This window comes from Pseudomonas sp. MMS21 TM103 (genome assembly GCF_022132145.1).
Lineage (GTDB): Bacteria > Pseudomonadota > Gammaproteobacteria > Pseudomonadales > Pseudomonadaceae > Aquipseudomonas.
In genome coordinates this window covers 392913-508255 of sequence record NZ_JAJISP010000003.1, presented here as the reverse complement: position 1 = coordinate 508255, position 115343 = coordinate 392913, and the positions used below count along the sequence as shown (strand labels likewise).

The 115343-nt window shown below is 62.3% G+C and carries 83 protein-coding genes, 2 tRNA genes and 4 pseudogenes (1 of these 89 only partly in view); 38 read left to right on the top strand and 51 right to left on the bottom strand.

Going from position 1 to position 115343, the window contains the following annotated elements; genetic code table 11:
* The 6 genes from LJY18_RS13365 to LJY18_RS13340 form a co-directional block, all read left to right on the top strand.
* A protein-coding gene (locus LJY18_RS13365) for an LEPR-XLL domain-containing protein (RefSeq protein WP_330872750.1) crosses the window boundary here: on the top strand, positions 1–17358 show its 3' portion. The gene continues 8682 nt to the left of window position 1, outside the view; 17358 of the gene's 26040 nt are visible here — the last part of the coding sequence; the start codon falls outside the window, past its left edge; its stop codon occupies positions 17356–17358.
* Positions 17359–17378: 20 nt separating this feature from the next.
* Complete coding sequence (locus LJY18_RS13360; RefSeq protein ID WP_238042297.1) at positions 17379–18194, top strand: SapC family protein; 816 nt, start codon at positions 17379–17381, stop codon at positions 18192–18194.
* 281 nt (positions 18195–18475) lie between these two features.
* On the top strand, positions 18476–20389 hold the full coding sequence (locus LJY18_RS13355) for an efflux RND transporter periplasmic adaptor subunit (protein WP_238042296.1): 1914 nt from the start codon (positions 18476–18478) through the stop codon (positions 20387–20389).
* Positions 20390–20414: 25 nt separating this feature from the next.
* On the top strand, positions 20415–22562 hold the full coding sequence (locus LJY18_RS13350; protein ID WP_238042295.1) for a hypothetical protein: 2148 nt from the start codon (positions 20415–20417) through the stop codon (positions 22560–22562).
* Positions 22563–22569: 7 nt separating this feature from the next.
* On the top strand, positions 22570–24582 hold the full coding sequence (locus tag LJY18_RS13345; protein WP_238042294.1) for a preprotein translocase subunit SecA: 2013 nt from the start codon (positions 22570–22572) through the stop codon (positions 24580–24582).
* Between the two features lie 101 nt (positions 24583–24683).
* Positions 24684–25472, top strand: coding sequence for an efflux RND transporter periplasmic adaptor subunit (locus LJY18_RS13340; RefSeq protein ID WP_238042293.1), 789 nt, complete (start codon positions 24684–24686; stop codon positions 25470–25472).
* Between the two features lie 323 nt (positions 25473–25795).
* Here LJY18_RS13340 and ychF read toward each other — a convergent pair whose 3' ends face one another.
* From ychF to LJY18_RS13295, 9 genes are all read right to left on the bottom strand, one after another.
* Entirely contained in the window at positions 25796–26893 is a 1098-nt protein-coding gene (gene ychF / locus LJY18_RS13335) for a redox-regulated ATPase YchF (protein WP_238042292.1), read from the bottom strand.
* A 20-nt stretch (positions 26894–26913) separates the two neighbouring features.
* Positions 26914–27504 carry an aminoacyl-tRNA hydrolase gene (pth, locus tag LJY18_RS13330; protein ID WP_238042291.1) on the bottom strand — a complete coding sequence of 197 codons (591 nt, stop codon included), beginning with the start codon at positions 27502–27504 and terminating at the stop codon, positions 26914–26916.
* Between the two features lie 69 nt (positions 27505–27573).
* Positions 27574–28209, bottom strand: a complete 636-nt coding sequence (locus LJY18_RS13325) for a 50S ribosomal protein L25/general stress protein Ctc (RefSeq protein ID WP_238042290.1) — start codon at positions 28207–28209, stop codon at positions 27574–27576.
* Positions 28210–28324: 115 nt separating this feature from the next.
* Entirely contained in the window at positions 28325–29266 is a 942-nt protein-coding gene (locus tag LJY18_RS13320) for a ribose-phosphate pyrophosphokinase (RefSeq protein ID WP_238042289.1), read from the bottom strand.
* Positions 29267–29312: 46 nt separating this feature from the next.
* A tRNA-Gln gene (locus tag LJY18_RS13315) sits at positions 29313–29387 on the bottom strand.
* Positions 29388–29442: 55 nt separating this feature from the next.
* Positions 29443–29517, bottom strand: a tRNA-Gln gene (locus LJY18_RS13310).
* Positions 29518–29535: 18 nt separating this feature from the next.
* Positions 29536–30411, bottom strand: a complete 876-nt coding sequence (ispE, locus tag LJY18_RS13305; protein ID WP_238042288.1) for a 4-(cytidine 5'-diphospho)-2-C-methyl-D-erythritol kinase — start codon at positions 30409–30411, stop codon at positions 29536–29538.
* Positions 30408–31025, bottom strand: a complete 618-nt coding sequence (gene lolB / locus LJY18_RS13300) for a lipoprotein insertase outer membrane protein LolB (protein ID WP_238042287.1) — start codon at positions 31023–31025, stop codon at positions 30408–30410. The genes ispE and lolB overlap by 4 nt, the downstream gene beginning before the upstream one ends.
* Entirely contained in the window at positions 31025–32755 is a 1731-nt protein-coding gene (locus LJY18_RS13295) for a tetratricopeptide repeat protein (protein ID WP_238042286.1), read from the bottom strand. Before LJY18_RS13295 ends, lolB begins: the two co-directional genes overlap by 1 nt.
* A gap of 175 nt (positions 32756–32930) precedes the next feature.
* Here LJY18_RS13295 and hemA point away from each other — a divergent pair, with 175 nt between their 5' ends.
* The 6 genes from hemA to LJY18_RS13265 all read left to right on the top strand — a co-directional run bounded on the left by hemA (position 32931) and on the right by LJY18_RS13265 (position 38384).
* Positions 32931–34211 carry a glutamyl-tRNA reductase gene (hemA, locus tag LJY18_RS13290; protein ID WP_238042285.1) on the top strand — a complete coding sequence of 427 codons (1281 nt, stop codon included), beginning with the start codon at positions 32931–32933 and terminating at the stop codon, positions 34209–34211.
* On the top strand, positions 34208–35290 hold the full coding sequence (gene prfA / locus LJY18_RS13285; protein ID WP_238042284.1) for a peptide chain release factor 1: 1083 nt from the start codon (positions 34208–34210) through the stop codon (positions 35288–35290). Before hemA ends, prfA begins: the two co-directional genes overlap by 4 nt.
* An 83-nt stretch (positions 35291–35373) precedes the next feature.
* Positions 35374–36207, top strand: a complete 834-nt coding sequence (prmC, locus tag LJY18_RS13280; RefSeq protein ID WP_238042283.1) for a peptide chain release factor N(5)-glutamine methyltransferase — start codon at positions 35374–35376, stop codon at positions 36205–36207.
* Positions 36208–36214: 7 nt separating this feature from the next.
* The gene (locus tag LJY18_RS13275) at positions 36215–36973 is read left to right on the top strand and encodes a molybdopterin-synthase adenylyltransferase MoeB (RefSeq protein WP_238042329.1); all 759 of its coding nucleotides are present in this window, start codon (positions 36215–36217) and stop codon (positions 36971–36973) included.
* On the top strand, positions 36966–37754 hold the full coding sequence (gene murI, locus LJY18_RS13270) for a glutamate racemase (protein WP_238042282.1): 789 nt from the start codon (positions 36966–36968) through the stop codon (positions 37752–37754). Before LJY18_RS13275 ends, murI begins: the two co-directional genes overlap by 8 nt.
* A 114-nt stretch (positions 37755–37868) precedes the next feature.
* Positions 37869–38384, top strand: a complete 516-nt coding sequence (locus LJY18_RS13265; protein ID WP_238042281.1) for an acyloxyacyl hydrolase — start codon at positions 37869–37871, stop codon at positions 38382–38384.
* A gap of 62 nt (positions 38385–38446) precedes the next feature.
* On the opposite strand, the gene LJY18_RS13260 is transcribed toward LJY18_RS13265, so the two are convergent.
* From LJY18_RS13260 to LJY18_RS13205, 12 genes are all read right to left on the bottom strand, one after another.
* Complete coding sequence (locus LJY18_RS13260) at positions 38447–38764, bottom strand: YkgJ family cysteine cluster protein (protein WP_238042328.1); 318 nt, start codon at positions 38762–38764, stop codon at positions 38447–38449.
* A gap of 120 nt (positions 38765–38884) precedes the next feature.
* Positions 38885–39412 (bottom strand): DUF2878 domain-containing protein, encoded by a 528-nt coding sequence (locus LJY18_RS13255; protein WP_238042280.1) that lies wholly within the window; start codon positions 39410–39412, stop codon positions 38885–38887.
* Positions 39405–40679, bottom strand: a complete 1275-nt coding sequence (locus LJY18_RS13250) for an SAM-dependent methyltransferase (RefSeq protein WP_238042279.1) — start codon at positions 40677–40679, stop codon at positions 39405–39407. The genes LJY18_RS13255 and LJY18_RS13250 overlap by 8 nt, the downstream gene beginning before the upstream one ends.
* Entirely contained in the window at positions 40666–41478 is an 813-nt protein-coding gene (locus LJY18_RS13245) for a DUF1365 domain-containing protein (protein WP_238042278.1), read from the bottom strand. The genes LJY18_RS13250 and LJY18_RS13245 overlap by 14 nt, the downstream gene beginning before the upstream one ends.
* The gene (locus tag LJY18_RS13240; RefSeq protein ID WP_238042277.1) at positions 41478–42725 is read right to left on the bottom strand and encodes an NAD(P)/FAD-dependent oxidoreductase; all 1248 of its coding nucleotides are present in this window, start codon (positions 42723–42725) and stop codon (positions 41478–41480) included. Before LJY18_RS13240 ends, LJY18_RS13245 begins: the two co-directional genes overlap by 1 nt.
* Entirely contained in the window at positions 42722–43480 is a 759-nt protein-coding gene (locus LJY18_RS13235) for an SDR family NAD(P)-dependent oxidoreductase (protein ID WP_238042276.1), read from the bottom strand. The genes LJY18_RS13240 and LJY18_RS13235 overlap by 4 nt, the downstream gene beginning before the upstream one ends.
* Positions 43477–43899 carry a nuclear transport factor 2 family protein gene (locus LJY18_RS13230; RefSeq protein ID WP_238042275.1) on the bottom strand — a complete coding sequence of 141 codons (423 nt, stop codon included), beginning with the start codon at positions 43897–43899 and terminating at the stop codon, positions 43477–43479. The genes LJY18_RS13235 and LJY18_RS13230 overlap by 4 nt, the downstream gene beginning before the upstream one ends.
* Positions 43896–45344, bottom strand: a complete 1449-nt coding sequence (gene phrB / locus LJY18_RS13225) for a deoxyribodipyrimidine photo-lyase (protein ID WP_238042274.1) — start codon at positions 45342–45344, stop codon at positions 43896–43898. Before phrB ends, LJY18_RS13230 begins: the two co-directional genes overlap by 4 nt.
* The gene (locus LJY18_RS13220; RefSeq protein ID WP_238042273.1) at positions 45341–46291 is read right to left on the bottom strand and encodes a MerR family transcriptional regulator; all 951 of its coding nucleotides are present in this window, start codon (positions 46289–46291) and stop codon (positions 45341–45343) included. The genes phrB and LJY18_RS13220 overlap by 4 nt, the downstream gene beginning before the upstream one ends.
* Positions 46292–46293: 2 nt before the next feature.
* Complete coding sequence (locus LJY18_RS13215) at positions 46294–47262, bottom strand: YbgA family protein (RefSeq protein WP_238042272.1); 969 nt, start codon at positions 47260–47262, stop codon at positions 46294–46296.
* Between the two features lie 256 nt (positions 47263–47518).
* Positions 47519–47761, bottom strand: coding sequence for a TIGR02450 family Trp-rich protein (locus LJY18_RS13210; RefSeq protein WP_238042271.1), 243 nt, complete (start codon positions 47759–47761; stop codon positions 47519–47521).
* Positions 47758–48744, bottom strand: coding sequence for an NAD(P)/FAD-dependent oxidoreductase (locus LJY18_RS13205; protein WP_238042270.1), 987 nt, complete (start codon positions 48742–48744; stop codon positions 47758–47760). Before LJY18_RS13205 ends, LJY18_RS13210 begins: the two co-directional genes overlap by 4 nt.
* Positions 48745–48944: 200 nt before the next feature.
* Between LJY18_RS13205 and LJY18_RS13200 the strand changes: the two genes are divergently transcribed.
* The 3 genes from LJY18_RS13200 to LJY18_RS13190 all read left to right on the top strand — a co-directional run bounded on the left by LJY18_RS13200 (position 48945) and on the right by LJY18_RS13190 (position 52508).
* The gene (locus LJY18_RS13200; protein ID WP_238042269.1) at positions 48945–49847 is read left to right on the top strand and encodes a TIGR01777 family oxidoreductase; all 903 of its coding nucleotides are present in this window, start codon (positions 48945–48947) and stop codon (positions 49845–49847) included.
* A gap of 16 nt (positions 49848–49863) precedes the next feature.
* Positions 49864–50886: a ferrochelatase gene (hemH, locus tag LJY18_RS13195; protein WP_238042268.1), complete on the top strand. Its 1023-nt coding sequence runs from the start codon at positions 49864–49866 to the stop codon at positions 50884–50886.
* A gap of 290 nt (positions 50887–51176) precedes the next feature.
* Positions 51177–52508: a spinster family MFS transporter gene (locus LJY18_RS13190; RefSeq protein ID WP_238042267.1), complete on the top strand. Its 1332-nt coding sequence runs from the start codon at positions 51177–51179 to the stop codon at positions 52506–52508.
* Positions 52509–52695: 187 nt separating this feature from the next.
* On the opposite strand, the gene LJY18_RS13185 is transcribed toward LJY18_RS13190, so the two are convergent.
* Both LJY18_RS13185 and upp read right to left on the bottom strand, forming a co-directional pair.
* The gene (locus LJY18_RS13185; protein WP_238042266.1) at positions 52696–53964 is read right to left on the bottom strand and encodes a uracil-xanthine permease family protein; all 1269 of its coding nucleotides are present in this window, start codon (positions 53962–53964) and stop codon (positions 52696–52698) included.
* Between the two features lie 2 nt (positions 53965–53966).
* Complete coding sequence (upp, locus tag LJY18_RS13180) at positions 53967–54605, bottom strand: uracil phosphoribosyltransferase (protein ID WP_238042265.1); 639 nt, start codon at positions 54603–54605, stop codon at positions 53967–53969.
* A gap of 251 nt (positions 54606–54856) precedes the next feature.
* Between upp and LJY18_RS13175 the strand changes: the two genes are divergently transcribed.
* Positions 54857–55414 (top strand): hypoxanthine-guanine phosphoribosyltransferase, encoded by a 558-nt coding sequence (locus tag LJY18_RS13175; protein ID WP_238042264.1) that lies wholly within the window; start codon positions 54857–54859, stop codon positions 55412–55414.
* Between the two features lie 349 nt (positions 55415–55763).
* Complete coding sequence (locus tag LJY18_RS13170; protein ID WP_238042263.1) at positions 55764–56051, top strand: PA4642 family protein; 288 nt, start codon at positions 55764–55766, stop codon at positions 56049–56051.
* A 51-nt stretch (positions 56052–56102) separates the two neighbouring features.
* Here LJY18_RS13170 and LJY18_RS13165 read toward each other — a convergent pair whose 3' ends face one another.
* Genes LJY18_RS13165 through LJY18_RS13140 form a run of 6 tightly spaced genes read right to left on the bottom strand, consistent with a single transcriptional unit; the run spans position 56103 to position 62965 of the window.
* Positions 56103–57434, bottom strand: a complete 1332-nt coding sequence (locus LJY18_RS13165; RefSeq protein WP_238042262.1) for a DUF58 domain-containing protein — start codon at positions 57432–57434, stop codon at positions 56103–56105.
* Positions 57435–57459: 25 nt separating this feature from the next.
* A complete protein-coding gene (locus LJY18_RS13160; RefSeq protein WP_238042261.1) occupies positions 57460–58491 on the bottom strand; it encodes an AAA family ATPase in 1032 nt (343 codons plus the stop codon).
* On the bottom strand, positions 58488–59681 hold the full coding sequence (locus LJY18_RS13155; RefSeq protein WP_238042260.1) for a DUF4350 domain-containing protein: 1194 nt from the start codon (positions 59679–59681) through the stop codon (positions 58488–58490). The genes LJY18_RS13160 and LJY18_RS13155 overlap by 4 nt, the downstream gene beginning before the upstream one ends.
* On the bottom strand, positions 59678–61255 hold the full coding sequence (locus LJY18_RS13150; protein WP_238042259.1) for a DUF4129 domain-containing protein: 1578 nt from the start codon (positions 61253–61255) through the stop codon (positions 59678–59680). Before LJY18_RS13150 ends, LJY18_RS13155 begins: the two co-directional genes overlap by 4 nt.
* Positions 61242–62222 carry a stage II sporulation protein M gene (locus tag LJY18_RS13145; protein ID WP_238042258.1) on the bottom strand — a complete coding sequence of 327 codons (981 nt, stop codon included), beginning with the start codon at positions 62220–62222 and terminating at the stop codon, positions 61242–61244. The genes LJY18_RS13150 and LJY18_RS13145 overlap by 14 nt, the downstream gene beginning before the upstream one ends.
* The gene (locus LJY18_RS13140; RefSeq protein ID WP_238042257.1) at positions 62219–62965 is read right to left on the bottom strand and encodes an RDD family protein; all 747 of its coding nucleotides are present in this window, start codon (positions 62963–62965) and stop codon (positions 62219–62221) included. Before LJY18_RS13140 ends, LJY18_RS13145 begins: the two co-directional genes overlap by 4 nt.
* Positions 62966–63123: 158 nt before the next feature.
* Between LJY18_RS13140 and sbcB the strand changes: the two genes are divergently transcribed.
* Entirely contained in the window at positions 63124–64554 is a 1431-nt protein-coding gene (sbcB, locus tag LJY18_RS13135; protein ID WP_238042256.1) for an exodeoxyribonuclease I, read from the top strand.
* Between the two features lie 192 nt (positions 64555–64746).
* On the opposite strand, the gene mvaT is transcribed toward sbcB, so the two are convergent.
* Complete coding sequence (gene mvaT / locus LJY18_RS13130; protein ID WP_079200885.1) at positions 64747–65124, bottom strand: histone-like nucleoid-structuring protein MvaT; 378 nt, start codon at positions 65122–65124, stop codon at positions 64747–64749.
* 341 nt (positions 65125–65465) lie between these two features.
* Between mvaT and purU the strand changes: the two genes are divergently transcribed.
* The gene (gene purU, locus LJY18_RS13125) at positions 65466–66317 is read left to right on the top strand and encodes a formyltetrahydrofolate deformylase (protein ID WP_238042255.1); all 852 of its coding nucleotides are present in this window, start codon (positions 65466–65468) and stop codon (positions 66315–66317) included.
* Between the two features lie 46 nt (positions 66318–66363).
* Positions 66364–66789, top strand: a complete 426-nt coding sequence (locus LJY18_RS13120; RefSeq protein WP_238042254.1) for a CBS domain-containing protein — start codon at positions 66364–66366, stop codon at positions 66787–66789.
* A gap of 58 nt (positions 66790–66847) precedes the next feature.
* Here LJY18_RS13120 and LJY18_RS13115 read toward each other — a convergent pair whose 3' ends face one another.
* Positions 66848–67528: a pirin family protein gene (locus LJY18_RS13115; protein ID WP_238042253.1), complete on the bottom strand. Its 681-nt coding sequence runs from the start codon at positions 67526–67528 to the stop codon at positions 66848–66850.
* Between the two features lie 137 nt (positions 67529–67665).
* On the opposite strand from LJY18_RS13115, the gene LJY18_RS13110 reads away from it, so the two are divergent.
* Entirely contained in the window at positions 67666–67869 is a 204-nt protein-coding gene (locus LJY18_RS13110) for a hypothetical protein (RefSeq protein ID WP_238042252.1), read from the top strand.
* Positions 67870–67892: 23 nt separating this feature from the next.
* Here LJY18_RS13110 and LJY18_RS13105 read toward each other — a convergent pair whose 3' ends face one another.
* On the bottom strand, positions 67893–69770 hold the full coding sequence (locus LJY18_RS13105) for a methyl-accepting chemotaxis protein (RefSeq protein WP_238042251.1): 1878 nt from the start codon (positions 69768–69770) through the stop codon (positions 67893–67895).
* A 128-nt stretch (positions 69771–69898) separates the two neighbouring features.
* Here LJY18_RS13105 and LJY18_RS13100 point away from each other — a divergent pair, with 128 nt between their 5' ends.
* A complete protein-coding gene (locus LJY18_RS13100; protein WP_238042250.1) occupies positions 69899–71371 on the top strand; it encodes a helicase HerA-like domain-containing protein in 1473 nt (490 codons plus the stop codon).
* Positions 71372–71443: 72 nt separating this feature from the next.
* Here LJY18_RS13100 and LJY18_RS13095 read toward each other — a convergent pair whose 3' ends face one another.
* Entirely contained in the window at positions 71444–71656 is a 213-nt protein-coding gene (locus LJY18_RS13095; RefSeq protein WP_238042327.1) for a hypothetical protein, read from the bottom strand.
* Between the two features lie 748 nt (positions 71657–72404).
* Between LJY18_RS13095 and LJY18_RS13090 the strand changes: the two are divergent.
* Positions 72405–72566: pseudogene (locus LJY18_RS13090) on the top strand (oxidoreductase); the annotation flags it as partial.
* A 112-nt stretch (positions 72567–72678) separates the two neighbouring features.
* On the opposite strand, the gene LJY18_RS13085 reads toward LJY18_RS13090, so the two are convergent.
* Positions 72679–73242 (bottom strand): tetratricopeptide repeat protein, encoded by a 564-nt coding sequence (locus LJY18_RS13085; RefSeq protein ID WP_238042249.1) that lies wholly within the window; start codon positions 73240–73242, stop codon positions 72679–72681.
* A gap of 396 nt (positions 73243–73638) precedes the next feature.
* On the opposite strand from LJY18_RS13085, the gene LJY18_RS13080 reads away from it, so the two are divergent.
* Complete coding sequence (locus tag LJY18_RS13080) at positions 73639–74769, top strand: M14 family metallopeptidase (RefSeq protein WP_238042248.1); 1131 nt, start codon at positions 73639–73641, stop codon at positions 74767–74769.
* 86 nt (positions 74770–74855) lie between these two features.
* On the opposite strand, the gene gcvT is transcribed toward LJY18_RS13080, so the two are convergent.
* From gcvT to LJY18_RS13045, 7 genes are all read right to left on the bottom strand, one after another.
* Positions 74856–75977: a glycine cleavage system aminomethyltransferase GcvT gene (gcvT, locus tag LJY18_RS13075; protein WP_238042247.1), complete on the bottom strand. Its 1122-nt coding sequence runs from the start codon at positions 75975–75977 to the stop codon at positions 74856–74858.
* A 115-nt stretch (positions 75978–76092) separates the two neighbouring features.
* On the bottom strand, positions 76093–77469 hold the full coding sequence (locus LJY18_RS13070) for an L-serine ammonia-lyase (protein ID WP_238042246.1): 1377 nt from the start codon (positions 77467–77469) through the stop codon (positions 76093–76095).
* A gap of 141 nt (positions 77470–77610) precedes the next feature.
* Positions 77611–78864: a serine hydroxymethyltransferase gene (gene glyA, locus LJY18_RS13065; RefSeq protein ID WP_238042245.1), complete on the bottom strand. Its 1254-nt coding sequence runs from the start codon at positions 78862–78864 to the stop codon at positions 77611–77613.
* 60 nt (positions 78865–78924) lie between these two features.
* Positions 78925–80301, bottom strand: coding sequence for an alanine/glycine:cation symporter family protein (locus tag LJY18_RS13060; RefSeq protein WP_238042244.1), 1377 nt, complete (start codon positions 80299–80301; stop codon positions 78925–78927).
* A gap of 264 nt (positions 80302–80565) precedes the next feature.
* Positions 80566–83421, bottom strand: coding sequence for an aminomethyl-transferring glycine dehydrogenase (gene gcvP / locus LJY18_RS13055; protein WP_238042243.1), 2856 nt, complete (start codon positions 83419–83421; stop codon positions 80566–80568).
* 9 nt (positions 83422–83430) lie between these two features.
* Positions 83431–83814: a glycine cleavage system protein GcvH gene (gcvH, locus tag LJY18_RS13050; RefSeq protein WP_238042242.1), complete on the bottom strand. Its 384-nt coding sequence runs from the start codon at positions 83812–83814 to the stop codon at positions 83431–83433.
* A 429-nt stretch (positions 83815–84243) separates the two neighbouring features.
* Positions 84244–85650, bottom strand: coding sequence for an NAD(P)/FAD-dependent oxidoreductase (locus tag LJY18_RS13045; RefSeq protein WP_238042241.1), 1407 nt, complete (start codon positions 85648–85650; stop codon positions 84244–84246).
* Positions 85651–85913: 263 nt separating this feature from the next.
* Between LJY18_RS13045 and LJY18_RS13040 the strand changes: the two genes are divergently transcribed.
* The 4 genes and pseudogenes from LJY18_RS13040 to LJY18_RS22720 form a co-directional block, all read left to right on the top strand.
* Complete coding sequence (locus tag LJY18_RS13040; RefSeq protein WP_238042240.1) at positions 85914–87683, top strand: DUF1302 domain-containing protein; 1770 nt, start codon at positions 85914–85916, stop codon at positions 87681–87683.
* A gap of 28 nt (positions 87684–87711) precedes the next feature.
* Positions 87712–89082, top strand: coding sequence for a DUF1329 domain-containing protein (locus tag LJY18_RS13035; protein WP_238042239.1), 1371 nt, complete (start codon positions 87712–87714; stop codon positions 89080–89082).
* Positions 89083–89235: 153 nt separating this feature from the next.
* A pseudogene (locus tag LJY18_RS13030) lies at positions 89236–91404 on the top strand (hypothetical protein); the annotation flags it as partial.
* Between the two features lie 162 nt (positions 91405–91566).
* Positions 91567–91758, top strand: a pseudogene (locus LJY18_RS22720) (response regulator transcription factor); the annotation flags it as partial.
* Positions 91759–91795: 37 nt separating this feature from the next.
* Here LJY18_RS22720 and LJY18_RS13020 read toward each other — a convergent pair.
* The gene (locus LJY18_RS13020; RefSeq protein WP_238042238.1) at positions 91796–92596 is read right to left on the bottom strand and encodes a SirB1 family protein; all 801 of its coding nucleotides are present in this window, start codon (positions 92594–92596) and stop codon (positions 91796–91798) included.
* A gap of 179 nt (positions 92597–92775) precedes the next feature.
* On the opposite strand from LJY18_RS13020, the gene LJY18_RS13015 reads away from it, so the two are divergent.
* From LJY18_RS13015 to phaC, 7 genes are all read left to right on the top strand, one after another.
* Complete coding sequence (locus tag LJY18_RS13015; RefSeq protein WP_238042237.1) at positions 92776–93795, top strand: Leu/Phe/Val dehydrogenase; 1020 nt, start codon at positions 92776–92778, stop codon at positions 93793–93795.
* Positions 93796–93863: 68 nt separating this feature from the next.
* The gene (gene pdhA / locus LJY18_RS13010; RefSeq protein ID WP_372866064.1) at positions 93864–94961 is read left to right on the top strand and encodes a pyruvate dehydrogenase (acetyl-transferring) E1 component subunit alpha; all 1098 of its coding nucleotides are present in this window, start codon (positions 93864–93866) and stop codon (positions 94959–94961) included.
* Positions 94954–95940, top strand: a complete 987-nt coding sequence (locus LJY18_RS13005) for an alpha-ketoacid dehydrogenase subunit beta (protein WP_238042236.1) — start codon at positions 94954–94956, stop codon at positions 95938–95940. The genes pdhA and LJY18_RS13005 overlap by 8 nt, the downstream gene beginning before the upstream one ends.
* A 30-nt stretch (positions 95941–95970) precedes the next feature.
* Positions 95971–97080 carry a dihydrolipoamide acetyltransferase family protein gene (locus tag LJY18_RS13000; RefSeq protein ID WP_238042235.1) on the top strand — a complete coding sequence of 370 codons (1110 nt, stop codon included), beginning with the start codon at positions 95971–95973 and terminating at the stop codon, positions 97078–97080.
* Positions 97081–97233: 153 nt separating this feature from the next.
* The gene (locus LJY18_RS12995) at positions 97234–97854 is read left to right on the top strand and encodes a DUF1326 domain-containing protein (protein ID WP_238042234.1); all 621 of its coding nucleotides are present in this window, start codon (positions 97234–97236) and stop codon (positions 97852–97854) included.
* A gap of 738 nt (positions 97855–98592) precedes the next feature.
* Positions 98593–99510 carry an alpha/beta fold hydrolase gene (locus LJY18_RS12990; protein ID WP_238042233.1) on the top strand — a complete coding sequence of 306 codons (918 nt, stop codon included), beginning with the start codon at positions 98593–98595 and terminating at the stop codon, positions 99508–99510.
* Positions 99511–99633: 123 nt separating this feature from the next.
* Positions 99634–101319, top strand: a complete 1686-nt coding sequence (gene phaC / locus LJY18_RS12985; protein WP_238042232.1) for a class II poly(R)-hydroxyalkanoic acid synthase — start codon at positions 99634–99636, stop codon at positions 101317–101319.
* A gap of 138 nt (positions 101320–101457) precedes the next feature.
* Here phaC and LJY18_RS12980 read toward each other — a convergent pair whose 3' ends face one another.
* Positions 101458–101718 (bottom strand): YebG family protein, encoded by a 261-nt coding sequence (locus tag LJY18_RS12980; RefSeq protein ID WP_238042231.1) that lies wholly within the window; start codon positions 101716–101718, stop codon positions 101458–101460.
* A 275-nt stretch (positions 101719–101993) separates the two neighbouring features.
* On the opposite strand from LJY18_RS12980, the gene LJY18_RS12975 reads away from it, so the two are divergent.
* Positions 101994–102461, top strand: coding sequence for an aminoacyl-tRNA deacylase (locus LJY18_RS12975; RefSeq protein WP_238042230.1), 468 nt, complete (start codon positions 101994–101996; stop codon positions 102459–102461).
* A 174-nt stretch (positions 102462–102635) separates the two neighbouring features.
* Positions 102636–103139 carry a phosphate-starvation-inducible protein PsiE gene (locus LJY18_RS12970; protein WP_238042229.1) on the top strand — a complete coding sequence of 168 codons (504 nt, stop codon included), beginning with the start codon at positions 102636–102638 and terminating at the stop codon, positions 103137–103139.
* A 133-nt stretch (positions 103140–103272) separates the two neighbouring features.
* Here LJY18_RS12970 and LJY18_RS12965 read toward each other — a convergent pair whose 3' ends face one another.
* The 6 genes and pseudogenes from LJY18_RS12965 to LJY18_RS12940 all read right to left on the bottom strand — a co-directional run bounded on the left by LJY18_RS12965 (position 103273) and on the right by LJY18_RS12940 (position 112816).
* A complete protein-coding gene (locus tag LJY18_RS12965; RefSeq protein ID WP_238042228.1) occupies positions 103273–104334 on the bottom strand; it encodes an Lnb N-terminal periplasmic domain-containing protein in 1062 nt (353 codons plus the stop codon).
* Positions 104335–104664: 330 nt separating this feature from the next.
* Positions 104665–105384 (bottom strand): annotated as a pseudogene (locus LJY18_RS12960) (AI-2E family transporter); the annotation flags it as partial.
* Positions 105385–105528: 144 nt separating this feature from the next.
* Complete coding sequence (locus tag LJY18_RS12955) at positions 105529–107775, bottom strand: patatin-like phospholipase family protein (protein WP_238042227.1); 2247 nt, start codon at positions 107773–107775, stop codon at positions 105529–105531.
* A gap of 83 nt (positions 107776–107858) precedes the next feature.
* Positions 107859–108881: an Lnb N-terminal periplasmic domain-containing protein gene (locus LJY18_RS12950; RefSeq protein WP_238042226.1), complete on the bottom strand. Its 1023-nt coding sequence runs from the start codon at positions 108879–108881 to the stop codon at positions 107859–107861.
* A 223-nt stretch (positions 108882–109104) separates the two neighbouring features.
* The gene (locus LJY18_RS12945; RefSeq protein ID WP_238042225.1) at positions 109105–111741 is read right to left on the bottom strand and encodes a DEAD/DEAH box helicase; all 2637 of its coding nucleotides are present in this window, start codon (positions 111739–111741) and stop codon (positions 109105–109107) included.
* A 199-nt stretch (positions 111742–111940) separates the two neighbouring features.
* Positions 111941–112816 carry a helix-turn-helix domain-containing protein gene (locus LJY18_RS12940; RefSeq protein WP_238042224.1) on the bottom strand — a complete coding sequence of 292 codons (876 nt, stop codon included), beginning with the start codon at positions 112814–112816 and terminating at the stop codon, positions 111941–111943.
* A 173-nt stretch (positions 112817–112989) separates the two neighbouring features.
* On the opposite strand from LJY18_RS12940, the gene LJY18_RS12935 reads away from it, so the two are divergent.
* Positions 112990–114123 (top strand): aminotransferase class V-fold PLP-dependent enzyme, encoded by a 1134-nt coding sequence (locus tag LJY18_RS12935; protein WP_238042223.1) that lies wholly within the window; start codon positions 112990–112992, stop codon positions 114121–114123.
* 194 nt (positions 114124–114317) lie between these two features.
* Here the strand turns inward: LJY18_RS12935 and LJY18_RS12930 are convergent, their stop codons facing one another.
* Together LJY18_RS12930 and LJY18_RS12925 are read right to left on the bottom strand one after the other, a co-directional pair.
* Positions 114318–114788, bottom strand: coding sequence for a hemerythrin domain-containing protein (locus LJY18_RS12930; RefSeq protein WP_238042222.1), 471 nt, complete (start codon positions 114786–114788; stop codon positions 114318–114320).
* A gap of 157 nt (positions 114789–114945) precedes the next feature.
* Entirely contained in the window at positions 114946–115275 is a 330-nt protein-coding gene (locus LJY18_RS12925; protein WP_238042221.1) for a glycine zipper 2TM domain-containing protein, read from the bottom strand.
* Positions 115276–115343 lie beyond the last annotated feature (68 nt).

Sequence of the window (115343 nt, the reverse complement as noted above, 5' to 3'; positions counted from 1 at the left end):
TCTGCCGGATCAGCACATGGTGCTATCAGTGATGTTGATGGCGGCTCGGGTGCGATCGGAGTCGCGGTAAACCTGCTCGACATTGGGGCACTGCTCGGCGCAGATTCCCGTGCTTATGTTGGCGATGGCACGATTGTGAATGCCGGCAACTTGAGCGTGGAGGCCGATGCGCGCAACTCGACGCGCTATACCAGCGACAAGGACCCCGAGGGGGATGTTTTTGCTGACACCCGAACAGCCAAGGCGTATTTGACCGTAGGTGGTGTCGGGTTGCTCGGCAGTGGTACTGGTGGGGTTGATGATGAAGGGGCGCAAACCATTGCCAGGATACGCGGCGTAGTTGAGGCCTACATTGGTGACAATGCCGATATCGATGCCAGCGGTGCAGTGAGTGTGCAGGCGACATCAAAATCGTATGCCCGTGCCAAGTCAGAAGGCGGCGATGGTGCGGTGGGTATTGCGGTTGGCTTGTTTAACACCGAGGCCACTGTTGGTAGCGGTGCCAACGAAACGGGGCTGGGTGCTACACGGGCCTTTATCGGCACAGGTACCACGATCGACGCGGACAGCCTGAGTATTACTGCGGACGGCAGGAGCATCGCGCGTACGCTGATGCTGGGCGTGGAAGTAGGTCTACTGGGTGGCGGTGGCCGCCTCGAAGGACTGGCGCGGGTCGACGCCGACGTGGATGCACACTTCGGCGCTAGTCGAGGCGAAACAGTGGCACAGCGCAGTACGGCCACGATTGCAGGTGCTGTTACCGTCAAGAGCACAACTGCTGGCAGCGCTGTTGCAGACCTGGATGGCGGCTCTGGAAGTGTTGGTATTGGCGGCGGTGAGTACCGTGGTGAGGCCTACCTTGGCGGTTCCGCACTCGCTTACGTTGGAGGCAACGCGAAAGTGACAGGCGATAGCCTGAGCGTGCAGGTGATTAATCCGAATGCACTGAACGACAAGCCTGAAAATCGCTTTGCTGAAGCTATCCTGACAATTGGCTCTGTGGGGCTTATTGGTGATGGATTCAAGGTCGAGACCTTTGCCACGGTGCAGGGTGAAACGCTGGCCTACGTCGGTGCGCAGAGTGAGGTGATGCTTAGCGGCGCAGCCCTGATTGAGGCCACTTCACGGTCGTTGGCCAAGGCCACTTCGGACGGTGGTTCAGGCTCCGTTGGCATCAGTGTGAATATCTTCGATACCCGGGCGACGGTTGGCAGTGGCAAGGATGACCCCGCCGGGCTGGGAGCGACTCGCGCGTATCTGGGGGAAGGCGCGGTGCTCGGCGCCGGCAGCCTGAAGGTTGCCGCGCAAGGGCGTAATACAGCTGACACGCAGATGCTGGGCGTATCCGTTGGCCTGATTGGTGGTGGGCAACGACTGGATGGTGTCGCCTGGGTTGATGCTGATGTTGAAGCCTATGTCGCTGCCCGGCCGGATGTACTGGTGCCAGTGCGGACAACGGCTAATGTTGGCGGAGCCATTGAGGTTGAGGCGTCGTCGTCCAATAGCGCGATTTCGAATGCCGACGGCGGTGGTGGCAGTGTCGGCATTCAGGGCGCGGAATTCCGTATTGAAGCCCATAACGCGAGTGATACGCGGGCGTACGTCGGCGATAACGCAGCGGTGATGGGCGATAGCCTGAGCGTGCGGGTGATTAATCCGAATGCGCAAGGTGAAACACCGGAAAACCGTACAGCCGACGCGACACTGGTTTTGGGTAACGTGGGGCTGCTTGGCGCTGGAGCCAACGCTGAGGCTATTGCCACCGTAGTAGGAAACGTCGAATCCTTCATTGGTTGCGATACTGAGATAACGACCACCCAGGCCATTGTGGTGCGCGCGGAATCCAACGCCGATGCGCATGCCAAGGCCGAGGGTGGCGCCGGTAGTATTGGGGTTGCAGTGTCACTATTTGAAGCGTCGGCCAGAGTAGGCAGTGCTGAAGGTGGGGCTGCAACGCTGGTGCAGGCCTATGTAGGCGAAGGCAGCGTAATCAGCGCAGGTAGCCTGACAATCGAAGCGCAGGCACAGAGTAGCGCCAGGGCCACGCTCTCCAGCTTTGGTTTTGCCTTGCTAGGTGGCGGCGCTGGAGGCAAGGGCAACTCGCGTGTTGATCTGGACGTTAACGCCTTTCTAGGCCCACAGGGCGATGCTACGGGGGGGAGTCCGACGAGGGTTACTGTTCAGGGCAATATCGCTATTGAGTCGGTATCTAGCCAGTACGCTGACGCGGATATTGATGGCGGTGGTGGCGGCATTGGCGGCGGTGGCAATCTGAGTGTTGATGCCGTCTCGCTTGGACAGGTTCAGGCCATCGTGGGAGCCAATACCCAGATTCTGTCGGCAAACAACCTGTCGGTTCTTGCGCGGGTCAACGAGTCTCGCGCCCATGGTGAAGCAATCATTGGCACGGGGGGTGTCGTAGCTGTTGGCGTCACCACGGTTACAGCGACGGCTGAACCCAAGGTTGAGGCATTCATAGGTGCTGGCGTAACGGTCAATGTCATTGCTGTCGGTAAGCCGGGCATGCCGATAACCGACCTGCTGGCCGTCAACCGAAGCGTGTTTGATGGGGATGTATTTGTCCGTGCCGAAGGTCGGGCAGAAGCCGATGCGCTGGCCCAAGCCTCCGGCGGCGGCGGTGTGAATGTTGGGGTGCCCACCGCGACTGCAACGGTAAAACCGACAGTTGAAGCCTATCTTGGGCTGGGCTCGAACATTGATGCGGGCGGTAATCTGGTGGTCTACGCGCTTCTGGACAAGACTTCGTCAGTCCAACCCCCCAGCGACACCATTGGTACAGTGGATGCGGATAACGACACGCTGGGCTTCGAGTTTCCGCTCACTAATGGTTCGACCATTCGCTACGACGGACCTGGGGCTGGCGATGATATCGGCGGATTGGTCGATGGCCGGGTATATAACCTGATCACGGCGACCTTGTCGGTCAAATTTACCGTGACCAATCCCAGTGAGGATGTGCCTGAAACCACCGTTAATCTGCTCAGTGGTGACCTGGTGCGACTGGCAGACGACTTTCAGATGCCTGGTACGGCTGGCGCAGTGTATCGCTATACCGGGGTGCAGGCTGACCTCTTGCTGAGCACTCAGAACTATGCGGATTCGGCAGGGCTGTGGGAGCGGGTGGTTGCACTGGGCAATACCTTTGACGCTGGCGATGATGTTGATGGCGAGTTTGACGTTATCCACCTTGCGGTTCCGCATAACTTCGATAACGGCGATGCCGTTAATTATGACCGCCAGGGTGGGGTTTCCATTATTGCTCCCTGGCAGGCGACCGATCTCTCCAATCCTCTGTATGTTCGCCTGATCGAGTTGGGTGTGGATGGTGACGGTAATCCGGTTTATGACCGATTGAATATTCGTCTGGTTGCCGACATCAGCATGGCGATGCAGCGTGACGCTGAATTGCTGTCCTCGTTCGACGCCTCTGCGGTTGATCCGGTAACCCAGGCGATTGAGATGCCGGGGCATCAATTCGAGGATGGGCAGGCGGTAACTTATCTTGCTCCGGTCAGTGCCACATTCTTGCCAGGCTCCGTAGATGTCAAGCTAGTCGACCTGACTTTCCAGGATGGCAACGGCAATACCCAGACCGTCAAGGTCGTGGAGCGTAATGCTGACAACCAGGTAATTCACACCGCTGCCGAGAACAACATTTATCTACCCAACCATGGCTTTGAAACGGGTGATGCTGTGGTGTACCGCACCGTCGGTGACGGAGTCGCCATTGGTGGTCTAAGCGATGGTGGCACCTACTACGTCATCAATGTCGACGACAATCAGATCCGGTTGGCTGCCAGCTATCTGCAAGCAGTGGGCCGTGAATTCAAAGATTTTGGTGATGACGATGCTGACAATGACATCTTGGAAATCGTCCCGACGGCCATCGAACTCGTTCCGTCTCTCGCTGCTGATGCTCAGGCAACGACGCACTCCCTGGCTAGAGCCATTGGCGGTCTCAATCATGGCGTGACCTACTATGTGGTCAACGCCGATCAGGCCAATGGCACCTTTGGCCTGGCTCTCAGCCGTGATGGTTCGGCTATCGGCTTGACTGTCGCCGAGAGCATCGAGACCTATCAGCGTGACGGTACGCTAGTCGATACGTACAGCGTAATAACCCGTGACGGCACTCATCAAATAGGCACCCTGGGCATAGACCTGAATACGGGGGTGACTGACAGTATCCAGGCACTGCGCATTGATCTCGGTAGCAAACCGGCGGGTGATGCCGTGCACCGCTTCCTGGATGTCAGTGGTGCGTCACTGGCCGATAGCTTCGTCCTGACTGGTGACGGCAAGTCCAGTGCAACTGCTCTAGGTGGCTCAGGTGGGCTTATTGATGTGAGCGCGACCAAAGCCACCCTGACGGCTGAGTATATTGTGCGTGCCGAGGTGAGGAGCAGTGCGACGCCTGGGGAGCAGACATTGGTTCGAGTTGGAGTCGATGCGGTTGTGGCGGCCAACGCCAGCACCGAAGTGTCGACCAATGCAGATTCTGGCGGCGGGGGGGTGGTGCGGGTCGGTGTGACCACCGCCATGACGGATGTGGACAAGGCAGACACCATGGCTACCGTCGGTGAGGGCGCAATCATTACGGTGGGCGATGATTTTGTACTCGACGCCGCGTCGAATCACACGGTGAGGGCTAAGGCCAAGGCGGTGAGTGGTGGAATTATTGGCGGTGCACGTGCCAGTAACGGTGCGGACCTGGGTTACGACACCGTTGTTGCCATTGGTCAGGGGGCAAGCGTTACAGTCGGCGACGTCTTTCAAGCGCATGCCACTTCCAAGGCGGAGGTTAAAACCGATGCCTTCGCTGAAGCCGGCGCGTTCATTGTGGTCAGTCTCGCCGATGCATTAGGCGAACTTACTGACAACGTCGGAGAAAATAAAGCCGCAAACCTGGATTCGGGCGACGACGGCATCGACGTCATTGCCAATACCCAGGTGAGGATTGACCAAGGTGTGGCACTGCTCGCACGCTCGATTGACCTGGTTGCCGAAGTTGAAAGTTTCACGGCGGATGCATTGGCCGAAGCCAGGGCCTGGAGCCCGCTCTTATTTGGCGCAGCGTTTGCTTTTGCCGAAGCTGAAACCGATGTGACGTCCACGGTGAAGGTTATCGTCGCCGGTGGCGGGACCTTGATCAGAGGCGATGAAGGCGTCGATATAGAAGCCAGGCAATTGTCGGAAAACTTCACTGTGCAGCGTGCCGCGCGCCATCTGGCAGTGGCATTTCCGATTCCGGCGCAGAATGCGTTTCTCAAGGGGACAGTGTCGCTGCTCACCGAAGTTGACGCGGATGCAGGGGCTACTGTCGTGGCTGGCGTGCGCGATGCAAGTCGAATGGCAGAGACGGGACTTGCCGATCAAAGCATGCAAGACCTCAAAGACTCGGCACCGGCCCTCGCGCTTTTTGTCGAGGCGCTTGGCACCCCCAGTCTCACCTACACGCATGTTAATCCGCCAGCAGATGGCTGGGCGAGTACGGCAGCCGATAAGGGGTTGCGTTCGGAATCGCATGCACAGGAGATCAGGTGGGATGCCGACGTCGAAATCTTGGGTGGCCGCAGTGGCCGCCCCGAGCTGATTATCGATGAAGACGGATACATCCTCAAGAAACGTAATATTTCGGTCATAGACGATGCCGGCGGCATCGAACTTACTCAGGGTGAGCAGATTACCGATGGTGACTATTTCGTCAGTGTTGCCAATGATGGGTATGGGGATGTGCTGTTCAATTCATCGGTGATCAAAAACGAGACGCTAGCAGAGGGCCCGCAGTTCACGTTCCGCGATGACCTTTCCTCTGTCACGATAATCGACGCCTCGAAGAACAACATGCATGTGCTGGGGCTCGATGTTATTTACGCTGCTAGCGGAATGGACCAACCGCTGGTGCAACTCGTCAGTGACGGCGCGCTAGTGACCGACGAAACCGAGGCGACTTTTGAGTTTTACATTGCCCATGGCCTGACGCCGGCAGGCAGCATTATCGATATTCAAAAGCTGTTGTATGAATACAACATCATCGTTGAAGGGACGATCAATAACCCCACAGGGGTGACGCGTATTCTCAACGAGAAGGGCAATATCCTGGGAGGTGGGGCGAATGGGTTGATTATCAGCAATCAGCTCAACCTGGAGGCCATGGCAGGCAGCGTGGGTATTGATGCCGACAGCCGCCTGAGCGTCGATCTGGTGCGTAGCACTGATGTCAGAACTGGAAGCATTCGCGAGGTTGAACTGCTGGCCGAAGCTGGCGTAGATGTGTATCTGAGCTTGCGTACGCTAGACCGGGTAGTGGGCACGACGGATCCGCTTGAGACCACGATCCAGTTGGTCAGGGCCGGCGGGAATGTGGATCTGCAACTACGGGCAAGTGTCCACCAAGGCGAACCAGGTGATGCCGGGAGCGTAAGGGTTTATGCCAGCAACGGCCCGGGAACGGATTATGACGGATTGCACTACAGCCACTTCCGTGATGACAGTGCCACGTTAAGCCGTGATCCGGCGGCCTATGCGACCAGCACGGATGGAACCGTCGCCAGCGTTTACCGGTTTGTGCAAGCGCAGGAGACCGCTGCCAATACCCTCGGAAGTTATCGAGTTAACGGCACCCTGGCGGACCAGGATGTATTGGCGTACGAGCTTAATCCGCAGGTATATGGTGACGCGCTTGACTCGTTCAAGGCCGGGCTGGTTGCTGGCGGTAATATAATCGTCAAGGCAGTGAATTCTGCACCGTCAGCAGCCAGCATCAGCGTGATCGGCATCACCGAGATTCTGAGTGACGGCCATATCGATGTACTGACCAATGGCTTTATCACCCTTACCGAGCAACTGGGCGACATGCGGGTGGGCGATATCCACTCCACCGCCAACGATGTAACCCTCACCGCGCCAGGCTCCATTGTCGATGCCTTGAACGATGCCGCCGCTGATGTCACCGGGGTCAATATCACCCTGAAGGCCGTGGCCGGTGGTATTGGCAGTGCGAGCAGTTTCCTTGAAATCAACCTGCTCGACCTGGTGGGCGGCATAGCGCAGACCGGTGTGTTGCGCGCTGATGCGCCGCTGGGCATCTATCTCGCAGAAACCCTGGGCGATATGCGGGTGCACCACGTGGTTTCCACCAGCGGCAACGTCACCCTGGTGGCTCGCGCCGGTTCGATTGTCGATGGCAACAACGATGTGAATCCCGATGCTGCAGATGGCAAGTACCGCGATGCCGACAACCGTGTGCGGGATGCGGTCAACGTCAGTGGCTTGAATATTGATTTGGATGCCAACGGCGGCGGCAGCATCGGTGTGGTCGGTGATGATCTGGACATCGACAGCAGTGCATCGGGGCTGGGCCGGTTGTTTGCCGAAGCAGCTGGCAATGTGTTTATCACCGAGGTCAACGGCCCGCTCAATGTGCTGGCAGCTACCGCGCTGGGCGGCTCGTTACGCCTGACCGTGCCGGATACCTCGGCAGTCGACACCGAGAACCTGGTGCTGCTGGCGGGCGGTACGGCGCGGGTGGCTGAAAGCGGCGAGCGCATGGTGTCAGTCAGCGATATCTCGGCGGCGCTGGTGGTTGCGCTCTGGATCGGTGACAACGTCAACACCAGCAACAACAGTCGAATTCTGGCCGGCACGGGCATCAGCTTGCGCGGCGACACGCGGCGGGTGGGTAAGACCGATGCAGTGGATGACACCAATGCCGATGCCGGACGCGGTACCCGGATAGATCTTCGCGGCACCATCGGCCTGCTGAATGCGCCGACCGATCTGGCCAGCGCAACCGGTACCGCCAAGAATTTCACTGAGATATTCGGCCATAGCGACGGTGACACCTTCACCTTCAATCAGACCAAACTGGATGCCAACACCACGGTATTTGGCAGCCAGAAGAATACGGCGAGCTTGCTCCACGATGGCGAAGACCAATTTGTCATCAACCAGCTTCGCTCCATGCATATCGACCGCAACGGCCTGGGTGACACCCTGACCCTGGATGGCCAGTCGGACACCGATTACTACTGGATCAACACCCGCGGCAGTCAGGTGGCAGCGGCTGAACGGCAGAACTATGTCATCAATGTGCTCGACACCGGGGCCAAGGCCAATGGCGTCGATGAGCTGCGTATCCGAGGTTTCGACAGCATGTTGAACGGCGCGGATTCAGCCGGTGACCCCTATGCCACCGACGATATTTTCCTGCTGCGCAGCATGGGCGCCATTCCTGGTGAGGTCGCCGAGTCGCCTGCCTTTGTTGCCCTGTTGCACGGCAGCCTGGAGCAGGCGATGGCCGGCACCGGACCCTCTGAGGTGGAACGCATCAACTATGACGCGAATCTCAATGGCCGGCTGATTGTTGAAGGGCTGGGCGGTAACGATTACTTCGCCAGCGATGACAACAGCGCCATCACCACCCTCGATGGCGGCGCCGGTAATGACACCGTCCAGGTGGGTCAGATCTACGGTTCCCAGCGTGGCAGCGGTGCCAACATTGCATCCTCCGACCAGTTCGAGTTCGCCACAGTGGCCACCACCCGGGGCTATTTGAGCCGGGGTAACAGTGTCGCACTGACTGCCATCGGTGGCGGTGGTAATGACGTATTCCAGGTTTACAGCAATCAGGCCGCTCTGCGCCTTGAGGGCAACGACGGCGATGACCTGTTTATCGTCCGGGCCTTCGCCCTGGCTGAAACCAACCCCGATGGCAGCATCAAAACCGATGCCAACGGCGTGGCCATTGTCAAAACCACCGGCGGGGTTTCCACCGCGTCCAGCCAGGTGCTGGAGGGCGGTTCCGGCAACGACTTTATTCAATACAACATCAATGCACCGGTCTCGGTTGACGGTGGCGCCGGCTTCGACAAGCTGCTGGTGCTGGGTACCGAGTTTGGCGACAGCTTTGTCATCACCGATCAGGGCGTGTATGGCGCCGGGCTGAATGTCACCTACGACAATGTCGAGGTGCTCGAGGTCGATGGCCTGGAAGGGGATGATCACTTCACCGTGCAGAGCACTCGCTTTGGCATGGCCACGCGCATTGTCGGCGGGTTGGGTAATGACATCTTCAACGTGGCCGGTGACGTCACCGACGTGATTACCACCCAGGAGCTGGAAGGCCACAGCGCAGTGATCAACCAGCAGGTCAGCTCAGGAAGCGACATTGGCTATGACGGCCTGATCGCTCCGGGGATCAACCTCAATGTCGCAGGCCTGCCAGGCAGCGGTGGCGCCAGTGGCTTCAGTGGCAACGTGATCATCGACGAGTCCGACGGTGCCAGCCTGGTGCGTGAAACCGACAGCGGTACCTGGGGCACGGTAGACACCTACACCGTACGCCTGGCGGTACCGGTGGCCGCAGGCACCAAGGTTTATGTCACCGTCAGCGCTTCGCGCTCGCCACAGGAAGAGCAGGATGCCGCCGGCATGGGCGATTCGGTGCTGGTCTCGACCGATCCGGCCAGCTTCGAGCGCAGCCTGATTCAGGATGGCGTAGCCACTAATGTGCGCAACCGCGCCGTGGTGCTGGTGTTCGATTCCAGCAACTGGGATCAGGCGCAAACCGTGTATATCGCCGCGGCCAACGACAGCCAGGAGGAGGGCAAGCGGGTTGTCGCCGTCAGCCACAGCGTACAGGCCGTGGCAGAGGACAGCGCCGATGCCGCTCAGCTTGCCAGTGTGGCCAGCTATGACGGCATCAAGGTGCGTAATGTGCTGGTTACGGTGATCGACAACGACACCGCCGGTATCTTGCTGACCGAAGTACGCAAGGATGCCTACGACAATGGCACGCTGGTGCTCGAAGGTGACGCCGGCAAGGGTATTACCGACAGCTACACCATTGCCCTGACCAAGAAACCCACCGCAGATGTGACGATCACGCTCAACTACGACGCCAAGCAGTTGCAGCTGTCGCAAACCACTGTGACCTTTACCGAGGATAACTGGGATCAGGCCCAGACCATCATCATTACGGCGCTGGACGATACCCTGCGCGAAGATCAGAAGTTGTCCCTGATCAGTCACAGCGTCAGCAGCAGCGCCGACGGCACCTACTTCGAGAATGGTGCCAGCACAGTTAGCGAAACCCTGGCGGTCACTGTGGCCGACGACGATGTGCCGGGCGTGCTGATTCAGCAAAGCAACGGCACCACCCTGGTCAGCGATGGCATTACCGATACCTACAGCATTCGCCTGACCCGGGCTCCGACCGGGACGGTGACCATCACCCCGCATACCGATGGCCTGACCACTGCTCAGCCGGTGGTCTTCGATGAAACCAACTGGTGGATTCCTCAGGTAGTCACGGTGACTGCTGTGCAGGATCCCGCAGAGAATTTGCTGCACCCCGGCACCAAGCAGTTCGCCGTGCAGCCACACCTACTGTCCGATATCAAAGGCCCCCTGGAAATCGAAGGTGGCATTGGGGCCGAGGTGCATCCGCTGGTCGAGGCCGTGCTGTTGCCGGGTGAAACCAACAGCCCGGTATTCGGTATTGCCGTACAGCCACCAGAAGAACAATCGATCGACATCCTCAATGTGTTCGATGATTCGAGCATGGAGGATAAACAAGGCGTTCTCAGTGGCACCCAGCTCACGGGTATGGGGCTGGCGTCCGGGCTGCACTTCGATCAGGTCGCCTATGGCGAGAACGCTGACTTTGCGGCCGGCATCACCTATGGCAAGGCCGGGGTTGATGGCGTGCCAGATCGCTCCAATATCGACGTGTTCAACCTGATGATGGGCTCGGGTAATGACTCGCTGCTGATCACCAGCACCTTGAAGACCGATGCGCTGCATGGCGGCCTGACCACTGTGCATGGTGGCGGCAACCTCGATGTACAAGACCCGGTTGCGGGCGCCTACACCGGCACTATCGATGGTGACCGGATTACCGTCACCGGCGGTGGCGGCCCGACCTCACCACTGGTGATTTACGGTGATACCTCCCAGGACGCTTCCTGGTATGCAGGGCAACCCTACATTGCTGATGTAACCGACACCTTTGTGTTGGGCCCGAACCCGGTTCAGGCCGGCACTTATTATCGTCTGGCGCGGGCCAACCCCTTTGATCGCAGCGGTAACGATGTGATCGATGCCAGTGCCATCATGCCCAACCCTGGCAGCTACGGTGACGATGCCCTGGGTGTGGTGATCTATGGCGGTGCGGGTAATGACACCCTCATTGGTAGCCAGATTGGTGATGTGCTGGCCGGCGGTTCAGGTGATGACCTGATTATCGGCAACGGCGGCGATGACCAGATCTATGGCGATTCGGGCGTCAATATCAATGTGATTACCCGCGTGCTGTCGGTTCCGACCACCGATGCAGTGCGGCCAGACAATGACAACTCAGCCTCCAACCGCGACACCCTGGTTGCAGGCAAGGATGTGATTCAGGGCAACGACGGCGATGACATCATCTTCGGCGACCACGGCATCGTTGCGCAGCAGATAGACGATGCTGACAAAATCCTGATTGTGCGCAAGGTCTCCGATATCCGCAGCGATCAGTCGGCCAATGGCGATGATGACATCATTGCCGGCAATGCCGATCGTGACCGCATTCTCGGCGGCAATGGTGGCGACACCATCAGTGGTGATGGCGGCTCCGATGTGATCTTCGGCGACTTCGGCCACATGGGCTACCTGAGCAACGACTACTACGGTACGTCGGATAGCGATATCAGCACCCTGGATGTAGTTGAAAGCATCGTTCCGGAAATTGGCCTGGGCGGTAACGACAGCATTACCGCCAGCGACGGCGATGACATCGTCTTCGGCGGCCAGGGCAATGACAGCATCGATGGCGGTATCGGCCAGAACATCCTGTTTGGTGACCACGGTCAGATTCTGGGCGTGGATACCGGCGCCAATCGCCCGGTCGGCGATCCGGTTGCCAGCAAAACCGATGACGATTACCAGGTTCAGGTGCTGGGGCTGGTGACCTCCACCTATGCCGGTACGGTCAATGGCCTTGGTAACCAATACGCCAACGGCAACGACAGCATCATCAGCGGTATTGGTCGCGACATGATCTTCGGTGGCGGCGGTAATGACACCATCAACAGCTTCTCCAGCAGTGGCGGTACCGCTGCTCTGGATGGCAACAACATTGTCTTCGGCGACCATGGCCTGGTGGACTACCTGGCTGAGGAAATCCTTCAGGGCAGTGCCAGCAATCCACCGCGTACCGATGATATTGACCGTATCTGGTCGCTGGCCAGCGCCACGGCCCTGGGCGCAGATGATGTCATTACAACCGGTGACGGTAACGACATCGTTATCGCCGGGACAGGCGATGACACTGTGTCTACCGGCCACGGCAGCAATATCGCCATTGGCGACAACGCATTGCTGACCAGCGCCCCCCGTGATCACCTGAGCACTGATGCACCGTTGGTGTTCTCGGTCCATGAGTTCACCCTGTGCAAGATCGACACTCTTGGATTTAACGACGAAGACGGTGGCAATGACACCATCATCGGCGGCCAATTCAATGATGTGCTGTTCGGCGGTGGCGGTGACGACACCATCTACGCCGGGGCTGGCGATGATCTGGTGTTCGGCGATCAGGGCCGTATCGAGTGCAAGAACGACCAGCCGTTCGACCCGGAAACCAGCCTGCGGCCGATCTGCTGGGATGATTTCCCGCAAGAGGGGTTCCTGTTGTTCGAGGCGATCAACGTCGACTCGAGTACGGGAGCCGGGAATGATCTGATCTTTGGCCAGGATGGCAGTGACCTGATCATGGGCCAGCAGGGCGATGACGTGCTCTATGGTGGCAACGGCGACGACATTCTGATCGGCGGCAGCAACGTCGCTGGTGCTCTGGATGGCAACGACCGTCTGGATGGTGGTGCGGGTGCCGATGCGATAGCGGGTGATAACGCTGAAATTTGCTACCGTCCGGATGCTGTTGACGTACGCATGCGTGCGCTTGATGGCAGCTTGATCTACGGCGTTACCGAAGGTGAGGATGACGGTCGGGTCTTGATTGGCATAGGAGCAGGTGGTGCGAGCAATGTAATCGATCCTGCTGATCCTAGCCTGAATGCCATGGATGACCCGCGTTATGCGGCACGTACCGATGACCTCAATAGCGGTCATGCGCAATTCCATATCATGCTGCTCGATCACAGCGATGATATCCAGACCAACCACCCGGAGCTGTTCGGCAACGACTACATTGCCGGCGGAGCGGGTGAGGATGAGATATTCGGTCAGCTCGGCAGTGATGTCATCCAGGGCGACGGTACCATCGGTGTACAAGCAGGTGCAGACTTTGCGAAAAACCTGGCGGCGGCTCAACTAAGCTTGACCCGCAGCGATGGCAGCACCTTCAGCATTACCAATTACACCCAATCTGGCGCTAACCGAGGTGCAGTGCCGACCTCGATGGCCGACTTCGGCTTCGATATGGACCCAAGCAAGGACCTGATGGTCAACGCCACCTTCGAGGGTTTGTATGACGGCGACGATTACATCGAGGGCAATGGCGGCAATGATGTGATCTTTGGCGGCCTTGGCCAGGATGACATCGTGGGCGGAAGCTCTGATCTTTTCGGCTTGATCGATGCCTTCCAGCGCCCCGATGGCAGTGATTTGCTGTTCGGCGGCGCCGGAACCGACATCAGCCGCAATGACATTGGCGATGCCGTTACGGCGCGCAGTGTCGGGCTGCCGGCTTCAGCGGCGGATGATCTGATCATCACCACGGCGGGTGGCCATGCCCATGACGCCGACATTCTGGTGGGGGACAACGGCCGCATCCTGCGTCTGGTGGGCATCAACCAGACCCAGCGTGCAACCACCGGCGAAGTGTTCGCCAATGGTGTGTCGAGCAATGACGGTTTCCTCAATTTCAACTACGACATCCATGGCTCGGCTACAGAAGGCTATGGCAGCGACGGCAACCCTGCCACCTATGACCGGGTTGTGGTTCGCGCGGTCGAGTTCCTCGACTATCACGAAGGCGGCATCGACATCAGCGCAGCGGCCGCCAGTGACCGTGGCGCAGGTGACGAACTGCACGGCGAGTCCGGCGATGATGGGCTTTACGGGCTCAAGGGCAACGATGTGCTGTTCGGCGAAGGGCAGAACGACGACCTGATTGGCGGCTACGGTAACGACTGGATCAGTGGCGGTACTGGCGATGACGGAGTGATCGGCGACGATGGCCGGATCCTCACCAGCCGCAATGCCACGACCTATGGCGAGGCGCTCAATGGCGTGGTCGCGCTGTTGCCTGACAACGGTGACACCAAGACCTTCGACGGCAACAGGATAAACGAATACATCGCCACGCCGGGTTCGATCCAGCAGGCAGTCGTGAATGTGGACGGGGAGTTGAAGAAGGCAGTCAACCTGACGCCCTTCAGTTTCGATCTCTACTTCAATGGCATGGCTGACGAGTTCACCACTACGACCAAGAAAACAGTGGACGATCAGGGCCGGCCGGATGCGCATAACGCCGACGATATTATCTTCGGCGGTCTGGGCAACGATTGGCTGCACGGCGGCTCGGGTGATGATGCCATCCTCGGTGGCGAGGCGCTGAACGAGGCCTACACCCAGGTGTACGGCGCAGGTGGCAGTCTGGAGGGGATAGCTCGTAGCGACTACACCCACCCCTACAACCCGGTTGATGTGCTGCGTTACAACCCGGAAGACCCTGACGGTTGGCACTACGATCGTACCCGCCGCGCTGGAGAGTTCGCGCTCTATGACGAGTATGACCCACTGCGCAAGATTACCCTCAACGCCGATGGCTCGGCCAATAATACCGATGCCGGTGGCCTCGAGTGGTTCCTCAACTTCTCCACCCGCGAAGGCACCTATGTCCCTGCCGGCATCAATCCCAAGCCGGTCGGCCAGACCGCCAGTGGTTATCCCGAAGCCTGGAACGATGGTAATGACCGCATCTTCGGTGATACCGGCAATGACTGGCTGGTGGGCGGTACTGGCCGCGATGATATATACGGTGGTTTCGGCAATGACCTTTTGAATGCCGACGACAATCAGGCCACCAATGCCTTGCGCAACGATCAGCCTGACACCCAGGCCAGCTACGAAGACCGCGCCTTTGGTGGTGCCGGGCGTGATGTACTGATCGCTAATACTGGCGGGGACCGCCTGATTGATTGGGTCGGCGAGTTCAACTCCTACCTGGTGCCGTTTGCCCCCTTCGGCATGGCCACAGTAAGCCGCACGCTACAACCGCAGTTGGCCGAGTTCCTTTACACCCTCTCGGCCAGTGATGGTGCTGATCCGACCCGCTTTGCCGACACCAACGGCGACCCGAGTCAGGCCTATCGCCACGGTGAGCCAGCGGGTGAATTGGGCTTGATCCGGCAGAAGGATTTCGCCTGGCAGACACAGACCGGAGCCCCGGCAGATCCGCAGGCCGGCAATATTCCGGGTGGCAAGCGCGACGTGCTGCGTACGGCCAACTTCAACGACGGCACCATGCAGGCGCTGGCTCCGGATAGCGGCACCTGGGAGGTGTCCGGCGGTACGCTGCAGGTTTCGTCCAAGTCCTCGCACGCCGATGCCGTGGCGGTCTATCAGGTGGGAGATGCATTGCCGTCGTATTTCGAAGTGACGGCCAGCATCAAGGCCAACAAACCCGTGGGCGGTTGGGATGCCAACAGCTTCATTATTTTCGACTACCAGAGCGCAAGCAGCTTCAAGTTCGCCGGGCTCGATGTCTCGACTAACAAGCTGGTGATGGGGCAGCGAGATGACACAGGCTGGCACGTGCTCGACCAGGCATCCGTGAAGGGCGGCCTGAAGAACAATGCCTGGTACAACGTCGTGTTGGCGGTCAATGGCCTGACGGCCACCTTGGTCGTGGATAACAACACCTACTTTAGCCATACCTTCAAGCCGACTGTAGTGGATGACTGGAGCTATGGCTTGAACTGGGGGCTGGTCGGATTCGGCTCCAACAATGCGCGGGGTGAGCTGGATAACATCTCGGTCCTGGTCGTCCCCGCGGCGGCGACGGCCTCCAGAACCGAGCAGTTCGCCAACCCTGACAATGTGTTGTTCAGTGGCGCGGATATGGTCAGTGGTGGCAGCTTCAGCTTGTCCGGCGGTCGCTATAGCGGAGCATCCGCTGGCGGCGACGCGCTGCTGAGCCTGGCGAGCCTGGACGGCGTGGATAAGCTGACTGGCTCGTTGCTTGAAATGAATGCCACGTTCAGCACTACGGCGCGGGCGGGCTTCGTCTTCGATCAGTACAGCAGCACGGATTACAAGTGGGTGGCTATCGACGTACAGACCCAGCAGATCTTGATCGGGCACCTTCAGGGCAGCCGCTGGACCATCGACGCGGCAATCAGCAACAACTCATTGCAGGCCGGTGTGGACTACACCCTGGGTGTCTCGCTGCATGGGGCATCGGTGAGCGTGACCCTTAACGGCCAGTCCGTACTTGGGCATGTCTATAACGCTGAAACGGTGGACGGGCGCTTTGGGGTGTTTGCCAAGGACGGTTCGGTATCGTTCGACAGCATGAGCCTAAAGACCGATGACCCGACTATCCCGAGCAGCGCCAGCCCGTTGCTTGCCGCACAGGCTGCATCCGCCCAGTACACCGGTGAAGTCAGCCTGACGATGACACAGTTGCAACCCCTCATCGACGAGGCCATTCGCCGCTGGTCGTTGAGCGTGGGCGAAAGCGCTGTCGAACTGATGAGAAGTGTCGACGTGCAGATTACCGATCTGCCTGGGTTGGAGTTGGGTGCGTACCGGGGCGGGACCGTGTTCATCGACCTGAACGCCGCAGGTTATGGCTGGTACATCGATGCCATGCCGGCCGATGACACCGAGTACGCCCTGTTCGGCGACTCGCTGCAGGCAGTGGGTGGCGAGGCCGCCGGTCAGATGGATCTGCTGTCCGTCCTGGCTCATGAACTGGGTCATGCTGCTGGCCTGGAGCACACCGATGATGGCGTCATGAGCAATACGCTGGACGCGGGCGGACGGACTGTCGAGCCCGTGGTAATGGCCTCGGCAGATATGTCCGAGGCAAGCGTAGCCCTGCATGTGCGGTCCTTGCCATTGTATGTGGCGCCGCTGAAGGAAGCTGCTGACAACCAGCAGGAAACGCCACGCATTATTAATTGGGACTCAACATTTGCGCTGAATGAGCGTGCGGTAAAAGCCGAAGGTATTGACGCCGCCGAGAACTGGGTAGCGGATTTCGTCAATCACGCAGGAGAAAGTCAGGCACAACGCAATCCCAATGCTAACCTCAAAGTGTTTGTTTCTACGAGTTGCAAGGTGCTGCCAGAAGTAAGCAGTTCACATTTCAGTGTCGATTAAAACTTAAAGGATGATGTTTGATGACCACTCAACAACTGATCTACGAAACAGCCGTTCCAGTCAACAGTGGGCGACATGCTCAGTGCTCGGTGGATGTGGGGAGCGATTATTCATTTGTCCGCAATTTGAACTCGTTGCCATTGATGGCGGTTGAGTTTCCGCTGGCGGCATCGGATTACGCAATCGTATTTGCAGGGAGTGCCGATACAGTGACCCCGGTCGTGATTCTGGGGGTGCGCGGTAATGAAAATCTGTTCTTGTCGAAGGACGGTGCCTGGCAGGCGAAATACATCCCCGCTTTTGTTCGCCGTTATCCGTTCGTGTTCTCAAGCAGTGCAGATGAAAAGACCTTCACCTTGTGCATCGACGAAAAATTCCCAGGTCTGAACAGCGAGGGACGTGGGCAGCCGTTGTTTAACGAGGACGGTAAAGCTACGCCCTATGTCGATGGCGTGCTCAAGTTCCTGCAGGACTACCGTGGTCAGCATCTGCTGACCCAGCAGTTTTGCAAAAAGCTGATCGAGCTCGAATTGCTCGAACCCATGGAGGCGCAATTCACCCTAGGCTCCGGCGAGAAGATGTCGCTCAACGGCTTCATGGTGGTCAATCGCAAGAAGCTCAATGAGCTGCCTGGAGAGGTGTTGTCCGAGCTGGCCAAGACCGACCAGTTGGAGTTGACTTACCTGCACTTGCAGTCCATGCACAACTTCAATGCTGTTAAAGACCGCTTGGTTCTGATTCATGGTGGCAAGGGCGATGCTGACAAGCCAGGAGGCGAGGCGGTCGAGGCCGAGACCAAGGCAACAGATGGCAAAGGGGCTAAACGCAAAGGTTAATCGCAGTATTGCCCGCCCTTGCTCCTGGGCAAGGGTGCGCTGCGCGCAGGTGGGTGGGTGCGGCTTTATCAGGCTAAGGTTACTCTGGAGTCATGAGGGGGTATTTCTTGGCACAGGTATAACGCCGTGTTCTGATTGGCAGTATTACGTTTGACAGCAAAGTCATACCGGGAGAAGTTCCACCGAACTGGGGGTGGTTTCAGAGGTAACCCGGAATGACTTAAGTTGTCGAGCGTCTATGTATGTAGTGGCTCGTATTTAAGAAGATAAGGGACGTCTTATTGAGCAGTGCATCGATTCACTCTCAACTGAGCGATACGCACACACAGGCAGAGTTAGCCGCTTGGGCGTGCTTTGTTTCGCCCAAGGATGCCAGTGAATTCTGGATGAGCTGGCTGGCCATCCTGTGTCCTCAGATCGAACGGGTTAGTGGGGCACTGCTTGTCCTGGGGCCAGATCATGATGGTGCCTATAGTGCAGCAGCCGTATGGCCTGATGTCTCACGCAATATGCAATATCTAGGCTCTACTGCCGAGAAGGCACTCAAAGAGAAACGAGGCATCGTCGATCAGGTCTTTAAGGAGCGGCGAGGCGTTATTGAGAAAGTTGCGATTGAGCGACGTGGTAAAGGCCGTGAAGGTGGAGTCCCGAAATCAGCTTTTGTCGGTTATCCGATTGAAGTATCAGGGGCGCTGCATGGTGCGGTGATTCTGGATATTGAAAACCCCTCAGAGCAAGAACTACAGCGTGCCCTGCGCTTGATGCACTGGGGTAGCGCTTGGTTGATCGATCAGTTCCGGCAACAGGAGCTGGATATCTATGCCGCACGCCTGGAGCGGCTTTCGATTGCCTCTGACCTTGTGGCGACGGCTGTCCAGGAATACCAGTTCGGTGCCTCTGCGCTCGCCGTGGTGAATGAACTGGCGGCGCGCTTGGAATGCGACCGGGTCAGCCTTGGGTGTGAGAAATCGGGATGCATCGAAGTCAAGGCGATATCCGACACGGCCAAATTCGACCGCAAGGCCAATCTGGTACGGCATATCAGCGATGCCATGGACGAAGTGCTGGATCTTGACGCGGTGATTGTCTACCCGGTAGCGGATGAGGAGGCACTAGGGCTGTTGGCACATGCCGAATTGGCGACGGAGCTGAGGGATGTGGCGGTCTGTTCTGTGCCGCTGATCGACGGCGGCGAAGTGGTCGGCGTCATTACCCTGGAGCGGACTCATGGTGTGTGCTTTTCCGCCGAAGAAGTCAGCCTGTGTGAAACGACCGGACTGTTGCTCGGGCCGATTCTCTGGCTCAAGTTACAGAACGAGCGAAGCGCCTTTCAGCGTTTGCGGGAGGGATTTTCCAGAGGTGCACAAGCACTCTTCGGGCCGCGTCATTCTGGCGTCAAGCTGATTGCCTTGGTCGTCGTGCTGATCATCGTCTTTTTCAGCCTGTATCAAACGGATTACCGGGTGTCCTCCAAGGCGGTGGTCGAAGGGGCATTACAGCGCGCTGTGGCAGCGCCGTTTGACGGCTACATTGCAGAGGGGCAGGTTCGCGCCGGCGATACTGTCAAGAAGGGCCAGGTGCTCTCTCGACTGGATGACCGCGACCTGAAGCTGGACCAGGTTCGTTGGGCATCCGAGCGCGCACAGTCGGAGCGCAGGTTCAGGCAGGCCCTGGCGCAGCAGGATCGAACGGCCATGACCATCGCCCAGGCACAGATAAACCAGGCTCAGGCGCAGCTGTCACTGGCCGAGGAGAAGCTCGCGCGCGCAACGCTGACGGCACCCTTCGATGGGATTGTCGTCTCCGGCGACCTGAGACAACTGCTGGGCTCGCCGGTGGAGCAGGGGCGGGTGTTGTTTGAAATTGCCCCGCTTGATACCTATCGGGTGATTCTCAATGTGGACGAGCGCGACATCTCGCAAATTGAAGTCGGTCAGGCGGGCAGCCTGGCCCTGTCCGGGATCCCCTACAACGTCATGCACTTTGCTGTGAAGCAGGTGACGCCGGTATCGACTTCGGAAGACGGCACGAACTACTTTCGGGTCGAGGCCCAGATCGAAGGACCTGCCGATCGATTGCGGCCCGGTATGGAAGGCGTTGGCAAGGTGTCGGTCGGCGAGCGCAAGCTGATCTGGATCTTTACCCACAGCCTGGTCGATTGGTTCCGTCTATGGTCCTGGAAGTGGATGCCATGATGATCCGCACCAGGGGTAGGCAAGGGTGAGTGCGCCACTCCTGAGTAGCGCCTGGTATCGCGTTGCGGCGCTCAAACCACGGCTGCGCTCGCACGCGCGGCTGTATCGACATCGCTACCGCAATCAGGTCTGGTACCTGTTGCAGGATCCAATTTCCAACCGCGTGCATCGCTTTACACCGGCGGCACGGTTGCTGATTGCGTCAATGGACGGCAAGCGCACCGTGGAAAACCTGTGGGAACTGGCCAACAAGCGCCTGGGGGACGAGGCGCCAACCCAGGATGAAATCATCAGCCTGCTCGGTCAGTTGCATACCGCCGACCTGTTGCAAAGCGACGTGACGCCGGATGCCAGTGAGGTATTCGATCGTGGTGCGCGTGAGCAAAAAGTGCAGCGTAGACGTACTTATATGAATCCCATGTCTGTGCGTATTCCGTTGTGGGACCCAGACACCTTCCTTGACCGCTTCCCCAAACTGATCGGCTTGCTTTGGGGGCGTTGGAGCGGGTTACTTTGGCTGCTGGTGGTCGTGCCGGCACTGGCTATGGTTCCGCCGAACTGGCAGGCGCTGTCCAACAACTTTTCTGATCGCGTGCTGGCCGTCGACAACCTGTTATTGATGTGGCTGGTTTTTCCAGTGATCAAGGCAATGCACGAACTCGGCCATGCCTCGGCCACTAAGGCCGGTGGTGGCGAGGTGCATGATATTGGGCTGATGCTGTTGGTGCTGATGCCTGTGCCATATGTTGATGCCTCTGCGGCGACGGCATTCAGGTCCAAGTATCAGCGGGCCATGGTCGGCGCGGCCGGTATGTTGGCCGAGTTGTTTGTCGCCGCAATAGCCTTCTATGGGTGGCTGCTGATCGAGCCCGGAGTCTTGCGCGCGGTGTTGTTCAACGTGATGATGATCGCTGGGATCACCACGCTCCTGTTCAATGGCAACCCACTGTTGCGCTACGACGCCTATTACATCCTCACCGACCTGATTGAAATGCCCAACTTGGCCGCCCGCTCTCTGCGTTACTGGGAGTACTTGCTGCGGCGCTATGTTTATGGAGTATCGGACGCTGAGCCGCCGCATGCCACAGCAGGCGAGAAAACCTGGTTTCTGTTTTATGGGCCGGCCTCAACGATATACCGCGTTTTTGTAACACTCGCTATTGCCCTGTTCGTAGCAAGCCATTACCTGGTGGTTGGCGTGGTGCTGGCGATCTGGGCGGTAATCACGATGATCGTGATGCCCTTGGGTAAGGCTGTGAAGTACCTCTTTGATAGCCCCGCATTGAGTGTGAAAAGGACCCGCGCCGTTTCGATTACCCTGGGCGTGCTGGTGGCCTTCGTGGCCTTTGTGTTCTTCGTGCCGATGCCGTTTCGTTCGGATGCCGAGGGGGTGATCTGGTTTGCCGATGAGGCCATGGTGCGCTCAGGCGTCAATGGATTCATCGGCGAGATATTGGTTAAGCCGGGCACGCGTGTGGTCAAGGGGCAGGTCCTGGCTAGGTCGTATGATCCTGAGTTGGATGCCCAGGTCAGATTGAGCGAAGCCCGGGTGTCCGAGTTGCAAGCCGAGTACGGCGCACAGTTCGTCGCGGATAAGTCCAAGGCCAATGTCATTCGAGAGCAACTCGAGGCAGAGGGGGCTGCACTGGCCAGATCGCGTGAGCGGCTTGATGGATTGCTCGTTCGGGCTGGCACCGATGGCGTGTTTATCCTGCCGCAGTCGGAAAATATTCCCGGCCGTTTTTATCAAAAGGGCGAACTGCTCGGCTACGTCGTCGAGAAGGGGCGACTGCTGGTCCGGGTAGTCGTGGATCAGAGTGCAGTGGACCGGGTGCGGTTGGCGACTAATCACGTTGCTGTGCGTCACGTGCACCGGGCCGAACTGGCTTCCGAGGGCCGAATCGTGCGCCTTGCCCCAGCCGGCACCGATACGCTGCCGAGCCGAGCCCTCTCGACGGAGGGGGGCGGGAAGATCTTTATCGACCCGCGGGACCAGACGAGTGCCAAAACCCTGCATCGCATGTTCCAGCTCGATGTCGAGCTTCTGCAGAACCCCGAACGAGTATTCTGGGGCGAGCGCGTCTACGTTCGCTTCAGCCATGAGAAGGAGCCCTTGGCCATGCAATGGTATCGCGGCATCCGCTTGATGTTCCTCTCGCACTTCAACATATAGGCAGGCAATGAGCAGAGCCGACATCCTGGCGGGTACTGTCGAGTTATCCGCCGCGCGTCCCTATCCAGAGCGGGCAGAAGCTCAGCCCAGGTGGCATGACCGGGTCGCAGATTTCCTCTTCGCCACGCTAATCGCCCCGGTCAGCGACCGGCTGCGTCATTCCAGCACGTGGTTACGCAAGATTGTTGTGCTGACCGACGCGCATGACCAAGGCTTCAGGGCGTTCACGGACGAGGCGCTGCAACTACATGCACAGCAGATGCGGGAACGACTTCGCCGCGCTGGCTTTACCCCACCCCTGGTCGGGGAGTGCTTTGCCCTGGTGCGTGAAGCGGCCTCGCGCACCCTGGGCCGTCGACACTATGCGGCGCAACTGATGGCTGGCTGGGCGTTGCTCGACGGCAAGTTGGTCGAAATGGCCACCGGGGAAGGCAAGACCTTTGCGGCCACGCTACCGGCGTGTGTGGTGGCGCTGGCGGGCTACCCGGTGCATGTCATCACGGTGAACGATTACCTGGCTCGGCGCGATGCGGAATTGATGATGCCGCTCTATCGGTTTCTAGGGCTGAGCGTCGGCACCGTGGTGCAGGGGATGCCCAGGAAGGCCAAGCGTGAGGCCTATGCGCAAGCCATCACCTATTGCACCAACAAGGCGCTGGCTTTCGACTATTTGCGCGATGGGGTGACGCTCTCGCGCAGAAGCAGTCGCTTGCACCTGGCCCTGGAGGCACTGAATGGTGCCGGTAGCCGTGACGAGCAGCTGGTCTTGCGCGGGCTCTATTTTGCCATTGTCGATGAGGCCGACAGCGTGTTCATCGATGAGGCCTGCACCCCCTTGATACTGTCGTCACCCGTCAGTCAGCGCCAGGAACTGAACGACTATGGGCTCGCCCTTGACCTCGCTCGCAGGCTGACCGTAATGGAAGACTTTGTCCTGAATATTAGTGAACGGCAGGCGGTGCTGACCGAGGCGGGAAGGGGAAGAATTGCGGCCTGTGTGGGCGCTGGGGGCGTATGGAGCTCCGTCCGCGCGCGCGAGGAGCTGGTGACCCGAGCGCTGTGTGCAGAACTGCTATACCAGCGTGATTGCCACTACGTGGTGTCTGACAACAAGGTACAGATCGTCGATGAGTCTACGGGCCGGGTGATGCCTGATCGCTCCTGGGAGCGAGGGCTGCATCAGCTGATCGAGATCAAGGAGGGTTGTGAACTCACCGAGGGGCGCGAAACCCTTGCGCGCTTGACCTATCAACGGCTGTTTCGTCGCTATATCCGCCTGTCGGGCATGACGGGAACCGCCAGTGAGGTGGCCCGGGAGATCAAGGCCACTTACTGGCTTTCCAGTACCAGGGTGCCACTGAACAAACCCTCGAAGCGCCACTTCAAATGCGCCTGCGTGTGTGCAACGGCTACGCAGAAATGGGATGCCGTCGCGGATGCGGTGCAACAGCTTGCAGTCTTGCAAGGGCGGCCGGTGCTGATCGGAACGCGCTCGGTGAAAGCTTCCGAAGACATAAGTGCCGTACTCACCCAGCGCGGGATCGCGCACGCATTGTTGAACGCCAAGCAGGATGCTGACGAGGCTGAAGTGGTCGCCCAGACGGGGCTTCTTGGCCGGGTTACCGTGGCGACAAACATCGCCGGGCGCGGAACCGATATTGAGCTTGGCCCCGGTGTCGCCGAGAAGGGTGGCCTGCACGTCATTCTCACCGAATACCATGAGTCCCGCAGGATTGACCGCCAGCTGTTTGGGCGCTGCGCGCGGCAGGGCGATCCTGGCAGTTGCCAGGTCATCGTTTCGTTGGAGGATGAGATTTTTACGGCCTATGCGCCTGGCGCGACCCGCTTGATTTGCAAGCTTATCGAACGTGGGGGAAAGCTACCGGCGCCAATCCACTGGTTGCTGAAGGCGCTAGCGCAATTTTCCGCTGAGAATAAGGGTGAACGGGTAAGGAGCGAAACAATGAAACTTGATCGGCGTTTACATCAAGTGTTGGCTTTTTCGGGGAGAGGAGAGTGAGGCTAGATCGGAAAGTCATTTCAGCACACGCCGGCAGTTGCCTGTTTGCGGTTATGGCGAGCGGTGCGCCTGTTGCTGCATCGGAGGGGGTGTTTGAGTGCTTGATCAGTCCCTACCAAACGGTCGAATTACGCAGTCCAACGGACGGCTTGCTCGATAAGATATTGGTGAGGCGCGGCGATCGAGTCGAGGAAGGACAAACGCTGGTAGTGCTTGAGTCTAGCGTCGAGAAGTCGGCCGTCAAAATAGCCAAGTACCGCGCGCAGATGAATGGACGCATTCAGTCATCGAAGAGCCGCCTGGAGCTTGCAAAGAAGAATCTCAGCCGCATCCAGGTGCTGCTGCAGAAGAAAATGATTTCTGCCCAGATAGCGGATGAGGCTGATGCGGAAGTCCGCATAGCCGCAGCCGAGCTGCATGATGCGCTGGAGAACCAGGAGCTTGCCAAATATGATTATCTGCATGCCGTGGATTTATTGAATCAACGCACCTTGCGCAGCCCCCTTACTGGAGTAGTGGTCGACCGGATGCTTAATCCAGGCGACCTTGCCGAGTCAGGGACGGGCCCCCGACCTATTCTGAAACTCGCGCAAATTGATCCGCTACTTGTCGAAGTGGCTTTACCTCTCGAAGCGTATGGGAAGTTACAAGTCGGTATGACTGGGACCGTCACGCCCGAGGGAGGTTTGGGGAGTCACGCGGCCTCGGTCACCATTGTTGATAGCGTGTTTGACGCGGCCAGCGGCATGTTCGGCGTACGATTGGAAATAATAAACCAGAACGGTTTGATACCTGGTGGCGTTCGTTGCCAAGTGGCTTTTCCCGCGCTTCAAGTGGTGGAAGCCAACCCGCAAATGAATGAGCGGACGGTGCAGTCGACGTCGCCCTGATCCTGCCCTGTCTCGATGAATCGTTTCGCCGAACGTAGCCTCGATCCTCCAGTCAGCACTCCTCTGCCTGGACGCCAACAGCCAGGATGCATGATCGATGGTCTGGCCTATGGGTAGTCTGATGCGATGGCGCCAAGCCTCACCCTCAGCGGACGCGATCCTAGGCACTATGGCATGGCGCGGGTGCTGACTGATGGACGGGGCTTCTGGGCTATTCCCGGCTCACAAGGCATCAAGCCGTCATGAAAGAAAAGTACCCCGCAAGCGTGCGGCTTTGCGGGGTACTTTTGTCTGTCAGGTTCTGCCGGAATCCGGCGTCGCGCTTAGACGTTGAAGCGGAAGTGCATGACGTCGCCGTCCTTGACGATGTATTCCTTGCCTTCCAGGCGCCATTTGCCCGCTTCCTTGGCGCCGGCTTCACCCTTGAACTGGATGAAGTCGTCGTAGGCGATGACTTCGGCGCGGATAAAGCCTTTTTCGAAGTCGGTGTGGATCACCGCGGCGGCCTGGGGGGCGGTAGCGCCGACGCGTACGGTCCAGGCGCGGACTTCCTTCACGCCGGCGGTGAAGTAGGTCTGCAGGTTGAGCAGCTCGTAGCCGGCGCGGATTACGCGGTTCAGGCCCGGCTCTTCCATGCCCAGGTCGGCGAGGAACTCGGCTTTCTCGTCGTCTTCCAGTTCGCCAATCTCTGCTTCCAGTTTGTTGCAGATCGGCACCACGATGGCGCCCTCGGCGTCGGCGATGGCACGCACCACGTCGAGCAGGGGGTTGTTCTCGAAGCCGTCTTCAGCGACGTTGGCGATGTACATGACCGGTTTGACTGTCAGCAGGTGAAAGCTCTTGATCAGCTGCTTGTCGTCGTCGCTCAGGGTCTTGAGCAGGGTGCGCGCCGGCTTGCCTTCGCTGAAGTGCGGTATTAGCTTTTCCATCAGGGCCTTTTGCGCCACCGCCTCCTTGTCGCCGCCCTTGGCGTTGCGGGTGACCTTCTGCAGCTGCTTCTCGAGGCTGTCGAGGTCGGCGAAGATCAGTTCCAGGTCGATGATCTCGATATCGCGCTTGGGGTCAACGCTGTTCGAGACGTGGATGACATTCTCGTCCTGGAAGCAGCGCACCACGTGGGCGATGGCGTCGGTCTCGCGGATGTTGGCCAGGAATTTGTTGCCCAGGCCTTCACCCTTGGAGGCGCCGGCCACCAGGCCGGCGATGTCGACGAACTCCATGGTGGTTGGTAACACGCGTTCGGGCTTGACGATGGCGGCCAGGGCTTCCAGGCGGGCATCGGGCATCGGCACGATGCCGGTGTTCGGCTCGATGGTGCAGAAGGGGAAGTTCTCCGCGCTGATACCGGCTTTGGTCAGGGCATTGAACAGGGTGGACTTGCCGACGTTGGGCAGGCCGACGATGCCGCAGTTGAATCCCATGGTGTGTCCCTCGCGGAGAGTTAAGAGGTGGCTTTCTGACTGTGCAGCTTGTGCATCGCTTTGCTCCAATCACCGGCAAGCATTTCCGGCAGTACGCCGAGAGCGAAATCGATGCTGGTGTCGAGCAGTTCCTGCTCGCTGCGCGGGGCGCGGCTGAGGACGAAGTTGGACACCATGCTGCTGTGCCCCGGGTGGCCGATGCCAAGCCGCAGGCGGTGAAAGTTATTCTGGTTGCCGAGCTGGGCGATGATGTCGCGCAGTCCGTTATGGCCGCCGTGCCCGCCACCCTGTTTGAGTTTGGCGACGCCGGGCAGCATGTCGAGTTCGTCGTGGGCCACCAGAATGGCTTCCGGCGGGATGCGGAAGAAATTCGCCAAGGCCGCCACGGACTGACCGCTGCGGTTCATGAAGGTGGTGGGGATCAACAGGCGAACGTCGCGGCCCTGATGGCTGAATTTGCCCACCAGTCCGAAATATTTGCGATCGGCGCTGAGCTTGACCCCCTGGCTGTTGGCCAGGCGCTCAACGAAAAGAGCCCCTGCATTATGCCGGGTCTGGTCGTATTCGGGGCCGGGATTACCCAGGCCGACGATCAGTTGTACGGCAGTCATGTCAGGAGCCCTTTCGTGGAAACAGCCCAGGCACTGTTGCGCCTGGGCTGTTTTCCGGTGGTGCGCAGGTTACTCGGCAGCGCTTTCGCCTTTGCCTTCTTCTGCTTCCGCTTCTACTTCTTTGGCTACGCGCGAAGCGTGGATGTTAGCCACTGCCAGGTCGTTGCCATGAGCCAGTGCAATCAGTTCCACGCCTTTCGGCAGGGTCAGGTCGGACAGGTGAACGATCTGACCGATTTCAACGGCAGCCATGTCGACTTCGATGAATTCCGGCAGGTCTTTCGGCAGGCAGGAAACTTCAACTTCAGCCAGGGTGTGGGAAACTTCGCCGCCTTGGGTCTTCACGCCAACCGCAGTTTCCTGGTTGAGGAAGTGCAGGGGGACGTGGGCGTGCAGTTTCTGGCCGGCGACAACGCGGATGAAGTCGGCGTGCATCACGTGGCCTTTGGCCGGGTGACGCTGCAGGGCTTTGATCAGTACGTTTTCTTTCTTGCCGTCGACGGTCAGGTTCAGCACGTGGCTGAACGAGGCTTCGTTTTCCAGCAGCTTGGCCAGTTCTTTGGCCAGCAGGCTGATCGACTGCGGGGCGGTTTCGCCACCGTAGATTACGGCAGGAACCATGGCAACGTTACGACGTAGGCGGCGGCTCGCACCTTTCCCCAGGTCGGAACGCACTACAGCATTCAGGTCAAATTCAGCGGTCATTTCACTTCTCCAAAATAACCAAACCGCCCTTCACGCTTGCGACCAGCGACCGGACGGTTAGGTAATAAGCCCGGCCAATACGGCAGGGCGTTTCGCGTTCAGGGCGACTTCCGGGTTAGCGGAACATCGCGCTGATCGATTCTTCATTGCTGATACGGCGAACCGCTTCAGCGACTATCGGGGCAATATCCAGTTGGCGAATACGCGAACAGGATTGCGCGGCAGCGGACAGCGGGATGGTGTTGGTCACCACCAGCTCGTCGAGTACGGAGTTTTCAATGTTCTCGATCGCACGCCCCGAGAGTACCGGGTGGGTGCAGTAGGCGAAGACCTTGGCGGCGCCATGTTCTTTCAGCGCTTTGGCCGCGTGGCACAGGGTGCCGGCGGTATCCACCATGTCATCGACCAGGATGCAGGTACGGCCTTCCACGTCGCCGATGATGTGCATCACTTCGGACTGGTTGGCTTTCTCGCGACGCTTGTCGATGATCGCCAGGTCAACACCCAGGGATTTGGCGACCGCACGTGCACGCACCACGCCACCGATGTCCGGGGAGACAATCATCATGTTTTCGAAGCGTTGGTCTTCGATATCGTCCACCAGTACTGGCGAGCCGTAGATGTTATCTACCGGGATATCGAAGAAGCCCTGAATCTGATCCGCGTGCAGGTCGACGGTAAGAACCCGGTCGATGCCTACTACGGTGAGCATGTCGGCCACGACTTTGGCGCTGATTGCCACGCGGGCGGAGCGCGGTCGGCGATCCTGGCGGGCATAGCCGAAGTAGGGGATGACAGCAGTGATTCGGGTGGCTGAGGAGCGGCGGAAGGCGTCGGCCATCACTACCAGTTCCATCAGGTTGTCGTTGGTTGGCGCGCACGTCGGCTGAATCAGGAAAACGTCTTTACCGCGAACGTTTTCGTTGATTTCAATCATGATTTCGCCGTCGGAAAATTTACCGACAGAGGCATCGCCGAGGGGGATGTGCAGCTGACGTACGATACGTCGCGCCAGATCGGGGTTAGCGTTCCCCGTAAAGACCATCATCTTGGACACGCGCAGTACCTGCCGGCTGAGGGTATACCTGGATGAGTATAGAAAATGGCAGGGGCGGCTGGATTCGAACCAACGCATGGCAGGATCAAAACCTGCTGCCTTACCGCTTGGCGACGCCCCTGTATCGTGTGTAACCCAATGCTGCTTGTCAGTTTATCGCTGCCCTAGGGCAGTAATGGCAGGGGCGGCTGGATTCGAACCAACGCATGGCAGGATCAAAACCTGCTGCCTTACCGCTTGGCGACGCCCCTGTAACTGATGCTACGCATTCACTTCTTTGCCAATACTTCAAGCTCGCGGTGCAACATCGAGATGTTACGACCTTGTGCCACAAAACTTGGCAGAGTGGCTGGAAGTTGGCGGGCGACTTTATCAGCATCGTCCCTGTTTGGGAAGCTCCCAAACACACAAGCTCCAGTGCCAGTCAATTTTGCCGATACATATTTATTCAATAAGATCAGCGCGTTACGTACTTCTGGGTAACGCTTCTCGACGACTGGCTGGCAGTCATTACGACCACCCCCCTCAAGAAGGCTGCGAACTTTAATGGGCGGCGTATCCCGTGTCAACTCAGGGTCGGAGAAAACTTTCACAGTACTGACAAGTACTTGCGGAATTGCCACGAGAAACCAGGGCTCGCCGAGGGTCACCGGGGTGAGTTTTTCACCGATACCTTCGGCGAAGGCGGCACGGCCGCGGACGAAAACCGGTACGTCGGCACCCAGGGTCAGGCCCAGGCCCGCCAGGCGCTCTTCGTCCCAGTGCAGGTGCCAGAGGCGGTTAAGGCCGAGCAGGGTGGTCGCCGCATCCGAGCTGCCGCCGCCGATCCCTCCGCCCATGGGGAGGTGCTTGCTCAGCCAGATGTCGGCACCCAGCACGCAGCCCGCCTGCTGTTGCAGGGTGCGGGCGGCGCGTACGATCAGGTTGCTGTCGTGCGCCACGCCGGGGATGTCGCTGTGCAGGCGGATTGCGCCATCTGCACGCACGGCAAAACCCAGCTCGTCGCCGAAGTCGAGAAACTGGAACAGGGTCTGCAGCTCGTGATAGCCGTCGGCGCGGCGGCCGAGGATATGCAGCATCAGGTTGAGTTTGGCCGGTGCCGGCAGCCTCAGTTCGGCGGCGGCGGGTATTGCCGGCGGGGTCATTGGCCGAGCTGGCGCGGTTGCCAGTCCTTGATCACCAGGGTGACTTGCAAATCGTGACCGCTCAGCTTGAGGCGCTCGGGTAGCCAGTAACCATCCTGTTCGGCGTAGCGCAAGTACTCGACCTGCCAGCCGTCCTGGCTCAGGTGGGCCAGGCGGCTGTCGCGGTCGAGGGTCAGGCGACTTTTGCTGTCGGGCGCTGGCAGGCCGCGAATCCACCACAGCAGGTGCGAGACCGGCAGATTGAGGCCCAGCTGTTGCTGCAGCAGTTGTTCGGGTGAGGCGGCCTGGTAGCGGCCCTGGTTGGCGACTTCCAGCTGCAGGTCGCCGGGGCGCCCGGTCAGGCGAGCGGCGCCGCTGCCGAGCGGGCCGGACAGGCGAATGTCGTAATAGTCCTGGCGTTGCAGCCAGAACAGGGTGCCGCTGCCGGAATCCTGTGGGGCGCGAATACCGACCTTGCCGCTGATTTGCCAGGCGTCGAGTCTGCCGATCTGTTGTTTATGGCTTTGCCAGAGCGCCGGGCTGCCTTCCCCTTCGAGGGATTCGCGGGAGGTCAGGCTGGTACAGCCGGCGAGCAGGGCTATCAAGCCGAATACTAGGAGCGGGCGAGCAAGCATCAAAACGTCTCTGATCCGGTCAGGCGCAGCAGGGTGCTGCGCAATAAAATGCTGTCAGGTTGTTGCTTGAGGGCATTGGCCCAGACTTTGCGCGCTTCACGCTGCTTGCCCTGGGCCCACAGCACTTCGCCGAGGTGGGCGGCGACTTCGTGGTCGGGGAAGCGTGCCAGCGCCTCGCGCAGCAGGCGTTCGGCTTCGTCGAGGTGGCCCAGGCGATAGTTGACCCAGCCGAGGCTGTCGAGAATCGCCGGGTCTTGCGGGTTGAGTCGCAGGGCTTGTTCGATCAGCTGCTTGGCTTCGTCATAGCGCGTGGTGCGATCGGCCAGGGTGTAACCCAGTGCGTTAAGCGCCATGCTGTTGTCCGGCTCGCGTTCGAGAATAAACCGCAGATCCTGCTCCAGCAGTTTCAGGTCGTCGCGTTTCTCGGCGAGCATGGCGCGGGTATAGAGCAGGTTAAGGTCATCGGGGAATTGCTCCAGTGCCTGCTGCGCCACTTGCCAGGCTTGATCGTTCTGGTCGTGGCTGGCGAGGGCTTCCGTTTCGATCAGGTAGAGCTGAATCGCATAATCAGGCTGCGCTGTACGGGCCTCGCTCAGAAGTTGTGAGGCTTCTGTCGAGCGCTTGTTGTCGAACAGCAGTTGCGCCTGGCGCGCTTGGGCCGGGAGAAAGTCATTGCCGGGGCCGACCAGCGAATATTCGATCAGGGCGCTGTCCGCTTCGCCAAGGGCCTCATAGGCTCGGGCCAGGTTGTAGTGGGCGGCATCGGCATGGCTGTCACGTTCGACCAGCTCTTCGAGGTAGACGATGGCCTCGCGCCAGGCTTCGGCTTCCAGGCAGACCAGGGCGAGCGAGAAACGCAGGTCATCGTCCTGGGGGAACTGTTGCAGCAGCGAGGCGAACTCGCCTTTGGCGTCTTCCAGGCGGTCCTGCTCGACCAGCAGGCGGGCATAGGTCAGGCGCAGGCGCTTGTCGTCAGGGTGCAGCTTGATGCCTTTTTGCAGCAGTGGCAGGGCTTCATCGCCACGCTTGAGGCTTTGCAGCAGCCGTGCATGGAGCAGCAGTGGAGGGATGTCGTCCTGGTTGGCCGATTGTGTCTCGAGCAGCTCGAGGGCTTCCTGCGGGCGCTCGTCCTGCTGCAGGAGCAAGGCCTTGCCGAATAGCAGTTGGCCGTTGTGTGGGTATTTGCTCTGCAGGCGATCGAAGCTTTGCAGCAGGCCGGCGCGGGTATCCGGATCGGTTTCGATGGCGGACAGGGCGAGGAAGTCGAAGTGAGTACTGCCTTTGCGTTGCAGCACCTGCTCCATATAGACCATGGATTCGTCATAGCGGCCGGCGCGGGCCAGTTGAATGGCGGCGGCGCGCTGGGCTTCGAGGCTGTCGGGGGCGTTTTTCGCCCAGATCAGTGCGGTGTCCAGCGCCGCTTGCTCGGCGCCGAGGTATTCGGCAATCCGGAAGCCGCGCTCGGCCACGCCGGCGTCCTGGGTTACCTGGGCCTGCTGCACGTAGTTGCCGATGGCGATATCGAAGCGATTGCGTTGCCCGGCCAGTTCGGCGGTGAGCAAGGCGAACAGGGTTTCCTTGCTGAACGAACCATAGGCCTCGGGCTTCGGCGCTTCAGCTACAGGAGAGGCCTCTTCCACTGGCGGTGTGCCGTCTGGCGAGGAGGAGGTGAATGTCTGGCAGCCACCTAGCAAGGCAAGGGCGGCCAGCAGTGCGAATGATCTATTCATAGGGAGAATGGCGACTTACCTGCGGTCGGGTCATCATGACACAAGCCTTAGGGCAAGCCCATGGGGCTAAGCTCGATAGCTGATGGGTGCCTCATACGACAATATTCGGCGGTAGTTGTTCTCACTCTGTCGAAGTAGGACAATTGCGCGCTTATCTCCCTCTCAGCGACTTTGCATGGCCTTTATTGCCCTCGGTATCAACCATAAAACCGCTTCGGTGGCCGTACGCGAGCGCGTGGCTTTTTCCCCGGAGCAGTTGGTCGAGGCCCTGCAGCAGCTCTGCCGGTGCACGGCCAGCCGTGAGGCGGCGATTCTGTCGACCTGCAACCGCAGCGAGCTGTACCTCGAACAGGACGCGCTGAGCGTCGACGGGGTGCTGGTCTGGCTGGCCGAGTACCACAAGCTCAGCCTCGACGAACTGCGTGCCTGCGCCTATGTGCTCGAGGACGATGCTGCGGTGTGCCATATGATGCGGGTGGCCTCGGGGCTGGATTCGATGGTGCTGGGCGAACCGCAGATTCTCGGGCAGATGAAGTCCGCCTATGCCGTGGCGCGCGAGGCCGGTACCGTCGGGCCTTTGCTCGGGCGCTTGTTTCAGGCCACTTTCAGCACGGCCAAGACGGTACGTACCGATACCGCGATCGGCGAGAATCCGGTTTCGGTGGCGTTTGCCGCGGTGAGCCTGGCCAAGCAGATCTTCAGCGACCTGCACCGTAGCCAGGCGCTGCTCATCGGTGCAGGCGAGACCATCAGTCTGGTGGCGCGGCATCTGCACGAGCAGGGCGTCAAGCGCATCGTGGTGGCCAACCGCACCCTGGAGCGCGCCAGCAGCCTGGCCGAGCAGTTCGGTGCGCATGCGGTGCTGCTCTCGGACATCCCACAGGAGCTGGTGCACAGCGACATCGTCATCAGCTCGACGGCCAGCCAGTTGCCGATTCTCGGCAAGGGCGCGGTTGAAAGTGCGCTGAAGCAGCGCCGGCACAAGCCGATCTTCATGGTCGATATCGCCGTGCCGCGGGATATCGAGGCCGAGGTCGGCGAGCTCGACGATGTCTACCTGTATACCGTCGACGACCTGCACGAGGTGATCGCGGAGAACCTGAAGAGCCGCCAGGGTGCGGCGGAGGCGGCCGAAGAACTGGTTGCCGTCGGTGCCGAGACGTTCATGCTGCGTCTGCGCGAGCTGGCCGCGGTGGATGTGCTCAAGGCTTATCGCCAGCAAGGCGAGCGCATGCGTGACGAGGAACTGGCCAAGGCCCTGCGCCTGCTCGGTAACGGCGGTGCACCCGAGGATGTGCTGGTCCAGCTGGCACGCGGACTGACCAACAAGCTGTTGCATGCGCCCAGCGTGCAGCTGAAAAAACTCTCTGCCGACGGGCGCGTCGATGCGCTCGGTGTGGCCCAAGAACTCTTTGCCCTCGATGAGGGCGCGCCGTCCAACAAAGGCTTGCAATGAAAGCGTCACTGATCAACAAACTCGACATGCTGCAGGATCGCTTCGAAGAGCTGACCGCGCTGCTTGGCGATGCCGAGGTGATCGGCAATCAGAACCAGTTCCGCGCTTATTCCCGGGAATATGCCGAGATCGAGCCGGTTAATAGCGCGTTTCGGGCGTTTCGCAAAGTGCAGGCCGACCTGGAGAGTGCCCAGGCACTGCTCAAAGACAGCGACCCGGACATGCGCGAAATGGCCGAGGAAGAAGCCAACGAGGCTAAAGAAAAGCTGATCGAGCTGGAGGAAAGCCTGCAGCGCATGCTGTTGCCGAAAGACCCCAGCGACGGCCGCAATGTCTTTCTCGAAGTGCGCGCCGGGACCGGCGGCGACGAGGCGGCGATCTTCTCCGGCGACCTGTTCCGCATGTATTCGCGCTATGCCGAGCGGCGTGGCTGGCGGGTCGAGATTCTTTCGGCCAGCGAAGGTGAGCACGGCGGCTACAAGGAAGTGATTGCCCGGGTCGAAGGCGACAATGTCTACGGCAAGCTCAAGTTCGAGTCCGGCGCCCACCGCGTCCAGCGGGTTCCGGAAACCGAATCCCAGGGCCGCATCCACACCTCGGCGTGCACCGTGGCGGTGTTGCCCGAGCCGGATGAGCAGGCCGCCATCGACATCAATCCGGCCGACTTGCGCATCGACACCTACCGCTCATCCGGTGCCGGTGGTCAGCACGTCAACACCACCGACTCGGCGATCCGCATCACCCACATTCCCACCGGCACCGTGGTCGAATGTCAGGAAGAGCGTTCCCAGCACAAGAACCGTGCGCGGGCCATGGCCTGGTTGTCGGCCAAGTTGAAGGATCAGCAGGAAGCCGCCGCGCACAAGGAAATTTCCGACACGCGCAAATTGCTGGTGGGCTCCGGTGACCGATCCGAGCGGATTCGTACCTACAACTTCCCCCAGGGCCGGGTCACCGACCACCGCATCAACCTGACCCTGTATTCGCTCAATGAAGTGATGGCCGGTGGCGTCGACGCGGTGATCGAACCGCTGCTCGCCGAATACCAGGCCGACCAGTTGGCCGCGTTGGGCGATTGATCTGCGGCGGATAACCGATACCTTGTTAGGGTGGCAAACGCCGCGCGCTTGTCCACCCTACGACTCTCTACCAGACGAATGTCATGGCCACCATCGAAGCCCTGCTCAACACTGCCGAACTGCCCGACTCGCCGACGCCGCGGCTGGATGCCGAGCTGTTGCTCGCCCACGCCCTGGGCAAGTCGCGCAGCTACCTGCACACCTGGCCCGAGCGTGAAGTCGACGCCGAACCGGGCGCGCGTTTTGCCGCCGACCTGGCGCGGCGCCAGGCCGGCGAGCCGGTGGCGCATATCCTCGGTCGTCAGGGCTTCTGGACTCTGGAGCTGGACGTCGCGGCGCACACCCTGATTCCCCGCCCGGACACCGAATTGTTGGTGGAAAGCGCGTTGGCGCTGATTTCGGCCACGCCCGCGGCGGTGCTCGATCTGGGTACCGGCACCGGCGCGATTGCCCTGGCCCTGGCCAGTGAACGGCCGGCCTGGCAGGTAAGCGGGGTCGATCGGGTGGCGGAGGCGGTGGCTCTGGCCGAGCGCAACCGCGCGCGGCTCAAGTTGGCCAATGCGCATTTCAGCGAGAGTCACTGGTTTGCGGCTCTGGCCGGCCAGCGTTATCAGCTGATCGTCAGCAACCCGCCGTATATCGCCGCCGACGATCATCATCTGGGCGAGGGCGATCTGCGCTTCGAACCGAGCAGTGCGCTGGTGGCCGGGGTCGATGGGCTGGACGATATTCGCCTGATCATCGAGCAGGCACCGACCTATCTCGAAACCGGCGGCTGGCTGCTGCTGGAACACGGCTTCGACCAGGCCGGCGCGGTGCGCGAACTGCTGGTTGCGCGTGGTTTCAGCGCGGTGGAGAGCCGGCGTGACCTGGGTGGCCATGAGCGTATCAGCCTCGGACGTTACCACCATGAGTGAGCAGAACATGCTGAACGATGACGAACTGCTGCGCTACAGCCGGCAGATCCTGGTGCAACAGATCGATATCGACGGCCAGTTGCGCCTCAAGCACAGCCGCGCGTTGATCGTCGGCCTGGGTGGGCTGGGCTCGCCGGTGGCGCTGTACCTGGCCGCAGCCGGGGTTGGCGAATTGCACCTGGCGGATTTCGACACGGTCGACCTGAGCAACCTGCAGCGGCAGATCGTCCATGACAGCCAGAGTGTCGGCCAGAGCAAGGTCGACTCGGCCTCGCGGCGCCTGCTGGCGATCAATCCGCAGCTGCGCCTGCACAGCCATCGACAGGCGCTGGACGGCGACTCGCTGGCGGCGGCGGTCGGCGCGGTGGATCTGGTGCTGGACTGTTCGGACAACTTCGCCACCCGCCTGGCGGTCAACGCCGCCTGTGTGGCGGCCAAGGTGCCACTGGTCAGTGGCGCGGCGATTCGTCTGGAAGGGCAGCTCTCGGTGTTCGACCCCCGGCGTGCCGACAGTCCCTGTTATCACTGCCTGTACGGCCACGGCAGCGAAGCCGAACTGACCTGCAGCGAGGCCGGCGTGGTCGGTCCGCTGGTGGGCTTGGTCGGCAGCTTGCAGGCCCTGGAAGCCCTGAAACTGCTGGCGCAGTTCGGTGAGCCGCTGGTCGGCCGCTTGCTCCTGATCGATGCGCTGGGCTCGCGTTTTCGTGAACTGCGGGTCAAGCGTGATCCGGCCTGCAGCGTCTGCGGCGGGGCTGGCAGTGAGTAATAACGCGCCAATCGGCGTATTCGATTCCGGCGTCGGCGGTTTGTCGGTGCTACGCGAGATTCGTCAACTGCTGCCCAGGGAGTCGCTGCTGTATGTGGCCGACAGCGGCCATGTGCCTTATGGCGACAAAAGCCCGGAATTCATCCGCGAGCGCTGCCGGCTGCTGGCCGAGTTTCTCCTCAACCAAGGCGCCAAGGCGCTGGTGCTGGCCTGCAACACCGCAACCGCAGCCGGAATTGCCGAATTGCGCGAGCTGTACCCGCAGTTGCCGATCGTCGGCATGGAGCCCGCGGTCAAGCCGGCCGCCGCCGCGACCCGCTCGGGGGTGGTGGGTGTACTGGCCACCACCGGTACCCTGAAAAGTGCCAAATTCGCCGCCTTGCTCGACCGCTTCGCCAGCGATGTGCGGGTGATTACCCAGCCTTGTCCAGGCCTGGTCGAGTGTATCGAAGCCGGTGAGCTGGATGGCGCGCAGACCCGCGCCATGCTGCGCGGCTGGGTGCAGCCACTGCTGGCCGAGGGCTGCGACACGCTGATCCTCGGCTGTACCCATTACCCCTTTATCAAGCCATTGCTGCGCGAGTTGCTGCCCGAGTCGGTCAGCCTGATCGACACCGGTGCGGCTGTGGCGCGGCACCTGCAGCGCATGCTCGCCGAACGCGAGCAGTTGGCTTGTGGGCCAGCGCAGGTTGCGCGCTTCTGGTCGAGTGCCGAGCCGCTGCGCATGCAGGCGGTATTGCCCGGGTTATGGGGCGAGATGGCGCAGGTGAGGGCGCTGTGAGTGTGCCAGGACGGCACCTTTATGGATTACCAGCCTTTCGCTAAGAGCAAACATTTCTATACTCCCAGCAGCGAAGGGTGGAACTTCCTCCACCGGGTGAAAAAGGATACTCCCATGAACAAGCTGTTTTCTGCCGCTGCGCTGGCGGTCTTGACTCTAGGCTTGGTTAGCGCCGCGCATGCGGCCGATGTGACTTTCGCAGTGGGCAGCACCGATGAGTCGACCATGATTTACCGGGTCGGTGCTCAGTTCGACTTCAACCACCGCTGGATGGACAGCGCTACCGGCCACCTGGGTGGCTACTGGGATGCCGGTTATACCTACTGGGAAGGCGACAAGACGGCCGCCAACCATAGCCTGTCGTTCAGTCCGGTGTTCGTCTATGAATTCAGCGGGGTCAACGTGCGGCCTTATATCGAGGCTGGCGTCGGCGTGGCCTTCTTCTCCCACACCGAGCTGGAAGGCAGCAACCTGGGCTCGTCCTTCCAGTTCGAGGATCGCCTCGGCTTGGGCCTGCGCTTTGCCGCTCAGGAAGTCGGCCTGCGCGTGCTGCACTACTCCAATGCCGGGCTGAAGGAGCCGAACAATGGCATCGAGGCCTACACCCTGCATTACCGGTTGAGTTTCTAGGGCGCGGCAAACAAAAAATCGGCCCGGGGGCCGATTTTTTTGCGTCTGCAATAAGTCCACTATCAGCGATAGATGCTGGTCATGCCGCGGCGCTCGTCTAGGCACTCGGGTGAGGCGGTCTCGAATTCGCGGCAGATCAGCGGGCGCACCTCGTAGATGGTGCAGCGCATGGTGTCGCGATCCAGCGCCGCACACCAACCGTCATCCAGCCGATGCATGACTTCGCCGCCCCAGTCGTCGGCGGCGATAAAGCGTGGCGGCACGCCGGTGTCGGTGATCAGCATGACTTCCAGCTGGCAGCAGCATGCTGCGCAGTTGGAGCAACTGACGGCGACTTCGTTGGGCAACTGTGTGAGTGGGATCTGGCGGCTGTCGGTCATGACGGCAGTGTACGCCATGTCTGCCTCCCGGTTGTTCGGCTGTCGACGTAGGGTGAATGGCGCTTTTGCTTACCGGGGATGAGCCAGGCGGCTCTTGCCTGGTTGCGGCGGGCTTTCATCCTAGGTCGATTGGCGCGTGCGCAGGCTTTGCTCGTATTGGCTGCGGTAGAGTTTGGCGAAGCCATGCAGCACGGGCAGCACCAGGGCCCAGATCAGGGCGAGCAACAGCAGGGTTTGCCAGGTGCCGTACGGCAGGCCGACTCCTGCGATCTGCGCGCCGGCATAGTAGGACAGCGGTCCGGCACAGGCTCCGAGCAGGCTGGCACGCCACCAGGGCCGGGCGGTCCAGGCCAGGCACTGGTTGAGTGTGGTCGCCAGCAATAGCCAGAGCAGGGCTAGCCAGAGTGGAATCAGGCTGCGCGGCTCGCCGAAGTCGAACACCCCGAGGTTGAGCAAGAAGCTGTCCAGGGCGCTGCCGGCGAGAAAGACGCTGATCAGCAGCTTGCCCTCGGCGGCCCAGCTGCTGACCCAGAGCAGATGCACCGCCAATGCCAGCCCGACTAGCAGCAGCCACGGGCCGTCGCCGCCGAATACGCAGGCGAACCAGCCGAGCTGGAAGAGGAGGGCGTTGGCGATCAGTTTAGGCATCGAATTTTCCTAGCAGGGGTTGCGGTTGCGCCGCCGGCTTGGCCAGCAGCAATTGCGCGGTGCCGATGGTGCGCTCGATGAAGCCGCCCTCGCAATAGCACAGGTAGAACTCCCAGAGCCGATAGAAATGTTCGTCATAGCCGAGTTGCTCGAGCTTGTGTCGTGCTTGCTGCAGGTTGGCGTGCCACAGGTGCAGGGTGCGCGCGTAATGCAGGCCGAAGTCTTCCATGTGATGCAGGTTCATATCGGTCTTGGCGGTGATGATCTCGAGCATCTTCTGCACCGAGGGCAGCGCGCCGCCGGGGAAGATGTAGCGCTGGATGAAGTCGACACTGTGCTTCGCCTGCTCGTAGCGCTGGTCGCGGATGGTGATGGCTTGCAGCAGCATCAGCCCGTCAGCTTTCAGCAGCTGCGCACACTGCTTGAAGTAGGTCGGCAGGAAGCGGTGGCCGACCGCTTCGATCATCTCGATCGACACCAGCTTGTCATATTGGCCGCTGAGGTCGCGGTAGTCCTCCAGCAGCAGGGTGATACGCTCGCCCAGGCCGAGTTCGGCGATACGTCGCTGCGTGTAGGCATACTGCTCCTTCGACAAGGTGGTGGTGGTCACCTTGCAGCCGTAATGGGTGGCAGCATGGATCGCCATGCTGCCCCAGCCAGTACCGATTTCCAGCAGGTGGTCGCTGGGCTTGAGCGCCAGTTTCTGGCAGATGCGCTCAAGCTTGTTCAGCTGCGCCTGCTCCAGGCTGTCTTGCGGGCTGGCGAACATGGCGGCGGAGTACATCATGGTCGGATCGAGTAACTGCTCGAACAACTCGTTGCCGAGGTCATAGTGGGCGGCGATGTTCTGGCGCGAGCCCTTGCGGGTATTGCGGTTAAGCCAGTGCAGGCCCTGCACGAACGGGCGGCCGAACTGGGCCAGGCCACGCTCCATGGCGTCCAGCAGGTCCAGGTTGCTGACGAACACGCGGATCACCGCGGTCAGATCGGGGGAACTCCAGTAGCCGTGGATATAGGCCTCGCCCGCGCCGATCGAGCCATTACCGGCAACCAGGCCCCAGAGCGCACCGTCCAGTACTCTGATTTCGGCGCGCAGGCTGGCGTCGGCATCGCCGAACTCCAGGTAATCATCGCCATCGATGAGCCGCAGGTGGCCATGGCGCAGCTGACCCAGTTGGCGTAGTACGGCGCGGCGCAGCAGGCTGGCGCCAATGCCGCTGCCGGCACGCACCGAGGTTTTCGCGGATGACAGGCTAGAGCTCTTCATGGGGCACATCCTTCGATACTGGGCGAGCGACACGGAATTCACCTACCGCGGCTCGATGACTGAATAAGGGCAGGCGCTTGAACAGCAGGCGCAGGGCTTGCCAGTAGATGGCCGCGACGGTCTTGCCGGTCATCCAGGGAAAACTGCGCAGGTAGGCATGCAGGCTGGCGCGGTCGAGCTCACGGCGCTGCAGGCTGAGGCTGGCGTCGAACACCTTGGTTGCGCCCTGGCCGTCTGCCGTCCAATCGGCCATGTGGATACCCAGGCGTTTACCCGGCGGGCTGAAGGCCATGCGGTATTCCAGTTCGCGCGGCAGAAAGGGCGAGACATGAAAGGCCTTGGCCACGGCGAAGTGTTGATGGCCTTGGCCGTCTGCCGGCAGCACATAGTGATAGCGCTCGCGCCAGGGCGTATTGCTCACCTCGCAGAGGATCGCGGCCAGGCGGCCGTTGGTGTCATGGCAGTAGAAGAAGCTCGCCGGATTGAAGGCCAGGCCCCAACTGCGCGGTTGGGTCAGCAGGCAGATCGAGCCTTGCGGCGTATGGCCCAGGGCGGCGCCGACCCGCTGGCGCACGGCATCGCTCAGGCTGACCCCGGCGCGGGTGAATTGCGGCAGGTAGTCCGTCTCGCGAAAGGCGAACGGCGCCCAGCGGCCATTGCCGGCCAGGGGCGAGAGGTCGAACAGTTGCTGCTGCTCGTCCAGATCCAGGTAGAGCAGGCCCATGCGGTAGCGGAAGGCGTGCGTCTTGGGGGCGAAGCGCCGGTGCTGCACCCAGCCGCTGTACAGGGCGCTGTTCATCACAGCACCTCGCCGAAGGCGTGCGCCACACGCAGGGCGCTGACCACGCCGTCTTCATGGAAGCCGTTGGCCCAGTAGGCGCCGCAGAAATAACTGTGCTGGGCGCCGAGCAATTCTTCCCAGCGCGCCTGCGCGGCCATGCCGGCCAGGCTGTATTGCGGGTGGGCGTAGCGGTAGCGCGCGAGGATCTTGGTCGGGTCGATCAGCGCCGTCTGATTCAGGCTGACGCAGAAGGTGGTGTCGCTCTGAATGCCCTGGAGGATGTTCATATTGTAAGTCACCGCCGCCGGCTGGTTGCTCGGCCCACCCAGGCGATAGTTCCAGCTGGCCCAGGCCAGGGGGCGCTTGGGCAGCAGGCGAGTGTCGCTGTGCAGCACCACATCGTTGTCGGCATAGGGCAGGGCACCGAGAATCTCCTGCTCAGCCTGCGAGGGGTGGGCAAGCAGCTTGAGGGCCTGGTCGCTGTGGCAGGCGAACACCACCTTGTCGAAGCGTTCGCTGCCGGCAGTGCTGTGCAGGGTCACGCCTGCCTCATCGCGCTCGACCCGCTGCACCGGGCAGTTCAGGCGAATATGCTGCTGGAACGGCGCGCTCAATGGCGCCACATAACTGCTCGAACCGCCTTCGACCACGCACCACTGCGGGCGGTTGCTAACCGACAACAGGCCATGGTTCTTGAAGAAGCGCACGAAGAATTGCAGGGGGAAATCGAGCATGTCGGTCAGCGACATCGACCAGATCGCTGCCCCCATCGGCACTATGTAGTGCTGGGTGAAGCGTTCGCCATAGCCGCGTTGCTTGAGGTAGTCACCCAGGGTGGTGGCGGCATCGATGCGGTTGTGCTGCAGATCGTCCAGCGCCTCGCGGTTGAAGCGCAGGATGTCGCGCACCATGCCGATGAACTTTGGCGACAGCAGGTTGCTGCGCTGGGCGAACAGGCTGTTGAGGTTATTGCCGTTGTACTCCACGCCGCTGAGTGGATCAGTTACCGAGAAGCTCATTTCGGTGGGCTTGAAGCCAATCCCGAGCTGGTCGAGCAGGCGAATGAAGTTCGGGTAGGTCCAGTCGTTGAACACAATAAAGCCAGTGTCCACCGCATAGCTTTTGCCATCGACAGTGACGTTCACCGTATGGGTATGGCCGCCCACCCAGTCGCCAGCCTCGAACACGGTGATTTCATGGTGTCGATTGAGCAGGTAGGCGCTGGTCAAGCCGGCGATACCACTGCCGATAATGGCGATTTTCATACGCTGTCCTTGGAAGTACGCGCCATGCGCTTGCCGATGGCCACTTGCAGGCGTTTGGGGAGGTGAGCCAGGAGCAGAAGGATGGCTATGAATGGTCCGGGAAACGCGATCTCGTAGGGCTGCTTATCCAGTCGATCGGCGATATGGCGGACGGCCTTGTCCACCGGCCAGCGCATCGGCATGGCAAAGTCATTTTTCTGCGTCAGCGGCGTGTCGACGAAGCCAGGGCTTACCACGGTGACGGCGATGCCCTCGGCCGCCAGGTCGATGCGCAGCGCCTCCAGCAGGTAGCGCATGCCCGCCTTCGAGGCGCCGTAGGCCTCGGCGCGCGGCAGCGGCAGGTAGGTCACCGAACTGCCAACCCCGACCAGGTGTGGTGCATGTCCCAGGCGTAGCAGTGGCAGCGCCGCTTCGATGCAGTAGCTGGCAGAGAACAGATTGGCCCGCACCACCCGTTCGATCATGGCGGCCTCGAAGCGCTGTACGTCGACGTATTCGCAGGTGCCGGCATTCAGGATCACGGTGTCCAGCGCCCCCCATGCCTGTGCGATGCGTTCGCCAATCGCCCGTACCTGGGCGGCATCGCTGAGATCGCCGGCGGCGACCAGGACCTGTTCTGGGTAGCGCTCGGCCAGGGCGTTCAGGGGTTCGCTGGTGCGCGCACTGAGTGCCAAGCGATGGCCGCGTTGCAGCAGCAGTTCGGCCAGTGCCGCGCCGATGCCGCTGCTGGCGCCGGTGAGCCAGATGTGCCTCATGCCAGTCGCCTCTTCAGCCAGCGGATGGCCTGGCCAAGTAGTGGCAGGTGCTCGTAGAGCAGGCTGCCGGCATCGAAGAAATCGCGGTGCTGATGGACCTTGTCGGTCCACAGCAGGTGCGAGCAGCCTTCCACGCGGATCAGTTGGCCGGCGGCTAGGCGCGGGTGGCGGTAGCTCATGGTCCAGCGCAGGTAGCCTTCGCCCGGACGCACCTGATCGAAGCCATAGAAGTCGAAGCGCAGTTCGCTGACGTTGGCGTACATCTCGGCGAAATAGCGCTGCATGTCGGCCAGCCCGCGCACCTCATGCAGGGGGTCGCGGAACAGCACATCGTCGCTGTACAACTCGCCGAGGCGCTCGAGGTTGTCCTTGTTCAGGGTCTCGAAGACCTGGGCGAACTGGCGCAGGAAGTCGCTCATACCGGTGTCTCCTTTGCCAGGTGCGGCAGGCGCCTGAAGGCTGCCAGGGCGCGGGAGCGGCTGCTGGCGAGGTCGACCATCGGCCGCGGGTAATCCGCCACACCGAACAAGCCGCCCATGGTCGCTGGATTGTGGATGTCCTTGTTATTCAAACCGGCCAATTCCGGCAGCCAGTGGCGGATAAAGCTGCCGTCCGGGTCGAATCGCTGCGATTGGCTGAGTGGGTTGAAGAGGCGGAAGTAGGGGGTGGAGTCGGTACCGGTCGACGAACTCCACTGCCAGCCGCCATTGTTGGCCGCCAGGTCGCCGTCGATCAGGTGGCGCATGAAGAAGCGCTCGCCTTCGCGCCAGTCGATCAGCAGGTTCTTGGTCAGGAACATCGCCACGATCATACGCAGGCGGTTATGCATCCAGCCGCAGGCGAGCAGTTGGCGCATCGCCGCATCGATGATCGGAAAGCCGGTACGCCCTTGTTGCCAGGCGGCCAGTTCGTTCGGCGCCTGGCGCCAGGCCAGTGCATCGGTTTCCGGACGAAAGGCGCGATGCATGGAGACGCGCGGGTAGCCGACCAGGATGTGTTTATAGAACTCGCGCCAGAGCAGTTCGTTGATCCAGGTGACGATGCCGCTGTTGCCGCTGTCGAACTCGCCCTGATTGGCTTGCAGGGCGGCGTGCAGGCACTGGCGTGGCGACAGCACACCGGCGGCGAGGTAGGCGGACAAGCGGCTGGTGCCGGGTTTGGCCGGGAAGTCGCGTTCGTTCTGGTAGTAGCTGATCTGCTCGTCGGTGAAGTCCAGCAGGCGTCTGTTGGCTTCCTCCTCGCCGGCCGGCCAGAGCAGGCGCAGGCTGGCGTCGGGTTGGCTAAAGCCGGGCACCACGCCGGGAATGGGGTCACTGGCGATAGTCAGTGGCGCTTGCGCGGCCGGGCGCCTGATCAGCGCGGGCAGGGCACTGTGCAAGCGCTGGTAGCAGACCTTGCGGAATTGGCTGTAGACCTGGAAGTAGCTGCCGGACTTGGTCAGCACGCTGCCGGGCCGGAAAAATAGCTGATCGAGGTGGCTGTGGAAATTGATCCCGAGCGCGTCCAGGGCCTGGGCCACCGCCTGGTCGCGGCGACTTTCGTGGACGCCATATTCCTCGTTGACCTGGACCGCGGCAATCCGCAGCTGCTGGCACAGCTCGGCGATTACCCGCGGTGCGGCGCTCCAGTCGTCGGCCTGACGCACCAGCAAGGGCACGTTGAGTGCGGCCAGTTCGCGCGTCAGTTCGGCCAGGTTGCGCAGCCAGAAATCGACCTTGCTCGGCGCATCGTCATGGGCTTGCCATTGCGCGGGGCTGAGCAGGAACAGCGCGACCGTTGGCCCGGCCGCCATGGCCGCGGCCAGTGCGCTGTTGTCCTGCACCCGCAGATCGGTGCGCAGCCATAGCAGTTGTGGCATGTTCATGGGGTGTCCAGCAGGTTGAGGTCGGAGAGGATTTGCAAGGCGCTCAGGGGGTCTGGCGCCATGCCCAGCGCGCTGTTCTGTCGAGTCAGGGCCTGCAACTCCTGATGATGGATGTGCGCCGCCGGGCCGATGACCAGGCACGGGCAGGCGTATCCCGCCTGCAGGCGCGGCCAGTGCGCGCTGTTCAGCGCCTGGCTGGAATAGAGCAGCAGTGCCTTGGGCTGGATGTGCTCTACGGCCATGGCCAGCTCCGCCGGCGGCACTGGCCAGTCGAAAACGTCGACCGCCGCGCCGGCGCTGCTGGCCAGCCAGGCGGTGAGCCACAGTCCCGGCTCCATCGGCAAGTCGGAAAGATTGACCAGCAGCAGGGGGGCGCCGCCCTGCTGGCGGTTGTTGTGGTAGATCCGCGCGCCGAGCTTGCTGCGCAGCCAGGAGTAGAAAAATACCGTCTCGGCCTGGGCGCCGAACTGGCCGCGCCAGCGCAGCTCAAGGGCTTCGAGCAGTGGCAGCAGCAGCTGCTTGCACAGGGTATGCGGTGGGTAGAGGGCCAGCTCGCTATTGAAACACTCGTCCAGGCGCCGTTCGGCCAGGTTGCAGATGGCTGCCTGCAGGCGTTGGCACTTCTCGTCCCACTGCGAGGTGGCTTCGGCAAACGCCGGCTGATTGGCGCGCAGCAGACCTTTGACCTGGCCAACCGAGACGCCGCGGTTGAGCCAGGTGAGGATGGTCTGGATCTGTGCCACATGGTCGTCCGAGTAGAGCCGGTGCCCCTTGGGCGTGCGGTGCGGCACGATCAGGCCATAGCGGCGTTCCCAGGCCCGCAGGGTCACGGCGTTCACGCCAGTAAGCCGGGCAACCTCGCGAATGGGCCGAAAACCCTCGGCCAGTGCGTGCTGGTAGTCATCGCCGGCGGCTGCGGCGGTGTCGCGCTGAGTGAGGTCATCCATGATCAGAGCGCATTACGCAGGCTGAGGTTTTCTGGGTGGGGTTGCAGGTAAACCTGCGTGGCCAGGTAGTCGTGCGGATGGCGGCGCAAGTGGTGCTTGAGCAAGGTCAGGGGCACTACCAACGGCACTATGCCGTTGCGGTACTGGCCAATCAGCTGCTGCATTTCCTGCCGGTCCGCGCTGCTCAGGGCTAGCTTGAAATAGCCACTGAGGTGCTGCAGCGTGTTGCTGTGGGTGCGCCGGGTCGCGCACTTTTTCAGCGCCGCCATCAGCTCGCTGAAGTAACGCGGCGCCAATTCCTGCAGATCATGCTGGTGCAGGTTGCCGAGCAGGCGGCCGAGTGCCTTGTATTGCAGCGGATGGGTGGCCATCAACAGGTACTTGTAGCGCGAGTGGAAGTCCAGCAGGGTCTTGCGGGTCAGGCCGTCGCGCAGCAGTTGTTGCCATTGCGCGTAGGCGTAAACGCGGGTGATGAAATTCTCGCGCAGGATGGGATCATTGAGCCGGCCGTCTTCCTCTACCGGCAAGTCCGGGCGGCGGGCGCAGAATGCCTCGGCGAAGATACCGCGGCCCTTGGGTTCACTGGGGCGACCGTTGTCCTGGTAAACCTTGACGCGCTCCAGGCCACAGGACGGCGATTGCTGCATGAAGATGTAGCCGCAGATGTCATCCAGTGCTCCCGCCATCTGCGCGCCGTAGGCGGCCAGCGGTTCAGTGACGTCACGCTCGCGCTGCACGGTCCCCACTGCGCGCGGGGCGGCGGGGTCGCCGACCAGGCGGATGGGTTCGCGCGGGGTGCCCAGACCAATCGCCACTTCCGGGCACAGCGGGACGAAATCGAAATACTCGGTGAGGGTGCGGCTGCACAGCCGTGATTCCTTGTGGCCGCCGTTGTAGCGTACTTCAGCGCCCAGCAGGCAGGCGCTTATGGCGAGTCTAGGCTTGCTGGAGGCGACTTGGAGCGGGTTCATGGCACGACCTCTGCTGGTTACTTGTACATGATGGTGTGGATGTACAACTTGTGATCATCATAGCGTGATTGTTGTACAGGTCAAATTATTTGTACAACTGTTGTAAGGTTTTATCGGCCGGACAAGTAAGGGCCGCTGCGCTGGGCGCTGTCGGCGGCTCGGTGGCATGGGCTATGAAGAGGAGGGGGGCGGCTAAACGTGTTTGGCAGGGGGGAGTGCGCAGACTTGCCGTTGCAGCAGGCTGATCGAGGGTGAGCTACTTCCAGCCCATGTGCCAGCTCAGGGCATCTTCCAGGATGCGCCAGTCCAGGCGCTGGCAGCGTTGGCTGAGCACTGCCTGCAGTTCGACCTGCAGCACCTGGCCCTGTTCGTCGCAGAATAATTCGCTGACCAGGAAGTGTTTTTCGCGGTTTTGCGGCTGCACCGCTGTCCATTTGGACAGCAGCAGTTTGCGTGGGTTGAGGCGGTGCCTGGCCCCCTCGGTTGCGCGCTTGTTCATTGCCGGTGCGCCAGCAATTTGCGCGCCGCGTCCTGGCCGCTTAGCCAGGCGCCTTCGACTCGGCCGGACAGGCACCAGTCGCCGCAGGCATACAGGCCCAGGCCAGCGTCAGCCAGCGAACCCCATTGGTGGGCGCTGGCAGGACGGGCGTAGAGCCAGCGGTGCGCCAGGCTGAAGATGGGCGCAGGTAAGGCGCAGTCGATCAGCTCGGCGAAGGCGCCGTGCAAGTGTTCGATTACCGCCTCCTTGGGCATGTCCAAGTGCTGTTTGCTCCAACTGCTGCTGGCATGCAGCACCCAGGTGTCCGGGTTGCCGTCACGACCGGGTTTGCTGCGGTTGCGCGTCAGCCAGTCGAGCGGGTTGTCCTGCACGAAGCAGCCGTCGACCTTGGTATCCAGTGGCTGGGCGAAGGCCAGGGCGACGGCCCAGGTCGGCTCCATGACCACGCTGGCAGCGGCGCCGGCGAGTTTAGGGGCGGCCGCCAGCAGGGCGCTGGCTTGCGATGCTGGAGCGGCGATCACCACTTGGCTGAAGGGGCCGTGGCTTTGGCCTTCGGCGTCTTGCAGGTGCCAGTGCTGCGTCCCGCGGAAGACTTCGGTGATCCGGCAGGAGAAGTGCACCGGCAAGGCGCCGAGCATGGCGCGGGTAATGGCACTCATGCGCGGGTTGCCGACCCAGCGCACCTGCTCGTCCGGCGAGGCGCTGAGCTGACCGTTGCGGCTGTGATAGAGGTTCGGCATCCATTCGGCGGCCCAGCCGCGCGCCTGCCATTGCTGAACCACCTCGACGAAGCGGCGATCGCGGGCGGTAAAGTACTGCGCGCCCAGATCCAGGGCGCCGACATCACTGCGCTTGCTGGCCATGCGGCCGCCGCTGCCACGGCTTTTTTCAAACAGGTGAACCTCATGTCCGGCGGCGTGAAGGGCTTGGGCGGCAGACAGTCCGGCGATGCCGGTGCCGATGATGGCGATGGGTGCGGTCATGATCTACCTCTTGTTTTAGAGCGCTAGGCTACGCTTTAGACAAAACCTATACAATATTCATTGTATGTATAGGGCTTATCGGATTCAATCGTGCCTTTATATATTAAAGACAATCCTGACCCGGATTAAAGGCACGCTGCCCCGTCATAAACCAGACTGGTGGCTATCAAGGTTGGCTCACGCCATGCGAGGAGGATGCCATGCACATATTGCTCACCGGCGGAACCGGGCTGATTGGCCGCGCCCTGTGTCGACAGTGGACGCAGGAGGGCCATCAACTGACGGTGTGGAGCCGCACCCCGCAGCGGGTTGCGGCGCTGTGTGGGGCGCAGGTCCGCGGCATTGGCTGGCTCGACGAAGTCGGCGATCAGGCGCTGGATGCGGTGGTCAATCTGGCCGGCGCGCCGATCGCCGACCGGCCCTGGACGCGCAAGCGCAAGAACCTGCTCTGGGCCAGCCGGATCACCCTCACCGAGCAGCTGCTGGCCTGGTTGCAGCAGCGCCAGCAGAAGCCGCGGGTGCTGCTGTCCGGCTCGGCGGTGGGCTGGTATGGCGATGGCGGTGAGCGCGAGCTGAATGAGGATAGCCCGCAGATTACCGACGATTTCAGCGCCCAGTTGTGCGGTGCCTGGGAGGAGACGGCGCAGCGTGCCGAAGCCCTGGGCATCAGGGTAGTGCTGGTGCGCACCGGTCTGGTGCTGGCTGCGGACGGCGGCTTCCTGGCGCGCCTGCTGCCACCCTTCCGTTTCGGCCTGGGTGGCCCGATCGGCGATGGCCGGCAGTGGATGCCGTGGATCCATATCGCCGATCAAATCGCCCTGATCGATTTTCTCTTGCAGCAGGAGCAGGCCAGCGGTCCTTATAATGCCTGCGCTCCCGAGCCGGTGCGCAACGCCGACTTCGCCCGCGCGCTGGGCCGCGTCTTGCATCGCCCGGCGCTGCTGCCGGCCCCGGCGTTCCTCCTGCGCATGGCCTTAGGCGAACTGGCGGGGCTGTTGCTGGGGGGGCAGCGGGCATTGCCGGTACGCCTGCAGGAAGCCGGGTTTCGTTTTCGTTTCACCGATCTGGATCTAGCCCTGGCGGATTTGCTGGGTCGACACTGACTGATAAGGATTTTTCATGAGCAATCACGCCTTGCTGCTGGTCAACCTGGGCTCCCCGGCGTCGACCGAAGTGGCTGATGTACGGCGCTACCTCAATCAATTTCTAATGGACCCCTATGTGGTCGATCTGCCCTGGCCGTTGCGGCGTTTGCTGGTGTCGCTGATTCTGATCAAGCGGCCTGCGGCTTCGGCCCATGCCTATGCGTCGATCTGGTGGGAGGACGGCTCGCCCCTGGTGGTATTGAGCAAGCGCCTGCAGCAGGCGATGAAGGCGCAGTGGCGCCAGGGTCCGGTCGAACTGGCGATGCGCTACGGCGAGCCGTCGATCGACACGGTGCTCCGGCGGCTGGCGGCGCAAGGCATCAAGCAGGTAACCCTGGCGCCGCTGTATCCGCAGTTCGCCGATAGCACCACCACCACGGTGATCGAGGAAGCCAAGCGGGTGGTGCGCGCGGGCAACCTGGACATGCACTTCGCCCTACTGGCGCCGTTCTATGACCAGCCGGAATACCTCGAGGCCCTGGTCGAGAGCGCCAGGCCTTACCTCGAGCAGGACTTCGATCACCTGTTGCTGAGTTTTCACGGTCTGCCGGAACGCCATCTGCGTAAGCTCGATCCCGGCAAGCATTGCCTGCAGGGGCCCGATTGCTGTCGTACGGCGCCGCCGGAGGTGCTTGCGACCTGCTACCGCGCGCAATGCATGCGCAGCGCCGAAGCCTTCGCCGAACGCATGGGCCTGCGCCCTGAGCAGTGGTCGGTGTCCTTCCAGTCGCGCCTGGGCCGGGATAAGTGGATCGAGCCCTATACCGAAAGCCGTCTCGAGGAGTTGGCCGGGCAGGGGGTGAAGAAGCTGCTGGTGATGTGCCCGGCATTCGTAGCCGACTGCATCGAAACCCTGGAGGAAATCGGCGATCGTGGCCTTGAGCAGTTCCAGGCGGCCGGTGGCGAGAGCCTGCAACTGGTGCCCTGTCTCAACGATCACCCTCGCTGGGTGGTGGCACTCAATACCCTCTGCGAGCGGGCGCCGTCGATGCATTGAGCGACCGCTCCTCTGTTTGTGCAGCGGACCGGCGCTACCTGGCCCGGATGACCCTTGGTGCAATCCGCGATGGCGGCCGCAGCGGATTGCGCCGCGTTTATTCGCTGCGCTTTGCGCGGCGTTGGCCGGCGGCGCCAGGTATGTCGAGGCGGTTATCAGTTCGACAGGAGGTATTGCATTCGCCTGGTTGATAACGCCTGTTGGTCATACTCACCGATGTCTATATCGGCCTAAGCTGGTGGCACTTTCAACCGTCGCGTATCGCGTAAGCGGTGCCGAGGAGCCTGCCAGTGTCCAACAACAATAACGGCTATCCCTCCAGTACCCGCGCCTGGGCTACTGTCACCATCCTGATGGTGGCCTATGTGCTGTCCTTTATCGACCGGCAGATTCTCAACCTGCTGGTGGCGCCGATCCGCCGCGACCTGATGATCAGCGACACCCAGATGAGCCTGCTGATGGGCCTGTCCTTCGCCTTGTTCTATACCGTTTGTGGGATTCCCCTGGGGCGCCTGGCCGATACCCGCAGCCGTCGCGGGTTGATCGCCATCGGTATCTTGTTCTGGAGCGCGGCTACCGCCGCCTGCGGCATGGCCAGGCTGTACTGGCAATTCCTGATTTGCCGGATCGGCGTCGGTGTCGGCGAAGCCGCCTTGTCGCCGGCGGCCTATTCGCTGATCGCCGACAGCTTTCCCGCGGAACGCCGTGCCACTGCCATCAGCGTCTATTCGATGGGCGTCTACCTGGGCTCGGGCCTGGCCTTTCTGTTTGGCGGTTTGGTGATCAAACTGGCGTCGGCCCAAGGCGACGTGTTGTTGCCGGTGCTCGGCGAAGTGCGGCCCTGGCAGTTGATCTTTCTCGCCCTGGGCGCCGCCGGGGTGCTCTTCACCCTGCTGATGCTGGCGGTCAAGGAGCCGGCGCGGCGCGGCGTTGGCGCCGGTGTGGCAGTGCCGCTGGCGGACGTCGGGCGTTATATCCGCGCCAACAAACGCACCGTGCTCTGCCATAACTTCGGCTTCGCCGGCCTGGCGTTCGCCGGTTACGGCAGCGCGGCCTGGGTTCCCAGCTTCTTTATCCGCACCTACGGCTGGGACGCCGGCCAGGTTGGCATCATCTACGGCAGCATAGTGGCGGTGTTTGGCTGCCTGGGCATCCTCTTCGGCGGGCGCCTGGCCGACTGGATGGCCAGGCGCGGCCGCAGCGACGCCAATATGCGCGTCGGCCTGTACGCTGCAATCGGCGCCGCGCCTTGTGTGCTTAGCTTTCCGTTGATGGACAGCGGGGTGTTGGCGGCGGTGCTGATGGCGCCGACGGTGTTCTTCCTGAGCATGCCGTTTGGCGTGGCACCGGCGGCGATCCAGGAAATCATGCCCAACTCGATGCGCGGCCAGGCCTCGGCGATCTATTTGTTCGTCATTACCTTGATCGGCCTGGGCATCGGCCCGACCGCTGTAGCGCTGGTGACCGACTACGTGTTCGCCGATGACCAGGCGCTGCGCTACTCGCTGCTGATCGTCAGCAGCATTGCCGTGTTCAGTTCCATCGTGCTGCTGAGCATGAGTCTCAAGCCCTACCGAGGCAGTTTGCTGCACCTGCAGCAGTGGGCGGCCAAGTCGGCTTGAAGAGGGCGCCTGGCTGGGTAGATGCCAGGTGCATGGGCAATGTCTGCGACCTCGTGGAAGACGCTTTATTCATCCGTCGCGCAAGGCGTCCTCCACCGGCCCAGCACACAAGCCTGGATAAATGCCGGTGCAATCCGCGATAGCCTCCCGGATTGCACGGCGGTACGCGCTTTATCCCGGTTCCAAACTACGGGGTCTGCTCTTCGCTCAGCGCCTTGCTGCGCCAGCCCTTGCCGCCGGGCAGCAGCAGGTTGAGCGCAATGGCGATGATGCCGCACAGCGAAATGCCCTTGAGGCTGATATCGCCGGCGCCTATCACCATGCCGCCGATGCCGAACACCAGGGTCACCGCGACTATCACCAGGTTGCGTGGTTCGCCCAGGTCGACCTGGTGGCGGATCAGGGTATTCAGGCCGACCACCGCGATGGAGCCGAACAGCAGGCAGAGAATACCGCCCATCACCGGTACCGGAATGCTTTGCAGCACGGCACCGAACTTGCCGATAAAGGCCAGCACCATGGCGATCAGCGCTGCCCAGAGCATCACCCTGGGGTTGAAGTTCCTGGTCAGCATCACCGCGCCGGTGACTTCCGAATAGGTGGTGTTCGGTGGGCCGCCGAGCAGGCCGGCCGCCGAAGTGGCCAGGCCATCGCCAAGCAGGGTGCGGTGCAGGCCGGGTTCTTTCAGGTAGTTCTTGCCGGTCACGGTGCCGATCGCCAGTACGTCGCCGATATGCTCGATGGCCGGCGCAATGGCCACCGGCAGGATGAACAGGATCGCCCCCCAGTGCAGCTCGGGCGCGACGAAGTTCGGCAGCGCCAACCAGGGGGCGGCAGCCACTGCGGTGAAGTCGACCACGCCGAACAACCAGGCCAGCGTATAGCCGACGGCAATCCCGCAGAGAATCGGGATCAGGCGGAAGATCCCGCGGCCGACCACGGCGACGATCAGGGTGGTGAGCAGCGCCGGCAGCGAGATCATCAGCGCCACGTCATAGGGCACCAGCTGCACGCTGGCATCGCCGGCCTTGCCCATCGCCATGTTGGCCGCCACGGGCGCCAGGCCCAGGCCGATGGCCATGATCACCGGGCCGATTACCACCGGCGGCAACAGGCGGTCGACAAAACCGGTGCCCTTGAGCTTCACCGCGCCGGCCAGCAGCATGTAGGCGACGCCTGCGGCGACCAGGCCACCGAGGGTCGCCGGCAGGCCGAAGTCGGCCTTGGCGGCGAGAATCGGCGCGATAAAGGCGAAGCTCGAGGCAAGAAACACCGGTACCTGGTTCTTGGTCACCAACTGGAAGATCAGGGTGCCGAGACCGGCGGTGAACAGTGCCACGTTGGGGTCCATGCCGGTGATCAGCGGCATCAGCACCAGCGCGCCGAAGGCCACGAAGAGCATCTGCGAACCAGCCAGGACCTGTCGCCAGGTGGCGTCCTGCATGTGGTCCTGCATGCTCAGGCGTCCTTCTGCTTGGTGCCGAAGATCTTGTCGCCGGCATCGCCCAGGCCGGGAATGATGTAGCCGTGCTCGTTGAGGCGCTCATCGATCGAGGCGGTGTAGATCATTACCTCGGGATGGGCCTCGGCCACCGCCTTGATGCCCTCAGGCGCGGCGACCAGGACCATGGCGCGGATTTCCTTGCAGCCGGCCTTCTTCAGCAGGTCGATGGTGGCAACCATGGAGCCGCCAGTGGCGAGCATCGGGTCGATGATCATGGCCAGGCGCTCGTCGATTTCCGGCACCAGTTTTTCCAGGTAGGTGTGCGCCTGCAGGGTCTTCTCATTGCGCGCCACGCCCACGGCGCTGACCTTGGCCCCGGGAATCAGACTGAGCACGCCGTCGAGCATGCCAATGCCGGCGCGCAGGATAGGCACCACGGTGATTTTCTTGCCGGAGATCTTTTCCACCTGCACGGTGCCAGCCCAACCCTGGATCTCGTAATTTTCCAGGGGCAGATCCTTGGTCGCTTCGTAGGTCAGCAGGGCGCCGACTTCCTGAGCCAGTTCGCGGAAATTCTTCGTACTGATGTCGGCGCGCCGCATCAGGCCGAGCTTGTGGCGAATCAACGGGTGGCGGATCTCGAGGACGGGCATGGCGGGTTCTCCGGCGGGGCTGGTAAAAAAAAATTGAGCTAGATTAGCATTGGCATGGTGCTACGGGCGCGCAGACGCATGCGGCTTGCAGGAATCTAGTGTGTAATGTCGGCGATTGCGCATATTTCCTGCGGTTTATCGGCAAGGGCTTGCTCCACCCGAAACAGGTGGGTACCTTTGCCGACTTTTATTTTGACGCATTGATCAGCTTTGCATTTTTTCAATGTTCGCTCACCCCTAGAGGAAAGACCATGCCCGTCGATCTCGCGCACATCCGCCAAGTCATGCTGGAAGCCGATTGTCTGTACAGCGAAACCGAAGTGGAAGCGGCTATCGACCAGGTCGCCGCCGCGATCAATGGCGAGCTGGCCGAGCGCAATCCAGTGGTGTTCTGTGTGATGAACGGTGGCTTGATCTTCTCCGGCAAGTTGCTGCCCAAGCTCAACTTCCCGTTGGAGCTGTCCTACCTGCATGCCACCCGTTATCGCAACGAAACCAGCGGCGGCGAACTATTCTGGAAGGCCAAACCGGAAATCTCCTTTATCGATCGCGACGTGCTGATCATTGACGACATCCTCGACGAAGGGCACACCCTGGGTGCGATCATCGACTTCTGCCACCACGCCGGCGCCAGTGCCGTGCACACCGCAGTCCTGATCGACAAGGACCACGACCGTAAGGCCCGCCCCGACCTCAAGGCCGATTACGTCGGCCTGCCGTGCATCGACCGTTATATCTTCGGCTACGGCATGGACTACAAGGGCTACTGGCGCAATGCGCCGGGCATCTACGCGGTCAAGGGCATGTAGAGACGGCCTGCAGGCCGGCTGCAACCTTGGCGCCCATCTGGGCTGCCATCGTTATGGATGGATCAGGCGTCATCCTCCCTTGCGATCTGCCGCGCTGAGCGGCAGGCCCACGCCTGGCCCTGGGTAGTCGCGCAACACGCTCAGGGCCTGTTCCGCCGCGCCGAAGAGCGGCGGGCCGCGAATCTCCAGGTCAGGACCTGCTCGGACAGGTCGTCCGGCGCTTCGTGGCAGTGCCTGGGCAATGTGGCTGTGGCCGAATAGGCCAGGCTATCGGGCTTACGCGTTGAGCGTCAGACTCCGCCAGGGGTACACTGCCGGCCCCGTGTGGCCAGCCGAGTTGGAGTGAACAATGCGCAAAGACAAGAAACAGGTGATTGGCGAAGATATTGGCGATGAGCCGATCAAGCTGTTCCTCGCCGTGGAACCAGCTGACGCCACGCCGCCATCGTTGCACAAGCTGATCAAGGCCTATCGTGGCCTGCGGGTCGACGACTTCGAGCGATTCGTGCGTTTCTTCGTCGAGGCCGGCTATGACCTCGAGGCCAAGGATGCCCAGGGCAACGATTTCATCGCCCTGATCCAGGACCAGCGGTTTGCCGAACCCTATATCGAGGTGATCAAGGCCGCCCGCGGCTGATCCTCACGATCGCAGCAAGCCCGCCTGACAGCGGGCTTTTTTGTGCGCGGGTTACAACGCCCCGGCCTTCTTCCAGGCCAGGTAGCGGCTGACCAGTTGCGGGCCCAGCTCGCCGGGGCGCGCATCCAGCACCGGCACGTTGTGGGCGAGCAGGCGCTCGTGCAGGCTGGCGCGGGCGTTGAGGTAGTCGACCGCGCCGCAGTAGGCCAGCGCGCCCTCGAAGTCCTGCACCGGACTGTGGCGCAGGCTGTCGAGCACCTCTTCGCGCAGGCTGGCGATCAGCACGCGGTGCTGGCGGCCGATGCGTTTGACTGCTGCAAGCAACTCCTGATCGTCCTCGTCGCGCAGGTTGGTTACCAGCACCACCAGGGCGCGGCGCCGCTGGCGGGCGAGCAGGGCGTCGGCCGCGACGGTGAAGTCGGCCGGCTGCAGGGTGCTGCGCAGGTCGTACACGGCATTGAGCAGCACATTGAGTTGCGCCGGGCCTTTGACCGGCGCGAGGAAGCGCTGCTGCTCCCCGGCAAAGGTCGCCAGGCCCACCGCATCGCCCTGGCGCAGCGCCACATAACTGAGCAACAGGCAGGCATTGAGGGCGTGGTCGAAGTGCGCCAGCTCGCCATCCTGGCTGCGCATGCGGCGGCCGCAGTCGAGCAGGAAGATGATCTGCTGGCCGCGCTCGTCCTGGAACTCCCGGGCGATTGGCGTGCGCATGCGTGCGGTGGCTTTCCAGTCGATCTGGCGCAGGCTGTCACCGTCACGAAAGTCGCGCAACTGGTGAAACTCCAGGCCGAGGCCGCGACGGGGGCGCTGGCGCACGCCCAACTGGCTGAGCCAGTCGTCGACCGCCATCAGTTGCGCGCCATGCAGACGGGCAAAGTCCGGGTAGACCCGGGTTTCTCCGGGCACCGCCAGGTAGCGTCGCGCGCACCACAGGCGCAGCGGGCTGGGCAGGTTGATTTCACATCGGTCGAAATGGAAGTGCCCACGTACCAGCGGCCGTACGCGGTAGGTGACGCGAGTCTGCTCGCCGGGGCGCAGTAGCACGGTTTGCGGCAGGTGCTCGAACGCCATGCCGTCGGCCACATGGTCGAACACCTCCAGCGTCAAAGGCTGGGCGTAGGCGTGGTGCAGGGTCAGCTGCACCTCGTGCCAACGGCCCAGCGGCAAATTGCCCGGCAACAGGCGCTCGAGGCGTGGCGAGGGCAATGTGCGCAGGCGCAGGGCGTCGACCAGCGCCGCGCCGGTCAGCACCAGCAGCAGGGCCCACCAGATCGCCTGCAGGCTTTGCGGCACCTCGACCGCCAGTGCCTGCAAGGCGCCAAGCACAATGGCCAGGCCGAGCAGGACGCCGAGCAGGATCAGCAGCGCGCGCGCGGGCTTCATGCGCCAGCACCCTGGATCGAGCGGGTCATAGACGCGGCGCCGGGACCTGGTCGAGCAACTGCTGGAGCACCTGGTCGACCTCCAGCCCTTCGATATCCAGCTCCGGCGCCAGGCGCACACGGTGGCGCAGTACGGCCAGGGCGCAGCTCTTGATGTCATCCGGCAGGACGAAGTCGCCGCCGCGCAACAGGGCGCGGGCGCGGCCGCCACGCACCAGGGCGATCGAGGCGCGTGGCCCGGCGCCGAGAATCAGCCCCGGCCAGGTGCGGGTGGCACGGGCCAGGCGCACGGCATAGTCGAGCACCTGTTCGTCGAGCGGCAGGTCGCTGGCGATCTTCTGGATGGCCAGCAGATCCTTGGCTTGCAGCATGGCGCGCAAGGGGGTGACGTCGAGCATGTCGGCGCGGGTCGAACGGGTGACCTGACGCACCATGCTCAGTTCTTCGGCCTGCTCGGGGTAGTCCATGCGCAGCTTGAGCATGAAGCGGTCCAGCTCGGCTTCGGGCAGTGGATAGGTGCCTTCCTGCTCGATCGGGTTCTGCGTAGCCAGCACCATGAACGGCAGCGGCACCGCCAGGGCGCGCCCTTCGAGGGTGACCTGACGCTCCTGCATGACTTCCAGCAGGGCCGCCTGGGTCTTGGCCGGCGCGCGATTGATCTCGTCGGCCAGCAGCAGGTTGGTGAACACCGGGCCCTTGCGCAGCTTGAACTGCTCGTTTTGCAGGTCGTACACGGCATGGCCGGTGACATCGCTGGGCATCAGGTCGGGGGTGAACTGGATGCGGGCGAACTCGCCCCCGAAGCAGCGCGCCAGAGCGCGCACCAGCAGGGTCTTGCCCAGGCCGGGAACACCCTCGATCAGCACGTGGCCGCCGGCGATCAGCGCGGTCAACACATCGTCGACCACGGCGTTCTGGCCGATCAGCGCCTTGTGCAATTCCAGGCGCAGGGCCTGGGCCAGTTGGCTGGCGCGCTGGCGCTGCAGCGCCGGACTGCTCGGTGATTGGGTTGCGGCCGCCGCGGGCGGGCTCAGCTGTTCGGGCGTGTGTTCGCTCATAGGGCATTCCTGAGTGTTTGCAGGTGGGCGACCTGGCGGGTGAAGTCGACGGCGGACAGGCGCTGCTCGGGCAGCGGCCGCATGGCTTGGCTGATGGCACGGCTGGGCAAGCGGGTCAGGCGTGCCAACACCTGCCATTGTTCGGTCACGCCGAGGCGTTCGAAGCCGGGATGACGGTGTCGCGCACGGCGCTGGATGTCCGCTTGCAAGCCCTGCAGCAGGCAGTGCTGGCCACTGCGCCGGAGCAAGAACGCGGCACTGCCGCGCAGGTGCTCCTGCAATTGCCGGCGACTCGGGCTGACCGGCGCTTGCAGCGGGCCCTGACGCATGCCGGCGCGCCACAGACCGAGGCCGAGGAGCAGGGCCAGGGCCAGCAGGGCCTGGGGGAAGTAGCGCAACAGCAGGCTGGGCAGGTTGGCGCGATCGGCGTGGTAGAGCAGGGTCACGCCGCTGTCCTGACTCAGGTACCAGAGCAGCCAGGCATTGTCGTATTCGGCGATCCTGTCGTTGTGCCAGATCCAGCTGTCGCTCAGCACGCTGACCAGGCCGTCACCATGATAGAGCTGGACCAGGTGGGTCGCCGCCGCGCTGTTGGCCCAGGCATGCGCGCGATTTGCCGCATCGTAGAGATGAAAGCCGGTATCGAAACTGAAGTAGGCCGGCGCCTGCTCGTTTTCCAGGTAAAGCTGGGTCAGCTCGGGGTAGGCCTTGGCCGTGGCATCGCCTGACTCGGGAGTGGTCTCCTCGATCTCGGCCTCAGGCTCGTCGAGATCGTCGCTCGGGTATTGCTGCAGGTCCAGGCTATCGAGCAGCAGGTCACCACTTTTGCCTTCCTCCTCATCCCACAGGCGTTCGGCAACGAACACCAGATGCCCGCCCTTGGCCGCCCAGGCGAGCAGATGCTCGGCTTGTAGCGGGCTCATGCCTTGCCGATCACCAAGCAGCACCAGGGTTTGCCCGGCGCTGGGCAACGTCGAGAGCAGCTGCAGGTCATCGGCGCGCTGCACCTGCAGGCCCTGCTGACGGAGAAAATGTTCGGCAGCCAGGTAGGGGTTGGCCTGCGCTTCGGGGGCCGGGCCGTGCTCGACGGTTTCTTCATAGGGCTGGGCGCGGCTCAGCAGGTAGAGACCGAGCAAGCCCAAGCCAAGCACCAGCGCGCTGGCGAGGATCAACTGGCGGCGTTTGTTCATGCGCGCACACCGTTTTCGAGCAGGCGCCGCCAGCCTTGGCACAAGGTCTGGCACAGATCGTCTGGCGGCAGGCGATGGCCGTAGGCGAGGTTTTGCCAGTGCAGGGTCAGGGTCTGGCTGAAAGTGCTCAGTTCGTTCTGTTGCAGGCCCTGAATCAGGCGCAACACTTCGCTCTCGGTGTGAGCGCCGTGCAGGGGCAGGTGATAGTCGTGCAGCAGGCGACTGAGCAAGGCGCGATAGAGCAGGCCGAGGGCCGCCCGCGGTTGCTCGGCCCAGAGTTGTTCGACTGTGCCGGCGACGTCCGCGGGCAAGCTTTGCGGGGTCACTTCCAGGCCGAACAGCTGGCTGCTGGGCGGCATTGCGGCGCGTTGCGCCAGGCCAATACGCCCGGCGAAGATGCCGAGCCATTGGCGATAGCGCCAGATCAGCAGGGCCACCAGGCCGAGCAGGGCGGTCCAGAGCAGGGTCTCGAAAAACACTGCGATGGTGGCGTTGCTGTTCCAGGATTCGGCCAGTTTGAAGAACTTTTCCAGCCATGCCAGCAGGCCGCTGATCGGCCCTTCGTCCGCTTGTGCGGCCTCTTCCTCGCCGAAGCGCCAGCGCGTGACGGTTTCGCGGTGCTCAAAGGGGGGGCTATCCAGCAGTTGCTCGATGCTGTCTTGAGCGGCCTGGCTGCTCAGCGGTTGTTTGAGCAGGCGTGCGGCCTCGGGGCCAATCGGGTCCATGACCGGCAGCGGGCAATTGCCGATCTCGGCGGCCATGACCGGTGTCGGTGTCTGCAGCAGCAACAGGCTGCCGCCGAGCAACAGGGCATAGGCCACGCCGCCGAGGCGCTGACGCAGTCGGCGGAACACCAGTTCGATATCCCAGGCCTCCAGGGCGGTGCGGCGATTCAGGTAGAGGGTGAAGCCGCAGGCGACGTAGACCGGTTCCCAGACGATCAGCACCAGCACATACAGCAGGTTGGACAGGTGTTCCAGCCACAGCCATTCGCCGGCCGCCGCATTGGCCAGACTCTGCCAGCTCCAGTCCAGCTCGATCTGCGCTGGCAGCAGCAGATAGAACAGGCTGACCAGACCCAGCCACAGGGCCATTTCCAGGTGCATGCCGACCATCGTCAACCAGGTCGCGGCGCCTGCATCGCGTTGCCCCAGTACCACCAGGCGCTGGCTGCGCGCCTGGCCGGACAGCCCTTCCAGTTGCATCACCGGCAGATCGAAGCTGCGCGTGAGCGCCAAGCGGCGCCAGGTCAGGCTGGCCAGCAGTTGCGGCTTGAGCAGCCCCGGCAGGGCTTTGAGCGCTTGCTTGAGGCTTGGCGTGTCGCCGAACAGGGCGCGTGAGAGGACATGCAGCGGCAGGCGTTCGTAGGCCGGTTTCAACCACCAGAAGGCGAATATCGCCCAGCCCGGGTAGTCCCACAGCAACAGGCAGAGCAGGGCGAAGATCGGCAGGCTGACCAATGCCCAGCTGGCCATCAGCAGGCCGGCATGCCGGCGCGCCAGCAGAACGCCGAGGTCCAGTGCTTCCCAGGGGGGGCGCGGGCGGATCGCCACGCTGGCATCAGTCAGGCGCATGGACACCTCGGCCGGCCAGCAGCAGATAGCTCAGCACCAGCAACCAGAGGCCGGCGCCAACCACATATTTGACGGTCGGCGTGGCGAAGGTCATCGAAGACCAGTAGGCCTCGATAAACGCGGCCAGGAGCAGAAATACAATGACCCCACCGACCAAACGCACGCTTCGCCCGGCGGCCAGGCGCAAGGCTTCGCCACGTGACAGTCGACCGGGCGCGAGCAGGGCCCCGCCGAGCTTGAGGCCGGCGCCGCCAGCCAGGGCGATGGCGGTCAACTCGAAGGCGCCGTGGCCGATGACGAACGACCAGAAGGTTTCGCCGTAGCCGATCTGGGTCAGGTGGCCGGCCACCGCCCCGATCATCAGGCCGTTGAACAGCAGGAAGAATAGGCTGCCCAGGCCGAACAGCAGGCCGCTGGCGAAGGTCTGAAAGGCGATGCCGATGTTGTTCATGATGTAGAAGCCGAACATCAGCCAGTCGTCGGCCGAATGGCGTTCGCCGAAGCGCCCGAGGCGCCGGGCATCGGGGTCGTACATCTGCTCCATGCTCGCGACCTGCTGTGGGTCGACCAGACTGTAGACCAGTTCGGGAAACAGATAGACCAGTACGCCCATGGTCAACAGGCTACCGAAAAACACCAGGCTGGCGATTAGCACGCAGCGCCATTCGGCCCGCACCAAGCGAGGAAAACCGGCGAGTATGAAACCGATCAATTGCGCCCCCAGCGGGCTGCGATGGCGATAGAACTGCTGGTGGCCGCGCAGCACCAGTTGCTGCAACTGCTCGACCAGGTGGTTGCTGTAGCCGCGCGCCTGGGCCAGGGCCAATTGCTGACAGAGGCGTCGGTACGCAGCGGCGAAGCCCTTGCACTGCTGGCGGTCGGCCTTGCCGCGTTCGAGCGCGTCGAGTTGTCCGGCAAAGGCTTGCCAGTCGGCTTGGTGGCGGCTTTCGAACAGGCTCTGTTTCATGTCGGTCCCAGCAGGCCGCGGGCGATGCCATTGATCCGCTGTTCCGCTTGCTCGTGCGGGACCTGCAGTGGCTCGGCAAGAATCGCCGCCAGCTCGGCGCGGCGTTCACTGGACAGGCTGGCGCCGCGCTCGGCAAATCCGAGCAGGGCCCGTTGCTCTGCCAGGTCGAGGGCGAAGGGCGCAGGCAGCGGTTCGGCCTGCGGCAGGCTCGGGTGCGCGGGCAGGGTGTCGCGGTAGACTACCAGGGTACCGGCGGCGATATCGCCGAGGCGCTTGAACGCCGGGTGGTTGAGGCAGCTGAGAATGCCCAGGGTGTAGCCGAACGGCAGGATATCGACGAAGCGCAGCAGGTTGCGGGTCAGCGAAGCGGCCCAGCCGACCGGCGTGCCGTCATCGTGCACCACGCGCAGGCCGAGCATCTGCTTGCCGGGCGAGCGGCCCTGGTTGAATACCTCGAACAACACCATGTACCACCAGGTCACCAGGAACAGCAGGATGGTCGCCAGGCCCATGCCGAACTTGCCGAGCAGGCCGAGGACGACGTAGGTCACCAGCAACAGCAGGCCGCGAATCAGCAGGTCGATGGTGAAGGCCAAGGCGCGCGATACCAGGCCCGCGGGGCGCAGGAGCAGATCGATGCCTTCCGGGGTTTCCACCTGATAGCGGGTATCCAGCAGCGCGGTTGGTCGGCGGACGGCTGGACGAGGCGGGCGCGGAGGAGGCGAGGTGGCGGAATGCTGCATCGGCGGTCTGCGCTGAATAAACCCCGATGCTAGCCAGCGGCAGACGGTGAAGCAACCGATCTGCATGCAAACTGCGCTTGTGGCGGCAATCCGTGGCTGCCGGATGGCCGTGCGGGCAATGCTAAACTGGCCTCGCCCACTACCTATAGGAAGCCGCCGTGACCTCCAGCCTGTTCTGGTATGACTACGAAACCACCGGTATCGATCCGCGTCGCGACCGGCCGCTGCAAGTCGCCGGAATTCGCACCGACGAAGACCTCAATGAAATCGACGAGCCGCTGAACATCTACTGTCAGCCCAGCGACGACATCCTGCCGCATCCGGCTGCCTGCCTCATAACCGGCATCACGCCCAGTCAGTTGGCGGACAAAGGTTTGAGCGAGGCCGAATTCATGGCCCGCGTGCATGCCGAAATGGTTCAGCCGGGGACCTGTAGCGTGGGGTACAACAGCTTGCGCTTCGATGATGAAGTCACCCGCTACAGCCTGTACCGCAATTTCTTCGACCCCTATGCCCGCGAGTGGCAAGGTGGCAACAGCCGCTGGGACCTGATCGATCTGGTTCGCGCAGCCTATGCCTTGCGCCCGGATGGCATTGTCTGGCCTCAGGAAGAAGGCCGCGTCAGCCTCAAGCTGGAGAGCCTGACCGCAGCCAACGGCATCGAACATGGCCAGGCCCATGACGCCCTGGCCGATGTGCGTGCGACCATCGCTCTGGCTCGGCTGATTCGTAGCAAACAGCCCAAGCTGTACAACTACCTCTATCAATTGCGCAGCAAGCAACGGGTACTCGACCAGATTCGTTTGTTACAGCCCCTGGTGCATATTTCCGGGCGCTTTGCCGGAACGCGACATTACTTGGGGTTGGTGTTGCCGCTGGCCTGGCATCCGCGTAATCGCAATGCGCTTATCGTCTGCGACTTGCACGCCGATCCGGCGCCATTGTTCGAGGAGGATGGCGAGTCCTTGCGTCGACGCCTATATACCCGGCGCGAGCAACTGGGCGAGGGCGAGTTGCCGGTACCCTTGAAGTTGCTGCACATCAACCGTTGTCCGGTGGTGGCGCCGTTGAATGTACTGCGTGGCGAAGATATTCAGCGTTTGCAGTTGGACATGACCGAACTCCAGCTGCGTGCAGATCGATTGGTTGCCGCACAAGGGCAGTGGCGGGACAAACTCGCGCTGATATATGGCGAAGAAGCTTTTGCGCCCAGCGAGGATCCCGAGCAACAGCTATATGAGGGTTTTATCGGTGATCGCGACCGGCGTTTATGCGAGCGCGTACGCAGTGCCGAACCCGCGCAGTTGGCCCAGAATGACTGGCCGTTCGATGATGCACGCTTACCTGAATTATTATTTCGTTATCGCGCGCGCAACTTTCCCTCCAGCCTGGATTCAGCAGAACAGCAGCGCTGGGTGATGTTTTGTCAGCAGCGGTTAACCCGGCCCGAGTGTGGCGCGCCTAATACCTTGGCGGATTTTCAGGCGGCACTCGATGAAATATTCGCTCAGGCCACGCCCAAGCAACGGACGGTACTGACGGAGTGGCGTGACTATGCGCAACAGTTGCGCCTGCGTTATGCCCTTTAAGTGTGGGCAGGCTTCAGGCGCTATTTAGCTGGTGGCTGTCGTCTGGCGATTCTGTCGGTTGGCTCGCCGTCTGGCCAAGGTGGCCTGATGTCCCCTGGGTTTGCCATCAACATAAATAGTGTTGCAGAACAAAAAACGCCAGCAAGGCTGGCGTTTTTTGATGCGCTGAAATCGATGATTCAATCGTAGAGCTTAATCCAGCAAGGTTGCCCAGCTTTCAACAACATCGCCGCCCCACTTGGCTTTCCACTCTTTCAAGGTCTTGTGGTTGCCGCCTTTGGTTTCGATCACTTCACCGGTGTTCGGGTTCTTGTACTGCTTAACTTTGCGAGCACGCTTGACCCCGGTGGTCTTGGCGCCGGCGCGCGGTGCCTTGCTGATTTTGGCGTCGGGGTCGAGCATGGCGATGATGTCACGCAGGGACTTCTGATATTCGCCCATCAGCGTGCGCAGCTTGCCTTCAAACTCCAGTTCTTTTTTCAGTTTGTCGTCTTGCGACAGATTTTTCAGGCGTTCTTGGAGCTCTTTGATGGCTTCTTCTGTAGCGCGGTATTCGTTGATCAGCGACATGCGGCTTACCTTGATCTGAGTAGGTGATTACTAAGTGTCAGTAATAATAGTCAGGCACTTTTGACAAGTAAACCGCTTTGCAAGAATTTGCCACGTTTTATCCAACAAAGTTTCAAATGTGCTGGCGCGTAACTCAATTAGTCAGCCGATCAGTTTTTATCCATGGCTCACCGAGGTCCGCGCCAGGCCACTGTCTTCAACAAAATCGTATAACAGGTCGCTGTCAGTTCGAGGTGGTTCGGTTGTCTCGCGTGTGCTGCCCGGGCTGGACTTCAGGATTACTGCAGTTTTCTCGCACTGTGGCTAGAATGACCGACTTTGCGAATTCTCTGGAGTGTCCCATGCGTACTTTTCGGCTGGTCATAGCCTGTCCGGACCGCGTTGGTATCGTGGCCAAGGTCAGTAACTTTCTGGCCACCTACAACGGCTGGATCACCGAGGCGAGTCATCACTCGGACAACCACAGTGGTTGGTTCTTCATGCGCCATGAGATTCGTGCCGATTCCTTGCCGTTCGACTTGCCAGGGTTTCATCAAGCCTTTGCGCCCATCGCACGTGAATTTTCCATGGAATGGCGGGTGACTGATTCGGCACAGAAAAAGCGCGTGGTGTTGATGGCGAGTCGCGAGTCACATTGCCTGGCTGACTTGCTGCACCGTTGGCACAGCGATGAACTGGACTGCGATATCGCCTGTGTGATTTCTAACCATGACGAATTACGCAGCATGGTCGAGTGGCACGACATTCCCTATTTTCATGTGCCGGTCGAGCCACAGAACAAACAGTTGGCCTTCGATGAAGTGGAGCGACTGGTCAACGCGCATGCCGCCGACGTCATAGTGCTGGCGCGTTATATGCAGATTCTACCTGCGCAACTGTGTCGTGACTTCGCCCAGCGGGTGATCAATATCCACCACAGCTTTTTGCCGTCGTTCGTCGGTGCCAAGCCTTATCACCAGGCTTCACTACGTGGAGTCAAGCTGATCGGTGCAACCTCGCATTATGTGACCGAGGAGTTGGATGCAGGTCCTATTATCGAACAGGATGTGGTGCGCGTCAGTCACCGCGACAGCATCGAAGAAATGGTTCGTCTGGGTAAGGATGTGGAAAAAATGGTGTTGTCCCGTGGGCTACGCTATCACTTAGAAGATCGTGTATTGGTTCACGATAACAAGACGGTAGTGTTCGACTGATTGCCTTGTCGTGCATTAACCAAGTGCAGGCTGAAGGAGTTCGCTAATGCTCAAATCGATTAAGGTGCGCGATTACATGACTCGCCATCTGGTGACGTTTCGGTCTGACACCGATCTGTTCACCGCCATTAACAGGCTGTTGGAGCATCGCATTGCTGGCGCCCCGGTGGTTGACTCCCAGGGGCATCTGATTGGCTTGTTATCCGAGGGCGATTGCCTGCGCGGCATCCTCTCGGGGGCTTACTACGAAGCGATCGGCGGAGTGGTCAGTTCCTATATGAATACCGAGATTGAAACCATTTCTCCAGAAACCGACATTATTGAGGTTTCCGAGCGCTTTTTGCGCGGTCGCCTGGGGCGCCTCCCGGTAGTGGAGGGTGGGCGCCTGGTTGGCCAGATCAGTCGCAGCGATGTGCTGCGCGCGGTCAAGGAGTTCGCCCAGCACGATCAGGGTAAAGTCCGCTCGCAATGAGACTGTCAATCGCCAACTGGTTTCAGGAATGCTCCTGATTCCGGTGGGCTCCGACGTATTAGCGCGCAGGCAAGTCGAACAGCAGCGCCTCACCCTGACCATGCAGGTTGAAGGGGCCCGGTTCGCGCACTTGCAGGCCATCGCCAGTGGCCAGGTGTACGCCTGGGCCATTCAGCTGGCCCGTCAATAGCTGCAGGTAGAGCCAGCGGCCCGGAGCCAGCACATAGTCGAGCGGGCCACCCTGCCAGCGGTAGAGGGTTATGTCCTGGGCGACCTGCAGGCTGCCATCAGCGCCATCCGGAGTGGCAATGACCTGCAGGCCTTTCTGGGTGGCAAAGGCGCGCTGCTGATAGCCCGGCGCCAAGCCACGTTGCGCCGGCTCTATCCAGATTTGCATGAAGTGTACGGGCTCGCTCGCCGAGGCATTGAACTCGCTGTGGCGGATGCCGGAACCGGCGCGCATCAGCTGGAATTCCCCTGCCTGTATTTCTTCACGGGTGCCCAGCGAATCCTGGTGCGCCAGGGTGCCTTGGCGAACATAGCTGATGATTTCCATGTTCCGGTGCCCGTGCGTGGCAAACCCGGCGCCGGCCTTGACCTGATCTTCGTTGATCACCCGCAGGTGCGAGAAGCCCTGAAAGCGTGGGTCGTAATAATCACCGAAGGAAAAACTGTGGTAACTGTTCAGCCAGCTCAGTTGCGAATGGCCGCGTTCGGCAGCGGGGCGAATCTGGTGCATGATCACCTCTGGGAAGCGGGTCGAGGTGGTCATTGTCGGGAATGAAAGAATCGATAAAAAGCGTAATTTTGCGCTGATATCAATCGATTTCAATGATGTATTGGGCGCTGATGCGAGCGTCAACGGAGGTGCACACCATGCAAGACCCTTTGGATCGCGCCGCCTCCCAGCCACCGCCAACCCTGGGCGAGGGCTGCGTCAGGCGTTATGACCCGGATGCCCTGAGCCCGCAGAGCGGTACTGAATTTGCCGAAGCGGCCGAGCTGTGGCGCAAGCTGCAGGAGGCGGCTGGCGAACAGCCGCAAACAGGGCATCGGGACATAAAAAAAGGCGCCGAATAGGCGCCCCCTTGCTGTCGACGAGTTCAGATGCGGAAACTGTCGACCAGTAGTTTCAGGCGCGAGGCCTGTTGTTCCAGGTCGCCGCAAGCGCGCAGAGTTGACTGCAGGTTTTCCACGCCATCCTGGTTGAGGGTGTTGATCTCGGTGATGTCCATGTTCAGCGACTCGATCACCGAGGTCTGCTCTTCGGTGGCGGTGGCCACCGACTGGTTCATGCCGTCGATCTCACCGATGCGCAGGGTCACGCTGCTCAGGCGCTCACCGGCCTGGTTGGCAATCAGCACGCTTTCTTCGCTGTAGCGCTGACTCTCGGTCATGGTGGTGACCGACTCGCGCGAGCCGACCTGCAGTTCTTCGATCATCTTCTCGATTTCTTGTGCCGACTCCTGGGTGCGGTGCGCCAGGTTGCGCACCTCGTCGGCGACCACGGCAAACCCGCGACCCGCTTCACCGGCCCGGGCCGCCTCGATGGCAGCGTTGAGCGCGAGCAGGTTGGTTTGCTGGGAGATGCTCTTGATCACCTCGAGAATCTGACCGATGTTCACCGTCTTGCCGTTCAGCGTCTCGATGTGGCCACAAGAGGTGCGGATCTTTCCGGACAATTGATTCATCGCCTGGATGGTTTTTTCCACCACCTGGCGACCATCTTCGGCCTGCTCCCGGGCATCGGAGGCCTGGGTCGAAGCGTCCGCGGCGTTGCGCGCGATTTCCTGGGCGGCTGCGCCCAACTCGTTGATGGCGGCGGCCACGCTGTTGGTGCGGCTGGCCTGTTCGTCGGAGTTGATCATCGAGGAGTTGGAGGCGTTGACCACCAATTTTGCCACCTCATTGACCTGGTGGGTGGCCGAGGACACTTCACGGATCGAGCCGTGAATCCGTTCGACAAACTGGTTGAAGGCTTTGCCCAGGGCGCCGAACTCGTCGTTGGACTGGATATCAATACGCTTGGTCAGGTCACCATCGCCCTGGGCGATGTCCTGCATGGTTTTACCCATCACGGTCAGCGGTTGCATCAGCAGGCGGATCAGCATGCTCAGCAGGAGGATGATCAGCACCACCGCGACCAGCGTGGCGACTATGGCCGAGGCACGGAAGTCACTGAGCGCGGCATAGGCCTTGGTCTTGTCGATGGACAGGCCGACGTACCAGTTGACCGAGGGTAGCCCCTTGACCGGGGCGAAGGTGAGGATGCGGGTCTGGCCATTCGCGATGGCTTCGCTGAGCTCGCTGCCGATGCGCGGGGTGTTCTCGGGGAAGACATCGCTGAGGCTTTTCATCACCAGGCTCTTGTCCGGGTGCACCAGAATCTTGCCGTCGGCGCTGACCAGAAAGGCGTAACCCAGGCCGTCGAATTCCAGCGAGTTGATGATGTCGACCAGGGTCTTCAAGCTCAGGTCACCGCCGACTACGCCGGCAGGTTTGGCCGGGGTGGCGATGGTGATGATCAGCTGGCCGGTGGCCGCATCCACATAGGGTTCGGTGAGGGTGGTGGTGCCGGCAGCCATGGCATCCTTGTACCAGGGACGGCTGCGCGGGTCGTAGTCGTCCGGCATCTTCTCGTCCGGGCGCATGGTGAAGGCGCCGTCTGCGCTGCCCAGGTAACTGAAGGCGAAGGACGAAGTCATGGCTTTCTGCTCGAGCAGGCCGGCGACCTGCTCGGGCCCGCTGTTCCTGGCAATCGACTGGGCGGCGCTTTCCACCAGCAGGATGCGCCCCGACAGCCAGTTCTGGATATTACTGGCGGTGACGTTGCCCATTTCCTGCATGTAGTTTTCTAGATCTGCGCGGATCGCATTGCGTTGCAGGTAGTCGTTGTACAGGGTGAACAAGGAGAAGGCGGCGATTACCACCAGCGAGGCGGCCAGGAGGATCTTGTGGCTGAATTTCAAACTATTATTCATGGCTTCTTGCGTCCGGTAATGTCTGGAACCAGTCTTGGCTGGTGCACGGCACAGGCAGCGCCGGCAAATCGGCGTCAGCAATTATGTCGGCATGGCAGGAGCAAAGCTTTAACTCAGGAGACATATAAATGCCTGTAGCAAACCAGTTGATTCTTGGCGCCGATCTCGGCGGTCAACCTGTTGGCCAGCTTATGCACCTGGCCAATCGTCATGGCCTGGTGGCCGGGGCGACCGGCACCGGCAAGACGGTGACCCTGCAGCGCCTGGTGGAGGAGTTCAGCGACGCCGGTGTGGCAGTGTTCGCCGCGGATGTGAAGGGCGACCTGTGCGGGCTTGGCGCCGCTGGCGCGCCGCAAGGCAAGGTGGCCGAGCGGATCGCCAGCATGCCCTGGCTTGAGCACCGACCGACGGCCTACCCGGTTACCTTATGGGATGTCCATGGTCAGAGCGGCCATCCGCTACGCACCACCCTCAGCGAGATGGGGCCGCTGTTGCTCGGGGCATTGCTGGAGTTGACCGACAGCCAGCAGGCCGCGCTCTATGCGGCGTTCAAGGTGGCGGATCGTGAAGGGTTGCTATTGCTCGATCTGAAAGACTTGAAAGCCCTGCTGGCCTATCTGAAAAGCAATCCGGCTGTGCTTGGCGATGACAGTGCGCTGTTCACCACTACCTCTGCCCAGGCTCTGTTGCGCCGGCTGTCGAGTCTCGAACAACAGGGCGCGGAGGCGTTGTTCGGCGAGCCGGCGCTGCAGCTGGAAGATATTCTGCAGCCGGATCGTGACGGTCGCGGGCGGATTCATCTGCTCGACGCCAGCCGTCTGGTGCATGAGGCACCGAAGGTCTACGCGACCTTCCTGCTGTGGCTGCTGGCCGAGTTGTTCGAGCAGTTGCCGGAGCGCGGCGATGCCGACAAGCCGCTGCTGGCACTGTTCTTCGATGAGGCGCACCTGCTGTTCGCCGATACCCCGAAAGCCCTGCAGGAGCGGCTGGAACAGGTGGTTCGATTGATTCGTTCGAAAGGCGTCGGTGTCTACTTCGTCACCCAATCGCCCAGTGACTTGCCCGATGACGTGCTGGCCCAGCTCGGCCTGCGTATTCAGCACGGCTTGCGCGCCTTCACCACCAGGGAGCAGAAATCCCTGCGCGCAGTGGCGGATGGTTTTCGCCCCAACCCCTCGATCGATGCCCTGGCAATCCTGACCGAGCTGGGCATTGGCGAGGCCCTGGTCGGTACCCTGGAAGACAAGGGCACGCCGGCCATGGTCCAGCGCGTGGCCATTGCGCCGCCACAGTCGCGCATCGGCCCGTTGAGCGAGAGCGAGCGGGCCGCGCTGATTCGCCAGTCGCCGCTGGCCGGGCGCTATGACAAACCGATCGACCGCGAGTCGGCCTACGAACTGCTCACCGCCCGTGCCGCACAAGCCAGTGTTGAGGTGGCGCAGGCGCAAACCAAGGCGAGCGCCACAGAAGGCATCGGCGACCTGCTGGGCGGGATGGTCGGCCAGGTGATGAAAGGCGCCGTACGCCAAGCCGCCAACCAGCTCGGCCGGCAGTTGGTGCGCGGTCTGCTGGGCTCGTTGCTGGGCGGCAAGCGACGATAACGCCACGCCGTCAGCCGTTAATAAGCGCGGTTATCGAGCGTTACCCCTGCGGCGCCGTTCTGCAGGGGGCTGTCAGCCGCTGTGCTCGTCGGGTTTGGCTTGCAGGTCTTTTTCGATCTTCTCGATTTCTTTTTCAAATGCTTGGTCAAGAAGGTTGGCCTTCTTGCGCCAGGGCTTGCGCTCGGGGTCCGGTTGAGCGGCGTAAGTAATGATTTCTCCGCCTTGTACATCCATGTAACGCTGCGCCTGGCGCTCGAGTTCGGCGCGCAGTTCGTCTTTCGTCACGTGATTTCCCATGGTGTGAAGAAGTAGTGTAATGACAACGTAAGGCAATGGCCTTACTGCTGCTGTGATCATTCCAGTGACTGTGGCAATGGCCGATGTAGCCCTTGGGCCGGCCTGAATAAACCTGTCAGAGATTGAATGCTCTTTTAAAATAACCAGCCGGACTGATCGAGCAGCTGCACTCAAGTTTTCGATTGCCTTCAGCCCAATACAATTATGGTCAATGCTATTTAAAAGTCGAGGGGGTTAATTCGTACTGGCGAGGCGGGCGAGCATTAACTGTTTCGTCTGACTGTGAATAAGACGGTTCCGTTCAACGCAGCACTCGATAGTGCGTCGGGCAGATGTTCAACTGTGACTGAGTGGTTGGTATTGCAAGCCGAAGTGCAGGCTGGCGGATTGCCCGTTGCGCCATAAACACAAGCCGGGACGAGCAGGCAGGTGATGGGCATTTACTGGCTGGGTGAGTGGTTCTAAAAAGAAGAAATTCTGTTCGATTGGACAATAAATAGAGCGAGTAATACCGGCTATCGCCGCAACTGTCGAGTTGCTGGCCGGTAACTGCCTGAATCATCCGGCACTAGCCGTTCCAACTGGCAAAGGCATTATCGACGCTGTTGCGTGGGTAAGTGCCGGGCCTGCTCGAAGTTCCAAGGGGCAGAGCACTGGATCGTCCTGTGTGGACAAACGGCGGTGGTCACAGTGCCAGACCTGTTTCGCCACTGCACGCAGGTGCGTGTGGGCCGTGCGCGGGCTCACCGTGAACAATATGCAGCCTGGACCGATGACCACCGACATGAATCCTGCAAACAGCGAGTTCGCCGAGAGCCGTATGGGGTTGATGGCGGTTGGTTGTTACGCTCGCGCCTAAGAACTCGCTGCATTCGTCACCTACTTGGCCGGACCATAAGCGGTTTATGCCATCGCTGCCAGTCTGACCATCGATGGTGGCTTTGCCGCTTAAGGTAACGGCTCAAGAACGCTTTGTGCATCATGCCCGCAGGGCGTTCTAGCATGCAGCCTCAAGGGGCGGGCAAGGTGGTCAGCGCCGTGCAGCTGACTTCATAGTTTTGCTTGCAGGCGCTTTGGAACAGCCGGCGAGCCTGGTTGGTATCGCGCGGTACGCCTTGTTGGCCCTTGAGGTAGAGGTTGCCGAGAATATGCTGGGCCATCGGGTTGCCGCCAGCGGCCGACTGGTTGAGGTACTTGAGCATGCCCTGCGGGTTGGCGAAGTCGGGATTGTCGCGGCCGGTATACAGATAGGCCAGGCTGACCGCCGCCATGGCATGGCCCTTGTTGGCGGCCTGCTTCCACCAGTATTCGGCGAGCTTGAGGTCTTTCACCGGCTTGCCGACGAAGTAGAAACTGCCCAGCTGGAACTGACTGTCGAGGTCGCCGCGATTGGCTTGGCTGCGCAGTCTCTGCAGGGTGGCCGCTGCGTCCTCCTCCGGTGATGCGCCGGTCGCGGCTGATCCTGACTGCGGCGCACTGCCCGGGCTCGCTTGCTGGTTGGCGCAACCGCCCAACAGCAGGGTGGCGCAGAGGAGTGCTGGGAGAGTCGAGCGTAGCCATTGATGAGCGTTCATGGTCTGTCACTTCTTATGGAGTGGAGGCGGGTGACTGCGCCCGTCTGTTTATGAAAGAGCAGTGTTATGAAAAAACAATGCCCTGGCTGCCTCGGCCAGCTGCCCATGGCCGCTGCGGGGTCTGCCTACACCACGCTGACCGGGGCAAAGACCGGCTGCCGCAGACTAGAAGACCCCGCCACGGTCAGCAAGTTGCTTGGTACCTTGAAGCATCGCTGTGCGGATTTCGAACCCGGGCTTGCCGCCGGGGAGGCCGTCCCTCGCATGCGTGACGCGCGTGCATGTTCGGGGCATGCAATGCATATCTGTATGTCGCTTCAGGCGTTTCATCCGGCCGGTAGACCTGCGATTCTTGCGGGCACAGGTGCAGCGCACCATCAGGCCCGCGAGGTATCCATGAACATCAGCTGCAATTTCGACAGTGGCAATATCGAGGTGCTCGACGCCAGCAACCCGCAGCAGGTGCTGCTGGCCATGCGTCCTGATCTCAACAGCCATCACTTCCAGTGGTTCCACTTCAAAGTTGACGGCCTGACCCCGGGCCAGCGCTACGGCTTCAGCCTGACCAATGCGGGCGAGTCCGCCTACCGACATGCCTGGACCGACTATAACGCCGTTGCCTCCTACGACCATATCAACTGGTTCCGCGTACCCAGCCGTTTCGAGGATGGCGCGCTCAACTTCGCCCTCGAACCGAGCGAGGCACAGGTCTGGTTCGCCTACTTCGAGCCCTACAGCCGAGCGCGGCATGACTGGCTGATCGAGCAGGCGCTGAGCAAGGCCGGTGCCGAACTGTTCGCCAGCGGCAAGAGCATCGAGGGCCGCGATATCCAGTTGCTGCGCGTCAGCCGCAACCCGCAGGCGCCGCGCAAGATCTGGATCATCGCCCAGCAGCACCCCGGCGAGCACATGGCCGAATGGTTCATGGAAGGCCTGATCGAGCGCCTGCAGAACCACGACGACGCCGAACTGAACGCCCTGCTGCATCAGGCCGACCTCTACCTGGTGCCGAACATGAACCCGGATGGTGCCATCCGTGGCCACCTGCGCACCAATGCCGCCGGCAAGGATCTCAACCGCGCCTGGCAATCGGCCAGCGAGGCGGAGAGTCCCGAGGTGTTCTTCGTCCAGCAGCAGATGCGCAACGTCGGCGTCGACCTGTTCCTCGACATCCACGGCGACGAGGAGATCCCCCATGTGTTCAGCGCCGGCTGTGAAGGCAACCCCGGCTTCAGTCCGCGCCTGGAAAAACTGGAGGAGGACTTCCGCAGCCGCCTGATGAACCTAGGTGCCGAATTCCAGACCACTTTTGGTTACACACCCGATCAGTTCGGCCAGGCCAACACCACCCTGGCCTGCAACGCGGTCGGCCTGGAATTCGACTGCCTGTCCTTCACCATCGAAATGCCCTTCAAGGACCACGATGACCGCCCCAATCCGCTTACCGGCTGGAACGGCGCGCGCTCCAAACAGCTGGGCAAGGATATCCTGAGCGTGGCGGCGGCGATGGTCGAGGAGCTGCGCTGAATAACGACGAAGCCCGGCCATAGGCCGGGCTTCGAGGCGTTCTGCGGCAGTGCAGTTCAGCCGCATCTACCGCGCAGGCTGAGACCTCAGCCGCGGTAGTAACGCTGCGGCACGAATGGGGTCTTGGCGACTTTCATGGCCACGCGCTTGCCGCGCACCATGGCCCAGACCGGGGTGTCGACCGCAACGAAGGCGCTCTGCACGTAGCCCATGGCCACCGGGCCGCCCAAGGTCGGGCCGAAGCCGCCGCTGCATACCGAGCCGATCACGTTGCCGTCGGCATCGACGATTTCCGCGCCTTCGCGCACCGGCACGCGCTCCTGCGGCAGCAGGCCGACGCGCTTGCTGGCGACGCCGTCACGCTGCTGGGCGAAGATCCGCTCGGCGCCGGGGAAGCCACCGGCACGCGCGCCATCGGCACGGCGAGCCTTGGAAATGGCCCACAGCAGGCTGGCCTCGATCGGCGTGGTGCTGGTGCTCATATCGTGGCCGTACAGGCACAGGCCGGCTTCCAGGCGCAGCGAATCACGCGCGCCGAGGCCGATGGCTTCGACTTCCGGCTCGGCCAGCAGGCTGCGGGCCAGCGCTTCGGCGTGATCGGCTGGGACCGAGATTTCGAAGCCGTCTTCACCGGTGTAGCCGGAGCGGCTGACGAAGCAGTCGACGCCGAGCAGGCGCACCGGGGCGAACTGCATGAAGGTCATCTTGGCCACTTCCGGGGCCAGGCGCGCCAGCACGTCGACCGCTTTCGGGCCTTGCAGGGCGAGCAGGGCGCGGTCGAAGCAGGGCTCGATCTGGCACTGGCTGGCGATCTGCAGTTGCAGGTGCATCAGGTCCTGGTGCTTGCAGGCGGCGTTGACCACCAGGAACAGGGTGTCGTTGCCCAGGTTGGCGACCATCAGGTCGTCGAGAATGCAGCCCTGGTCATCGGTGAACATGGCGTAGCGCTGCATGCCTACTGGCAGGTCGATGATGTCGACCGGCACCAGGCTCTCCAGGGCTTTGGCCGCATTCGGGCCACGCAGGATGATCTGGCCCATGTGCGAGACATCGAATAGGCCGGCTGCTTCGCGGGTGTGCTGGTGTTCCTTCATCACGCCGAGCGGGTATTGCACCGGCATGTCGTAGCCGGCGAAGGGCACCATGCGCGCGCCAAGTTCCAGGTGCAGGGCGTGTAGCGGGGTTTTCGCCAGGGTTTCGCTGGTCATCGATTAGCTCCAGTTAGGTAGAGGGTCGTTGTAGGAACGGGCTTGCGGGCGATCACCATGAGGCGCATCGCGGTGCAGGCTCGCGCCTAGAAATATGTGTATGCCGCACGGGCGGTCAGCATTCGATGATGTTCACCGCCAGGCCGCCGCGCGAGGTTTCCTTGTATTTGCTCTTCATGTCGGCGCCGGTCTGGCGCATGGTGCGGATCACCTTGTCGAGCGAGACGAAGTGCTGGCCGTCACCCCGCAGGGCCATGCGCGCGGCGTTGATTGCCTTCACCGAGCCCATGGCATTGCGTTCGATGCAGGGAACCTGAACCAGGCCGCCGATCGGGTCGCAGGTCAGGCCGAGGTTGTGTTCCATGCCGATTTCCGCTGCATTCTCTACCTGGTTGACGCTGCCGCCGAGCACTTCGCAAAGGGCGCCGGCGGCCATCGAGCAGGCCACGCCGACTTCGCCCTGGCAGCCGACTTCGGCGCCGGAGATCGAGGCATTTTCCTTGTACAGAATGCCGATGGCGGCGGCGGTCAGCAGGAAGCGCACCACGCCGTCGTCATTGGCGCCGGGGATGAAGCGAGTGTAGTAGTGCAGCACCGCCGGCACTATGCCGGCCGCGCCGTTGGTCGGGGCGGTCACCACACGCCCGCCGCTGGCGTTTTCCTCGTTCACCGCCAGGGCGTAGAGGTTGACCCAGTCGAGCACGCTGAGGGCGTCGCGCAGGGCGGCTTCCGGGTGCTGGCACAGCTGCCGGTGCAGGGCGGCTGCGCGGCGCTTGACCTTGAGTCCTCCGGGCATGATGCCTTCGTTGCGACAGCCGGCGGTGACGCAATCCTGCATCACTTGCCAGATTTGCAACAGGCGTGCGCGGGTCTCGGCTTCCGGGCGCCAGGCAGCTTCGTTGGCCAGCATCACCTGGCTGATCGACAGCTGGTGTTCGGCGCAGTGGGCGAGTAATTGCTTGCCGGTAGTGAAGGGGTAGGCCAGGGCGGTCTGGTCTTCGACAATGCGGTCGGCGCCAGCGGCATCGTCATCGACCACAAAACCGCCGCCTACCGAGTAGTACTCGCGCGAACGGATCTGCAGGCCGGCGGCGTCGAAGGCGCGGAAGATCATGCCGTTGGGATGGAACTCCAGCGGTTTGCGGATCATCGCCAGGTGTTCTTTCTCGACGAAGCGGATCGGTTTTTCGCCGAGCAATTGCAGTTCGCCGGTTTCGCGCAGGGTCGCCAGGCGCGTTGCAATGCTGTCGATGTCGACGGTGTCCGGCTGGTCGCCTTGCAGGCCGAGAATCACCGCCTTGTCGCTGCCGTGGCCTTTGCCGGTGGCGCCGAGCGAGCCGTACAGCTCGACTCTTACCGACTCGGTGTTCGCCAGCAGGTCGTCGCGGCGCAAGCCTTCGGCGAAACGGGCGGCGGCGCGCATGGGCCCGACCGTGTGCGAGCTGGACGGGCCGATGCCGATTTTGAATAGATCGAAAACGCTGAGTGACATGTGGATCTCCAGCTTCTGGTCAGGTCGCGGTATGGCGTTTCTGCAGGAGCGGGGCCATCCCCGCGCTATGCCGTGATACTCGCGGGCATGGCACTTGGCGTCCGCCGCGCTCCTACAGTCGGTACTGAACCAGTGCGTTACTTATGCAGAGTAGACCGGGAAAGTCGCGCAAAGGTCGCTGACCTGACCACGAACCCGCTCGATCACTGCGGGGTTGTCCAGATCAGCGAGGATGTCGCAGATCCAGCCGGCCAGTTCCTGGCACTCGCCTTCCTTGAAGCCGCGAGTGGTCACTGCCGGCGTACCGATGCGCAGGCCGGAGGTGACGAACGGCGACTGCGGATCATTCGGCACTGCGTTCTTGTTGACCGTGATATGCGCGGCGCCGAGGGCGGCGTCGGCGGCCTTGCCGGTCAGGCCCTGCTTGATCAGGCTGAGCAGGAACAGGTGGTTGTCGGTGCCGCCGGACACTACGTCATAGCCGCGGCCGATGAAGACTGCCGCCATGGCCTGAGCGTTCTTGATCACCTGCGCCTGGTAGTCCTTGAAGCCCGGCTCCAGGGCTTCCTTGAAACACACCGCCTTGCCGGCGATCACATGCATCAGCGGGCCGCCCTGGGCGCCGGGGAACACCGCGGAGTTGAGCTTCTTCTCGATCTCGGGATTGCTCTTGGCCAGGATCAGGCCGCCACGCGGACCGCGCAGGGTCTTGTGGGTGGTGGTGGTGACCACGTCGGCGTAGGGCAGCGGGTTGGGGTACAGGCCGGCGGCGACCAGACCGGCGACGTGGGCCATGTCGACGAACAGCAGGGCACCGACCTTGTCGGCGATGGCGCGGAAACGCGGGAAATCCAGGGTCTTGGAGTAGGCGGAGAAGCCGGCCACGATCATCTTCGGCTGGCACTCGACGGCCAGGCGCTCGACTTCGTCGTAATCGATCAGGCCATTGCCATCGATGCCATATTGCATGGCGTTGTACAGCTTGCCGGAAGAACTGACCTTAGCGCCATGGGTCAGGTGACCACCGTGGGCCAGGCTCATGCCGAGCAGGGTATCGCCAGCATTGAGCAGGGCCAGGTAGACCGCGCTGTTGGCGGATGAGCCGGAGTGCGGCTGGACGTTGGCGTAGTCGGCGCCGAACAGCTGCTTGGCCCGATCGATGGCCAGCTGCTCGACCACATCGACGTGCTCGCAGCCGCCGTAATAGCGTTTGCCCGGGTAGCCTTCGGCATACTTGTTGGTCAGGCCGGTGCCCTGGGCCTGCATCACCGCCGGGCTGGTGTAGTTTTCCGAGGCGATCAGCTCGATATGGTCTTCCTGGCGGCGCTCTTCTGCCGCTATGGCGTCGGCCAGGGCCGGGTCGTAGTTGTTCAGGTTCAGGCTTTTATGGAACATCGGGATCGGTCCTGTACTAAGGGCGCGACCGTCCAGCGGTCGCGTTGATATGGGTATGGTTTACTTTTGTGCCGGGGCGTTGCCGGTCACACGGCCTTCGCGGGCGAAATATTCCTTGGTCAGCTTGACCACCACCGGGCTAAGCAGCAGCAGCGATAGCAGGTTGGGCAGTGCCATCAGGCCGTTGAGGGTGTCAGCGACCAGCCAGGCGAAGTCCAGCTGGGCGATGGCGCCGAACGGCACGGCCAGCACCCAGACGATGCGGAATGGCAGGATCGACTTGGTGCCGACTAAGTACTCCCAGCACTTCTCGCCGTAGTAGCTCCAGCCGAGGATGGTGGTGAAGGCGAAGACCACCAGGGCAATGCTGAGGATGGCGCCGCCGAAGCCGGGCATGGCCGACTCGAAGGCCGCCGCCGACAGGCCGGCACCGCTGGCACCGCTGGTCCAGGCGCCGGAGGCGATGATCGCCAGGCCGGTCAGGGTGCAGATGACCAGGGTATCGATAAAGGTCCCGAGCATGCCAATCAGGCCCGAGCGTACCGAGCTGTGGGTGGTGCCGGCGGCCTGGGCGATACCGGCGGTACCGAGCCCCGCCTCGTTGGAGAAGATGCCACGCGCGACGCCGAAGCGAATCGCCGCCATTACTGCTGCACCGGCAAACCCACCGGTGGCAGCGGTTGGGCTGAAGGCATGGGTGAAGATCAGTTCGAAGGCACCCGGAATGGCGTCGACGTTAACGATTAGGACCACGATGGCGGCGGCGACATAGATCACGCACATGGCCGGCACTAGCGTCGCGGCTACTTTACCGATGCGCTTGATACCACCGAGGATCACCAGGCCGACGAAGACCATAGCCACCACGCCGGTAACCCAGGACGGTATGCCGAAGGTGTCCGTCAGGGCATGGGCCATGCTGTTGACCTGGACCATGTTGCCGATGCCGAAGCCGGCGAAACCGCCGAAGATGGCGAAGGCGGTACCGAGCCACAGCCACTTCTTGCCCAGGCCATTTTTGATCGCATACATCGGTCCGCCGACGTGTTCCTTGCGCTCATCGGTCTCGCGGTAATGCACCGCCAGCACCACTTCACAGTATTTAGTGGCCATGCCAACCAGGGCCGTGCACCACATCCAAAACAGTGCACCGGGGCCGCCGAGGAAAATGGCGGTAGCGACGCCGGCGATATTACCGGTGCCGACAGTCGCGGCGAGACAGGTCATCAGCGCCTGGAACGGGCTGATTTCGCCGCTGCTTTCATCGTCTTTCTTGCGCCCTTGCCACAACAGGCGAAAGCCCGCACCGATCTTCGCCAGAGGCATGAACTTGAGGCGCAGCATGAGGTACAGACCAGTGCCGAGGATCGCCACCAGCATAGGTGGACCCCAGACCAGGCCGTTGATTTGATTGGTTAGGTCGTTGATGAATTCCATGAATAGCACCTGTTTTTTATTGTATGGGCACCGGGGTGACCCGTGCCGGATAAGGGCTGTTGGCGGTTTGCCGCTATGGGGATATTCGGATCGTTAGTGGTTCACGCGTGGGCGCAATGAGGTTGTTGCAAGGAAGCGGTATGCATCATGGTTTTGCCGACACAAGAAACACGCCGCTCCCCTGCGAACACTTGGGCGGTCGCCGACAAGGCTCAGCGACCTTTATTCCTTGGCCCGGATTGCATCCGGGCCAAGGCCATCGCCTTAGGCTTCCTGATACGCCTCGATCGACGGGCAGGCGCAGATCAGGTTGCGGTCGCCGAACACGTTGTCGACCCGGCCGACCGGCGGCCAGTACTTGCCATCGACCAAGCTGGCGACCGGGTAGACCGCCTGCTCGCGGCTGTAGGCGTGGGTCCACTCGCCGACCAGTTCCAGGGCGGTGTGCGGCGCGTTCTTCAGCGGGTTGTCGTTGGCATCCAGTTCGCCCCGTTCGACCGCGCGGATTTCTTCGCGGATGGCGATCATGGCGTCGCAGAAGCGGTCCAGTTCTTCCTTGGATTCGCTTTCGGTCGGCTCGATCATCAGGGTGCCGGCGACCGGGAAGGACATGGTCGGGGCATGGAAGCCGAAGTCGATCAGGCGCTTGGCCACGTCGTCGACGCTGATGCCGGAGCTGTCCTTGAGCGGACGGATGTCCAGGATGCACTCGTGCGCCACCAGGCCGCCTTCGCCGCTATAGAGCACCGGGTAGTGTTCTTCCAGGCGTCGGGCGATGTAGTTGGCGTTGAGAATCGCCACCTGCGAGGCGCGCTTGAGGCCTTCGCCGCCCATCATGCTGATGTACATCCAGGTGATCGGCAGGATGCTGGCGCTGCCGAACGGCGCGGCGCTGACCGCACCGGTCTTGCGCGCCATGTTGGCGTGGCCGGGCAGGAAGGGGATCAGGTGTGCCTTGACGCCGATCGGACCGACGCCCGGGCCGCCACCGCCGTGCGGGATGCAGAAAGTCTTGTGCAGGTTCAGGTGCGAGACGTCGCCGCCGAACTGGCCCGGGGCGCAGAGGCCGACCATGGCATTCATGTTGGCACCGTCGATATACACCTGGCCGCCGTTGTCGTGGACGATCTGGGCGATCTCGCGGATGCCTTCCTCGAACACGCCGTGGGTCGACGGGTAGGTGATCATCAGCGCGGCCAGGCGATCCTTGTGCTCTTCGGCCTTGGCGCGCAGGTCGTCGATGTCGACGTTGCCGCGGGCGTCACAGGCGGTCACCACCACGCGCATGCCGGCCATGCTGGCGGTTGCCGGGTTGGTGCCGTGGGCCGAGGAGGGGATCAGGCAGATGTCGCGCTGCTCGTCGCCACGGCTCTGGTGGTAGGCACGGATCGCCAGCAAGCCGGCGTATTCGCCCTGGGAGCCGGCGTTCGGCTGCAGGGAGATGCCGTCGTAGCCGGTGGCCGCGCAGAGCATGGCCTCGAGTTCATCGGTCAGCTGCTGGTAGCCCTGGCTCTGTGCGGCCGGAGCGAAGGGGTGCAGGTTGCCGAACTCGGCCCAGGTCACCGGGATCATTTCGCTGGCGGCGTTGAGCTTCATGGTGCAGGAACCCAGCGGGATCATGCTGCGGTCCAGAGCCAGGTCCTTGTCGGCGAGCTTGCGCAGGTAGCGCATCAGCTCGGTTTCCGAGTGGTAACGGTTGAACACTTCGTGCGCCAGAATTGCCGACTGACGCAGCAGGCCTTGCGGCAGGCGCGAGGCGACGCTGGCGGACAGCTCGGCGAAGCTTGGCAGGCTGTGCCCCGGCTCGGCGAAGACTTCCCACAGACGCTCGACGGCCGCCTGGTCGCTGGTTTCGTCCAGGGACAGGCCCAGACGTTGGTCGTCGATCTCGCGCAGGTTGATGCCCATTGCGCGTGCCTGTTGGTGCAGTTGTGCGGTGCGCTCACCGCTGGCCACGCTCAGGGTGTCGAAGAAGTGCGCTTGCTCCACGGCCAGGCCGAGGTTGGCCAAGCCCTGGGCGAAAATCGCGGTCAGCTGGTGGGTGCGCTGGGCGATCTGGCTCAGGCCCTCGGGACCGTGATAGACGGCGTACATGCTGGCGATGTTGGCCAGCAGCACCTGGGCGGTGCAGATGTTGCTGGTGGCCTTCTCGCGGCGGATGTGCTGCTCGCGGGTCTGCATGGCCAGACGCAGGGCCGGCTTGCCGAAACGGTCGACCGAAACGCCGACCAGACGGCCCGGCATGTCGCGCTTGAAAGCATCGCGGGTGGCGAAGTAGGCGGCGTGCGGGCCACCGAAGCCCAGCGGCACACCAAAACGCTGGGCACTGCCCAGGGCCACGTCGGCACCGAATTCGCCCGGCGGGGTGAGCAGGGTCAGGGCCAGCAGATCGGCGGCCACGGCGACCAGGGCATTGGCGGCGTGGAAGCGCTCGACCAGCTCGCGATAGTCGTAGATATCGCCATTGCTGGCCGGGTATTGCAGCAGTGCGCCGAAGTAGGCACTGGCGTCGGTGATGGTGCTTTCGTCGCCGACCACTACCTCGATACCCAGCGGTTCGGCGCGGGTGCGCAGTACGTCGAGGGTCTGCGGGTGGCAGTGTTGCGAGGCGAAGAAGGCGTTGCTGGCCTTGTTCTTCGACAGGCGCTTGCAGAAGGTCATGGCCTCGGCGGCGGCGGTGGCTTCATCAAGCAGGGAGGCGTTGGCGATCGACAGGCCGGTGAGGTCGATGATCAGGGTCTGGAAATTCAGCAGTGCTTCCAGGCGGCCCTGGGAAATCTCCGGCTGGTAGGGGGTGTAGGCGGTGTACCAGGCCGGGTTTTCCAACAGGTTGCGCAGGATCGGGCTCGGCGTGTGGGTGCCGTAGTAACCCTGACCGATGTAAGTCTTGAGTTGCTGATTGTTGCCGGCAATCGCCTTGATCTTGGCCAGGGCATCGGCTTCGCTGAGGCCCGGGGTTTGCCCGAGTACGCTGGTGCCCTTGATGCTCTCGGGAATCACGCTGGCGGTCAGGGCATCAAGGGAGTCGAAACCGAGGGTGCTGAGCATCGCCGCAGTGTCGGAGTCGCGCGGGCCAATATGCCGGGCGATAAATTCGTTCTGGGTGGTCAGATCGGTCATTGGATTCTCTCAGGCGTCGGCGTTGGCGTTGAGCAGGCGCTCATAAGCGGCCTGGTCGAGCAGGTCAGCCACGGCGCTGGCATTAGCCGGGCGGAAACGGAAAAACCAGCCCTTGCCCAGCGGGTCTTCGTTGACCAGTTCCGGGCTGGCGTCCAACTCGGCGTTGACCTCAAGTACTTCGCCATCCAACGGCATGGCGATGTTGCTGGCAGCCTTTACCGATTCCAGTACTGCGACTTCTGCGCCTTCGGCGTAGCTCTGCAAGTCTGGCAGTTGCACGAACACCACATCACCCAGGGCTTCCTGGGCATAAGCGGTGATACCAACGGTGACCAGACCATCGGCATCCTGACGCAGCCATTCGTGTTCAACAGTAAAACGCAACTCGCTCATGTGAATTCCTCAAAATGGTCAGACTCGCCCTTTCTTGTCGGGGCGATGAACAAGGTGCTCGTGCCAGGCAGCGAGCGCTTGGGTATAGACCATAGCAAGTGCAGTGCCATTGTTATTTTTATCAATTAAATCAATAGCTTACATGTTTTGTTCGATGGCTCGTGAAAATAGCCGTGTATCGAATTCGATACGGCAGGGGCCGACGGGGACATAAGCACCCTGATAAAGCCGTTGATGTCGCGGGTTGGCAGGTTTGTGTCGCTCGCGTATTGAATTCGCTACGGTGTATTGATTTAAATACGATGGCGTCGCCTCCGGCAGTTGGGGCGGCCAGCAGTTCGTTTCAGTCCAGCGCAGGCGTCTATTGGAGGCTGAAGCTGGATTGGTGCCAGCCCCTCTAGCTACACGAGCACGGCGCGCAGCTGCCGCTCAGCGCATCAGCCCTTCCATTGCGTCCGCCAGCCTGGCGGCCAGAGCACGGCGCCAGGTTGGGCTGTGCGGGTTGGCGAGTACCCGGTCTTCGGCGGCGAAGCTGCGCATGATGGCGGCGTAGCCGAGCCAGCGGCAGGGTTCCGGCTCCCAGGCCTTGAGGGCCGACAGGGGGCGTTCGCCGAGCACCCAGGGTTGCTGGGTCAACTGGCTGCTACGGCCCAGGATCAGGTCGGCCAGGGTGCGGCCGCCCAAGTTGCTGGCACCGACCCCCTCACCGCCGTAGCCGCCGGAGAGGGCAATGCGGTTGCTGCGGTCGAGCAGCATGTGTGGCTGGAAGCGCCGCGCCATGCCGAGGTTGCCACCCCAGCCATGGCTGATCTCGACGTTGCGCAACTGCGGGAACAGCTCGCCGAACAGGTAGCGGCGCAGGCCGATTTCCTCGGCATTCAGGTTGAAGTCCTGGCGCAGCTTGCCGGCGAAGCGATATCCGCCACGGGCGCCGAACACCAGGCGGTCGTCGGCGCTGCGCTGGCCGTAGGTGACCTGGCGGCTGAATTCGCTGAAGGCCTGGCCGCGATCGAGGCCGATCTCGTCCCACAGGTTGGCCGACAGCGGTTCTGTGGCCAGCAGCAGGCTTTGCACCGGCAGCTGATAGCGTCGTAGCAGTGGCAACTCGGCGGCATAACCTTCCACCGCCGGCACGACCCAGTCGGCGTGCAGCTCGCCCTGGGCGGTGCGCAGCAGGCCCGGCTGCCAATGCATGACGCGACTTTGCTCGAACAGCTGCACGCCGAGGCGTTCAACCGCCTGGACCAGGCCGCGCACCAGTCTGGCTGGCTGGATGGTCGCGCAGTGCGGGCTGTGGATGGCACCGAGCGGGCCGTTGATGCGCAGCTGTTGGTTCAGTTCATCCGGCGCCAGCCAGCGGTAGTCGGCTTCGCTGAGGCCTTCTTCGTACAGCGAGTCGAGCCAGGCGCGCAGGCGGTGCTCCTGCTCCGGGTAACGCGCCGCGCAATAGAGCACGCCGCCCTTGCGGTAGTCGCAGGCGATGCCTTCGCGTTGCAATACCTCGGCGACCGCGTCGGGGATGCCGTGCAGCAGGTCGAAAGCAGTCCGCCGCTGTTCGGCTGGCAAGCCGGCGAGCAGCCGGTCCTCGCCGAGCAGGTTGCCCATCAGCCAGCCGCCGTTACGCCCGGAGGCGCCAAAACCGGCGTACTCGGCTTCGACTACGGCGATGCGCAGTTCGGGCGCCTGGCGTTTGAGGTAGTAGGCAGTCCACAAGCCGGTGTAACCGGCTCCGATGATCGCCACATCGACCTCCAGGTGGCCCTGCAGCGCCGGGCGCGGAGTCGTGGGCTGGTCGAGTTGATCCATCCATAGGCTGATGGGCGGGTGTGGCGACATCATGTCTCTCCTCGGCTGTGTTTTCGCCGCCAGCCTAGCTGGCGCAAGGCGCCTTGTCCCGGTACCTGCATTTGCGGGCGTCATTCACCGGCGCTATGGCAACCCATTGAGCTGGCCCATGGGGCGGCGGGCATGCTGCGTAGTAGAGCGGCACTCACTCTTTCGGTTGACATGGCAAATCACTCTTTCGGGCGCTTATCCGAACGGGTGGCGCTGGGTAGCTTGGGGGCTCAACACGAAACCATGCTTTCCAGGAGAGCCGCATGACAACAAAAACAAGGCATGCAATCTTCCAGCCGTGCGCACTGGCAGTTGCCGTCGCTCTGGGCTGTGTCGCGCCGGTCCAGGCGATTACTTTTAATGTCGGCGAGCTCCAGGCGCAGTTCGATTCCGCGCTGTCGGTCGGTGCAAGTTGGGGTGTCCGTGATGCCGATCCGGAGTTCGTCTCGGTCGCCAGTGGCGGTAAGGCCTCCTCGCGGACTTCTGACGACGGCCGCTTGAATTTCAAGAAAGGCGAAACCTTCTCGAAGATCTTCAAGGGCATTCACGATCTCCAGCTGACATACGGCGACACCGGGGTGTTTATCCGCGGCAAGTATTGGTACGACTTCGAGACCAAGGACGAAAGCCGGCAGTTCTATGACATCCAGGACCACAACCGCAAAGAGGCGGCGCAATCTTCCGGTGCGCAGATTCTCGATGCCTTCATCTACCATAACTACAGCATCGGCGACCTGCCGGGCAGCGTGCGGGTCGGTAAGCAGGTGGTCAGCTGGGGCGAGAGCACCTTCATCCAGAACTCGATCAACTCGATCAATCCGGTCGATGCGGCCGCTTTCCGTCGTCCCGGCGCAGAGATCAAGGAAGGCCTGATCCCGGTCAACATGCTCTACCTTTCGCAGAGCCTGAATGACAGCCTCAGCATGGAGGCCTTCTACCAACTGGAGTGGGACCAGACCGTAGCAGACAACTGCGGCACTTTCTTCTCCACTGCCGATGTGATCGCCGATGGCTGCGAAGATCGCCTGGTGGTGTTCGGCCCGGACCTGCCGCCAGGAGAGTCGAACAACAGCTTCGCACCAGGCGAAAACGTCTACATTCCGCGCGCAGGCGACCGCGATGCACGTGACAGCGGTCAGTACGGCCTGGCCTTGCGCTGGTTCGCCGAGCAGCTGAACAATACTGAGTTCGGCCTCTATGCCCTGAACTACCACAGCCGCGGTCCGGTATTCAGCACCATCCGCACCACCACCCCATCGGCGGCATTCATCCCTGGCTCGTCGAACGCCCGCTATTTCGTCGAATACCCGGAAGACATCCGTCTCTACGGCATGAGCTTCCAGACCAATGTCGGCGGCACCGCATTGTCCGGTGAACTGAGCTACCGGCCGAATATGCCAATGCAGATCAACTCCACTGACCTGTCCTTCGCTGCTCTCGGTTTGCCTGTCTCGCCAGTATTTACCACCGGGAGTTCGCAGAACGTTTCAGGGGGTGATATCCATGGTTACGAGCGCAAACCGTTCACTCAGGCGCAGATCACAGCATTGCAGTTCTTCGACCGGGTACTCGGCGCCAGCCGCCTGACTGTAATCGGAGAGGTCGGCTATAACCACATCAGCGGCATCAGCGACGATGTCGGCGAGCTGCGTTTTGGTCGTGACCCGATCTTCGGTGCGGGCGACTTTATCGCGCCCGGGGTGTGTGAGGCATTCAACTCTGCCAATCCGGACGAATGCAAAGGTGACGGTTTCTACACCACCAGTTCGTGGGGCTACCGCCTACGTGCCAGTGCTGATTACAGTAATGTGGTGGCCGGTATTAACCTGACCCCAAGTGTTTCCTGGTCACATGACGTCGATGGCTACGGGCCGAACTTCAACGAGGGCAGCAAGGCCGTCAGCCTCGGTCTGAGTGCCGACTACCAGAACACTTACAACGCGAGCCTCAGCTACACCGATTTCTTCGGTGGCGACTACAACACGACCACCGACCGTGACTTCGTGGCCCTGAGTTTCGGTATGAACTTCTGATCAACGACGCGCAAAGGATCCGTACATGATGAAAACTACAAGAATCCTGCAAACCGGTGCGCTGGCCCTGACATTGCTGGCAACCAGCGTGATGGCCGCCGTCTCCGAACAAGAGGCGGCGCAACTGGGCACCACCCTGACTCCGCTTGGCGCGGAAATGGCCGGCAACGCCGACGGCAGCATCCCGGCCTGGACTGGCGGCCTGCCAACCAACGCTGGTGCGGTCGACGGCAAGGGCTTCCTCGCTGACCCGTTCGCCAGTGAGCAGCCGTTGTTCACCATCACCGCCGCCAATGCCGAGCAGTACAAGGACAAGCTGTCCGCCGGGCAAATGGCGATGTTCAAGCGCTATGCCGACTCCTACAAGATTCCGGTCTACCCGACTCACCGCAGTGCTGCGGTTCCGGATGAAATCTATGCCGCGGCCAAACAGAGCGCTCTCCACACCACCACGGTGGACGGTGGTAACGGTCTGCAGAACTTCAGTGACAGCCGCTACTACGCCTTCCCGATCCCGAAGACCGGGGTCGAGGTGGTGTGGAACCACATCACCCGCTACCGCGGCGGTAACCTCAAGCGCTACATCACCCAGGCCACGCCGCAGACCAATGGCTCTTACAGCATTGTCAAATTCGAGGACGAAATCGCCTTCCCCACCGACATGCCCGACATCGACCCGGCCAAGGCGAGCAACATCCTGCTGTACTTCAAGCAGCGGGTGACCGCACCTTCGCGCCTGGCCGGCAACGTGCTGCTGGTCCACGAGACCATCGACCAGGTCAAGGAGCCGCGCCTGGCGTGGATCTACAACGCTGGTCAGCGCCGCGTGCGGCGTGCCCCGCAGGTCGCCTACGACGGGCCGGGCACTGCCTCCGATGGCATGCGCACTGCAGACAACTTCGACCTGTTCTCAGGCGCACCGGATCGTTACGACTGGAAATTGGTCGGCAAGAAGGAGATGTACATCCCGTACAACAGCTACAAGCTTGACTCGCCTGCGCTGAAATATGACGACGTCCTCAAGGCTGGCCACATCAACCAGGACCTGGCCCGCTACGAGCTGCACCGGGTCTGGGAAGTGGAAGCCACGCTGAAGTCCGGCGAGCGGCATATCTATGCCAAGCGCCATATGTACTTCGATGAGGACAGCTGGCAGCTGGCCCTGGTCGATCACTACGACGGTCGCGGCCAACTGTGGCGCGTCGCCGAGGGGCATTCGCAGAGCTACTACCATCAAAAGGTGCCGGCTTACACTCTTGAGACGCTCTACGACGTCGTCGCCGGTCGCTACTTGGCCCTGGGCATGAAGAACGAAGAGAGGTCCGCCTACGTCTTCGGCTTCGAGGCCAGTGCCGCCGACTACACCCCAGCAGCCCTGCGCAGCTCTGGCGTGCGGTAAGACTGGCAGAGTCATTGCTCCTCCATAATTGGGCGGCCTTCGGGCCGCTTTTTTTATCGCCAACTATTAGCTAGGCTGATACAGCTATTGCATGGCTGGCTTCGGGTCTAGTCTCATGAGCAAAGCTCCCATACAAAATCAATACGAGCCGTCATGACCGCCTACGCGCCATCTCCGCCTATCGGATTGCCATCTTGTGGCAAGAGCCTGTTACCGCGCCAACCGCCAGGGCATGTTCAGCGCGAGCACCTGCAGCGACGTTTGCTCGCCGAGGACTGTCGCTTGCGTTTGCTGGTCGCCCCGGCAGGGTTCGGCAAGTCGGTGCTGCTCGCTGACTGCGCCCGCGACTGTCCGCCCGAATACTCGCCGCTGTGGCTCAACTGCGCTGGACAGCTGGCCTCGCCAGCAGAGTTCTGCCGACTACTGGCCGTCACCCTGGGCTATCCGTCGAGCTTGAGTGAAGCCGAACTGTTGGCTGCGGTGCAGCAGGAGGAGCGCGCGCTGTGGATCATGTTGAATGACTATCCGCGCGAGCCCAATGGCGGACTCGATGCCTGCCTTGATCGTCTGCTCTGCGCTTCGCCGACCAATCTCTGCTGGTGGCTTGGCAGCCGGCGGCGCCCCCTATGCAACTTTCCGCGCCTGTTGCTGGAGGGCGAGTTGTTCGAGCTGGGCGGCGCGGATCTGGCTTTCACTCCGGCCGAGGTTGCCGTCTGGTTGCAGCATGTGGATACGCTACGATCCAGCCGCGCGGACAACCTGTTCAGCCTGACCCGCGGTTGGCCGGCGGCCCTGCGCCTGCTGGCTGCCCAGGGCGAGCGTGAGGGTTCGGGGCCGCTGTTGTGCGAGGAACATAATGCGTTGCTGCGCGATTATATCGAGCATGAGGTGCTGCAGGCCCTGCCTGCCGAACTGAACCACGCGCTTTGCCAGTTGGCACAGATTCCACAGTTCAACGACGAGCTCTGCGAGCACCTGCTGGGAGTTGGTGAGGGCGCCGCCTGGCTGCAGGCGTTGCGAACACGCGGCCTGTTCATCAATGAAGTGGAGGGCGCGGCGGACTGGCTCGAAGTCTTCCCACCACTGGCGCATCTGCTACAGCAGCGGGCCAAGGCCGCGCCGTGCACCAGCCTGCACCTGCATGCCAGCCAGTGGTTTGCCGCTCACGGCGAAGTGCGCGCGGCGGTGGAACATGCGCTCAAGGGTGGCCAGCCGGAAGTCGCGGCCAGTTTTCTCGAACGTTTCACCGAAGAACAGTTGCTCCAGGGCCAGGATCTGGCGTTGATTCTGCACTGGCGCAACGAGCTGCCTGAAAGCCTGTTGACCAGCACGCCACGGCTGATCCTGCTCAACGCCTGGGCGTTGTTGCTGGTTGGGTGCCCGGAGGAGGCGAAGGTCTGCGTCGATCAGCTGGCGCGCTTTCAGCCGCGAGCCGATGCCGAGCGCCTGACCGAGCTGTTTGCCCAGTGGCAAGCGATTCGCGGGATTGCCGCCTATGGACGTGGCAATGGGACAGAGGCACGTGCGCACTTGCTTGAGGCGCTGCCAGCGTTGCCGGATGCCGCCTGGGCCCAGACCCTGCTGTGCCGTTCGGTGCTGACCCAGATCGCGATCGGCGAAGGTCACCTGGAACATGCGCAACACCTCAGCTACGAGGTGCTGAAGCAGGCGCGGCTGTGCGGTAGCGGCGTATTCGAGGCATTGCTGGAGCTTGATCATGCGCTGCTGCTGGAGACGCGTGGCGAATTCGCCCGTGCCGAGGCGCTGTTGCAGCGGGTACTCGAACAGATGGACGCGCAGTCGCTGCCGCAGACTCCGGTGCGCGGCCGGATTTTGCTGCGTCTGGGGCGCCTGGCATTGCGCCAGGGGTGCATCGGGCAAGCCATGATCTACCTGCAAGCCGGACTCGAGGGCGCGCTGGCCGAGGGCGACCCAGGGGCCTTTCATGGTTATCTGGGCTTGGCCGAACTGGCCACCTGTCGGCGTGATATTCCCGCCGCTTTCGCTCATCTGGGCGAAGCCGAGCGCTGGATGCAGCGCCATCGGGTTAGCGACGCCCTGTATCGAGGCGTGCTGTTGCTGGCCAGCAGTCGCCTGTGGATCTATCAGGGGCACCACGAGCGTGCTCGCGAAGCCTTGACCCGAGTGCTGGGCCACCGACGGGAGACCAGCGTGCCACCGCCGAATTTTCCCGAGCTGTTCCTGCGCCTGGAGCATCTCCTGCTGTGCCTCGACATGGCCCGTGGCATAGATGTCCGCGAGGCGCTGCAGAAGTTGCTCGATCAGGCCGTGGCGCAGGGCCGCCAGGCGTTTGCCAGTGAGCTCTGGTCAAGCTATGCCGAGGCCTGTAGCGCCTGTGCCGATATGCCGGCGGCGAACCAGGCCCGTCAGACCGCGCAAAATTTGCGTCAGCGTCTTAATTACCAGGGCATGTGGTTCGCCGCCGACGAACTACCCCTGGCGGCCGAGGTGCCGGCGGCGGATGCCTGCCTCAGCAGCCGTGAGTTGACCGTGCTGCGCCTGATTGCCCAGGGCCTGTCCAATCAGGAAGTCGCCGAAAAGCTGTTTATTTCCCTGCATACGGTCAAGACCCATGCACGGCGGATCAACGGCAAACTCGGCGTGGCCCGGCGTACCCAGGCAGTGGCGCAGGCCAAGGCATTGGGGCTGTTGTAAGTCGGGGAAGGTCTCGCCGTCACAACCCTGGGTCTCATCAATGCAGCGCCGGCACCGTGGCGAGCTGGCGCAGACGCTCGGCGAGCAGCATGCGCTGCGCCGGGTCGTCACAGAGCAGCAGGGCGTGCTCCACATCGAAACGCTCGGCCTGGGGGCACTCCAGGCGCTGATATAGCTCGGCACGGGCCAGGTGGTCGGCAACCGTAGGTGTGCCCAGTAGCAACACGCGTTCGGCATCTTTCAATGCCGCGAGGTAGTCCTCTTCCAGCAGGTGCAGGTGTAGCAGGTTGCGCGATAGCCGTTGCAACATGCTGCGGCCATCGCAGGCACGCATGTAACTGGCAGTGAGTTCTGCCTGGGCGCCCTGGTAGCGGATCAGTAGCTCGCGACAGTCACGGGTGTATAGGCGCCGCCCGCCGCAGGGGTCGAGCAGGTGATCGGCTCCTGCTACCTGGAGCAGGAAATGCCCGGGAAAATTCACGCCGTGCAAGGGGATTTCCAGGCGCCGTGCCAGCTCCAGGGCGACCAATGCCAGCGACAGCGGTTGGCCGCGGCGACGCTGGATAACCTTGTGCAGCAAGGCGATCTGCGGGCGTGGCGGGCTGTCGTCTTCGCGAAAATCCAGCTCATTCAGGCGCCGCAGCAGCGGTTGCGCGAGTTCCCGGGGTGGCAAGGCGGGCAAGCCGAGGCTGATTTGCTGTTGCAGCGCGCTGAGCTCGCGCAGCACATCGGCCGGTTGCAGCTTCGGATCGTGTTCGGCGGCAATCCATAGCGCCGCCTCGAAGACCGCGGGCGGTTCTCGCTCAAGGCAGGCAAGACAGGACTGGCGTGGGCTCATGATCACCTCTGCGCAAGACTCGGTTGTAACCGCCTTGGTGGGGCGGCGTCCAGTGTTGTGCCTGGATTTGCTGTTTATACAGCCTGGCTTTGCTCTCGGCTGTGGTTATGCCGGCCTGGTCGGGCATTTTTGGGGGCTGCACCTATACTGGCTGTAACCAGAAGTAAGGGAGCCACAGCATGTTCGCCATGATGGAAGCCGCCCGGCTTGAGGCCTTGCACCTCACTCAGGATCCGGTCACGGGCCTCAAGGCGATTATCGCCATCCACAATACGCGTCTGGGGCCGGCTCTGGGCGGCTGCCGCTACCTGGTCTATCCCGATGAGCAGAGCGCCATCCATGATGCCGTGCGTTTGGCCCAGGGCATGAGTTACAAGGCCGCGCTGGCCGGCCTCGATCAGGGTGGCGGCAAGGCGGTGATCATTCGCCCGGCGCATGTCGACAATCGCGGTGCTCTATTCGAAGCGTTCGGTCGCTTTATCGAGACGCTCAATGGGCGCTACATCACTGCCGTCGACAGCGGTACCTCCAGTGCCGACATGGACTGCATCGCCCAGCACACTCAGCACGTCACCAGCACCACCAGCGAGGGCGACCCTTCACCACACACGGCCATGGGCGTGTTCGCCGGAATCCGTGCCACCGCCCTGGCCCGTCTGGGTAGCGACGACCTGGAAGGCCTGCGGGTTGCCATTCAAGGACTCGGCCATGTCGGTTATGCCCTGGCCGAGCAGTTGCACGCGGCCGGTGCCGAACTGTTGGTCAGTGACCTGGATGCTGGTCGCGTGAGGTTGGCGGTGGAGCAGCTGGGTGCCCAGCCGGTGCCCAGCGCCGCGTTACTCGGTAGCCGCTGCGATATTCTCGCGCCCTGCGGTCTGGGCGGCATTCTCAATGCCGAGAGCGTCGGCCAGCTGCGCTGCTCGGCGGTGGCCGGAGCGGCGAACAACCAGTTGGCCAGTGCCGAGGTGGCAGACACTCTGCAGGGGCGGGGGATTCTCTACGCGCCAGACTACGTGATCAATGCCGGCGGGCTGATCTATGTGGCCCTGCGCCACAAGGGTGCCAGTCAGGTGGCAATCACCGCGCACATGGCGAAGATCAGCCAGCGCCTGGCCGAGATCTATGCCCAGGCCGAGGCTGATCATCGCTCGCCGGCGCGGATCGCCGATGCCCTCGCGGAGGCCGTGCTTTATGACTGACAGCCGCAGACCGGCGCCATAAGCGTCGGCGGCGGCCAATGCACTCACAAGGTGCCGAGGACTTGCCCATGAACCCACTCAACCCCGATCTGCCCTTCACCCGTTATCTCGCTCCGAGCGGTCAGCTGGTCGCGCAACTGCCGGCCTGGGCCGATGACTTCGACCTGCTCTGCCGGTTGTACCGGCAGATGGTCCTGACCCGCCTGTTCGACCAGAAGGCGGTGGCCCTGCAGCGTACTGGACGCATCGGCACCTACGCGCCGACGGTGGGCCAGGAGGCCATCGGCGTGGCCATCGGCGCCCTGATGAAGCCGGAAGACGTGCTGGTGCCCTATTACCGCGACACCGCCGCGCAGGTCATGCGCGGGGTGAAGATGGAGGAGATCCTGCTCTACTGGGGCGGCGACGAGCGCGGCAGTGACTACGCCGATCCGACGGTTGCGCAGGATTTTCCGCTCTGCGTGCCGATCGCCACCCAGGCCCTGCATGCCTGCGGGGTGGCCACGGCGATGAAGATTCGCGGCGAGCACCGCGTCGCCGTCACCACCTGCGGCGATGGCGCCACCAGCAAGGGCGACTTCCTTGAAGCGCTCAACGTCGCCGGTGTCTGGCAGCTGCCGGTGGTCTTCGTGGTCAACAACAACCAGTGGGCAATCTCGGTGCCGCGGCGCATCCAGTGCGGTGCGCCGACCCTGGCGCAGAAGGCGATCGGCGCCGGCTTCCATGGCGAGCAGGTCGACGGCAACGACATCATTGCCGTTTATGACCGCATGCAAATTGCCCTCGAGCGCGCCCGCCACGGCAAAGGCCCGATACTGCTGGAATGCCTCAGCTACCGGCTCGGCGACCACACCACCGCCGACGACGCCACCCGCTATCGCTCGGCCTCCGAGGTCAAGCAGGCCTGGCTGGAGGAGCCGATCAAGCGCCTGCAGACCTTCCTCGCCGCCCAGGGCGTGTGGGACGAAGGCCGCGAGCAGGCCCTGATCGGCGAATGCCAGGCCCAGGTGCAGCAGGCGGTCGAAGCCTTCGAGGCGGTAGGCAACCAGCCGCTGGAGAGCGTGTTCGATTACGTTTATGCGCAGTGGCCAGCGGCGCTGGCCGAGCAGCGCGAGCAGTTCCTCGAGCGCGCCGCGCGGCGCGGGGAGGGCGGTGGCCATGAGTAACGAAAAAATCAGCCTGCTCGAGGCGGTCAACCTCGCCCTGCACCGGGCGATGGCCGAGGACGAAAACGTGGTGGTGCTCGGCGAGGACGTCAGTGTCAACGGCGGTGTGTTCCGTGCCACCGCGGGCCTGCGCGACACCTTCGGCTTCAAGCGGGTGATCGACACGCCACTGGCCGAGACCATGATTGCCGGATTGGCGGTCGGCATGGCTGCGCAAGGGTTGAAGCCGGTGATGGAAATCCAGTTCATGGGCTTCATCTACCCGGCGCTGGACCAGCTGGTCTCGCATGCCAGTCGCATGCGCAACCGCACCCGCGGCCGCCTGAGCTGCCCCATGGTGCTGCGTACGCCGATGGGCGCCGGTATCCGCGCGCCAGAACATCACAGCGAGAGCACCGAGGCGCTGTTCGCCCATATTCCCGGGCTGCGCGTGGTCATTCCATCCTCGCCGGCGCGGGCCTACGGCCTGTTGTTGGCGGCCATCGATGATCCCGATCCGGTGATCTTCCTCGAACCCACCCGGCTGTACCGGATGAACCCGCAGGCCCTGGCCGACGACGGCAAGCGCCTGCCGCTGGACAGCTGTTTCACCCTGCGCGAGGGCAGCGACCTGACCCTGATCAGCTGGGGCGCCAGCGTACACGAGACCCTGCAGGCAGCTGTAAAACTGCAGGAGCGCGGAGTGTCCGCCGAGGTGATCGACGTCGCCTGCGTCAAGCCGCTGGATCTGGATACCCTCGAAGCCTCGGTACGCAAGACCGGGCGCTGCGTGATCGTGCACGAGGCGCCGAAGAGTTGCGCGGTCGGCGCGGAGATCGCCGCCAGCCTGTACGAGCGCGCCTTGCTCGACCTGCAGGCACCGATTCAGCGGGTCACCGCGCCGGACATCCCGCCGCCGTTGTACCGCTTGGAACAGCTGTACATGCCCGGCGTAGAGGACATCCTCGCCGCCTGCGAAACGGTACTGGACTACGCCTGAGCGGTGTCGGGCACCCTACAGGAGAGCGCCATGAAATACTTCAAATTGCCCGACCTCGGCGAAGGCCTGCAGGAAGCCGAGATCGTCGAGTGGCACGTCAAGGCCGGCGACCAGATCAAGGCCGACCAGTTGCTGGTCTCGGTGGAAACCGCCAAGGCCCTGGTCGACATCCCCGCACCCTACGACGGGGTGGTGGCCAAGACCTTCGGCCGTGAAGGCGACATCCTGCATGTCGGCGAACCCCTGCTGAGCTATGAAGGCGCGGACGACAGCGGCACCGTGGTCGGTCGCCTGGAAGGCGGCGGCGAGGTCCAGGACGACAGCTTCTTCGTCGGCGCCGCACCCTCGACCCGCGAACACCTGGCACCCCGCGCGACCCCGGCGGTGCGGCAGTTGGCGCGCCGGCTGGGCGTCGACCTGAGCAGCCTGAGCGGTTCTGGGGCGGACGGCCTGATCACCCGCACCGATGTGGAGGCCGCCACCCAGAGCGCCCGCGACAAGTTTGGCGGCGACAAGCTGCGGGGCGTGCGGCGCAGCATGGCGATCAACATGGCACGGGCCCATGCCGAGGTGGTGCCGGTGTTCATCGCCGGTGACGCCGACCTGCATCGCTGGGCCCAGGCCCGGGATCCGCTGGTACGCCTGGCCAAGGCCATCGCCGCCGCCTGCGAAGTCGAACCGGTGCTCAACAGCTGGTTCGACGGGAAGAACCTGTCGATCAAGCAGCACGCGCAACTCGACCTGGGTATCGCCGTGGACACTGCCGAGGGCCTGTTCGTGCCGGTGCTGCGTGATGTCGGCGCGCGCTCGGCCGAGGATCTCAAGCAAGGCATCGATCGGCTGCGCGCCGACATCAAGTCGCGTTCGATTCCGCCCCAGGAAATGATGGGCGCGACCCTGACCCTGTCGAATTTCGGCACCCTGTTCGGCCGCTACGCCAATCCGGTGGTGGTGCCGCCGCAGGTGGCGATCATCGGCGCCGGCGGCATTCGCGATGAGCCGGTGGCGGTGAACGGCAAGGTTGTGGTGCACCCGATCCTGCCGCTGTCACTGACCTTCGACCACCGCGCAGTCACCGGTGGCGAGGCGGCGCGTTTTCTCAAGGCGCTGGTGAAGGCGCTGGAACAGGCCGAGGGCTGATCCAGCGCCTTCCTATACTGTCTATGAGGGCACGTGGACTGTGCAACCAGCGCATAGGGCGACAGCCGGTGGAGCGGTCCGGGCAGGGCGCTACAAACTGGGGAAGTGTGGCTTCCTGGTCAGGTATCTCGCGGCATGGCGAGAGGAGGCGAGATGACACAGTGGAATTTCGAAGCGGACTACTTCACCGCCTGCAATTGCGATTGGGGCTGTCCCTGCAACTTCAACGCCCGGCCCACCGAGGGCCGCTGCATGGGCTGGGGTGCCTGGAACATCCTCAGCGGGCAATTCGGCCGGGTCAGCCTGAATGGCCTGCGCTTCGCCCTCTACTACAGCTTTCCGGGGCCGGTCGAGGAGGGCAATGGCCAGGCCTGTGCCTACGTCGACAGCCGCGCCAGCGCGGAGCAGCGTCAGGCCCTGGAAACCATCGGCACGGGCAAGGCCGGTGGCGGAATCTTCGACCTGTTCGGCATGCAACTGGTCAGCCAGTGGCTGCCGACCAAGGTGGCGCCGATCGAGTTCGAGTTCGACGACGGCCAGGGTCGGATCCGTATCGAGGGGTTCGCCGAGGCGGAAAGCGAATTGCTCAGCTACCCGGATGGCAGCGTGATCCGCCCGACCCTCGAGCTGCCCCACGGCATCGAGTACAAGCGCGGCCTGATGACCAACGCCAAGCGCTGGTGGTGGCGTGATGATCAGCTGCTGGCGAACTACGCGAACAAGTACGGCGCGGTGGCCCGGGTCAGGTTCAGCGAGCAGGGCTGTATCGGCTGAGGGGCGACGGCGTTTATGCCGTCGCCGCGCTGTTCGTTTCCCTCAAGACGGCGGACCCGGTCGCTCGGCATTGGCATACAGCCCGCTGGACTGGGGAGCGTGCGATGCGATTGGAATCCTTGACCATCCCTGCGCGGTTCTGCGAGCCAGTCCGGCAATGGTGGTTACGTGTGCTGGCGGATCGCCCACCATATCGAAGGTTGTGCCGCGCTGCTGCTGGCGCCGCCGCCGGTAGCGGGTGGCGCGCATCCTCAGGCGTGGGTGCAGGCGCTTGAGGCGCCGGGATAAGTCCTCGCTAGCCCCACTGCTGGCGCCGTCTGCGAACTGCGCCGGGCAGTTACCTTGCCACTAGAAGCAGGCGTGCGCCAGGTCACGCCCGACGGAGCTGACGCTCGTCGGAATCAGCCGCCCGGGCTGTTGCGCCCCCGCGAAACGCCTGCTTAAACTCTGAACCCTCGTCGACAGGTGACCAGCAGGTCAGGTCGAGCTTCCAGGGCGCCCGCGTTGTCTGTCTGTGCGGTGTAGTGCGCCTTGGCTGAGGCGGAGGGATCCCCAGCCGTGGTGCCCGGAATTGATCCGATAAGCCACTGCAACTAAGCAAACCTAAACAAGTCATTTAGTAGGCCGCCCGGTACTTGCTCAAGTCCCGGGGAGAGGCGTTTTATTGCCCACGCCATGGTCCGGCGAACAGTGCACAGACTGTCCGTTGCGCCCAATTTGTGCCAAGAGGATAACGATATGAGGCCAGAAACTGCCATCGTCGAAATTCACGGGACGTACAAAATCCACACGGAGCATTACCGCAACCCTGCCGCCACCAAGACCATCATTCTGGTCAACGGCTCACTGGCGACCACCGCATTCTTCGCTCAGACGGTGCGTTCGCTGCAGCCACGCTTCAATGTAGTGCTCTACGATCAACCCTACGCTGGCCAGTCGAGAGCGCACAATCGCCATGATCAACCGATCCGCAAGGAAGACGAAGCCGAGATACTCCTGGAATTGATCGAACACTTTCGCGCCAACCATGTGCTGTCCTTCTCCTGGGGCGGCGCGGCCACGTTGCTGGCCCTGGCCCAGCGACCACGGCGGGTCGAGAGGGCGGTGATCAATTCCTTCGCCGCGCGGGTCAGCCAGCCGATGCGCGAGTATCTGGAACGCGGTTTGACTGTGCTCCTGGCCCGCGACCGCGGCGCCGTCGGCTGCCTGATCAACGGCACCATCGGCAAGCACCTGCCGCCGCTGCTCAAGCGCTTCAACCAGCGGCATATCAGCAACCTGGCCGAGCACGAATACCTGCAGATGCATTTCCATGTCCGCGAGGTGCTGACCCAGGATACCCAGTGCTACCTCGCGTGCGCCGAGGCCATCGAGATCCCGCTGCTGTTCGTCAACGGCGAGTGGGACGAATACACCACGGCGGCCGATGCCCGCCTGTTTGCCGGCCATGTCCGTCAGTGTCAGTTCCGCACCATCGGCAATGCCGGACACTTTCTCGATATGGAGCACAAGACAGCCTGGCACGACACCCGCCAGGCCTTGCTCGGGTTCCTCCAGCCGACCGTGATTGCGGCCCTGGCGCCGTCCGCGCCGCTACTGGATGGCCACCGCTATTCGGTTGCCGACTCCAGGGCCGCGCAGCGCATCGCCAGCTGAGCCCTTGGCGATACCTATCTGCGGGTTGAGGCCTGGCGCGGTTGTTCGGCGGTATCCAGCCGCGCCTGGCGATCAACCCTTTGCGTTCGGCTCCATGCCGGAATGACCGGAGGATGATTTTCCATGCGAGAGAAACCTGCGTCGGGCACCTTGCCCGTACCTGCGTCCTTTACCAATGCCGGGCAAAGCGCCCTGGGCGGCTTGCGCGGCCGCAACCTGCTGTCCACCCTGCGAACCCTGGCGGTGCAGGGCATCAAGCAGCCGATTTACAGTAGCCGTCATGCCCTGGCCCTCGGCAGGCAACTGGGGCGCGTGCTGCGTGGCGACACCGTGCTGCCACCCAACAGCCGCGATCCCCGCTTCCAGGACCCCACCTGGCAGCTCAATCCCTTCTATCGCCGCAGTTTGCAGGCCTATCTGGTCTGGCAGCAGCAGCTCGCGGCCTGGGTCGACGAGAGCGATCTGCCTGCCGACGAGCAAGCCCGCGTGCGCTTCGTCCTAGCCCAGCTCGGCGATGCCCTGGCGCCGTCCAACAGCCTGCTCAACCCGTTGGCACTCAAGGAACTGTTCAACTCCGGCGGTATCAGTCTGCTCAAGGGCATCGGCCACCTGTTCGACGACCTGCTGCACAACGGCGGCATGCCTAGCCAGGTGAGCAAGCAGGCCTTCGAAGTTGGCCGCAACCTGGCGGCCACCCCTGGCTCGGTGGTGTACCGCAACGAGTTGCTCGAACTGATCCAGTACAAGCCGATGAGCGAGCAGCAGTACGCGCGGCCGCTGCTGATCGTGCCGCCGCAGATCAACAAGTACTACATCTTCGATCTGGCGCCGGGCAAGAGTTTCGTCCAGTACGCCCTGAAGAACGGCCTGCAGGTGTTCGTGGTGAGCTGGCGCAACCCGGAAGCCCGCCATCGCGACTGGGGCCTGTCGAATTATGTGCAGGCGGTCGAGGAGGCCCTTGACGCCTGTCGGGCGATTACCGCCAGCAAGGACGTCAACCTGCTGGGCGCCTGCGCCGGCGGCCTGACCATGGCCGTCTTGCAGGGCTATCTGCAGGCCAAGCGGCAGTTGCGCAAGGTCGCCAGCGCGACCTACATGGTCAGCCTGTTGGACAGTCAAGTGGAGAGCCCCGCGGCGCTGTTCGTCGACGAACAGACCCTGGCGGCGGCCAAGCGCCGCTCTTCCGAGCAGGGCGTGCTGGAGGGTCGCGACATGGCCAGAGTGTTCGCCTGGATGCGTCCCAACGACCTGATCTGGAACTACTGGGTCAACAACTACCTGCTCGGCAAGCAGCCGCCGGCCTTCGACATCCTCTACTGGAACAACGACAACACCCGCCTGCCAGCCGCCCTGCACGGCGACTTCCTCGACTTCTTCAGGCTCAACGCCCTGAGCCATGCTGGCGGCATGCAGGTCTGCGGTTTGCCGATCGACCTGAAGAAGGTCACGGTCGACAGCTTCAGTGTGGCCGGGATCAACGATCACATCACCCCCTGGGACACGGCCTACCGCTCGGCCCTGCTGCTCGGCGGCGACAAGCGCTTCATCCTGTCCAACAGCGGGCATATCCAGGCCATCCTCAACCCGCCGGGCAACCCCAAGGCCAACTACATGGAACACGCCACCCTGAGCGCCGACCCGCACGCCTGGTACAGCGAGGCGCAGAAGCACGAGGGCAGCTGGTGGCCGCAATGGCTGGAGTGGATTCAGGCGCGCTCCGGCGAGCAACGCGAAGCACTGACGGCCCTGGGCAACCAGGACTACCCGCCGCTGGCAGCCGCGCCGGGCAGCTATGTGCATATGCGCTAGGCGGTTGACCAGTGGCGAGCGTCGGCTAGGCTGGAGCCGCTTAGTCGACGCCGGCGTTTTACAAGGTTGTTCGCATTATCGCGGGGGAGTCCGTTTCGGCAGTTTTGCCACAGGCACTCACGGCGCCTCGTCTGACCATCACTCAGGCGTGACTTGGCCCAGCTCGCTCAGCGCATCCGGCTGGTTCTTGAAGGCCTTGGCGAAGATTTCGCGGTTCTTGGCCATGAAGATACCCAGCTCTTCGCCTTGCTGCTCGTTCAGCGAAGGCACGGCCTTTTGCAATACGTCGGTGAGCAGCTCGGCCAGTTCGAGCATCTTGTCATGACGGTCGGCTTCGGCTTTATCCATGAATAAACGCTCCAGATCCCGGCTGCTGCGGTACACCACTTCGACGGCCATTCATCACCTCTACGCCTTCACGCTAATGGGTTGCAATAAACTGTTTATATATACAGTACTGGCGGAGTGTAAAGCAGTCGGTCGAGACTGGCTAGTGCATCGATCACAGGTTTGTCCATGCACTAGACTTATAAAGTGAACAGTCGCCTCTTGCACGCGGCTCAGGCGGGGCGGGGAAGGCTCGCACAACGTGCGTCGAGTACTCCGACAGTCGCGGGTTGCAGTGGGAGGCGAGGGCTGGCGTCGATTCTCAGGCCAACGTACGGAGGTGCATCATGAGCATGGCCAACCGTTTGCAAAACTACTTGTCCGAGCAGCACTCCCATTACGACATGCTGCAGCACGATCCCTCGATCACCGCCCGGGAAGCGGCACGGCGCGCCGGTGTACCGCCGCATCTGGTGGCCAAGTCGGTGATTCTCGACGACTTTCAGGGCCACTGGCTGATGGCGGTGGTGCCGGCGACTCATCAGGTCGACCTCAACAAGGTGCGCAAACTGACCAAGCGCCACTGGCGGCTGGCGCGGGAAAACGAGTTCGGCCCGCATTTCAGCGACTGCGCGAACGGCGCGATTCCGCCGGTGGGCAGCGCCTTCGAGATGGAAACCCTGATCGACGAGTCGCTGACGGCCCTCCAGGACCTGTATTTCGAGTCGGGCGATCATGAAGGTCTGGTGCACATGAGTGCGGAACAATTTCTCCAGCTCATGCCGACCGCCCAGTGCGGACCGATCAGCGAATAGCCTGATCCGAGGCGGCGCCGCGCTGTGCGGTGGCGCCCGGCTTCCCGTGCGCGGGGCGTGTCTTATTGCCGCACAGCGCGCTTCTCGGCCGTCTGGCTGGCCCTCATCCTGCATAATCCAGCCGTTACCTGCGGGCCGATCATGACGGAGAGCCCACTGCCGAGGAGCTGCATCTTGAAATTGAATTGGGCCGAGACCCTGCGTCAGAACCTGCATGGGCTGGCCGAATCGCTGGGCAATTTGCTGGTCGAGGGCTTTCATTACCTGGCGTTGTTCGCCATCGGCGGTGTCACTGCCTGGGCGGCGGTGATGGCGTTCAGTGACATGGTCGCGAAGGGCCATACCACGGTCGACGACATCCTGCTGCTGTTCATCTACCTCGAACTGGGGGCGATGGTCGGGATCTACTTCAAGACCAACCATATGCCGATCCGTTTCCTGATCTATGTGGCGATCACCGCGCTGACCCGTTTGCTGATCTCTGACGTGTCGCACCACCATCGCCCGGATATGGGGGTGGTGCTGATTTCCGGGGCGATCCTGCTGCTGGCAGTGGCAATTCTGGTGGTGCGCTATGCCTCCGCGCGGTTCCCCTCGGTGCAAACCGATGGCCCGCGCATGCGCCGCAACCCGGCGGACAACGCGGCAGAGAAGAATGATGGTCAGGACGATGATTGAGGGGCAGTCCTCTGCTTTCCTGCCAGGAGCTTTTACCCGCTGATTCGAACCTCTGGGCGATCCGCCCTCGGGACGAACGCAGGCCTGCGGTCGCCTGCGGGCAGGGGAATCGTCGGTTTATTCGGCGTTAGAGCTATGCGCCAGCGGGATCCTCGGCTACTCGATCGCTTATGTCGGTCTTCGCTTGCTCGTCCATGCGGATGCGTCTGGAGAAGTCCGCGGCAGCGTCCGCAGCCTGCGCCCGGGCATTGATATGGGCCCGGCGCTTGACCTCGGCGAACGGCAAGCCGGCGCTGTCCAGCAAGCCGTGCTGATAGAGCAATTGCGGTACATAGCCGCTGGCGATTATTCGCCAGTCGAACGCCAGGTGTTGCGGGTTGACCCGGGAATTCAGCCACATGCCGGTGGTGCAGTTGGTGGTCAGGCTGTTGTAGAACTCGGGTTGCTGATGCAACGCGTTGATGCGCTGCATGTACTCCAGGAACAACTGTCGACCTTGCTCGATGGGGGCACGCAGCTTGTAGAGGTAAACCTCTTCGGGCGGGTTGCGCCGGTAGTTGGTACGCAGCCGGATCACGTCGCGCTCGTCGGCCACCACGTAGTACAGCTCATACTGCCGAAAGAAGCCCTTGATGGTGGAGTAGTTCTCGCCCTTTTCCTTGCGCGTCTCGATCGACATGGCCAGGTGATCGCCGTCGCCAAAGTCGAAGCTGAGAAACACGTGGGCGATGGCCGGGCCCATCCAGTAGGACGTGACCAGATCCACCCCTTGCAGCTTGGCCAGGTCGAAGGATTTGTCGTACCAGGCCGGCGTGAAGTCGGTCTCGCTGCGGTAGTCGAAGTTGCGGATGTTGTGCACGGTAACCAGGTTGCCTTCGATGGTCGCATAAGGCAGCACCGCCACGTCCGTCTGCCAGTCGCGCTCGTTGGAGGGTTCGAGGCGGTACCAGCAGAGCAACAGGGCGGCGAACTGAACGAGATGGAGCGCCAGGGCCAGGGCGCGCCCGCGCCAGTGGCGCGAGCCCAGGGCAACCAGCGCGGCCAGCGCCACGAGGGCAAACGCGCCTGCCAGGCTGTAGCGCAGCAGCGCCTCTGCCGGCCCGGTAAACAGGATGGCCAGCACGCCCCAACCTGCGCTTGCCGCAATCAGCAAACCGAGCAGCAGCAGGGCGTAGCGGGTCAGGAATTTTCTCATGGCGGGCGTTTCTTCCTGTGTTGCATTGGCGGGGCAGTCGGGTGACGGGTGCGCACGACAATTCAATCCGCGCATTCATGCTACGCCGCGAGGCGGGTCTCTCGTCAGTCTCGCGCATTCTGCGTCAAGCCCGCGATGCTCGCGCTTGGCGGGTGGAACGCTGTCCGGCCCACCCTTCAAAAGCGAGTTGCAACAGTTAACGGGTACAGAGCCATGTTTTGCCCTGCGGGGCTCAGAGCTTGTGAACGCCTACAGCGGCGGTCTCGCGACGGCGCTCGATATTGTCACAACCTCTGAGAGGGTGTGGACAAAACAATTAGGTGGTCAGGCGACGAAGGGGACGCCGATCAGCAGCATCTGGATGAAGGCAATGCCGACCACCTCCTGAGCCACCGCGCGGATGGTGGCGGTGCACAGCTGGATGATCTGCGGTCAACTGTCCGGGCCGGACAGGCGCGAAGCAATTTCCACCGCGCTTCGGCTGCCGCCCTCGCCGTAGGCCATGAAGATGCCCGCGATCATCAGGGCGACGATGAACACCAGCAGGCCCATGCCGAGGCCGGCGAGCTTGCCCAGCAGGATGAGCACGAGTTCCTTGATCTGCGGGGTGAACTTCTGTGCCACGCCTGTGAGGTCGGTGGAGGCTTGCAGCCAGAAGCTATACAGCGGCTTACCCACCAGCGGCCAGTCGGCGACCTACTCGGCTGGCGGACGAATATGGACATTGCCGCTCCTGACCATGGTCAGGGCATTTTCCACCGATTCGGCCAGCGAGGTGCCCAGCAGGTAGATCGGCACCATGAGGACGCCGATGGCAATCAGCGCGATCAGCGTCGCGCTGCGCCCCTCGTTGTTGCCCAGCTTGCCCCTGATCTTCAGGTGCAGCGGGTAGAGGGTGACCGCCAGGATCAGCGACCAGACCATCAGGTTGAGGAACGGGTGGAAGATCTGGAAGCAGAACATCACGAGCACGGCGATCAGGCCGGCGCGAATCAGGACATCGAGCAGGCCATGAGACAGCAGCTTCTCGGCGGTAGGCGTGGGCAACATGGTTTTTCTCCCCGCAGGTCGCTGCATAGCTACGAGACCGATAAGCCCAGCGTAGTCGCTCGGCCGGCGGCGGAGGGCGCAAACACGGTACCTCGCCACTTTTTGCCGTGACGGACCTTCGCCCGGCGACTGTTTGTACAGAACCTAGAACGGTCTGCCCAGATAGAAATAGAAGCTGCTGTTGCCGTCCTGGGCGCGCCCGTAACCCAGATAAACCGGGCCAAGCGGGCTGTCGGCGGCGATGAATACGCTGGCGGACTTGAGCCAGTCCTCCGAATTGCCCGGCACCAGCGGATTGCCGATCCGGCCGGCTTCCAGCGAGAAGCCGCTGTAGGCGCCCTCGAACATGCTCCCGCGCATGATCCGGTGGTAATACATCAGCCTGCCGTATTGCAGCTCCTCGCCCAGCAGTTGCCCGGTCGAGTAGCCGGACTGCTGCAGGAAGCCACCCCACTGGAACTGGTTGTAACGCGGCAACGGGTCGTTGCCGAGTTTGCCGCCGGCCTTGATGGCGAAATTGAAGGTGTGATTGTCGAACGAATAGACAGCATTGGCTTCGGCATCCCACTTGGTGTACTCATCGTCCGCACCGAGCGCGCTGTTGGCGTTGAACAGGTGCATCCCGGCGAGCCAGCCGGAACGGGGGAAGTGCACGCTGTCGAGCTGATCGAGAATCAGCCGGGAGGTGAACGCACCCTGGGTGATACTGCCTTCGCCCGGAGAAAGGCTCTGCGGCCCGGTGTCCAGTTGCGGTTTGAGCTTGCCGCCGAGCAGGCCGAAGCGTAGCTCGCCATAGCGCCGGAACTGGCTACCGAGGTCCACACCGGCGAGGGTGGAGGTCGTCTCGTAGCTGGCGATGCGGTCGTCATCCTGATACAGGTCCGCCGTGCGTCGCTCGATGGCGGCGTACGGGGCGATGAACAGGGGGCCCTGGGCCGTGAACGGCTGATAGAACTCGCTGTACAGGCCGCTGGTATGGCCGAGCTGCACGTCGGTGCGCCACTCCGCGCCGAGCGAGTTGAGCCAGGTCTTGCGATAGCTGCCAAGCAGGTTGAAGAAGGCGTCGCCACTAAAGTCGCTGGACAGGCCCAGGCCGAAGCGCAGGTAGTCCGGTCCCCAGGATTTCTCCACGGCATCCACCGCCAGAATCCGTTTGCCCGGCTCCTCGAGGAAGCGATAGTTGACGTGCTCGAAGTCGCCGGTGCCGTAGAGACGGCGCATGTCGCGGTCCAGCGTCGGCTGGTCGATCGGTTGACCGGGCTTGGTATCCATGGCCGCTTGCGCCGTCTGCGGGTTGACGCGCTGCAGATTCACGAAACGAACCTCGTCGACCGGCCGCAGGTCGGCTGCCACGATGACCTGTTGGCGCTGGCGCAGCGCCACGTATTCGCCGGCCGGCAGGGAGAGCTGCGCGAGCCGGTCGGCAACCTTGCGTGCGGCCACTTCGCCAAGGGGCGCGATCTGTTCCAGGTCATCGAAATCGCTGGTCGAAAAGTCGCCCAATTCCGGTGAGATGAGGATGTCATTGGGTTGCAGCGTGGCCAGTGAGGCCTGGACGTTCTGCTCGGTCAGGATGCTGAGCATCTGTCCGGTCACGCCGAAAATCCCGTTCAAGTCTTCGCGTTTGAGCAGCGGCGTGCCGACGTTCACCGCAATGATGATGTCGGCCCCCATTTGGTCGCGCGTGGTTTGTATCGGCAGGTTGCTGGTGAGCATGCCGTCAACCAGGATCATCCCTCTGAACTCCGCCGGCGCCACCGCACCGGGCACCGACATGCTGGCGCGCATGACGTTGGCCAGCTCGCCCTCGCTGAAAACCACGGCTTTGCCTGTCACCAGGTCGGTCGCCACGGCGCGATAGGGAATGGGCAGATCATCGAACCGGTGGTGGCCCTTGGCCTTGGACAGGCGGCGCAGCACGGTCTCGAGTTGCACGCCGGTTACGAGGCCCTTGCCGAGCTTCACCTCGCCGCCACGCAGGCCGACCTCGGGAGTGAACAGGATGCTGTAGTCATCCTGCTTGCGGCGCATGGCCAGTTCCTGGCGCGGCGGGTTTTCCTTGAACAGCAGTTCGGTCGAGATCTCCTGGAGGATCTTCTCCATTTCCGTGATGGAGGTGCCAGTCGCGTAGGAGGCGCCGACCAGGGCGCCCATGCTGGTGCCGGCGATGCAGTGGATCGGTACGCGGTACTCTTCGAGCACCTTGATCACGCCAACATGCGCTGCCCCCCGTGCGCCTCCGCCGGACAGGACCAGGCAGATCCTGGGGCGCTTGAGGCTATCGCCCGCCGGGGCTGCACCGATGGTTTGCGCCGGCAGCGCCATGGCCGGAGGCAGAACGACCATGGCCAGCCATGAGGCGGCAAGGACGCTCCGATAATTGAACTGCATGTCCATTTCTCCCTGGTTGCGCTAGCCCTTGAAGCTGCTGTTCACTGCGCTGTAGCGTTTTAGTCGGCCGCTACGCCGACAGGTCACGGGGTAATCTGCTCCCTGATGCGCATGGAGAAATCCGCTGCGCCATCCGCGGCCTGTGCCCGGGCGTTGATATGGGCTCGCCGCTGGAGCTCGGCGAAATGCAGGCCATGGCTGTCCAGGCGGCCTTGTTGGTAAAGGAATTCCGGGAGATAACCGCTGACCAGGATCTTCCAGTCGAATGGCAGGTGGTGCTGGTTGACCCGGGTGTTCATCCAGATAGTGGTGGTGCAGTTGGTGGTCAGGGTGTTGTAGAACTTGGGGCTGGCATGCAGCGAGTTGATGCGCTGGATGTACTCGAGGAACAGCCGCCGGCCATCCTCGATGTCCCCTTGGGCTCGGTACAGGTAGGCATCTTCCGGCGGGTCGCGGCGGTAGTTGGTGCGCAGCCGGATCACGTCGCGCTCGTCGGCCACCACGTAGTACAGCTCGTACTGGCGGAAGAAGCCCTTGAGGGTGGAGTAGCTCTCGTCCTTTTCCTTGCGCGTCTCGATCGACACGGCCAGGTGATCGCCGTCGCCGAAGTCGAAGCTGAGAAACACATGGGCGATGGCGGGGCCCATCCAGTAGACGGCGACCAGGTCGACCCCTTGCAGCTTGCGCAGGTCGAATTGCTTGTCGTACCAGGCCGGGGTGTAGTCGGTCTCGCTGCGGTAGTCGAAGTTGCGGATGTTGTGCACCGTGACCAGATCGCCTTCGATGGTGGCATGGGGCAGTACCGCCACGTCCGCCTGCCAGTCACGCTCGTTGGAGGGCTCGATGCGCGACCACCAGACCAGCAGCCCGGCGAACAGGACGAGATAGGCCGCCAGGGCGCGCCAGCGCCAGCGGCGAAAGCCCAGGGCAATCAGCACGGCCAGCGAGGCGATGGCAACTGCGCCGGCCAGGCTGTTGCGCAGCATTGCGTCTGGCGGCCCGGTAAACGTGATGGCCAGCACGCCCCAGCCTCCGGCCGTCGCAATCAGTAAACCGAGCAGCAGCAGGGCGACAGCGATGGTGCAGCGGTTCAGGACTTCTCTCATTGCGGGCGTCTCTGCGTTTGCTGGTGTCAATGGAGGCACCACCAAGTGCTATAGGTATGACGGATGTGCCTGGCAATCCAATCCTCGAACTCCTGCCGCGCCAGGATAGATGGCCGTGGTCTCAGTGTAGGCAGGCCTGGCAAACTGCGACGTACTGGTTGATGGGCATATGCTGGCGGGCGATTTGATCTCCCGTAAAGGTCGTGTCGAGGATCGTTGATCCTTAATCGTTCAGCGGCGCGAACAGCGCCTGCAGGTCGTCTTCGCTCATGTGCCACTGCGCCTGGCTGCCGCCTTCCAGCAGGCCGCGCGCCAGGTTGGCCTTGGCCTGCTGCAGGTGCTGGATCTTCTCTTCGACGCTGCCGCGGGCGATCAGCTTGTAGACGAACACCGGCTTGTCCTGGCCGATGCGGTAGGCGCGGTCGCTGGCCTGGGCCTCGGCCGCCGGGTTCCACCAGGGGTCGAAGTGGATCACGGTGTCGGCGGCGGTGAGGTTGAGGCCGGCGCCGCCGGCTTTCAGGCTGATCAGGAACACCGGAAACTCTCCGGCCTGGAACTGCTGCACCGGGGTGCGCCTATCCTGGGTGCTGCCGGTGAGCTTGGTGTAGCCGATCCGGCGTGCCTGCAGCTCGGTTTCGATCAGCGCCAGCATCGAGGTGAACTGGGAGAACAGCAGCACCTTGCGGCCTTCCTCGACCAGTTCTTCGAGCATCTCCAGCAAGGCGCTGAGTTTGCCCGAATCGCTGCTTTTCAGCTGCGCGTCGTGATCGCCGAGCAGGCGCAAATCGCAACAGGCCTGACGCAGGCGCAACAGCGCTTCGAGGATCACGATCTGGCTACGGGCCAGACCCTGGCGGGCAACTTCATCGCGCACCTTCTTGTCCATCGCCAGGCGCAGGGTTTCGTAGCGATCGCGCTGGGCGGCGGTCAGTTCGACCCAGTGGGTGACCTCGGTCTTGGGTGGCAACTCGCGGGCCACCTGTTCCTTGGTACGGCGCAGCACGAAGGGTTTGATCCGCCCGCGCAGGTGCGCCAGGCGCTGCTGGTTGGCCTGCTTCTCGATGGGGGTGCGGTAGTCGCGGGTGAAGCTCTTGCTGTCGCCGAGCCAGCCGGGCATGAGGAAGTTGAACAGCGACCAGAGTTCACCCAGGTGGTTTTCCAGCGGGGTACCCGTCAGGCACAGGCGTTGGCGTGCCTGCAGTTGCCCGGCAGCCAGCGCGGCCTTGCTGCGCGGGTTCTTGATGTTCTGCGCTTCGTCGAGAACCAGCAGGTGATAAGGCTGCGCCGCCAGTGCCTTGAGGTCGCGCGGCAACAGCGCATAGGTGGTCAGGACGATGTCGTGTTCGCCGATCAACTGGAACAGCGGGCGGCGTTTGGCGCCATACAGAGCCAGCACCTTGAGCTGCGGGGTGAAGTGCGCGGCTTCGTCCTGCCAGTTTGGGATCAGGCTGGTGGGCATGACGATCAGCGCCGGACGATCCAGGCGCCCGGCTTGTTTCTCACTGAGGATATGCGCCAGGGTCTGCAGGGTCTTGCCCAGGCCCATGTCGTCGGCCAGCACCCCGCTGATTTCCAGTTCGCCCAGTGCCTGCATCCAGGCCAGGCCATGCAGTTGGTAGGGGCGCAGGGTGGCCTGCAAATCCGCTGGCGGGCTGACCTCCTGCAGGGTGTGCGCCTGCAGGCGCTGGGCAAAGCCGCGTAGCTGTTCGCCACCCTGCCAGTTCAGCGCCGGGCCTTGTTCCAGTTCGCTCAGGCGTGCGGCGTCGGCGCGTGGCAGGCGCAAGCGCTGGCTGGACTCGCCCGGCTCGCGGAAGAACAGTTCGCCCAGGGTGGTCAACAAGGGCTTGAGGCGGGCGAAGGGCAGGGCGATGTGCTTGTTGCTCTGCGGCAGGCTGACCAGCAGTATTTCCTCATCCTGGCGCTGGGCCAGGGCGTCGCGATTGAGCAGCCAGGGTTTGTGGCGGATCGCCTGCAGCAGGATCGGCAGCAGGCTGATGCGCTGGCCCTCGACTTCGATGCCCAGCTCCAGGTCGAACCAGTCGTGTTCGGGCGTTTCTTCGATTGTCGCGTACCAGTCGTCGACCTGCGCCAGGTTGTAGCGAAATTCCGGCTGCAGCTCAATCCGCCAACCCTGCGCGCGCAGCAGCGGCACTTGTTGCTGGACGAAACCTAGCCAGGCTGCCTCGCCGGGCAACTCGAAGTGTTCGCCGGGATGCTCGGCGAGGGCCTCGCTCTGGCGCAGGGCGACCTGCAGGCCGGCGGCTTCCAGGCGCTGGCGCAGTGCCGCCTCGGCGGCGGCATCGCGGATGATGCGCAGGGTCAGGCTCGGACTCTGCCGTACCAGCAGGTCGTTCGCCGGTTTACCGTAGGCCAGTTGGCCCTGGTAATCGAAGGCCAGGGCGGCGCGGTGCTGGGTCTGCTCGAGCATGCGCCCCTTGCGCGCATCGAAATGCACCCGCACGTGGCTGCCGAGCATCAGCACGGGTTGCGGCGCGATGCCCTCCAGGCGCTGTTCGACCACATCGGCCGGGGTTTCTATCAGCGGGCTGAGATCGATACCCGCCAGTTGCTGGCGCTCCAGGGTCAGCAGGGCGGCGACCACGTGCTTGCAGTTGAAACCCACCGGGCAGCTGCAATGGCCGTTGACGCTCCAGCCCTGGGGGAAGGACTGCAGGTTGATGCGCTGCTGGTAGGTCTGCGCGCCCGAGCCGCGACAACTGGCCAGCAGGGTCTCGCCCTTGAGGCTGAGCAGGGTGCTGCGGCCTTGCTCGGCATAGCCGAGCCCGCGACTGAAGTCCCCGGCACGGAATGCCCGGCGCCAGTCGGCCTGGCGCAGATGCAGAACATCCAGGGCCTTCATGGCAAATCAGCGGCAGTGGGAGCGAGTCTGGACATGACGGTGCCGGGTGGCTGCAAAGCCGATGATTCTGGCACAGCTGGCGGTGGATTAGCAGGCGCTTGCACAATCCGGCCGGTGCCGGTCAGGCCAGCAGCTACCCCGCGTGTCAGGAGTAGGCAGTCGTGTAGCAGTGCGCCGTCTCCCCGCAAACGCTGGCCACTTAGCCGCCGAGTGCCAGGCGGTACTGCCCTGGTGTTGCGGCAAAGGCTTGGCGAAAGCGGTTGCTGAAGTGGCTGGCGCTGGCAAAGCCACAGGCCAGGGCGATCTCGCCCAGCGGCAGTCGGCTGCCGTGCAGCAGCTGCCGGGCGCGTTCGAGGCGGCGCGCCAGCAGATAACGGTGTGGCGGCAGGCCAAAGCTCAGGTGAAACATCCGGGCGAAGTGGTACTCGGACAACGCACAGAGCCCGGCCAGCTGACCCAGGCTCAGCGGCTCGGCCAGGTGTGCATCGATATACTCGCGCAGCCGCCGCCGTTGTCCAGGTGCCAGGCCGCCGGTCAGGCGCAGGCCATCGCGCCGGCCGACCTGGGACAACAGGGCATGGTTGAGCAGGTCGTGGGCCAGGCTGCTGGTCAGCAGGCGCTCGCCGGGCTCCAGCCAGTTCAATCGGCTCAGCTGGCGAAAGCGCTGGGCCTGCTGCGGGTCGTCGAGGAAGGTGGCTTCGTGCAGTTGCAGTTCGCGCGGCTCGCGGTCGAGCAGGCGCACGGCGCCGAGGGCAAATTGCTCCTGGCTGACATACAGGTGCGCCAGATTGATCTCGCCGTTGATCACCCAGGCCGACTGATGCCCGGCCGGCAGGATGCACAGCTTGTCCGGTGCGCCCTTGCTCTCGGGGCGCTCGCGGCGAAAGGTGCCGGTGCCGCCAGCCAGGTAGCAGGACAGGGTGTGGTGGCTCGGCGCCTGGTAGTCGCGGGTATCGTGGCAGTTGCTCCACAATGCTGCGGCCAAGCCATCGCCCAGCTCGGCGCTGTGCAACAGTCTGGAATTGGGTGAACTGGCCATGGACTGAAAGACCTGGCTTTGCTCGAGCTGTGACATGGGCATTTCCTCTGCCCCGCCATGCTACCCCTGTCGCGGCGATCTGCCAGCTACGCCGCCGAGAAAAGCGCAAGTTCAGGCAAGTGCCGCAACTCGTGCGCTGGACAGCCTTGTCATTTATCCAGGCTTCGGGCAGGGTCGAGAGAATGCTCTGATCCTCACAGGAGTCACTCATGTCAGACCGCTACCCCGATATCGACCCCGATGGTTTGATCGAATACTCGGTCGTCTACACCGACCGCTCCCTCAACCATATGTCGCAAGCGTTCCAGCAGGTGATGCGCGACATCTCGCGCACGCTCAAGCAGGTCTACCACGCCCACGCGGTGGCGATAGTGCCCGGCAGTGGCACCTTCGGTATGGAGGCGGTGGCTCGCCAGTTGGCCACCGGGCAGAAGTGCCTGGTGATCCGCAACGGCTGGTTCAGCTATCGCTGGTCGCAGATTCTCGAGATGGGCAATATCCCGGCCGAGGCCCTGGTGCTCAAGGCCCGGCCGATCGAGACCGGCCCCCAGGCCGCCTTTGTCCCACCGCCGATTGCCGAAGTGGTTGCGAGCATCCAGGCGGAAAAGCCGCAGGTGGTGTTCGCGCCCCATGTAGAGACGTCCTCGGGGATGATTCTGCCCGATGACTACCTGCGCGCCGTTGCCGACGCCGTGCACGCTGTCGGCGGCCTGTTCGTCCTCGACTGCATCGCCTCGGGGGCGCTCTGGGTCGACATGCAAGCCTGTGGCATCGATGTGCTGATCAGCGCGCCGCAGAAAGGCTGGAGCGGTTCCCCCTGTTGTGCCCTGGTGATGCTCAGCCAGTTGGCCCAGCAGCGTGTCGAGGCGACCCAGAGCAGCAGTTTCGCCTGTGACCTGAAGAAGTGGTTGCAGATCATGCAGGCCTACGAGCAGGGCGGCCATGCTTACCATGCCACCATGCCCTGCGATGCCCTGGCGCGTTTTCGCGACGTGATGCAGGAAACCGAATGCCTGGGCTTCGCCACGGTTCGTGCGAGCCAGCAGGAGTTGGGTGATCGGGTGCGCGCGCTATTGACCCGCAAGGGCTTCAAAAGTGTCGCCGCGGCCGGCTTTGAGGCGCCCGGAGTGGTGGTCTGCTACACCGATGACGCCGAGATCAAGAGCGGCAAGAAGTTCGCCGCGCAAGGCCTGCAGATTGCCGCCGGAGTGCCGCTGCAGTGCGACGAGCCGGCGGATTTCCAGACCTTTCGCATCGGCCTGTTCGGCCTCGACAAGCTGACCCACATCGAACGCAGCGTCAGCACTCTGGAGCAGGTGCTGGACAAGATTGCCCCGGCTTGAGCGTCTGCGCGGTACGACTGGCGCTCGAGCCGGCGCCTTTCAGCGCCAGTCCATTAGCTTGAATAATCCACGATCCCACGGGTGTCACTCGCCACAGGCAGTGCACCCATGTGTTTCGGCGCGGCACAACGCTTGTGGGTTGTCGCCGCGCGCCGCAGCCGACCCACGTCCGAATTCAACCCCGCCAGACGGCCCTAAGAGCCGGATACCTGCCACTGTTGCTTGATTTCCTGCCATTGGATATCGCTTAGCCACTTATCCGCCAGGGGGAAGAAGATATTTTCCTCGCTGTCCAGGTGGTCATAGTACTTTTCGATGTAATCCTTGATGAACGTGGCTATTTCTTGGGGCGTATGGTTTGAGTGCTCGAGCGCCTTGAGCTGGCTGGCAATGCGCGCAAAGCCCTGATGGTCGCGCTCTATATTCAGCACGCGCGGATGCACCGGGGCACGCGTCATTAATAACTGACGGCGAATGAGTTCTTCGTTCTGATGGTGGCGGGTTTCGGCGTCACCATGCAGAGACTCCAGTAACGCAAAAAGTTGCTGACGATCAGTCGCGTCACAGGCATCTTTTTCGAGTTTGCCGAGCAAGCCTGTCATCTGATTGATGGTGGCGGAAATAGTATGATGATAATGGTGAAGTTCCTCTAACAAGGGATGCATGCTCAATCCTCACAGGTCACTGTCCTGATGCTCTTTAAGAAAGCATAGGACAGTTCACATCCCCCCTGCGAACTCTGAGGTTCATCCTTCCTGAGGCTCTGTGGCGAAGCGTGGCATCGTCTTTTCAGGACCTCAGGCGCCGGAATTACGGATCGTGCTAGTAGCGCTGCAGGGCACCATTGTCGATACGCACGCGGTCACCGACTCTGAGGTCGCCGATGCTTGGTTGGATCAGGGTCTGATAGGAGCCGTTTTCCATGCGCACGGTTACCCTGTAGGCGTTCTCAGCCTGTTTGCGTTTTTCAAGCTGGTGGCCGATATAGGCACCGCCTGCTGCCCCGGCGATTGTCGCCGCCGTGTTGCCGCTGCCACCACCCACCTGGTGGCCCGCCACCCCACCGATTACCGCTCCTGCCACAGATCCGAGACCGAAGCCGGTTCCACCGACGCCCTGGTATTCCTGCGGGGCGCTGTCAATCGACTCCACTCTGCCGTAGCCGGAATAGATGCTTCTTGGTTCAGCGCTACCCTGGTACGGGGCCTGCGGGTACGGCG

Excerpts from the sequence above, each read along its gene's own strand:
- LJY18_RS12990 (WP_238042233.1), top strand. The coding sequence starts at position 98,593 with ATGAGGCCAGAAACTGCCATCGTCGAAATTCACGGGACGTACAAAATC.
- LJY18_RS13250 (WP_238042279.1), bottom strand. The coding sequence starts at position 40,679 with ATGAAGAGCTCTAGCCTGTCATCCGCGAAAACCTCGGTGCGTGCCGGC.
- LJY18_RS13105 (WP_238042251.1), bottom strand. The coding sequence starts at position 69,770 with ATGAATAATAGTTTGAAATTCAGCCACAAGATCCTCCTGGCCGCCTCG.
- LJY18_RS13360 (WP_238042297.1), top strand. The coding sequence starts at position 17,379 with ATGACCACTCAACAACTGATCTACGAAACAGCCGTTCCAGTCAACAGT.
- phrB (WP_238042274.1), bottom strand. The coding sequence starts at position 45,344 with ATGAACATGCCACAACTGCTATGGCTGCGCACCGATCTGCGGGTGCAG.
- LJY18_RS13060 (WP_238042244.1), bottom strand. The coding sequence starts at position 80,301 with ATGGAATTCATCAACGACCTAACCAATCAAATCAACGGCCTGGTCTGG.
- LJY18_RS13085 (WP_238042249.1), bottom strand. The coding sequence starts at position 73,242 with ATGAACGCTCATCAATGGCTACGCTCGACTCTCCCAGCACTCCTCTGC.
- prfA (WP_238042284.1), top strand. The coding sequence starts at position 34,208 with ATGAAAGCGTCACTGATCAACAAACTCGACATGCTGCAGGATCGCTTC.
- LJY18_RS12935 (WP_238042223.1), top strand. The coding sequence starts at position 112,990 with ATGTCAGACCGCTACCCCGATATCGACCCCGATGGTTTGATCGAATAC.
- hemA (WP_238042285.1), top strand. The coding sequence starts at position 32,931 with ATGGCCTTTATTGCCCTCGGTATCAACCATAAAACCGCTTCGGTGGCC.
- LJY18_RS13295 (WP_238042286.1), bottom strand. The coding sequence starts at position 32,755 with ATGAATAGATCATTCGCACTGCTGGCCGCCCTTGCCTTGCTAGGTGGC.
- LJY18_RS13110 (WP_238042252.1), top strand. The coding sequence starts at position 67,666 with ATGCAAGACCCTTTGGATCGCGCCGCCTCCCAGCCACCGCCAACCCTG.
- hemH (WP_238042268.1), top strand. The coding sequence starts at position 49,864 with ATGAGCAATCACGCCTTGCTGCTGGTCAACCTGGGCTCCCCGGCGTCG.
- mvaT (WP_079200885.1), bottom strand. The coding sequence starts at position 65,124 with ATGTCGCTGATCAACGAATACCGCGCTACAGAAGAAGCCATCAAAGAG.
- LJY18_RS13000 (WP_238042235.1), top strand. The coding sequence starts at position 95,971 with ATGAAATACTTCAAATTGCCCGACCTCGGCGAAGGCCTGCAGGAAGCC.
- LJY18_RS13275 (WP_238042329.1), top strand. The coding sequence starts at position 36,215 with ATGCTGAACGATGACGAACTGCTGCGCTACAGCCGGCAGATCCTGGTG.
- purU (WP_238042255.1), top strand. The coding sequence starts at position 65,466 with ATGCGTACTTTTCGGCTGGTCATAGCCTGTCCGGACCGCGTTGGTATC.
- LJY18_RS12975 (WP_238042230.1), top strand. The coding sequence starts at position 101,994 with ATGAGCATGGCCAACCGTTTGCAAAACTACTTGTCCGAGCAGCACTCC.
- LJY18_RS13345 (WP_238042294.1), top strand. The coding sequence starts at position 22,570 with ATGAGCAGAGCCGACATCCTGGCGGGTACTGTCGAGTTATCCGCCGCG.
- LJY18_RS13120 (WP_238042254.1), top strand. The coding sequence starts at position 66,364 with ATGCTCAAATCGATTAAGGTGCGCGATTACATGACTCGCCATCTGGTG.
- ispE (WP_238042288.1), bottom strand. The coding sequence starts at position 30,411 with ATGACCCCGCCGGCAATACCCGCCGCCGCCGAACTGAGGCTGCCGGCA.
- LJY18_RS12940 (WP_238042224.1), bottom strand. The coding sequence starts at position 112,816 with ATGTCACAGCTCGAGCAAAGCCAGGTCTTTCAGTCCATGGCCAGTTCA.
- LJY18_RS13215 (WP_238042272.1), bottom strand. The coding sequence starts at position 47,262 with ATGAACCCGCTCCAAGTCGCCTCCAGCAAGCCTAGACTCGCCATAAGC.
- LJY18_RS13150 (WP_238042259.1), bottom strand. The coding sequence starts at position 61,255 with ATGCGCCTGACTGATGCCAGCGTGGCGATCCGCCCGCGCCCCCCCTGG.
- lolB (WP_238042287.1), bottom strand. The coding sequence starts at position 31,025 with ATGCTTGCTCGCCCGCTCCTAGTATTCGGCTTGATAGCCCTGCTCGCC.
- ychF (WP_238042292.1), bottom strand. The coding sequence starts at position 26,893 with ATGGGATTCAACTGCGGCATCGTCGGCCTGCCCAACGTCGGCAAGTCC.
- LJY18_RS13175 (WP_238042264.1), top strand. The coding sequence starts at position 54,857 with ATGCCCGTCGATCTCGCGCACATCCGCCAAGTCATGCTGGAAGCCGAT.
- LJY18_RS13185 (WP_238042266.1), bottom strand. The coding sequence starts at position 53,964 with ATGCAGGACCACATGCAGGACGCCACCTGGCGACAGGTCCTGGCTGGT.
- LJY18_RS13240 (WP_238042277.1), bottom strand. The coding sequence starts at position 42,725 with ATGAAAATCGCCATTATCGGCAGTGGTATCGCCGGCTTGACCAGCGCC.
- LJY18_RS13045 (WP_238042241.1), bottom strand. The coding sequence starts at position 85,650 with ATGTCGCCACACCCGCCCATCAGCCTATGGATGGATCAACTCGACCAG.
- LJY18_RS13080 (WP_238042248.1), top strand. The coding sequence starts at position 73,639 with ATGAACATCAGCTGCAATTTCGACAGTGGCAATATCGAGGTGCTCGAC.
- phaC (WP_238042232.1), top strand. The coding sequence starts at position 99,634 with ATGCGAGAGAAACCTGCGTCGGGCACCTTGCCCGTACCTGCGTCCTTT.
- pdhA (WP_372866064.1), top strand. The coding sequence starts at position 93,864 with ATGAACCCACTCAACCCCGATCTGCCCTTCACCCGTTATCTCGCTCCG.
- LJY18_RS13325 (WP_238042290.1), bottom strand. The coding sequence starts at position 28,209 with ATGACCGCTGAATTTGACCTGAATGCTGTAGTGCGTTCCGACCTGGGG.
- LJY18_RS13205 (WP_238042270.1), bottom strand. The coding sequence starts at position 48,744 with ATGACCGCACCCATCGCCATCATCGGCACCGGCATCGCCGGACTGTCT.
- LJY18_RS13160 (WP_238042261.1), bottom strand. The coding sequence starts at position 58,491 with ATGAGCGAACACACGCCCGAACAGCTGAGCCCGCCCGCGGCGGCCGCA.
- LJY18_RS12930 (WP_238042222.1), bottom strand. The coding sequence starts at position 114,788 with ATGCATCCCTTGTTAGAGGAACTTCACCATTATCATCATACTATTTCC.
- LJY18_RS13220 (WP_238042273.1), bottom strand. The coding sequence starts at position 46,291 with ATGGATGACCTCACTCAGCGCGACACCGCCGCAGCCGCCGGCGATGAC.
- gcvP (WP_238042243.1), bottom strand. The coding sequence starts at position 83,421 with ATGACCGATCTGACCACCCAGAACGAATTTATCGCCCGGCATATTGGC.
- LJY18_RS12955 (WP_238042227.1), bottom strand. The coding sequence starts at position 107,775 with ATGCAGTTCAATTATCGGAGCGTCCTTGCCGCCTCATGGCTGGCCATG.
- LJY18_RS13165 (WP_238042262.1), bottom strand. The coding sequence starts at position 57,434 with ATGAAGCCCGCGCGCGCGCTGCTGATCCTGCTCGGCGTCCTGCTCGGC.
- LJY18_RS13015 (WP_238042237.1), top strand. The coding sequence starts at position 92,776 with ATGTTCGCCATGATGGAAGCCGCCCGGCTTGAGGCCTTGCACCTCACT.
- LJY18_RS12950 (WP_238042226.1), bottom strand. The coding sequence starts at position 108,881 with ATGAGAGAAGTCCTGAACCGCTGCACCATCGCTGTCGCCCTGCTGCTG.
- LJY18_RS13070 (WP_238042246.1), bottom strand. The coding sequence starts at position 77,469 with ATGTCACTCAGCGTTTTCGATCTATTCAAAATCGGCATCGGCCCGTCC.
- LJY18_RS13200 (WP_238042269.1), top strand. The coding sequence starts at position 48,945 with ATGCACATATTGCTCACCGGCGGAACCGGGCTGATTGGCCGCGCCCTG.
- LJY18_RS12945 (WP_238042225.1), bottom strand. The coding sequence starts at position 111,741 with ATGAAGGCCCTGGATGTTCTGCATCTGCGCCAGGCCGACTGGCGCCGG.
- upp (WP_238042265.1), bottom strand. The coding sequence starts at position 54,605 with ATGCCCGTCCTCGAGATCCGCCACCCGTTGATTCGCCACAAGCTCGGC.
- LJY18_RS13140 (WP_238042257.1), bottom strand. The coding sequence starts at position 62,965 with ATGCAGCATTCCGCCACCTCGCCTCCTCCGCGCCCGCCTCGTCCAGCC.
- LJY18_RS13230 (WP_238042275.1), bottom strand. The coding sequence starts at position 43,899 with ATGAGCGACTTCCTGCGCCAGTTCGCCCAGGTCTTCGAGACCCTGAAC.
- LJY18_RS13255 (WP_238042280.1), bottom strand. The coding sequence starts at position 39,412 with ATGCCTAAACTGATCGCCAACGCCCTCCTCTTCCAGCTCGGCTGGTTC.
- LJY18_RS13115 (WP_238042253.1), bottom strand. The coding sequence starts at position 67,528 with ATGCACCAGATTCGCCCCGCTGCCGAACGCGGCCATTCGCAACTGAGC.
- LJY18_RS12965 (WP_238042228.1), bottom strand. The coding sequence starts at position 104,334 with ATGAGAAAATTCCTGACCCGCTACGCCCTGCTGCTGCTCGGTTTGCTG.
- LJY18_RS13260 (WP_238042328.1), bottom strand. The coding sequence starts at position 38,764 with ATGACCGACAGCCGCCAGATCCCACTCACACAGTTGCCCAACGAAGTC.
- LJY18_RS13040 (WP_238042240.1), top strand. The coding sequence starts at position 85,914 with ATGACAACAAAAACAAGGCATGCAATCTTCCAGCCGTGCGCACTGGCA.
- prmC (WP_238042283.1), top strand. The coding sequence starts at position 35,374 with ATGGCCACCATCGAAGCCCTGCTCAACACTGCCGAACTGCCCGACTCG.
- LJY18_RS13035 (WP_238042239.1), top strand. The coding sequence starts at position 87,712 with ATGAAAACTACAAGAATCCTGCAAACCGGTGCGCTGGCCCTGACATTG.
- LJY18_RS13265 (WP_238042281.1), top strand. The coding sequence starts at position 37,869 with ATGAACAAGCTGTTTTCTGCCGCTGCGCTGGCGGTCTTGACTCTAGGC.
- LJY18_RS13210 (WP_238042271.1), bottom strand. The coding sequence starts at position 47,761 with ATGAACAAGCGCGCAACCGAGGGGGCCAGGCACCGCCTCAACCCACGC.
- LJY18_RS12995 (WP_238042234.1), top strand. The coding sequence starts at position 97,234 with ATGACACAGTGGAATTTCGAAGCGGACTACTTCACCGCCTGCAATTGC.
- LJY18_RS13020 (WP_238042238.1), bottom strand. The coding sequence starts at position 92,596 with ATGAGCCCACGCCAGTCCTGTCTTGCCTGCCTTGAGCGAGAACCGCCC.
- LJY18_RS13005 (WP_238042236.1), top strand. The coding sequence starts at position 94,954 with ATGAGTAACGAAAAAATCAGCCTGCTCGAGGCGGTCAACCTCGCCCTG.
- LJY18_RS13235 (WP_238042276.1), bottom strand. The coding sequence starts at position 43,480 with ATGAGGCACATCTGGCTCACCGGCGCCAGCAGCGGCATCGGCGCGGCA.
- glyA (WP_238042245.1), bottom strand. The coding sequence starts at position 78,864 with ATGTTCCATAAAAGCCTGAACCTGAACAACTACGACCCGGCCCTGGCC.
- pth (WP_238042291.1), bottom strand. The coding sequence starts at position 27,504 with ATGACTGCCGTACAACTGATCGTCGGCCTGGGTAATCCCGGCCCCGAA.
- LJY18_RS12980 (WP_238042231.1), bottom strand. The coding sequence starts at position 101,718 with ATGGCCGTCGAAGTGGTGTACCGCAGCAGCCGGGATCTGGAGCGTTTA.
- LJY18_RS13145 (WP_238042258.1), bottom strand. The coding sequence starts at position 62,222 with ATGAAACAGAGCCTGTTCGAAAGCCGCCACCAAGCCGACTGGCAAGCC.
- LJY18_RS13170 (WP_238042263.1), top strand. The coding sequence starts at position 55,764 with ATGCGCAAAGACAAGAAACAGGTGATTGGCGAAGATATTGGCGATGAG.
- LJY18_RS13155 (WP_238042260.1), bottom strand. The coding sequence starts at position 59,681 with ATGAACAAACGCCGCCAGTTGATCCTCGCCAGCGCGCTGGTGCTTGGC.
- LJY18_RS13245 (WP_238042278.1), bottom strand. The coding sequence starts at position 41,478 with ATGAACAGCGCCCTGTACAGCGGCTGGGTGCAGCACCGGCGCTTCGCC.
- gcvH (WP_238042242.1), bottom strand. The coding sequence starts at position 83,814 with ATGAGCGAGTTGCGTTTTACTGTTGAACACGAATGGCTGCGTCAGGAT.
- LJY18_RS13100 (WP_238042250.1), top strand. The coding sequence starts at position 69,899 with ATGCCTGTAGCAAACCAGTTGATTCTTGGCGCCGATCTCGGCGGTCAA.
- gcvT (WP_238042247.1), bottom strand. The coding sequence starts at position 75,977 with ATGACCAGCGAAACCCTGGCGAAAACCCCGCTACACGCCCTGCACCTG.